The organism is Butyrivibrio proteoclasticus, from assembly GCF_900115735.1.
In the GTDB taxonomy this organism is placed as follows: domain Bacteria; phylum Bacillota; class Clostridia; order Lachnospirales; family Lachnospiraceae; genus Butyrivibrio; species Butyrivibrio proteoclasticus_B.
In genome coordinates, this window is the sequence record NZ_FOXO01000012.1 from 1 (window position 1) to 115,343 (window position 115,343).

General features: G+C 38.7%; 92 protein-coding genes, 1 tRNA gene and 1 rRNA gene (1 of these 94 running past the window's edge). 3 read left to right on the forward strand and 91 right to left on the reverse strand.

Annotated elements, in window-relative coordinates:
• From BM146_RS08840 to BM146_RS08860, 5 genes are all read right to left on the reverse strand, one after another.
• Positions 1–202, reverse strand: a 16S ribosomal RNA gene (locus BM146_RS08840); the annotation flags it as partial.
• 427 nt (positions 203–629) lie between these two features.
• Positions 630–2,336 carry a DUF4153 domain-containing protein gene (locus BM146_RS08845; protein WP_083413466.1) on the reverse strand — a complete coding sequence of 569 codons (1,707 nt, stop codon included), beginning with the start codon at positions 2,334–2,336 and terminating at the stop codon, positions 630–632.
• An 11-nt stretch (positions 2,337–2,347) separates the two neighbouring features.
• A complete protein-coding gene (locus BM146_RS08850) occupies positions 2,348–3,511 on the reverse strand; it encodes a cation diffusion facilitator family transporter (RefSeq protein WP_242949373.1) in 1,164 nt (387 codons plus the stop codon).
• 8 nt (positions 3,512–3,519) lie between these two features.
• The gene (locus BM146_RS08855) at positions 3,520–4,206 is read right to left on the reverse strand and encodes a thiamine diphosphokinase (protein ID WP_074887764.1); all 687 of its coding nucleotides are present in this window, start codon (positions 4,204–4,206) and stop codon (positions 3,520–3,522) included.
• Positions 4,203–5,486, reverse strand: coding sequence for a tetratricopeptide repeat protein (locus BM146_RS08860; protein WP_177201629.1), 1,284 nt, complete (start codon positions 5,484–5,486; stop codon positions 4,203–4,205). The genes BM146_RS08855 and BM146_RS08860 overlap by 4 nt, the downstream gene beginning before the upstream one ends.
• Before the next feature lie 311 nt (positions 5,487–5,797).
• Between BM146_RS08860 and BM146_RS08865 the strand changes: the two genes are divergently transcribed.
• A complete protein-coding gene (locus tag BM146_RS08865; RefSeq protein WP_074887494.1) occupies positions 5,798–6,442 on the forward strand; it encodes an RpiB/LacA/LacB family sugar-phosphate isomerase in 645 nt (214 codons plus the stop codon).
• 249 nt (positions 6,443–6,691) lie between these two features.
• Here the strand turns inward: BM146_RS08865 and BM146_RS08870 are convergent, their stop codons facing one another.
• The 23 genes from BM146_RS08870 to BM146_RS08980 form a co-directional block, all read right to left on the reverse strand.
• Complete coding sequence (locus BM146_RS08870; RefSeq protein WP_074887499.1) at positions 6,692–8,626, reverse strand: alpha-L-arabinofuranosidase C-terminal domain-containing protein; 1,935 nt, start codon at positions 8,624–8,626, stop codon at positions 6,692–6,694.
• A 199-nt stretch (positions 8,627–8,825) separates the two neighbouring features.
• Positions 8,826–9,656 carry an HAD-IIA family hydrolase gene (locus BM146_RS08875; RefSeq protein ID WP_074887502.1) on the reverse strand — a complete coding sequence of 277 codons (831 nt, stop codon included), beginning with the start codon at positions 9,654–9,656 and terminating at the stop codon, positions 8,826–8,828.
• Positions 9,657–9,705: 49 nt separating this feature from the next.
• Positions 9,706–10,905, reverse strand: coding sequence for an ion transporter (locus BM146_RS20410; RefSeq protein ID WP_074887505.1), 1,200 nt, complete (start codon positions 10,903–10,905; stop codon positions 9,706–9,708).
• Positions 10,906–10,920: 15 nt separating this feature from the next.
• Positions 10,921–12,843 carry a DEAD/DEAH box helicase gene (locus BM146_RS08885; protein ID WP_083413468.1) on the reverse strand — a complete coding sequence of 641 codons (1,923 nt, stop codon included), beginning with the start codon at positions 12,841–12,843 and terminating at the stop codon, positions 10,921–10,923.
• 205 nt (positions 12,844–13,048) lie between these two features.
• Complete coding sequence (pgsA, locus tag BM146_RS08890) at positions 13,049–13,591, reverse strand: CDP-diacylglycerol--glycerol-3-phosphate 3-phosphatidyltransferase (protein ID WP_074887508.1); 543 nt, start codon at positions 13,589–13,591, stop codon at positions 13,049–13,051.
• On the reverse strand, positions 13,575–14,954 hold the full coding sequence (gene rimO / locus BM146_RS08895; protein ID WP_074887511.1) for a 30S ribosomal protein S12 methylthiotransferase RimO: 1,380 nt from the start codon (positions 14,952–14,954) through the stop codon (positions 13,575–13,577). The genes pgsA and rimO overlap by 17 nt, the downstream gene beginning before the upstream one ends.
• Before the next feature lie 12 nt (positions 14,955–14,966).
• On the reverse strand, positions 14,967–15,230 hold the full coding sequence (rpoZ, locus tag BM146_RS08900) for a DNA-directed RNA polymerase subunit omega (protein WP_242949374.1): 264 nt from the start codon (positions 15,228–15,230) through the stop codon (positions 14,967–14,969).
• Between the two features lie 106 nt (positions 15,231–15,336).
• Positions 15,337–15,957, reverse strand: a complete 621-nt coding sequence (gene gmk / locus BM146_RS08905; RefSeq protein ID WP_074887520.1) for a guanylate kinase — start codon at positions 15,955–15,957, stop codon at positions 15,337–15,339.
• Positions 15,947–16,210 carry a DUF370 domain-containing protein gene (locus tag BM146_RS08910; protein ID WP_022775502.1) on the reverse strand — a complete coding sequence of 88 codons (264 nt, stop codon included), beginning with the start codon at positions 16,208–16,210 and terminating at the stop codon, positions 15,947–15,949. The genes gmk and BM146_RS08910 overlap by 11 nt, the downstream gene beginning before the upstream one ends.
• Positions 16,203–17,090, reverse strand: coding sequence for a YicC/YloC family endoribonuclease (locus BM146_RS08915; RefSeq protein ID WP_074887523.1), 888 nt, complete (start codon positions 17,088–17,090; stop codon positions 16,203–16,205). Before BM146_RS08915 ends, BM146_RS08910 begins: the two co-directional genes overlap by 8 nt.
• Before the next feature lie 75 nt (positions 17,091–17,165).
• Entirely contained in the window at positions 17,166–18,530 is a 1,365-nt protein-coding gene (locus tag BM146_RS08920) for a PFL family protein (RefSeq protein ID WP_074887528.1), read from the reverse strand.
• 64 nt (positions 18,531–18,594) lie between these two features.
• Entirely contained in the window at positions 18,595–18,867 is a 273-nt protein-coding gene (locus tag BM146_RS08925) for an ACT domain-containing protein (protein ID WP_074887531.1), read from the reverse strand.
• 74 nt (positions 18,868–18,941) lie between these two features.
• Positions 18,942–19,739 (reverse strand): MBL fold metallo-hydrolase, encoded by a 798-nt coding sequence (locus BM146_RS08930; protein ID WP_074887534.1) that lies wholly within the window; start codon positions 19,737–19,739, stop codon positions 18,942–18,944.
• Positions 19,740–19,934: 195 nt separating this feature from the next.
• On the reverse strand, positions 19,935–22,100 hold the full coding sequence (locus BM146_RS08935) for a cell division protein FtsA (RefSeq protein ID WP_074887537.1): 2,166 nt from the start codon (positions 22,098–22,100) through the stop codon (positions 19,935–19,937).
• Positions 22,101–22,140: 40 nt separating this feature from the next.
• Complete coding sequence (gene coaE / locus BM146_RS08940; RefSeq protein ID WP_074887540.1) at positions 22,141–22,761, reverse strand: dephospho-CoA kinase; 621 nt, start codon at positions 22,759–22,761, stop codon at positions 22,141–22,143.
• Between the two features lie 36 nt (positions 22,762–22,797).
• Positions 22,798–24,948 carry a DNA polymerase I gene (gene polA, locus BM146_RS08945; protein ID WP_074887543.1) on the reverse strand — a complete coding sequence of 717 codons (2,151 nt, stop codon included), beginning with the start codon at positions 24,946–24,948 and terminating at the stop codon, positions 22,798–22,800.
• Positions 24,949–24,978: 30 nt separating this feature from the next.
• A complete protein-coding gene (locus BM146_RS08950) occupies positions 24,979–25,302 on the reverse strand; it encodes a zf-HC2 domain-containing protein (RefSeq protein WP_074887544.1) in 324 nt (107 codons plus the stop codon).
• A gap of 43 nt (positions 25,303–25,345) precedes the next feature.
• Positions 25,346–27,301 carry a GGDEF domain-containing protein gene (locus BM146_RS08955; RefSeq protein ID WP_074887548.1) on the reverse strand — a complete coding sequence of 652 codons (1,956 nt, stop codon included), beginning with the start codon at positions 27,299–27,301 and terminating at the stop codon, positions 25,346–25,348.
• The gene (locus BM146_RS08960) at positions 27,298–28,062 is read right to left on the reverse strand and encodes a response regulator (protein WP_074887549.1); all 765 of its coding nucleotides are present in this window, start codon (positions 28,060–28,062) and stop codon (positions 27,298–27,300) included. The genes BM146_RS08955 and BM146_RS08960 overlap by 4 nt, the downstream gene beginning before the upstream one ends.
• Entirely contained in the window at positions 28,062–31,847 is a 3,786-nt protein-coding gene (locus tag BM146_RS08965; protein WP_074887552.1) for an EAL domain-containing protein, read from the reverse strand. The genes BM146_RS08960 and BM146_RS08965 overlap by 1 nt, the downstream gene beginning before the upstream one ends.
• A 340-nt stretch (positions 31,848–32,187) precedes the next feature.
• Positions 32,188–33,627: a glycoside-pentoside-hexuronide (GPH):cation symporter gene (locus BM146_RS08970; protein WP_074887555.1), complete on the reverse strand. Its 1,440-nt coding sequence runs from the start codon at positions 33,625–33,627 to the stop codon at positions 32,188–32,190.
• A complete protein-coding gene (locus BM146_RS08975; protein WP_074887560.1) occupies positions 33,627–35,099 on the reverse strand; it encodes a DUF6937 domain-containing protein in 1,473 nt (490 codons plus the stop codon). The genes BM146_RS08970 and BM146_RS08975 overlap by 1 nt, the downstream gene beginning before the upstream one ends.
• Before the next feature lie 194 nt (positions 35,100–35,293).
• Positions 35,294–36,379 carry an HD-GYP domain-containing protein gene (locus BM146_RS08980; RefSeq protein ID WP_074887564.1) on the reverse strand — a complete coding sequence of 362 codons (1,086 nt, stop codon included), beginning with the start codon at positions 36,377–36,379 and terminating at the stop codon, positions 35,294–35,296.
• A 365-nt stretch (positions 36,380–36,744) separates the two neighbouring features.
• On the opposite strand from BM146_RS08980, the gene BM146_RS08985 reads away from it, so the two are divergent.
• Positions 36,745–36,827, forward strand: a tRNA-Leu gene (locus BM146_RS08985).
• A 232-nt stretch (positions 36,828–37,059) separates the two neighbouring features.
• Here the strand turns inward: BM146_RS08985 and BM146_RS08995 are convergent.
• From BM146_RS08995 to BM146_RS09245, 50 genes are all read right to left on the reverse strand, one after another.
• Positions 37,060–37,662 (reverse strand): NUDIX hydrolase, encoded by a 603-nt coding sequence (locus BM146_RS08995; protein ID WP_074887570.1) that lies wholly within the window; start codon positions 37,660–37,662, stop codon positions 37,060–37,062.
• Positions 37,663–37,729: 67 nt separating this feature from the next.
• On the reverse strand, positions 37,730–38,008 hold the full coding sequence (locus BM146_RS09000) for a hypothetical protein (protein ID WP_074887574.1): 279 nt from the start codon (positions 38,006–38,008) through the stop codon (positions 37,730–37,732).
• 201 nt (positions 38,009–38,209) lie between these two features.
• Positions 38,210–39,856 carry a putative manganese-dependent inorganic diphosphatase gene (locus tag BM146_RS09005; RefSeq protein ID WP_074887577.1) on the reverse strand — a complete coding sequence of 549 codons (1,647 nt, stop codon included), beginning with the start codon at positions 39,854–39,856 and terminating at the stop codon, positions 38,210–38,212.
• Between the two features lie 60 nt (positions 39,857–39,916).
• Positions 39,917–41,647, reverse strand: a complete 1,731-nt coding sequence (locus tag BM146_RS09010) for an ABC transporter ATP-binding protein (protein WP_074887580.1) — start codon at positions 41,645–41,647, stop codon at positions 39,917–39,919.
• The gene (locus BM146_RS09015; protein WP_074887583.1) at positions 41,644–43,368 is read right to left on the reverse strand and encodes an ABC transporter ATP-binding protein; all 1,725 of its coding nucleotides are present in this window, start codon (positions 43,366–43,368) and stop codon (positions 41,644–41,646) included. The genes BM146_RS09010 and BM146_RS09015 overlap by 4 nt, the downstream gene beginning before the upstream one ends.
• Positions 43,369–43,401: 33 nt before the next feature.
• Positions 43,402–44,931 carry an RsmF rRNA methyltransferase first C-terminal domain-containing protein gene (locus BM146_RS09020; RefSeq protein ID WP_074887587.1) on the reverse strand — a complete coding sequence of 510 codons (1,530 nt, stop codon included), beginning with the start codon at positions 44,929–44,931 and terminating at the stop codon, positions 43,402–43,404.
• Between the two features lie 135 nt (positions 44,932–45,066).
• Entirely contained in the window at positions 45,067–45,837 is a 771-nt protein-coding gene (locus BM146_RS09025) for a hypothetical protein (protein ID WP_074887590.1), read from the reverse strand.
• Positions 45,773–46,342 (reverse strand): hypothetical protein, encoded by a 570-nt coding sequence (locus BM146_RS09030; protein WP_143087456.1) that lies wholly within the window; start codon positions 46,340–46,342, stop codon positions 45,773–45,775. The genes BM146_RS09025 and BM146_RS09030 overlap by 65 nt, the downstream gene beginning before the upstream one ends.
• A gap of 901 nt (positions 46,343–47,243) precedes the next feature.
• Complete coding sequence (locus BM146_RS09040; protein WP_022776023.1) at positions 47,244–47,612, reverse strand: metal-dependent transcriptional regulator; 369 nt, start codon at positions 47,610–47,612, stop codon at positions 47,244–47,246.
• Between the two features lie 116 nt (positions 47,613–47,728).
• Entirely contained in the window at positions 47,729–48,274 is a 546-nt protein-coding gene (locus BM146_RS09045) for a DUF3793 family protein (protein WP_074887598.1), read from the reverse strand.
• Positions 48,275–48,312: 38 nt separating this feature from the next.
• Positions 48,313–48,738 carry a flavodoxin gene (locus BM146_RS09050; RefSeq protein ID WP_074887602.1) on the reverse strand — a complete coding sequence of 142 codons (426 nt, stop codon included), beginning with the start codon at positions 48,736–48,738 and terminating at the stop codon, positions 48,313–48,315.
• Positions 48,739–49,244: 506 nt separating this feature from the next.
• A complete protein-coding gene (rny, locus tag BM146_RS09055) occupies positions 49,245–50,789 on the reverse strand; it encodes a ribonuclease Y (protein WP_074887605.1) in 1,545 nt (514 codons plus the stop codon).
• A gap of 164 nt (positions 50,790–50,953) precedes the next feature.
• Positions 50,954–51,574 (reverse strand): regulatory protein RecX, encoded by a 621-nt coding sequence (locus tag BM146_RS09060; protein WP_074887609.1) that lies wholly within the window; start codon positions 51,572–51,574, stop codon positions 50,954–50,956.
• A 377-nt stretch (positions 51,575–51,951) separates the two neighbouring features.
• Entirely contained in the window at positions 51,952–52,728 is a 777-nt protein-coding gene (locus tag BM146_RS09065) for a hypothetical protein (RefSeq protein WP_074887612.1), read from the reverse strand.
• 72 nt (positions 52,729–52,800) lie between these two features.
• Complete coding sequence (locus BM146_RS09070) at positions 52,801–53,169, reverse strand: hypothetical protein (RefSeq protein ID WP_177201630.1); 369 nt, start codon at positions 53,167–53,169, stop codon at positions 52,801–52,803.
• A gap of 451 nt (positions 53,170–53,620) precedes the next feature.
• The gene (gene recA, locus BM146_RS09075; RefSeq protein WP_074887618.1) at positions 53,621–54,742 is read right to left on the reverse strand and encodes a recombinase RecA; all 1,122 of its coding nucleotides are present in this window, start codon (positions 54,740–54,742) and stop codon (positions 53,621–53,623) included.
• A gap of 267 nt (positions 54,743–55,009) precedes the next feature.
• Positions 55,010–55,591 carry a J domain-containing protein gene (locus BM146_RS09080; protein ID WP_143087457.1) on the reverse strand — a complete coding sequence of 194 codons (582 nt, stop codon included), beginning with the start codon at positions 55,589–55,591 and terminating at the stop codon, positions 55,010–55,012.
• Between the two features lie 16 nt (positions 55,592–55,607).
• Positions 55,608–56,006: a GerW family sporulation protein gene (locus tag BM146_RS09085; RefSeq protein ID WP_074887623.1), complete on the reverse strand. Its 399-nt coding sequence runs from the start codon at positions 56,004–56,006 to the stop codon at positions 55,608–55,610.
• Positions 56,007–56,031: 25 nt separating this feature from the next.
• Positions 56,032–56,973, reverse strand: a complete 942-nt coding sequence (locus BM146_RS09090) for a DUF2953 domain-containing protein (RefSeq protein WP_074887626.1) — start codon at positions 56,971–56,973, stop codon at positions 56,032–56,034.
• A gap of 11 nt (positions 56,974–56,984) precedes the next feature.
• Positions 56,985–57,323, reverse strand: coding sequence for a hypothetical protein (locus BM146_RS09095; RefSeq protein ID WP_074887630.1), 339 nt, complete (start codon positions 57,321–57,323; stop codon positions 56,985–56,987).
• An 82-nt stretch (positions 57,324–57,405) separates the two neighbouring features.
• Entirely contained in the window at positions 57,406–58,845 is a 1,440-nt protein-coding gene (locus BM146_RS09100; RefSeq protein ID WP_074887636.1) for a peptidoglycan D,D-transpeptidase FtsI family protein, read from the reverse strand.
• The gene (locus tag BM146_RS09105; protein WP_074887639.1) at positions 58,823–60,184 is read right to left on the reverse strand and encodes an FtsW/RodA/SpoVE family cell cycle protein; all 1,362 of its coding nucleotides are present in this window, start codon (positions 60,182–60,184) and stop codon (positions 58,823–58,825) included. The genes BM146_RS09100 and BM146_RS09105 overlap by 23 nt, the downstream gene beginning before the upstream one ends.
• A 4-nt stretch (positions 60,185–60,188) precedes the next feature.
• Positions 60,189–62,429, reverse strand: a complete 2,241-nt coding sequence (locus BM146_RS09110; RefSeq protein WP_074887641.1) for a peptidase U32 family protein — start codon at positions 62,427–62,429, stop codon at positions 60,189–60,191.
• Between the two features lie 44 nt (positions 62,430–62,473).
• Positions 62,474–62,887 carry a cell division protein ZapA gene (gene zapA / locus BM146_RS09115; RefSeq protein ID WP_022776040.1) on the reverse strand — a complete coding sequence of 138 codons (414 nt, stop codon included), beginning with the start codon at positions 62,885–62,887 and terminating at the stop codon, positions 62,474–62,476.
• Positions 62,888–62,946: 59 nt separating this feature from the next.
• On the reverse strand, positions 62,947–63,978 hold the full coding sequence (gene ruvB, locus BM146_RS09120; RefSeq protein ID WP_074887643.1) for a Holliday junction branch migration DNA helicase RuvB: 1,032 nt from the start codon (positions 63,976–63,978) through the stop codon (positions 62,947–62,949).
• 27 nt (positions 63,979–64,005) lie between these two features.
• Entirely contained in the window at positions 64,006–64,614 is a 609-nt protein-coding gene (gene ruvA, locus BM146_RS09125) for a Holliday junction branch migration protein RuvA (RefSeq protein WP_242949375.1), read from the reverse strand.
• A 155-nt stretch (positions 64,615–64,769) separates the two neighbouring features.
• A complete protein-coding gene (locus tag BM146_RS09130; RefSeq protein WP_330391802.1) occupies positions 64,770–65,810 on the reverse strand; it encodes a branched-chain amino acid aminotransferase in 1,041 nt (346 codons plus the stop codon).
• Positions 65,811–65,911: 101 nt separating this feature from the next.
• On the reverse strand, positions 65,912–67,333 hold the full coding sequence (locus BM146_RS09135; protein WP_074887652.1) for an AI-2E family transporter: 1,422 nt from the start codon (positions 67,331–67,333) through the stop codon (positions 65,912–65,914).
• Between the two features lie 60 nt (positions 67,334–67,393).
• Complete coding sequence (locus tag BM146_RS09140) at positions 67,394–68,203, reverse strand: Mrp/NBP35 family ATP-binding protein (protein ID WP_074887655.1); 810 nt, start codon at positions 68,201–68,203, stop codon at positions 67,394–67,396.
• A 205-nt stretch (positions 68,204–68,408) separates the two neighbouring features.
• A complete protein-coding gene (locus BM146_RS09145; RefSeq protein WP_074887658.1) occupies positions 68,409–69,392 on the reverse strand; it encodes a glycosyltransferase family 2 protein in 984 nt (327 codons plus the stop codon).
• A gap of 131 nt (positions 69,393–69,523) precedes the next feature.
• Positions 69,524–70,012: a 3-isopropylmalate dehydratase small subunit gene (leuD, locus tag BM146_RS09150; RefSeq protein ID WP_074887662.1), complete on the reverse strand. Its 489-nt coding sequence runs from the start codon at positions 70,010–70,012 to the stop codon at positions 69,524–69,526.
• A 93-nt stretch (positions 70,013–70,105) separates the two neighbouring features.
• A complete protein-coding gene (gene leuC, locus BM146_RS09155) occupies positions 70,106–71,377 on the reverse strand; it encodes a 3-isopropylmalate dehydratase large subunit (RefSeq protein WP_177201632.1) in 1,272 nt (423 codons plus the stop codon).
• An 83-nt stretch (positions 71,378–71,460) separates the two neighbouring features.
• Positions 71,461–73,866, reverse strand: coding sequence for a YfhO family protein (locus BM146_RS09160; protein WP_074887665.1), 2,406 nt, complete (start codon positions 73,864–73,866; stop codon positions 71,461–71,463).
• 129 nt (positions 73,867–73,995) lie between these two features.
• A complete protein-coding gene (ilvC, locus tag BM146_RS09165) occupies positions 73,996–75,024 on the reverse strand; it encodes a ketol-acid reductoisomerase (RefSeq protein ID WP_074887668.1) in 1,029 nt (342 codons plus the stop codon).
• A gap of 48 nt (positions 75,025–75,072) precedes the next feature.
• Entirely contained in the window at positions 75,073–75,576 is a 504-nt protein-coding gene (ilvN, locus tag BM146_RS09170) for an acetolactate synthase small subunit (RefSeq protein WP_074887672.1), read from the reverse strand.
• Between the two features lie 269 nt (positions 75,577–75,845).
• Positions 75,846–76,484: a hypothetical protein gene (locus BM146_RS09175; RefSeq protein ID WP_074887675.1), complete on the reverse strand. Its 639-nt coding sequence runs from the start codon at positions 76,482–76,484 to the stop codon at positions 75,846–75,848.
• A 117-nt stretch (positions 76,485–76,601) separates the two neighbouring features.
• Complete coding sequence (gene ilvN / locus BM146_RS09180) at positions 76,602–77,084, reverse strand: acetolactate synthase small subunit (RefSeq protein WP_022776201.1); 483 nt, start codon at positions 77,082–77,084, stop codon at positions 76,602–76,604.
• Between the two features lie 23 nt (positions 77,085–77,107).
• A complete protein-coding gene (ilvB, locus tag BM146_RS09185) occupies positions 77,108–78,733 on the reverse strand; it encodes a biosynthetic-type acetolactate synthase large subunit (protein ID WP_074887678.1) in 1,626 nt (541 codons plus the stop codon).
• A 24-nt stretch (positions 78,734–78,757) separates the two neighbouring features.
• Entirely contained in the window at positions 78,758–81,226 is a 2,469-nt protein-coding gene (locus tag BM146_RS09190; RefSeq protein WP_074887681.1) for a homocysteine S-methyltransferase family protein, read from the reverse strand.
• A 13-nt stretch (positions 81,227–81,239) separates the two neighbouring features.
• Positions 81,240–82,301 (reverse strand): acyltransferase family protein, encoded by a 1,062-nt coding sequence (locus BM146_RS09195; protein ID WP_074887684.1) that lies wholly within the window; start codon positions 82,299–82,301, stop codon positions 81,240–81,242.
• Entirely contained in the window at positions 82,301–82,816 is a 516-nt protein-coding gene (locus tag BM146_RS09200; protein ID WP_074887687.1) for a hypothetical protein, read from the reverse strand. Before BM146_RS09200 ends, BM146_RS09195 begins: the two co-directional genes overlap by 1 nt.
• A gap of 21 nt (positions 82,817–82,837) precedes the next feature.
• On the reverse strand, positions 82,838–83,263 hold the full coding sequence (gene atpC, locus BM146_RS09205; RefSeq protein WP_074887691.1) for an ATP synthase F1 subunit epsilon: 426 nt from the start codon (positions 83,261–83,263) through the stop codon (positions 82,838–82,840).
• Between the two features lie 2 nt (positions 83,264–83,265).
• A complete protein-coding gene (atpD, locus tag BM146_RS09210) occupies positions 83,266–84,657 on the reverse strand; it encodes a F0F1 ATP synthase subunit beta (protein WP_074887694.1) in 1,392 nt (463 codons plus the stop codon).
• Positions 84,644–85,576 (reverse strand): ATP synthase F1 subunit gamma, encoded by a 933-nt coding sequence (atpG, locus tag BM146_RS09215; protein WP_074887696.1) that lies wholly within the window; start codon positions 85,574–85,576, stop codon positions 84,644–84,646. Before atpG ends, atpD begins: the two co-directional genes overlap by 14 nt.
• On the reverse strand, positions 85,563–87,356 hold the full coding sequence (gene atpA / locus BM146_RS09220) for a F0F1 ATP synthase subunit alpha (protein WP_074887699.1): 1,794 nt from the start codon (positions 87,354–87,356) through the stop codon (positions 85,563–85,565). Before atpA ends, atpG begins: the two co-directional genes overlap by 14 nt.
• The gene (locus BM146_RS09225; protein WP_074887702.1) at positions 87,349–87,840 is read right to left on the reverse strand and encodes an ATP synthase F0 subunit B; all 492 of its coding nucleotides are present in this window, start codon (positions 87,838–87,840) and stop codon (positions 87,349–87,351) included. Before BM146_RS09225 ends, atpA begins: the two co-directional genes overlap by 8 nt.
• 36 nt (positions 87,841–87,876) lie before the next feature.
• On the reverse strand, positions 87,877–88,095 hold the full coding sequence (gene atpE / locus BM146_RS09230) for an ATP synthase F0 subunit C (RefSeq protein WP_022776188.1): 219 nt from the start codon (positions 88,093–88,095) through the stop codon (positions 87,877–87,879).
• Positions 88,096–88,121: 26 nt separating this feature from the next.
• Positions 88,122–88,805, reverse strand: coding sequence for a F0F1 ATP synthase subunit A (locus BM146_RS09235; RefSeq protein ID WP_074887706.1), 684 nt, complete (start codon positions 88,803–88,805; stop codon positions 88,122–88,124).
• A gap of 128 nt (positions 88,806–88,933) precedes the next feature.
• Complete coding sequence (locus BM146_RS09240; protein ID WP_074887710.1) at positions 88,934–92,620, reverse strand: hypothetical protein; 3,687 nt, start codon at positions 92,618–92,620, stop codon at positions 88,934–88,936.
• A gap of 1 nt (position 92,621) precedes the next feature.
• On the reverse strand, positions 92,622–95,114 hold the full coding sequence (locus BM146_RS09245; protein ID WP_074887712.1) for an efflux RND transporter permease subunit: 2,493 nt from the start codon (positions 95,112–95,114) through the stop codon (positions 92,622–92,624).
• Between the two features lie 227 nt (positions 95,115–95,341).
• Between BM146_RS09245 and BM146_RS09250 the strand changes: the two genes are divergently transcribed.
• Positions 95,342–96,709, forward strand: coding sequence for a cellulose binding domain-containing protein (locus BM146_RS09250; RefSeq protein WP_074887715.1), 1,368 nt, complete (start codon positions 95,342–95,344; stop codon positions 96,707–96,709).
• 148 nt (positions 96,710–96,857) lie between these two features.
• Here BM146_RS09250 and BM146_RS09255 read toward each other — a convergent pair whose 3' ends face one another.
• The 13 genes from BM146_RS09255 to BM146_RS09315 form a co-directional block, all read right to left on the reverse strand.
• Positions 96,858–97,106 carry a hypothetical protein gene (locus tag BM146_RS09255; protein WP_074887719.1) on the reverse strand — a complete coding sequence of 83 codons (249 nt, stop codon included), beginning with the start codon at positions 97,104–97,106 and terminating at the stop codon, positions 96,858–96,860.
• A 12-nt stretch (positions 97,107–97,118) separates the two neighbouring features.
• Positions 97,119–98,801 (reverse strand): M56 family metallopeptidase, encoded by a 1,683-nt coding sequence (locus tag BM146_RS09260; protein WP_074887724.1) that lies wholly within the window; start codon positions 98,799–98,801, stop codon positions 97,119–97,121.
• A gap of 35 nt (positions 98,802–98,836) precedes the next feature.
• Positions 98,837–99,190: a BlaI/MecI/CopY family transcriptional regulator gene (locus BM146_RS09265; RefSeq protein WP_074887727.1), complete on the reverse strand. Its 354-nt coding sequence runs from the start codon at positions 99,188–99,190 to the stop codon at positions 98,837–98,839.
• Positions 99,191–99,386: 196 nt separating this feature from the next.
• Complete coding sequence (gene amrS / locus BM146_RS09270) at positions 99,387–100,247, reverse strand: AmmeMemoRadiSam system radical SAM enzyme (RefSeq protein ID WP_074887731.1); 861 nt, start codon at positions 100,245–100,247, stop codon at positions 99,387–99,389.
• 53 nt (positions 100,248–100,300) lie between these two features.
• Positions 100,301–101,686, reverse strand: a complete 1,386-nt coding sequence (amrA, locus tag BM146_RS09275) for an AmmeMemoRadiSam system protein A (protein ID WP_074887734.1) — start codon at positions 101,684–101,686, stop codon at positions 100,301–100,303.
• A gap of 119 nt (positions 101,687–101,805) precedes the next feature.
• On the reverse strand, positions 101,806–104,325 hold the full coding sequence (locus BM146_RS09280) for a DUF342 domain-containing protein (protein WP_074887737.1): 2,520 nt from the start codon (positions 104,323–104,325) through the stop codon (positions 101,806–101,808).
• Between the two features lie 23 nt (positions 104,326–104,348).
• Positions 104,349–104,759: an ATP-binding protein gene (locus BM146_RS09285; protein ID WP_074887740.1), complete on the reverse strand. Its 411-nt coding sequence runs from the start codon at positions 104,757–104,759 to the stop codon at positions 104,349–104,351.
• A 283-nt stretch (positions 104,760–105,042) separates the two neighbouring features.
• Positions 105,043–106,842, reverse strand: coding sequence for a methyl-accepting chemotaxis protein (locus BM146_RS09290; protein WP_074887743.1), 1,800 nt, complete (start codon positions 106,840–106,842; stop codon positions 105,043–105,045).
• A gap of 393 nt (positions 106,843–107,235) precedes the next feature.
• The gene (gene ppdK / locus BM146_RS09295; protein WP_074887746.1) at positions 107,236–110,073 is read right to left on the reverse strand and encodes a pyruvate, phosphate dikinase; all 2,838 of its coding nucleotides are present in this window, start codon (positions 110,071–110,073) and stop codon (positions 107,236–107,238) included.
• A gap of 37 nt (positions 110,074–110,110) precedes the next feature.
• The gene (locus BM146_RS09300) at positions 110,111–110,953 is read right to left on the reverse strand and encodes a glycerophosphodiester phosphodiesterase family protein (RefSeq protein ID WP_074887749.1); all 843 of its coding nucleotides are present in this window, start codon (positions 110,951–110,953) and stop codon (positions 110,111–110,113) included.
• 180 nt (positions 110,954–111,133) lie between these two features.
• Complete coding sequence (locus tag BM146_RS09305) at positions 111,134–113,173, reverse strand: glycoside hydrolase family 31 protein (protein ID WP_074887752.1); 2,040 nt, start codon at positions 113,171–113,173, stop codon at positions 111,134–111,136.
• Between the two features lie 16 nt (positions 113,174–113,189).
• Positions 113,190–115,130 carry a beta-L-arabinofuranosidase domain-containing protein gene (locus tag BM146_RS09310; protein ID WP_074887754.1) on the reverse strand — a complete coding sequence of 647 codons (1,941 nt, stop codon included), beginning with the start codon at positions 115,128–115,130 and terminating at the stop codon, positions 113,190–113,192.
• A 25-nt stretch (positions 115,131–115,155) separates the two neighbouring features.
• On the reverse strand, positions 115,156–115,343 hold the 3' end of the coding sequence (locus tag BM146_RS09315; protein ID WP_242949377.1) for a carbohydrate ABC transporter permease. It continues 748 nt past the right edge of the window; 188 of the gene's 936 nt are visible here — the last part of the coding sequence; its start codon lies beyond the right edge, outside the window — the gene reads right to left on this strand; its stop codon occupies positions 115,156–115,158.

Below are 115,343 nucleotides of genomic sequence, written 5' to 3' on the forward strand. Positions count from 1 at the left end.
GTGCGCTTATGCGGTATTAACAGTCGTTTCCAGCTGTTATCCCCCAGTATGAGGCAGGTTACCCACGCGTTACTCACCCGTCCGCCACTAAGAATATACAATCATCTGCCGAAGCTTCTGAAGCGTATATTCTCCGTTCGACTTGCATGTGTTAGGCACGCCGCCAGCGTTCATCCTGAGCCAGGATCGAACTCTCACGTTTAAAAGTTTGATCAGGCTAGAACTTAAGCTTGGCTTTTGTTCTGTCCGTTATTTACTATTTCTTTGTTCTGAATAAATTCTCTTTAGAGCATTGGTCTTGCGAATTGCTTCGCAATTCCCAAGCTTTTGCATTCGCAAAATGTAATCAGTCAATCATAAATCTCATTGAGCAAGCTCATTCGATTTCTGTTTTCCTGATTCCACAATGCTCATTGCTTTTTGGAATTTTTCAGGGTTGCATTACTGTTTATTTGTCAAGGTGCAGGAGCTCAAAATCCGCTCCAGTGCTGCATTTGCAACGCTTTGTGTTTCACTACTGCATCAGCAACGAATACAAATATATCACTGTAGGCCATATGTGTCAACAACAAATTTCATTTTTTCTCAAAAAATTTATATTCGTTTATAATGTCCAAAATACCATTAACTTATCTAAGCACATAGCCTTTAATATCTATAGAGTTTATCATTGTTCCAGCATCGAACTCTCCCGTGACTTTGACTTCGGTTATAATAAAATTTCCTTTGGGATTAACCTTCACATTTTGAGATATTATCTCTCGTTTTCTATTATCATCATTTATATCTGCTTCTTCTAAATCTACCAGCTTATCTATAATTTCGCTAAGATCAGCTGTTCCTACATAATCACCGCTCGTAGTTTCAAGTTGCACCTGATTGGTTTTATCACTTGAAATAAAGCAATCAACAAAACATATCTCTTTATATTCTTCTACATCTAAAGAATCTACATCTCTGTATGCATAGATATAGAAATTATCAGATTTATTATCATACTCATTTTCCGAGCCATTCTTTAATTCCTCCAGCTGTTCTTTAGAATAATTGTCTTCAAGATATTTATTTCCTACATATCCGCTTTCCCACCTAATTGTCTTATATGCTTCAAAAGCAACATTTTTCTCAAAATCTTCTCCTTTTGATATAGCAGCAAAATACTTTTCAAGCCTGTGCTTTTGAGACATTAATACAACGCTCTTATAATTTGTAAATGGCACAACAAGAACAATAAAAGTCATGGCAATAATTATAAATATCAAGCTGAATGTAATGTCTTCTGCACTAAAAAAGTCTATACAATACATAGCAAAGTACAGGATTTCAAAAACAATAAAAGCAAGTCCAAAATATCTTGATCTAGTAAAGCCATAATCCGCAACCCTCATATATAGACACATAATCTGAAGCACGATAAAGGGAATAAATAAAAACGGCATAATCCTGATCGGCTTCAGAAATCTCTCCTGACAACATCCGCTTGCCATTGTCCAGATAACGATTCCAAATAAAAACAATGCTGTAAGTATTGAAAATACCTGATTTTTAGGAAACTGCCATGTGAATACAATTTTAAATATATATAAATAAATTATAAAAAAAGCTATTGCAAGAAGTCCTGTAAATATATATGCAAGAACAATCTTTGAAAACTTTGAAAAATCATTTTCTGTTTTTGAAATTCCCATAAGGCTGCATGGATAAGCCACAAGTCCAACAAGCATTATTTCACATCGCATAATTAGATCAATTGACGATGTTTCAATAATAAGTGCATCAAAGATCAGCAAGACCAACAAAATTCCAAGATCAATAATTCCATAGACCAGAAGAGCTTTCATCATACCGCAAAAAGCTTTGGCAACATATGTTTCAAAACATTCACCGGATCTTTTATAAATAAAGTAAACAGAAAGACCTACCGCTGTTACAAGGTAGCATACAAAAATATCAAAGGCAGTTTCAGTAAGCAGTTCTGCATTTTCAATATTTTCCTTAAGCGAACTCTCGAGCAAAACATTTACCCAGGCATAATAATACGTTATTACAACTGATACAGGGATAATGACTGCATATATGATTGTTTTCTTTTTCTCAAAATATCCATGATAATGATAGATAGTTTCACACAATAAGACTCCCGGAACTATACCATATAACAGTAGTTTCAAAAATGGAATAATCGTTTTTATTATATATGAATTAGAAATTCCATCCCCTTGTATTGTCCACAAAACAGTTGCAACTAAAAAAATTGCAATTGAAAATAAATACTCCTTTACTACATCCACAAACTTTACTTTTATTTCTTCAATCCACTTAAATTTCACGCGCATACTCCCCGGTATTACTTATCAGCTCTTTTTTCTTTATCTATAGTAATCTCGCAATCCATAACGTCCTTAATCAATGAATATCTTTTTAGATAATCAATTATGAATGTATCAGATAACGTGTAATCATATGGAACAACAACATCAAACTTGAGTGTCTTTCTTCCATCATGACGATGAATGATTCTGAAATCATGAAAAGAAAGCTTAGAATCAAGTTTTATCAATGCCTCACTTATTTTTTTCTTGAGTTCATCCGTTTCAGCATCTCCTTCGACAACCGGGTCCATATGTATGACTGCTATGCAATGATACTTTTGATGAAGCTCATTTTCTATGAAATCTATCATGTCATGTACTGATATCAAATCTCTGTCAGATGGGACTTCCACATGTAATGACATAAATATTCTTGTAGGTCCATAGTTATGAATAGTTATGTCATGAACTCCCAATACTCCATCATATGAATTAACCGTTTCAGACACATCTCTTAAAAGCTCTTTACTTGGCGGTTCTCCAAGGAGCGGATTTATAGTATCTCTAGCCGCATCCCATCCTGATCTGATAATAAGAATTGCAACTAAAATACCTGCAAATCCATCGATATTCAATTTAAAAATGAAATTTATCAAAGCAGAAATAAAAACTATAGAAGTAGTTACTACGTCTGAAATACTGTCGATAGCAACAGATTTTAAAGTAGCACTTTCTATCAGCTTGGACGCTGAAAAATTACTTTGAAACATAATGAGTTTTACAAAAATAGAGATAATAAGAATTACTGCGATATAATAGTTAAAATCAACTTCCTCAGGATGAAATATCCTATTCACAGATTGTTGTAGCAACTCCACACCGGTAATAATTATGAGCAAAGACACAATAAGGCCCGCAACATACTCAAGTCTGCCATGTCCAAATGGATGCTCAGCGTCTGCTTCCTGGCCTGATAGTTTAAAACCAATCAAAGTCACTATGGAAGATGCCGCATCGGATAAATTATTAAATGCGTCACCGAGAATTGAAATTGAGCCACTGATGACACCTGCCAACAACTTTATGATAAAAAGAAAAAAATTAAAGGCAATGCCCATAGCACCACTAATGATGCCATAGCGTTGCCTTACACCAGGATCCTGAACCTTATCATAATTATTTATTAGTCTTTTTGCCAAAAAACAAATCATGTCTCATCAGAGAAATACACTGTGATAAGTAGAGTCCCCTCTTCTACAGTTATCTCTGCCTCCTCATCGATGATAAATTCATTGCTTACTCCCAGTGGAAAATCATTGGTAAGAGTTCCACTCTCTAAATTATACATCAGCCCTTTAATTGTAACACCTTTTGATATGTCAGAAAGAGAAAATACTGATATATAGCCACTGTTTCCCCTGTGAAATTTAACTGTTTCGTTGTGCGCCACCAAAAGCATCTTATCATACTCCATGATATAGCCTTTAGCGCCATGATTTTTTATAAAATTCAGAGTCTGTATATTCGCAATCGTGTGATCAACTCTTTTTCCGCCCAGAGCGCCATATAAAAAGAATTTGCGATATCCTTTTTCAAGTCCTATCTTGACCGCCTTTATAGTATCAGTGTCATCTTTCTTAACATTCAGGCGAACAATCCTGTCAGGGTCAGTCTCTTCTATTTCCATAAGGTCTCTTATTGCCATATCACCTTTTTCAGAAAGAGAATCAAAATCGCCAACAATAAGATCCGGTAAAACCCCCACATTCCTTGCATGCAAAAAACCTGCATCACATGCAATACAAAAATCTCCTTCTTCAAGGTCAATCTCGACAGGATAAAAATCTCCTGCAGAAATAATCACACACTTTCCATTTTTTATTTCACTGTTCATGCTTTTATCCTTGATTCGATAGTATCTATATCCATAACCCACTCATTGGCACCTCCCCAGTCGCCTACGATAGTCTCATCAATTGTGCCGTCTTCATAGGTAATAGTAGTATCCAACCTGTAATTCATCTTGGCAACCTTGGTTGAATTACCGGAAGTGATATAACTATACAAATAGGTTACAGAATACTGTGTGTGCGGATACAGATTATCATTTATAGCTGCAGGCTCATAAGAGATTGACGCTCTCTGGACGCCGTCATCTTCGAAAAAATTAGCCCAAAGTGTTATAACTCCGGAAGTTGATGGATTCTCATCAAAGTCAAGAAAATGATAGCTCCATTTATCTTCGTTACAATCAAGAACTATGCCCTCTCTGCTAATAGGAATATAAGTCGTATTTTCAAGTGGAGTCTCCTGCTTGTTAAGAAACACATCCCTAAGTGAAATATATTCATCAGAGACTACAAAACCACGCAGCTCATCTACATTTCCAACATCAAGCTGCTCAAAAATCCCAGAAAAAACAGAGAGAACTTCCTGAGAATTATCCAAACACTTTTTAAAACTATCGATTTCATCTGAGGTACCAAGTGCTGAAGTAACGTCAGATATAAGGTTTATATATTTGGTAGCATCTTCCAAATCCAGTGAAAAAGAACTAATATTCGGAGTCACAAAAGATAATATAGCCTTCTTAAGCTCGTCTGTTGGAGCCTTCTGATACACAGAAAGCATAGTTCTTATCAGCTCTTCGTATTCAGAATAGCTTGAGTTACCTGACCTGAATAATGAATCCGCATCATCTCCATAGCTCGATTCAAAGCACCTTTCAGAAGCTGCATTCAAAATATCAATAGCCTCTTCATTACTATTGTCATCAACAAGTACTGACAAAATAGCCTTTACTGTATCAATGTTTGCTCTTTCCTCATTCATTGCCGTCACAGATTCGTTAAGAACAATTATATGGTAATTATCAAGAAGTGCTTCGTTATTAGTATTCTCCCAACCGGTATAAAGAGTATCCTTGGCATTTTGTGAATCATCAACACTAAGATAAGCCCCTGCAAGATTGGCATATGCCTTAACTGATTTAGAATCTATATCAATAGCTTTTGTGTAGGATTCAATTGCTGCTTCATAATCTGCATTTTCAGTATATTTATCGCCTGCAGCTATCGCCTTATTTACCTTAACAAACGGCAGGTGCAAATAGACAGAATAACCTCCAACAAGTAAAAGAGCTGTTGAAGCCGCCACTATTACAAGCTTCTTCATGTCTATCCTTTTTCTGCGACGCTTTTTATATTTATATCCGGATATATAACCGGATTTCTTTCTCCTGTAATTCAATTTGATTCCTTCTCTTTCAAAAATAAAAAAATTATAAACTAAAAACAAGCAATAGTATAACACGAAAAATAATATATCTAAAGTCAGAATTAATAACAAAATCCTTTGACTAAAATATTGCAAAAATAATACAAAAATCTTAAATTCATAGACGCAAGTTTTTAATACAATTAAAATAGAAGTATACGGTAATAAACTAATAGAAGAACTATTGAAATAAAGAAAGGAATAAAAAAATGAAAATTGCACTTATCAATGAAAACAGCCAGGCCGCAAAAAATGAAATGATTTACAATTCATTAAAAAAAGTTGCGGACAAACATGGGTTTGAAGTATTCAACTATGGAATGTATTCTGCTGAAGACAAGGCCCAACTGACATATGTTCAGAACGGTATCCTCGCATGTGTTCTTCTTAATTCAGGTGCTGTTGACTATGTAGTAACAGGATGTGGAACAGGTGAAGGTGCTATGCTTGCATGCAACAGTTTCCCCGGAGTTATCTGCGGACATGTAACTGATCCTCTTGACGCTTATACATTTGCACAGATCAATGATGGCAATGCCATTTCAATTAACTTTGCACTTAAATCAGGTTGGGGCGCTGAACTCAACCTTGAATACATCTTCGAAAAGCTTTTCTGCGAAGAAAGCGGTCAGGGATATCCAAGAGAAAGAGCTGTACCAGAGCAGCGCAACAAGAGAATTCTTGATGAAGTAAAGAAGGTTACTTATGTTCAGGATGTGCCTTCCATCCTCAAGAATCTTGATCAGGAGCTTGTAAAAGGAGCACTTTCAGGTGAGCACTTCCTTGAGTACTTCGATGCAAACGCAAAAGACGAAAGCATCAAAGCAGCTGTTCACGAAATACTTGGAAAGTAATTAGGGAATGGCTACGCGGAAGGTTTTGGGGTGAGGACGCAAATTTAAGTAAATAAAAGTCCTGATTCACTCTGTATCTTTCGCTGTGATTCGTGACGAATAAAAAAACTGTCATAGCTTGTTTCATGCTTATTCAAAGCACAAGCTATGACAGTTTTTTTTTATTCTACTCATCAGCAGCTCAAGATAAATCGCTCATCAGGGCTTTTATCAACTAAATTTGCTGTCCATCGCGATAACATCTTTGTTTCATAATACAATAACTGCAATAGAATTGGACACAGACTCATAAATACTGTCTATAGAAACTTTATTTGAAACCAGTGCAACTTTCTGTGGCTGCTCAATGCTGTTGCAGTCATCTACAGATCCTTTTAGCGTATATATAGTAACATCCTTACCACTTGCTACTTCAATAAGGCTTTGTCCATTTACCAGCACTTTGTCCAGACAAATGCCTGCATCTTTTGATCCCGCATTAATTATCTTTACATATACATGCTCATCATCTTTTGACGCAGTTACATAGACTCTGTCCTTTTCAAGGTCATCAAAGTCTACATCTATAAGCTCTGTTCCTGTAAAGTTTGAATAGATCTTTTGAACATAATAGCTTGGTGTTCCATAGGATGCGCTGGCATCAAACCATATAAGATCAGGCTGCCACTGGGTATATCCAAGGCGAGCAAAAAGAGGTGCATATGAAGCCATAAGTACTACATCTGCGTTCTTCTCAAGCCCAGTCATAAATGCAGCTTCTGCAAGAGCTGCGCCAAAACTGTTCCTCTTTTCAGGTGCTCTATCTGGATTTATGTGGCACGCATACTCTCCTGCGAATACTTTTCTGTGTCTGTCATAATAATCATACATATGAACATTATCATAGAGCCAGTTATCTGACACATAATAGTGTTCATCTACAGCATAGCTGTAATCTGACTTCGCCTTCATTTTAGGCGAGAAGTTATCCCAAGCCTCTCTATAGTGATCAGATGTAACGTCAGGTCCTGCGCTTCCGCAGCACTTTATCTGAGGGTATTTCTCATGAATAGCCTTTTCAAAGACATCGTACCTGTGGAAGAAGTCTATTTTCTTAGTCTCCCACTGCTCATTGCCGATTCCTATAAATTTAAGATCAAAGCTATCAGGATGTCCCATCTGAGCTCTCAGAGCTCCCCACTTGGTATCAGTAGCACCATTGGCAAACTCAATAAGGTCAAGGGCATCATTTACATATTCCATAAACTCCGGAGCAGAACTGTCAATGAGCTGATCTGACTGATACTGACATGCAAGACCGACATTCATTACAGGAAGCGGCTCGCAGCCCAAGTACTCACATAAAAGGAAATACTCATAAAAACCAATTCCAAGTGTCTGGTTATAATATGGAAAATCGCCAAGATCTCTGTTTCCCTTATCATCATCATTTCCATGAACCGCCCATCTGTTCCAGTTTGCTTTTCTTTCTTCAGAAGGACCAACAGTCAGCTTCCACTGATATCTGTTTGAGAGTTCATTGCCCTCCACTACGCAGCCGCCGGGAAATCTCATAAATCCGGGCTTTAAATCTTTTAAAAGTTCACACAGGTCTTTCCTGAAAAGTCCAAGAACTGCATCTTCAGGATACATTCTGAACTGATCAAATAAAGCTTCTCCTTTTTCCTTGATAAGAACAACAAAAAGACCTCTTTCAATATCCTTTTTAGCTGTTATCTTTGTTTCATATTTTTTCCAATTATCTCCGGAAATCGTAATCTCCTCTGAGTGACACAGCTTTTTTCCGCCCTGTGAAAAGATATTTACAGTCACTGTCTTATTTTCTTTTACTTTTGCATAAAAGCTTACGTTAGCGGACTTACCTGCTTCAAGGTAAATTCCATCATATGCCTTGTTCGAAAAGCCTGCATTTTCTTCATTTGTCTTTACTACAAGATAATGTGGATTAACCTGGTTAAGAGGCTCTTTATCTGATACTTCTATCTCTGACTTACCTATAAAAGGATAGGCATTCCATCCGTAGAGATAAGCCCCTTTCTGATAATAATTGCACTTATGTCCATGAGCCTCTAAAAATTCAAAGCTCCTATTCTCAAGCATTTCTGCATGAAGTCCGCCATCAAGGCCATAATTTATATCCTCAAAAAACAGCCCAAACATTCCCTTGCTTATCGTTTTTCCCATACAAATATTCCTCTCAATAATTATTGCATATATTTTCTAAGTATGACATCTTGAACTAAATTCCAGAAATCCGCATATACTGCGGATTTCGTGAGAATATGAGTGAAGAGTCAACCAAGCCTCATCGACGAAGTCGATTTAAATTGGCTTGGTTGATGCATTCTTGAATTGTTGATTCAAGAATGCATAGTTTTATACTTTAGATCAACATTTTTCCCATTTCATATATAGACTCAAAAATAGCATCAGGCTTAACATCAGAATTTTCGACGTCCGAAAGCTGGCACTCCCCTGTTAGAACCAGTATTCCTTTAGCTCCATTATTAACTCCGGTGGCTACATCCGTATAAATTCTGTCTCCAACAAAAGCTATCTTCTCTTTTGGAACCTTTGTTGCATCAACTATCATATCAACTGTTTCTTTAAAAGGTTTACCAACAAATCTTGGCTGTTCACCGGTAGATAGTTCAATAGCCTTGCATATAGCTCCGCAATCAGGAATAAATCCGTTTGGCATAGGACAATTTATATCCAGATGTGTAGCCAGAAAAAGAGCTCCCTCCCTGATATAAGTGCAGGCATTGGAAAGCTTTCTGAAATCCAGTGTTTTATCAAAACCAACCACCACAATATCCGGCCTTTTATCAAGATTATCAGGCTCAAGCGCATCCTCATTGTTGCGGTTAAAAAGCTCGATCCCCGCCTCTAAAAAGCTATCTTCCAAGGGCTTTGGCCCAAGCAGATATACGCTCTTTCCGTCATAATTACTCTTCAAAAATCTTATCATCACATCACCTGATGTCATGATCTGATCTTTTTTAATAAAGCACTTCATACCGGCAAGTTTCTCTATGTATTTGTCTGAATTTGTAGATGAATTATTGGTAAAAAACATATAGCTTTTGCCGGCTTTTTTTACTGCTTCCAAAAACTCTAAAGATCCATCAATAATATTGTTTCCCAAGTAAAAAGTCCCATCCATATCAAGGACAAAAAGGTCTATATCTTTTAATATATCAATCTCGCTCATAAACTTCTCTCAATTTTCCCGTTGCTACTGTTTAGTTTTGGTCATTTATTTACACATTCTTATTAGTAGCGTGTTTCTCGTACAAAAGAACTATATCCCCTGCCCTTATCACAAGGCTACCCTTTGGAATGATTGCCTTGCCACGTCTTCTGATCATGAAGATATAACTCTGTCTTGACATATCTATGTCTCTTATAGCCATCCCATTCCATGAATGTCCTTCATTTATAGTTATTTCTTTTAGCTCAATTGGCTGAATATCCTTGCTCTTCTCGGCGCACATAACAATAATGTCACCGGTTTTCAATACTGTAGAGCCACGTGGAATCAGAGTTTCATTCCCTCTTTGAATAGCAACTATCATGGCATCCTTTGGAATTCCAATTTCCATTATCTTCTTGTCGGACCATTTATCATTTTCAGAAAGTCTGACCCTTATAAAATGGATATTTTCCTCTTCTGCAAATTCTCCCACGGTCTTTAGTCTCTGGTATTGTTCGACAAAGCCGGCAGAAATAATACCTGTAGGAATAGCAACCATTCCAACACCAAGAAAACTGATTATTATTCCAAGAATCTTACCCATTATTGTAACCGGATAAATATCACCATATCCTACAGTAAGAAGTGTTGATGCCGACCACCAGATACCTGAAAATGCGTTTTGGAAAACGTCCGGCTGGGCTTCATGTTCTACACTATACATGCAAAGGCTTGACGCCATCATCAGTATCAAAATGATAAAAACAGATGCGAGAAGCTGCTGACTCTTTGAAACAATGATCTCGGTAATAACATTGAGCTGATCATAATAGGAATTTATCCTGAAAAGTCTGAGAATCCTTGCAACTCTAAAGAGCCTGAACACTGTTCCACCCGCAGGGAAAAACACAGGCAGATAATACGGTAGAAATGATAATAGATCTATGATTCCTGCCAAAGAAGAAATGTATCTAATTGCCGCCTTAGCCCCTGATAGTTTGGGGTATAGTTCAGCCGAAGATATAAGACGCAGTATATAATCTACTGCAAAGAAAAAAGTTGTAACTGCTTCAATAGCAAGGAGGAGCCCTTTATAGTGCTCCTCCATATAATCAAACGTTATTGCAAATGCAGCAAAAAGATTGAGAACAAGTGCTACAATACTCAAAAAATCATAAAACTTGTTCATGGGTTCATCAATTACTCCAGTGCTAACCATATTAAAAATCTTTGCTCTAACACGGTTTATCTTCACTTTAGTAACCATTTCCCATCCCCCTTTTTACTTTCTGCGTTTACCAAAGCTCTCCATGACAAAGTCACTAACGTCCTGTAAATAATCAATACTTCTCTTCTTGTTTTCAGCTTTGATATGCTTCTTTTCGGACTTTGATACATTCATTGTATTGCTGTCTTCTCCAACATACCATGCTTTTGTAGACTCTTCACTCTTTATGTTAAGACGTCCTACATTTTCAAACTCCGCATTTCCCCTTGCAGAGTGCTTTCTCTCAGCTCTTGTTGCCCTTGAAGCTGAGTTTTTATCAGCTGTCTTATTTCTATCCTTTTTTATGCTCTCAACAAGCGCTTCATCTAAATATGTTTTTCCTGTTATTTCATCCTTTGATTTATTTCTTCTCTTAGGTTTTTCAAAAAGAAGCTCTTCTCTAGGGGATACTTTTTTCTTATCAAGCTTTCTATCAGAGGCTGAAAGCGATCTTCTGCCTTTCCTGTCATCTTTACCGGACTTAAACTTACGTCCGTCACGGCTCATCCTGCCATCACGCCTTCCACGTCCAAAAGTGCCTTTTCCTCTGTCCTTGTCCCTGTCGCCACGTCTGTGTCCGAAATCAAATACAAGGTCTTCAATATCTGCGCCCATTTTGAGCTTCATAAATCCGGCTGCAAGCTGTTCTGCAGTATACTCGCCTTCTTCAACCTTCTGATTTACAAACTCAAGAGCAGATGAAATATCACCATTTTCAATAATATCTATAACTTCAGCAAATACCTTCTGAGACTTAACTCTTGTAATCTCTTTTGCTGACGGTACTTTTCTTTCCTCAATCTTTGTATGACAAACTTTCTCGATTTCTCTGAGTTTGTACATTTCTCTTCCACCGACAAGAGTAAATGACTGCCCACTTCTGCCGGCACGACCTGTACGTCCGATTCTGTGAACGTAATACTCTATATCTTCTGGAATATCAAAGTTAAATACAGCTTCTACACCGCTAACATCAATTCCTCTTGCAGCAACGTCAGTTGCTATAAGGATATTGATCCTTCCACTTCTAAATAAGTTCATTACGGTATCACGCTGGTTCTGTGAAAGATCACCATGAAGTCCATCAGCCTGGTATCCCTTGCCCTTAAGGCTTTCAGCAAGCTGATCAACCATTCTTTTTGTGTTGCAGAAAATAAGTGATCTTGAAGGATTGTAATAATCCATAAGTCTTACAAGGACTTCTTCTTTTGACTTCTGAGGAACTCTGTAATAGCTCTGCTCAATAGCTGCTACAGTAATCTCCTTTGGAGTCATTTTTATGTACTCAGCATCTTCTTTCTGATATTTCTTTGTGATCTGAAGTATTGCCTCAGGCATTGTAGCAGAGAAAAGAGCTGTCTGTCTTTCTTCAGGCATTCCCTGAAGGATAGTCTCGATATCATCCCTGAATCCCATATCAAGCATTTCATCAGCTTCATCAAGTACAAGAACCTTTACATCCTTCATCTTCATAGTATGTCTGCGCATGTGGTCCATTACTCGTCCCGGAGTTCCAACTACGATCTGAACTCCTGCAGATAAAGCTTTTATCTGTCTTGAGATATCCTGTCCACCATAAACAGCAAGGACTTTTATGCCAAACATATACTTAGCAAAATCTCTTATATCATCAGCAGCCTGCATAGCAAGCTCTCTTGTAGGACACAGTACAACTGCCTGCAAATGCTTATTTGCAGGATCAACCTGCTGCAAAAGTGGAATACCAAATGCGGCAGTTTTACCAGTTCCTGTCTGTGCCTGTCCTATTATATCTTTTCCCTCAAGCATCACAGGTATTGCAGCTTTCTGGATTGGTGACATGTACTCAAACCCCATTTCAGAAACTGCTCTTAATATTTTTTCATCAAGACCTGAATCCTCGTATCTTACCTTTTCCTCCTCGACATTAACAGTATTTTTTTCTAAATCTTTACTCATTAAAACTCCTATTTCTGAACATAAAAAAACTAACTTAAATAAACTACATTTGAATGCATACGGATTGCTCCGCTTCGCTCACGCAATCCTACAAACATTCGGAATTCGCATTATCATGCTACTTCCTCATGTTTGTTCGGTCTTCAAAGTCAAATGATCATTAGTGCAAGCACAGAATCATATGACCTTGACTCCCTTTATGCATTCACATCTCTCCACTCATAACATCCTTGTTTTTTACAAGATAATCAACAAGTGAAATAATTGTAAGAGCCAAAGCAACCCACATAATAACATTTGTAAGAACATGCATTACAGGATGATCAATGTCGGCTATCATAAGAATTACCATTATCATCTGGAATGTTGTCTTAAATTTACCCCAATAGCTTGCAGCTATAACTCTTCCATTGTCTGCTGCAATAAGTCTGAATCCACTAATAACAAACTCCCTGGCAATAATAATGATCACTATCCATGAAGGAATTCGTCCCAGTTCAATAAGCCCTATCATTGCACTACAGACAAGAAGTTTGTCCGCAAGTGGATCCATGAACTTGCCAAAATCTGTGATCAGATTGTATTTTCTGGCAATCTTACCATCAAGCATATCTGTAAGACTTGCAATAATAAATATGGCAAGTGCCGTCCATTTAAAAGCATCATTAGATGGATCAAACAATAAAAAGAATACAAAGAACGGAATTAATATAACTCTCGCAACGGTCAACTTATTCGGTAAATTCATATGTTTCTGCTTCCTCCCCAACTAAATCATATTCATTAGAACCTGTTATAAGAACCTTTAAAATTGCTCCTGACATAAGATCTTTTTGAACACCGGAAACAAATACGTATCCATCAATATCCGGTGCATCCTTATATGTCCTTCCTACATATGTAAATCCGTCAAGACTGCTGGCCTCTTCGTCAACTATTTTTCCTTCTATGATAACATCAACAGTTTTTCCAACCATGGAATCGGCTCCTTCAAATGCTATCTGCTGCTGAAGTTTCATAAGCTTATTCCTTCTGGTTGTCTTAACTCTTTCAGAAACCTGATCAGGCATTGTAGCTGCCGGTGTATCCTCTTCCTGTGAATATGTGAATACTCCAAGTCTGTCAAATCGAAGGTCTTCCACGAGCTTCATTGTCTCATTGTGGTCTTTCGCAGTTTCACCTGGGAACCCACTAATAAGAGTAGTTCTAAGGCAAATGTCAGGAATTTCTTCCCTGAGATGTCTTACAAGTTCTCTTATTTCAGCATTATTGGTTTTTCTTCCCATTTTTTTAAGTATTGCATCAGAGCCTGACTGAATCGGAAGATCAAGATAATGGCATATCTTAGGCTCATTCTTAATGGTCTGAATAAGCTCCTCGTTAATTTCTTCAGGATAACAGTAAAGAACCCTTATCCATTTAAATCCATCAATCTCACACAGCCTATGTAACAATTCAGGAAGCTTTTTCTCTCCATAGATATCAGTTCCATAAAGCGTAGTTTCCTGTGCAACAACCAAAAGCTCTGTTACACCTGCATCAGCAAGATTTCTGGCATCCTTAAGAAGATCTTCCATAGGAATACTCCTGTAAGAGCCTCTCACCTTAGGAATGATGCAGTATGTACAGCGTTTGTCACAACCTTCTGCAATCTTAAGGTAGTTGTACACTCCGCCTGTTGTCAAAACTCTCTTGTGCCCACCTGTCTGAAGTTTGTTAACATCATCAAAATAGTTTTTGTGATAAAAGAGCTCATTTTTCTTTATTGTTTCATCAAGAGCCTGAACAATTTTGTCGATAGACGATATACCAAGAATCATATCAACTTCAGGTATTTCTTTCTGGATTTCATCCTGATATCTTTGTCCAAGGCATCCGGTAACGATCAAAGCTTTATACTTTCCGCTTTTCCTGTATTCCGCCATTTCAAGGATAGTATTGATACTTTCCTCTTTCGCATCACCAATAAAGCAGCAGGTGTTAACAACTGCTGCTTCGGCTTCATTGGTGTCATCTGTAAAATCATAACCATAACTTTCGAGCATACCGAGCATTACCTCAGTATCAACTCTGTTTTTGTCACAACCAAGTGACACAAATAATATCTTCATATCTCTTTAAAATTACTCTTCTGTGTTTTCTGTCTCTTCTTCGTCAGTTGCTTCCTCAAGCTTGGACTTCTCTTCATCTGTAAGGATTCTAAGAGTATCCTGATTCATTTCCTCTACAGCGATTGAAAGAGGCTTCTGTTTGTCCTTTACCTTAACCATTGGCTCATCACCTGCAATGATCTGTCTTGCTCTTTTTGATGTTGCCATAACAATCGAATATCTTGAGCTGATAACTGGCTCTTCGCCTTCCTCAACCCCTTTGTTTACTACATTCATTAAATCTACATATGAAGGATGTATCATAATGTTCCTTTCTGCGTGGTACGCAACACATAATATTTGTTTATTTAACAAAGCTTTTTACAGCTCTGATCTTAACTATTTAAAACTTTCCCAGCTGTTCTCTCATCTCATTGATAAAATCGGCATTTCTGTCAGGAGTGTTATGAGCTGACCCGATGATCTCATGAACCTTTTCAACACATTCATCAAGGTCATCATTGACTACGATGTAGTCGTATTTTTCAATTCCAACAGCTTCTTCTTTTGCTCTTGCCAAACGCTTGGCAATAACTTCATCAGTTTCTGTCCCTCTGCCGCGAAGTCTCTTTTCGAGAACCTGTGCTGATGGCGGCATCACAAACAGTAATACAGCATCACTATACTGTTCTTTTATCTGAAGGGCTCCCTGAATCTCTATCTCGAGAATTACATCAATTCCCTGAGATAATTTTTCTTCAACGTATTTCCTTGGAGTGCCGTAATAGTTATTAACATATTTAGCATGCTCAATAAGGCCGTTCTCAGCAATAAGCTTTTCAAACTCTTCAGTGGTAATAAAGAAATACTCTCTGCCGTTTTCCTCACCCTCTCTTGGGTTTCTTGTTGTGGCTGAGATAGAAAGAGCATACTGATCATACCTTTTTGTCAGCTCTTTCATAATGGTTCCCTTTCCTGCTCCTGAGAACCCTGAAACAACAATAATAATTCCTTTACGTTTCATCCTGACTATTCTCACTCTCTGATATAGCTCTGTTACATATGGTTTCCGGCAAAAGAGCTGATAATACAAGCATACCATTTTCCATAACAAGTACTGCCTTGGTCTTACGTCCCTGAGTAGCATCAACGCTTTTTCCCTCTTCACGGGCTTTCTGAACCATGCGCTTGACCGGCGCAGCATCAGGACTAACAATGCTTATTATTTTGTCTGCATTAACAATATTGCCAAATCCAATGTGAATGAGTTTATTCAATGTTTTGTATCTGCTCCCTTACTTTTTCAATATCTGTCTTAAGAGCAATTCCTCTGTCTGAGATCTTAAGATCTGTAGACTTTGAAAGAATTGTATTTGCTTCTCTGTTCATCTCCTGTGCAAGGAAATCGAGTTTTCTACCAATGCCATCCTTGTCATCACCCTTTAAAAGGGTATCCTTTGTAGCTCCGATATGGCTGCGAAGTCTTGTTATCTCTTCATCCACGCAAATCTTATCTGCATAAATAGTAACTTCCATCGCAAGTCTGTTTTCATCAATCTGCTTATCCTCAAGAAGATCCTGTATCTTCTCACGAAGCTTATCCTTATACTCCTTGATGATCTCCGGTGAACGTTCAGCAATATACTCTACATTCTCCATCATTCCATCAAGTTTATCTGTGAGATCTTTACATAAAAACTCGCCTTCTCTAGCTCTTGACTCCATGAATTGCTTTCCCGCACCCTCAAGAGCCTTCATAAGGCCGCTTAAAACTTCTTCTTCATTGAGTTCTTCCTCTTCCATTGTAAAAACTTCAGGAAATCTTGAAAGAACAGAAATCCTCACATCATTATCAAGGCCAAAATCTCCGGCCATTTCATTGAGATATGAATAATACTCCTGTGCAATAGCCTTATTGTATTTTACCTTTGTCTCTGATTCAGAAAAATCTTCATAACTAATGAAAACATCGACCTTACCGCGCTTCATGTAGTTCTTAAGTTCGCTGCGGATTGCAGCCTCAAATGCATTAAACTTTTTTGGCATCTTGATATTAATATCAAGATAGCGGTTATTTACTGATTTAAGCTCTACAATATACTTGCGATTTCCTTCTGTAATCTCACTTCTGCCAAAACCTGTCATGCTGCAGACCATTATCAAATCCCCCTTATTTGGGCATAGTTATACAAAAGTTATTATAATATATCGCAATATAACGGTCAATGTCAATCAGTTCTTAAAACTGTGAACCGGCGCCGGTATTCTACCGCCTCTGTTAACGAAATTGTCACAGGAGAACTGGTTAACCGGCATTATCGGGGCATAGCCTAAAAGGCCGCCGAATTCCACTGTCTCGCCAACGCCTTTTCCAATTACAGGAATAAGACGTACAGCTGTAGTCTTCTGATTGATCATTCCGATTGCCATTTCATCTGCAATGATTCCTGCAATTGTTGTATCCTTTGTATCTCCAGGAACTGCAATCATATCAAGGCCTACTGAGCAGACACATGTCATAGCCTCAAGTTTTTCAAGTGTAAGCGCTCCTGCTTCTACAGCATTTATCATTCCCTGATCTTCACTTACAGGAATAAATGCTCCTGAAAGGCCACCAACGTAAGAAGATGCCATTACTCCGCCTTTTTTTACCTGATCATTCAAAAGAGCAAGTGCTGCTGTTGTACCAGGCGCACCCGCATGTTCAACACCAATCTCATGAAGAATGTCAGCGACACTATCGCCAATAGCCGGTGTTGGTGCAAGAGAAAGATCAATGATTCCAAACGGAACTCCAAGTCTCTTAGATGCTTCCTGAGCTACAAGCTGGCCTACTCTTGTAACTTTAAATGCAGTCTTTTTAATAGTTTCGCAGAGAACTTCAAAGTTCTCTCCCCTTACTTTTTCAAGGGCAGTCTTAACAACGCCAGGCCCGGAAACGCCGACATTTATTATCTTGTCAGCTTCTGTAACACCGTGGAACGCCCCTGCCATGAAAGGATTGTCATCAGGAGCATTACAGAAAACGACAAGTTTGGCACATCCAAGGGAATCCTTTTCCTTTGTAGCCTCAGCTGTCTTTTTTACTATTGTGCCCATAAGGCGAACTGCATCCATATTGATGCCTGTCTTTGTCGATCCAACATTTACAGATGAGCATACGACATCAGTTGAAGCAAGTGCCTCAGGTATTGACTCAATAAGAAGTCTGTCCGCGTCTGTCATTCCCTTACTTACAAGTGCAGAATAGCCTCCGATAAAGTTAACTCCTACCGCCTTGGCTACCTTGTCTAAAGTCTTGGCAATTTTGACAAAGTCAGAAGGTTCCTTGCATGCTGCCCCGCCAACAAGTGCTATAGGTGTTATTGATATTCTTTTATTTACAATAGGGATTCCATATTCACGAGAAATCTGATCGCCGGTTCTAACAAGATCCTTAGCGGTCTCATAGATTTTGTTATAGATATTATCACAGAGCTTGTTCAAATCTGATGTAATACAATCCAAAAGGCTGATACCAAGAGTAATTGTCCTTACATCAAGATTTTCTTTTTCTATCATTTCGTTGGTCTCAATGACCTCATTTACATTTATCATTTTGTCACCTTTCATCATAGGGAAGTTATGGATCTAATAAAATAAGAATGCTTTAAATAAGCACTTAGATCCTGTGCATTGAATCAAAAATCTCTTCTTTCTGACACTTTATAACTACACCTATTTCTTTCCCAAGGCTCTCAAGGTCATCAGCCACCTGATTAAATTCCTTATTTGTTCCAGACATATCAACTATCATCATCATGTTAAAAAATCCACTGACAATCGTCTGGGAAATATCGAGAATGTTGATACCTGACTCTGCAAGATAAGTACACACTTTAGCTATAATACCTACTGTATCCTTGCCAACTACTGTAATGATTGTTTTTTTCATGATCTCCTCCTTATTGTACACGATGCTGTCAGTGCTCAGTTCATGCCTTGCAGCACCGGTTAAAATTCAAACCATCAAAACTCAAGAACTGTAGAAATCGAACTTCTATCCGCAACCATAATAGGAAAACCGTCATTATATTTTAAGCTTTCATTCATCTGTAATTCCACTCGAACTGCTTCATATGCAAGTTCCGGAAGATTATTCTCTTTTGAAAGATGCCCCAAAAATACACCCTGCAATTTATTATTGATGAGCCTGCCAAGTAACTCACCACTTTTTTCATTACACAAATGTCCCTTGTCTCCCAATATTCTTGCTTTAAGAACATATGGATAAGGCCCTGTCTGAAGCATTCTTATATCGTGATTAGCTTCGAGTAATAGTGAATCACAATCAGATAAACGTTTTACTATATAGTCATCATAACAGCCAAGGTCTGTGGCAACTCCAACTTTTTTGTCGCCAACAACTACTGTGTAGCCACATGGTTCATTGGCATCATGTGATATAGTCATTGGATTTATCTTCATATCTCCAACCAGGACTTCTTTATCTACCATTACCTGCACAAACCTTGAATTAATCATTTCAGCCTTTTTATCGCTTGCTTTAATTCCTTGTATTGTACCACCCGTTGCATAGATCGGTATATCAAATTTCTTTAAAATTGTGTGAAGTGCTGCAATATGATCTGTGTGCTCATGTGTGACAAAAATGGCACTTATATCTGAAAGTGTAAGATCAAGAGATTTAAGTCCCTCTTCAATTCTCTTTTTGCTAACGCCTGCGTCTATTAAAATGTGGGTGTTGTCTGAACCGATATATGTACAGTTTCCGCTACTCCCACTGGCAATACTTGTAAATCTCATATATTCCCCGTTTCACTGCTTAATCTTTCAATATATTAGCTTATTTCTGCAAAAAAAGCCATATATAAATAAAAGTATGGCATAAGCTTAAGATATAAAGTAAAAAGAGAATTCTTTGCTAGCAAATAGCCCGCACAAGAATCCTCTTACAAATCTATATTTCAAATAGATATATTTGTGTCTGCACTCCTCAAATCATTTCCAATAAACTTCTATTTTGTCCCCTTCCTTAATGGTCTGAAGATAATCCGGAGTGCTACCATTTAAAATCGTTACCACAGATCTACCCTGCGGCTTTGACAGATCAAAATCAATCGCATCAAAAACATCAACAAACACATAATCTGCTTTGCCATGGAGAGTCACTGGATCATTATTGACAACAACGTGAAGGTCATGAGCCAATATATTTTTTACAGGTTCAGTCTCATCATTTTCATAAGTCCCGGTATCAACAGGAGAATCAAGTGTAAGCTGTCCATTGGAATTCGTAGCAATTTTGGCCGCTTTCTCTTCGTTCTCAATAACCTCTTCATTTTCCTGGCTAATGGCAACTTCATCCGCAGAAGGATAATCCTTATAGTAATCCATGATCATATCATCCTGAGACTTAAACTCTACCTTGAAATTCTCATAGACAGGAGTATCTTTGTCACCCCTCTCATTATTGACCATAATGACCGTATCTTCTGTTAATTCAATATCGAGAAGTTCAGCAATCTGCGCAGCTGTATTGTAATCAAGGACCTTCACTTCATCTCCGGGCTGGATCGAATACAACGGAGTCTGAAGCTGTCCATTTACAGTTGCATATCTGGATGCTTCAATCTTTTTGCCATCAACATTTACGTTAAATTTGGTTTTAAACTCAGGAATACTTTCAATAACAGCCTTTCCGGGAGCGCCAGCAGTTGATGGCGTCACATCAATGATATCATTGGCGTGGATTTTAGTATGGATATCTGCAGGTTTTCCGTTAAGAGTAATTACAGCTGCTTCTCCGGGTTCTCCACGGGAAGTCCTCTCTTTTCCGTTTACTGTAAACCGTAGTTCTTCTCCCCTCTTTGGGAAAAGATCTTCATTAGGAAATGCAACCTGCATTGCAGCATCAACTATCTGAAGTTTGCCGTTATCATAAATCTTGGTCTGTGTTCCATTGAATGAAACAAAGATAAAGTTGTTTGCTTCTTCATAGTAGCTGATACAGATTCCAAGTGGTGTTACTATTAGAGAATTCTTCTCAATCCCATTGTTATTCAGGAATACAATGTCCTTCATAACTTCCTCACCGCGAAGAGCAACTCTTTCCTCGGAAATGTCCATTTCTCTGGCAATTGCCTTAACATATCCCGGAACACATCCACCGCCGCCAACTACAAACACAGCGCTTACCGCTTTGTCTCCGTTTAATCTTTTTATTTCCTCTACGGCTTTTTTAGCCATTTCATCAACTTTAGGCTTAATGACTTTAGCAATCTCTTTTGCCGTAATAGTCTTCTTAAGCCCCATGATATCAACATAATCAACTTTTTCAGAATGACTTGCTGCTATTTTTATTTCATCTGCAGAATTAAAATCAACAAGGCAATACTGAGCAATGATTTCTGTAATATCATCTCCTGCAAGGGGAAGCATTCCATAAGCTGTAATTGAGCCGTCATCAGTTACACAGATATCACTTGTACCTGCTCCAACATCAATAAGAGCAAGATTCAACATTCTAAATCTTTCAGGAATCGCAACCATCATAGCAGCGATAGGCTCCAATGTAAGATTAGCAACCATAAGTCCCGCTCTCTCGCAAGCCTTATACAGTCCATCAACACAATCATCAGGAAGAAAAGTAGCAATAAGCTCAACGCTGACCTTTCCTGCATTATGGCCTTCAAGATTGGCTATCTGATAACCATCAAGGTAATAGTGCATTACCGAGTAACCCACAAGGTAAAACTTTAGTCCGGAAGTATTTTTACTGATGAATTCCGCATATGCTTTTTCAACAGCACCGGAATCAAGATTATAGATATCCTCATCAGTAATATCGTGAGAATCCTGATACTCATAATCATAAGTAGTTCTTACTGTTTTAAGAACACGACCAGCCGCAGCAATACAGACATCTGTAAGATGAATGTCAGTCTGCTGTTCCAAGGCTTCTTTGACCATTTTGATTGTCATTCCAACCTTGCCAATATCATGAATCTGTCCGTCAAGCATAGCCCTTGTCTGGTGCTTTTCAACTGCCTGGGCAATTACGTTAAATTTTCCTTCCTTCATGTACCCGACAGTACCAACGACGCTTCTGGTTCCGATATCAAGTCCAAATACAACTTTCTGATCTTTTTGCTCTAAACTAGCCATTATGCCACCAAGCCCCCTCGCACAATTTTTCGAACAAAAACTAAATCTTCCAAAGTTTCAATCTATTGTCTATCTCAGAAAATGCCAAGCTGTCCTCGCCGCTGTTATCAATTACAAAAGCACAATGCTCTCTAAAAACCTCATCACATAGCTGACTCTTAAATATGTCAGTCACTTTCTGATCAGAATATCCTCTGGAAGCCTTTAGCCTTTTGCGACGTGTATCCTCATCAGCGTAAACATACCACAGTTCGTCTACAATTTTGTCATATCCATTCTCAATAAGAAGGGCCGCTTCTACAAAAACAAAATCATAAACTCCTCTTTTACGCTCATCATCTACTATATTAATAATATATTGATTTACTGCAGGATGCAAAATATTATTTACGGTTTTTAGTTTATTTTTATTATTGAATATAGCCTTCGCCATAAGTGCTTTATCTATTTCGCCATCATCAGAAAGAATTTCTTTTCCCAACGCCTCAACCAAAGCATCATAGGCAGGATATCCTTTTTTCTTTATATCATTGGCAACATCATCAGACATAATAACAAGACAGTTATAATTATCTCTGATATATGAAAGAAGCGTGCTCTTTCCGGCACCTACTCCGCCCGTTATTCCTATAATATTTGTTTTTCCCTTTTGAAGTGCCATTTTAACAACATCCTTTGATATTTACTAACCCTAAACTTACTTAGCTTCGTACCAGTCACTTCCTGTGTGGCAGTCTGCGCTGAGCGGAACACGAAGATTTGCTGATTTTTCCATTTCTTTAGTCAAAAGATCTGTCACAATATCAACTTCATCATTATATGTCTCTATAACCAACTCATCATGGATCTGAAGAATAAGCCTTGACTTAAGCCCCATTTCTTTTAGTTTGAAAAAAACATTTATCATGGCAATCTTCATAATATCAGCTGCGCTTCCCTGAATAGGCGCATTCATGGCTACTCTCTCACCAAATTGTCTCATGTTAAAATTGCCTGACTTAAGCTCGGGCATAGGGCGTCTTCTTCCGTACATTGTCTCTGAGTATCCTTTTGCCTTTGCACTTGCAATAACTGACTCCTGATACTCTTTCACACCCGGATATGTTTCAAAGTACTTATCCATATACTCTTTGGCCTCTTTTGCAGAAATTGAAAGATCCTGCGAAAGACCAAACGCACTTATTCCATAAACAATTCCAAAGTTAACTGCCTTGGCGCTCCTTCTCTGAAGTGGAGTTACTTCATCAAATGGAACATGAAAAACCTTTGATGCCGTTATCGTATGAATATCATCACCATCATGGAAAGCCTTGATAAGCTCTTCATCCTCTGACATATGTGCAAGTATTCTAAGCTCAACCTGTGAATAATCAGCGTCAGCAAATACGCACCCTTCTTTGGGAACAAAGACCTTCCTGATAAGTCTTCCAAGCTCTGTCCTCATGGGAATATTCTGAAGATTAGGCTCTGTGGAACTGATCCTTCCGGTAGCTGTAATTGTCTGATTAAAGCTTGTATGTATCCTGTCATCAGCTTCGATATAAGCAGCAAGGCCATCTGCATAAGTTGACTTTAATTTGGCAAGTCCTCTATACTCAAGAATATCTGCCACTATCTTATGCTCAGGAGCAAGCTTTTCAAGAACCTCTGCTGCAGTAGAATACCCTGACTTGGTCTTTTTCTCTGCAGGAAGTCCAAGCTTTTCAAAAAGAATCTCCCCAAGCTGTTTTGGAGAATTGATATTAAACTCACATCCTGCTGCCTCGTAGATTGCTTTTTCAAGCTCTACAATACGAACCAGGAGTTTATCTCCATAGGCCTTCAACTCATCTCTTTTTGCTATGATTCCCTCTTTTTCCATAGAGAAAAGAATATATGAAAGAGGCATCTCAATATTATAAAAAAGTCTTAACATCTGTAGTTTTTCAAGTTTCTTTCTAATAAGAGGTGCCGCTCTATATATAACTTCACAGGCTTTTGATGCATAATCGCTTAAAGCCTTTTCTTCTGCATTTCGCAGGCTGTCTTTTCCAAATACATCTGCTTTTTTAGGAAGCCTGAGATCAAGATACTCCTTGGCAACATCCTCAATCTGATAATCGTTTTTAAGCGGATTAACAAGGTAAGCACCAATAAGAGCATCAAAACATCTCTTGTCGCTGTCATTTATCTCTTTATCATCATAGCCATTTATTCTCTCTTCTATTTCATAAGGTGCAAAATAATAGAAACAGCTCTTTATATCAAAAGTAGCCAGACTGCAAGTTTTGCTAAGCACGCTCAACTTCTTTCCAAGATAATCAGCAGTTATAAAGTTTTCTACCGGAATATAATAGATTTCTTTGCCATCAAAGCAAATTGAAAGCCCAATAACATCTTTTTTCTTGGTTCCATCAACAGACAAATTGTCGTATAAGAAAAAGAATGAGGCAAAATCAGCTTTCTTACCAAATAAAGCTTCTACCTCATTAAGATCTGAAGTAATTTTCACAGCACCTTCAAATGATGCTGATTTTATCGCTGTTCCTATGGGGGATAGCTTTGAAAGTTCTGCATCGAGACGGCATAGCAGTTCATCATTTATAGAAATAAGCACCTCTCCATTTAAGGAAAGAAGTCCTTCAAAACTATCTATCTGATACCTAATTGCAGGAATAACACCTTCCTTTTCATCCTCGTTTTTTACAATTTCAATCTCACTGTAATCACCCGACTTTAATATGCCGGAAAGCTTATATACAGCACCATATACACCATTTATAAAATTACCATCTGCATCAGTAAATGCAGGCATAGAATAAAAAGCTTTTTTTACAAAATCAACAATATCTAAAGATAATTTACTCAAATTTCATCCCCAACCTGTCTAAAATGTAAATCATAATGTAAATGCAAGAACTGTTACTGTCACCATAAGGACAACGACCGCCAGCTCCAAAAGTATGCTGAAAAGAAAAAGATTCCTTCGAAATTTCAGCCTTTTTTTTGCGTCTTTAATAAGGATAAGAAGTTCCTGTTTGAGGTTAAAGGTATTACCATCCTCAAGCCTCTGCATACCGGTCTTCACAAGAAACTGTATAGTAAGCTCCTCCTTACATTCAGGACAGTTGTCTATGTGCTCGATAAATTCTGCCAGGTCCTTATTATCAAGGTCATCGTCTAGAAATAATGGAATTAGTTTTTCAGCCTCTTTGCATGTCATAATAATAAAATACAATAATTTGAAGTTTAATTCCACTTTAAATTTATGTTTCACATCCAAGTACAACTCTATCGTAGTCCCAGAACCTGACCTGTATCTCGTTCTTTGAAAGCGGGGCCGACATATAATTCCCTGACATATAATCACCACCAACCTCAAGGATCTTTTCAAAATAAATCTTATTGTCCACGCCGCCTATCAAAATTTTCTTTCCAAGCTGCGTAAGCATATCTGTTCTGGCCCTCATGATGATATCGCCCTGTTTAACCATATCCGGATCAAGAAAACGCCAGGCACTCATGATGACTCCATCAAATTTCTCCATAGCATCAAGTGTTATCCTTGATGAATCTTTTCCATAATTCCCAAGAAAAAGTCTTATTCCGGTGTCATAGAACTCATTTACAACATACCTTAAATTGTCTTCCGACATTTCCGCCATTGTGTCACTTATGTCAAAAGCAATAAGTTTAGGATCTACATTATACTTAACAAGCAATTCCTGCACAGTTGTAACAAGTTTTTTATTCAACACCTTAGCAGCCATGATATGGATTAGAACAAAATCAATATTCATATATCCCTTGTTAACATCATTTCCAAGAAATTGCATTATTGACTCGATCATTCTTATTTCAAGTTCTTCTGCAAACCCCGTTCTCTCCGCAATAGGCATGAACTCCCTGAAATTCACTTCTCCAAGCTCATCGTCCTCTAGTTTTAAAAGTGCCTGCGCAGCCTTTATACATCCGCATTTTTTGCCATATATAGGCTGATAGTACACATGGAATTTATTCTCCGATATTCCTTGTGAAATAGCCTTTTCTACTTCAATTGTCCTTAAGAGAAACTCCAGATTTCTCCCCTTGATAATTTTCCCGTAATCATCAGCATCAAGTGGTGCCTCAGATAAAAGAACTATATCATCCGCATATTTAAACTCATCAGGATATCCGGCGACAAGAATTGTAGCATTGACCTTTGTTTCACCCTTATCTGTAAAAAAGCCTTCTTCAAACCTACCGCCCAAAGTCTCTGCCATATCGTTTACTTTTTTATCATCTGCATCAGGAATAATGATAAAAAAATTTGCATCACCATTTCTGTATACATTCAGATAAGTATTGATGCCATGTATTATTGAAACAATCTCCGAAAGTATCCTGTCAAAACTGTCTACGCCCATAATTCTTCGATAATTATCTGCATTATCTACCCTTATGCAGATTATCTTAAAGCTTCTCTTCATGCCTATGATATTCCCTAAATCCTGTAATAGAGCTATCCTATTGTAGGCCTTGGTTGTAGAATCCAATCTTTCATCCTCTTTTTCCACCATGACCATAAGCCCCATTAGCCCTATTGCCTCACATAAGATTTCACAAGAAATCAACGGAAATACCAGTTGTACAACCATCCCAATAAATGTAAGCACAAGAAAATAGGCCAAAGCAGCTATCTTCGTATAATTCACAGCTTTCCAGTATTTAAACAACATCACCACGCAATTGATAAAGTACAAAAAGCTTATGAAATACGCAACATAGCCACCCGCTTCGTTTTTAAAATTTGCATTTTCATCCAATGAAAACATTATATGAGTGAGCGGATTAGTCAGAATAGCTATATCTATAATCGCTAAAGGTAAAAGAATTATTCTTTTCCTTACCTTTCCGAATCTGAACAAGACGTCACAGACAAATGACATATAATACAAAAAAATAACTACTGTACCAAAATGAATAAAATAATAGAACGAATTAAGAAAAAAGCAGATGTCATATTTTACTTTATAAGGAATATCAGGAATTTCAGCGACACCTGCACAGATCAGCCCGACGATAGAATCTGTGAACACTATATATATAAGTATCAAAAAGAGTCTCCTTCTGATACTTTTCTTAGTCTTAAGAACAGTCGTATAAAATATGCAGGTGATACTGATAATAGCCGCAGCAATTCTAAAACTCGCTGCACCTAGCAGATTCATCTCAATCATCTTTTCTTCCCGGAATCAAAGAAATCTTCAAGAGTTTTTAACAGTTTCTCTTTAGTTATAGATTTCAAAAGGTAATCAACAGGTTTTAATGAAATAACGTTGGTAACAGATTCCCTGTCATTTTTCCCTGTCAAAAACATTATAGGAGTAGAGCTGGAAAAGCTCTCGCTCTTTAACATTTCCATTACTTTAGGCCCATCAAGAACCGGCATATCATAGTCCAGCAGAATAAGATCAGCATGATTATTGGCCAGCCATGCAACCGCCTGAGTTCCGGAGTTAGCCATTCCAACCCTGTAAGTATCCTTTAATATTTCTCTCATCATCTGAAGAAAAGTAAGATCATCATCTATGATCAAAATGCATTTTCTTCTCTGCTGCTCAAATTCATCATCTGTTGCAGTAATTACTTTTGTCATGAGATCAGCCATATCGAGAGGTCTGTATACTTCAAAAGCAATGTCCTCTTTGGGAATGAATTTATGCGCAAATTTAAATGCCTCATCTTCACCGATAATAAGTACAACTTTATTATCTTCCACACACAGATCTTTCAGATATATAAATGCATCACGATGCTCCTCTATATCTGAATCTGTATAGAGGACGATCAAATTTGCGTCACGGACATTTTCACTTATCTGTTTGATCGAATAATCCGAATCAGCAACTTTAAATTGCGCCTGTATGAGGTTGTTTTTAATTGCATTTACCATAAAGGTCTCATTTGTTCTGACCAGCAGGATCTTTTTATTGAACATTACTTGTTCTCCCTATTATTTAGCCTGTCTTCAACAATTTGCTTAATGCCATCCCAATCAAGTTTATAAGCCAATTTACCTATTTTCTTAATTATATCATTATCAATGCCGTTTATACTATATTTATTAACTGTTTCAAGTATATACGTTAACGTATCGTAGTCCAACGCTGTACACACTTCCAATATAGTATTATAGGCATCTATAAGTTGAACTTCAGAAATAGGCTCTTTATCACTTTCACTGTCATTGTCTTCTTTTGAAGCAGCTATTTCTTTTACCTCAGCAAGTTCATGCTCAACAAGATGGTACATATTTAAAAGCTGAGGATTAAAATCATCTATTGTTTTTATATCTTCATTATTTCCGGCATCCTCAAGCATTTTGGCCATATTTGAAAGTCTGATTGCCCCAATTGCTCTGCTGGTACTCTTAAGTGAATGGACATAACTTGTGTAATCCTTGATATTTCCCGATTCATATGCTCCCAAAATATTATCTCTGGTAAAGTTTATTGAATCATAATAGACTTTCAATATATTCAGATAGCTCTCCATGTTGCCACAGTTTCTTAGTCCCTCTTTTGTATCTATCTCATTAAATACTCCGACAAAAGAATCATAGTTCTCATCCGGCCTGCTTTCGCTATCTTCACTCTCTTCCCGGCTGGCAATGACCTTATCCTTTGGCAGGAACTTCATTATAAGATTTTCAAGTTTCTCGCTTTCAATAGGCTTAGAAAGATAATCTTCAAAGCCCTCCTGCAAGAAGTTTTCCCTAGCTCCTGTAATAGCATTTGCTGTCAGAATGATGACCGGAGTGTCCTTATTTTTGCTAACATCATCATCTTTCATGGTCTTAAAAGTCTCTATACCATCCATTTGCGGCATACGATAATCCATAAAGATAATGTCATACTTTTCAAATCTCTGTTTTTCGAGACATTCAGCACCACTTCCTGCAGAATCTATTTGAATCTTAGTATTTTTCAGAAGTTCTCTGATAACAACATGATTCATAGGCGTATCATCAACTACAAGTATCTTCGCATCAGGTGCCACAAACTTTTCATGGTATTCCTTATTCTTAACAGTATTGGCTATTCGGGCTTTAAAGTCTCCTATCCTGGAATCGCTTCTTATTCCCTGAGGCATTGTGATTATAAAGGTTGATCCTACTCCGTATTCACTTTCGACATCTATAGTTCCATCCATAAGCTCAATAAGTGAATGAGTTATTGCAAGTCCCAGTCCACTGCCTTCCACTGTCTTGTTTTTATCTACATCAAGTCGCTTAAACTTATCAAAAAGAGAATCAATTTCATCAGGCTTTATACCTATACCGGTGTCCTTAACCTTTAGCACAAGAAGTATGCCATTATCCTCTTCTATTCCATTAAGTGAAAGTGTGACCATTCCCTTTTCTGTATACTTTATTGCATTATTCAGGATATTCACCATTACCTGGCGAATTCTCATCTCATCACCATACAGCTTATCCGGAATCATCTCATCAATTTCAAAATTAAGCTTTAATGCCTTTTGCTGTGCCTTTAAATTAACCATGTTAAAGACATCATTTAATACTGAGGAAAGATCATACTCTGCCTCATTTATTTCCATGCTTCCAGACTCAATCTTTGAGAAATCCAGAATATCATTTATAAGGGACAGAAGTGTCCTTCCTGCACTTTCAATGTTTTGGGCATATTCAATGATTTTTTCATCTTTGCATTCTCGAAGGATCACTTCATTCATCCCAAGTACTGCATTGATAGGAGTTCTGATCTCATGCGACATATTTGCAAGAAAGTTACTTTTTGCTTCGTTTGCTGCTTTTGCCCTTCTTTCCTCCATCTTGGCAAGCTCGGTTGCTCTTAGAATTGCAATAAACTCATTTCTTGAAGAAGCCTGTGAAAAATACATCCCCTGATAGTAATCCACGTTCATTTTGCTGGCGAATTCCATGAGATTAGCATCATCAACATGGCTAATAAGGATATCTTTTCCCATTTCTTTAACCATCTTAATACGGTTTTCTAAAATAATTCTGGTCTGATCATTCATATAAGCAGCATGCATATACGTAGCATTCATGACCACACCTTCAAAAAGAGGTGACGCCGAACTCTGATTGGTAAAAAAGCCGCTTCCATAGTTTTCGATTCCAAATCTTATACCAATGCTCACCAGTTCTTCTATGACATTTCCCATAATGTTTTCATCGGATGTCACTGCAGACTCTGTCAAATTGAAGATAACTCTCCTTGGATTTACTCCGTATTTTTCTATAAGAGCTTTTACATTATCTACAAAGTCAGTTCTTATGACCTGAACAGAAGAAAGATTTATTATGATAAATTCAAGGTCCATTTCCTCTGTGATACCACCTCCAAGAAAATAGAAAACCTCTTCAATATTAAGCCAGCCAAGCCTTTCAATAAGGCCTGTCTCCTCTGCTATAGGTAAAAATTCTGACTTATCGATAAAACCAAGCTCATCATCAGTAAACTCAAGTTCAGCTCTCGCTCCACAAATAATAAGTCCATCTTTTGAATATACCGGCATGTAGCAGACTTTAAACTTACCTTCCTCGATACCTCTTTTTACTGCAATCTCAACTTTTGCCCTTCTCAAAATAAAATCGAGGTCATTTTGTGAATAAATGCGATCCGGCTCCTTTTCAAATACGGAATCAGCTAAAAGAAGAAGGTAGCCAATGTTTCCAAACTGCTCCGGGGAACAGGCACGAATAATGCATGCCTTTAGTAAAAAGCTACTGCTTTGCCTTAGCCATTCCCTCTGAAATCTGTCAAAGACCTGTTTCGACACGCTCCCTGCCTCTTTTTCAGAAATATCAGGACATACCAGAAAGAAACAGTCATTACTTAGTCTGTAAACTTCATATCTTGTATCAATACCGCTCAGAAACTCAACGACCATAAAAAGAACTTTTTCAAATTCTTCATAGCCGGCTATTTTTCTGTATACATCACCGTTTTGTATACGCACGCAAATAGTATGAAAGTGTCTGTTGTATTTAAAATAAATTCCGGCATCATGTAAAAAAGCGTTGCGATTATAGCCCCAGGTGGAAATATCTATCCTGTCCTCATCATTTTCAAACATGATCATAAGCCCAAGAAGACCTATTGCCTCGCACATAAGCTCACACCTGACGCTGAAAACGATCATCTGAATAAACGTCCCTGCTATAACAAGAATGAAGAAGTATGCAATGGCAAATCTTTTCATCCTGTTAAAAACATTCCAGTACAGTACCATTGCAACTATAGAAAACAAAACATAGAACGCGCTCACAAAATAGGCAATATATACTCCTATTCCCCTATGAAAGACTATATTTTCATCAACGCTGTAAACCAGGCTGGTGAATGGATTTACAGCAACCATAAGTTCCAATAGAACAAATGGAAGGGCAAGTAGGAAACGCACTTTTTTTGTAAATCTAAAGGAAACTCCGCAGGAAATTATAATGTATAAAGCAAGAATTGGCGCGATTGCAAAATGCGTAAAGAAATACAGATACTGAAAGACATGAAAACAAAAGAGCTTTAATCCATAAGAAAGCCCTGAATAAACAATTACTTCACAAAGTATCCCTGTGAGAGAATCTATAATCACTATCAAGACGAGGGACATGAAAAGCCTGTTGCTGAACTTTATCCTAGTCCTCATCATAAGTGTATATAGAACACAGGTGATACTTATGACTAGCGCAGCTAGATTAAATGTGATGCTGCCAATGTTCTGGGCACTGATCATAGGAACTCCTAGTGTGTTTTTTCATGCACTTTTTATCATTGTAGCACACACCAGAGAATAACTATAATAAAAAAACAATAAAAAAGCCGTTAAAGAATCCCAAATAGTACTGTTTTCCACCCTTGAAGCATTGATTGATCCGCCCTAAAGAAATGAATCAATATTCATTTCTATCAATCTTGTAATACTTCTTACAATACTGATACAAATTATAGCGCTAATAAAATCATAACATCTATCATAATTCGTTTTTTGTGATTTTATAATTATTCTATAATCAGAAAAAAGGGTTATGTGCGGCAATTTTCCACACATACCCCTTCTTTCGTATAATTATGAATTACTTCATTTTTTCAGTTTCCCTTTTTACAAGTTCAACAGAAATCTCCTGAAGCTTTTCGTCTGTCAAAATGTATTTTTTCTTAAACCAGAAGATTGCAAATACAAGACCTGCGATAGGAATAAGTGTCATTGTCATTCTAAGTCCCATCTTCTGAGCAGCTTCTACACCAAGAGAATAATCAATCTTATCAGCAGTTTCTTCAACATCCTGTGAAAGTGCAAGGATCTGAAGTGCCAAAGATGCAATAAGCGCTGAAATTCCGGAAGCAAGCTTAACTACAAAAGTCTGCATTGAGAAAATGACTGATTCATCGCGGCGCTTGTTCTTAAGATCACCATAGTCAACAGTATTTGCAAGAAATACCGTGGTTATAACAGCAAGCATACCATTTGCAGCAAAGATAAAGAATCCCGGTATAAATAACAGGAACACATTACTCATAGATGTAGATGCCAGAACAAGAAGTGAAATATATCCTGCAATAGCCATTCCAAGGCTGACGTAATATATCTGAATTGATGAAAAGAACTTTCTAAGGAATGGATATAAGAGCATCATTGCAAGGATCTGTATTCCACCGCCAAAAGTAGAAAACAGAGTATAATCGCCTCTCCAGCCGGTTCCACCAAAATCATATTTAAAGAAATAGATGACAAGGTTTGATGTGATATAAATTGAGCAGTTTACAATTACGATTGCTACAGTTACTGCCATAGCCTGATCATTCTGGATAAGAGCCTTGAACATCTCTCCTATTGAAGCTGACTTCATATCTGTTGTAGCTTTCTCTTTTACATTAATGCAGCAGATAACTGTAAATAATACAAAGAGAACTGCTACAGCAATTGAAAAGTAAGAAAAACCGATTCTTTCAACTTCTCTGTCCGAGATTCCGGCAGGTCCAAATGTTTTTCCAAGAGCAGATACTGACATTACTGTAATGATAGTTATAACAGCTGAGCCAACACCAGCGCATGAACGTGCAAGTGTTGTAAGGCCTTCTCGCTCTTTGCCGCCTTCAGTAAAAGCAGGGATCATGGACCAATATGGAATATCCATCATTGTGTAGGTAACGCCCCAAACAATGTAAGTTACAGCAGCATAAGCCACAAGTCCGCTTCCTGAAAGAGTCGGAGGTGCTGAAAACATCAGATAAAGAACAATCGCATTTGTGATGGTTCCAATAAGAAGCCATGGTCTGAACTTACCCCAACGGGTCTTGGTCTTGGCAACTATCGCTCCCATGATAGGATCGTTAAATGCATCAAACACTCGCGCTACCATAAGAATAACGCCCATTGCAGCAGCACTCACCCCTAAAATATCCTGAAAATAATAAAGTACATAAGATGCCGAAAGCATGTATACCATGTCTTTTCCCACAGCACCCAGTCCATAGGATGCCTTCGCAGCCCCTGACAGTTTTGCTTTTTCCATTAGTTTTTACCCTCCTTAAGCTTTATTGCAAGCTCAACAACTTTTTTTGCTCCGTCATAAATACCCATTTTCTTGTTTAGAACTATACTCTCACACATCTCATTCAAAAGATCAGTCTCAAGGAACTGGTCAACCATCTGAAGGATATGTGGTATGTCTCTGCACTCAAGTGTACCATCACCTATCTCTGCTGAATGTATTGCTCCCCACATTTCATGTTTACCAACTCTTTTGATAAAAAGCTTTGGAACCGGATAAAATGCAAGTTCACTTGGTTTTGTCACAAGTACATCACAACTTCTCATAAGAAGATTTGTTGCGTAAACTGCCTCAAAAATGTTCTTGTGATAAAAACCATGAATTCCTGTAATAAGATTTGAAGGATCTAAAGTCTTTTCTGCAAACTCAAGTGTATCATTCCAATTATTCATATGTTCTGTAGCCAAAGCCTTCATACCATCTATCTCAGCTACAAGCTCATCCCATACGTTTCTGTAATCGCCGACATTAACGTAGAGAACAGCTTTTCCATCTTTTATACTTGGGATCAGGTGCCTTATTATCTCTGCAAATATCTCTTTCTGCGCTCCTGCTCCGCCGATAGTCAAAAGAAATCTCATAGGATCGCCATTTTTCTTCCTGGCAATTCTCATATCACAGTCTTTTTCAATATTTGAAACAAGTTCATAGTCAATGTAGTGACCTGTGTAAACAAGAGCATCCTTCGGCATAGGCTTTGATACACTCTTTTTATTCATCCCATTTAAAACACGATAGCCCATATATGCATTCTTACACTGTATTGTATGAACGGATCCTTCAGACAAATGAAGAGCCATTGGCCAGTTATCAGGAATTGCGTTAACTACATATTTCATTCCTGCGTGAACTGCTGCCTGAGCAGGCCATGCGTGAGTTGCTATTACCGGAATATCCTTAGGCACATTTTTAAATACAGGTGCCATAAGTTCCGCATTTTTCTGGTCCTTGGCATTATATGAAAGAGCTCTGAATCCCTCATAGTTCATAGGCTCCCATACAAGCTTATTAAAAATAGGGTTCTTACTGAGTCTTGATCCAAGAGAATACAGGTCGTTCTGAGCACTTATAACCTTGGTGCAGGTTGTCTCTTTATATGAATTAAGATCCATCCAATACGGTGTATATCCAAGATGATGGGCATATGAAGCCATTGCCATTGAGATTCTGTAATGACCAAATCCCATTCTTATATTTCCAACAATGATTCCATTTTTCCTGTCCATCTCTGAAACAGGAGCCTTAGATGAAACTTCAACATTTTTTACCCCAAGAAGCGTGCCAATTACTTCATTATCTACAATCTCAAAGCCGTAGTTGACATTTGAATCATCGCCGTATTTCTTTATATAGCTTTTCTTGGACTTAACCGATGATTTATAATCTCTATCACTAATTACATTCCCAAAAATAACTTTAGATTTCTCAGTCATAATCTTCCCTTTTCTGCCACTAAAAAGAGGCTTCGTATATACTAATTACTTTTATTACTAACATGGAAACCATCTGTATATGTTACAGTTTCCATATCTTAATAGTATACAATAAAGCCTTTTTCTTCAAGAAACGCTTTCTACAATTTTAGTATCCGCTATTTGTGCAAATTTACCCCAGCGCAAGGAAAAATCTAGATCACTGCCACAATAGAGAGTTGCTTGTTTGTAGCAAGATCGATATAATCATCTCCACACTTTATAACAGGTCTTGCCAGATGATTGGGGTTCACGAATATAATGTCGCCTGTCTTGCCATTATTAAGCATAACTCTGTTAGCAATAAAGGTGTTAACAATGTTACTTAAGAAAGTCATTATCGTATTTGTATCATACTTATCGATTCCCACGGCTTCAAACTGCTCAATTACTTCAAACGGGCATATCTGCGACCTGTAGAGTTTTTTGGACGTCATTTCGTCATAGACATTTGCAACAGTTACAATGGCAGCGATTTCATCTATCTGTCCTTCTTTAAGATGAAAAGGAAAACCTGAACCATCTCTTAATTCATGATGCATCAAAACACAGTTTTTAATATGTATATCAATATCCTTGTCTTTTACAAGCTCATACCCCTTTATAACATGTTCGTTCATAGTCTTTTGCTCAAATTCAGTAAGAGGCGTGTTCTTGGTAAGAAGCTCTGATGGAAGAAGCACTTTTCCAATATCATGCAAAAGACCTCCTGCTGTCGCCAGATGTATCTTTTCATCAGAAAGTCTCATCCATGTAGCAAGAGTGTTGCATATCAATGAAACATTAAGACTATGCATATATACAGCATCTGAATTATCTCTTAGGTTATGTAGCATATCAAAAACTCCTGCTGTTCCACCTGCTTCTACGAACAGGTGATACACAGGTTCTGTAAGCTTATCAACATCAAGAGGCATGGTATCATTAGCGATCATACGAAAAGATTCTTCAAGTTTTTCAGCATTCTCTTCAAGATGCTGTTTGAATTTGATAAAGCCTTCGGAGTTCTTTAGCTTTTCTGAATAGGAAAGCTCTGCCATTGGCTTTATAGGAATAGATTTAGGAACAGGTTTCACTTCATCCTCTATAAAAATGTTATACAGAGAATGAGACTTTATCCTCTCAATGCCCTTGATATCAAGTACCGTTCCTTTTGGAAGGACGAGTCTGTCATCAATAGTATATATGTTTTCCGAAACTACCATTCCAGGTTCAAGTTTATTAACAGATATCAGCTTCATAAGTGCCCCTTTAAACCATTTATTTTATTACTATATAGTGTATCACATTTTTAAGAAAGCCGCTTTACTTCCGCTGTCGTGAACAAGCCCCGTACATATCCGAACCCCAAATGAATTTCCAAAAAACAGGGAAGTCACAAACAAAACAGTTCCAAAAGCACAAACTAATCATGCATACCTCATTTCAATCACGAGTTACCGCTTTTGTGTTATCATTTTACCGACAGTACTTAATTATTATAACATACATCATATTAAATATATGTGCTAAGAACACATTTGCGCTAAAAAAATCACTTGAATATCCCTGATACCTATGCTAAACTAATAAAGCTGTGTCAGTTAAATGATTCAGTTCAATATTTGCCGGCATGTCGGAATGGCAGACGATGCAGACTCAAAATCTGTTGTGGGCAACCACGTGTGGGTTCAAGTCCCACTGCCGGCATTAAAAAACCTGGAAGATGGTGAACATTTTCCAGGTTTTTTCATGTTGTCCTTAGCTTTCTTTATCTATCAGCTTACTGTTTCTTAAAACGCAGTAGTCGTAGCCGTCTTCTTCATAAAGATCGTAGACTCCTTCAACCACCACTTCATCTCCTACTTCAGGGTAGTCATCGGGATATGAATACTCTTTAGTTAATTCAAACCAAGCAAATAATAATAAAAGAAAAAAATAATCAATAATTGCTGTCTTTAAAAAGATAATATGCAAGCACATGAAGTGACTGTTTAAAATCACCTTCAAATATTCTTTGCTTAAGCTCCTTTTCTGATAAAGTCAGAACATTTAAAAACTCAGTATCATCAAGGTGCTGCCCTGTAACCTTTCTGCAATTTGTCGCAGCATAAATATGGACATTGCTGTTTGATAATGTGGCATTGGCAGGCGTTGTAAGAAGATGCTTCCAGTTATCAGAAACATATCCTGTCTCTTCCTTAAGCTCCCTTTTTGCAGCCTCAAATGCATCTTCCTCTGAAGCAACTATATTTTTGCTGGTAATATAAGGAACATCACTTTTTTCCTTATACTCGATTGCACCGGCAGGGAACTCGCTTGTTACCTCATCTATTCCGTGCCTATACTGACGAACACAGATAAAATCTCCATTTTCATCAGTAGCAACAATAAGTGAAAAACTATGTTTGGAATAATTATAGACAGGACCTATTACTTCTCCATTTGGAAGCTCATAGTCATTTCTTCTGAAATCTATCCATTCATCCTGAACAACATGCTCTTCCTTCTTTAATTTCCAAACTAAATTACCATTATCTTCCATGACTAAACCTTATGTATTATTTATTAAATACTTCTCAATATATATTTATATTTTTGCTAACAAAGCATCAGTCACTTACTATGACCTTGTCGTTAAAAACGCATCTGGTAATTACAAAATCATCCGCGCCTTTTCCTATTCGTTTACGACCAAATAACTCAAGATGAATCTTTTTATCCTCAGTCATATATTCTTCTGATACTTCATCAAAAGAACTACTATCACACACTACCTTTTGAAAATCCCCAATGAACGCAGGAACTATAACTGATGCTATGGACATCCCCTGTCCCGGCCCATAAATACCTATTATTTCATGTAACAGTTTTGCTCTTAATTCGTCCATATCCTTTCACCCTCAGAAACGTATATGCATGTGCAGAGAAATATTTGAAAGTGTGTGTGTGATTGTGCTGTCTTGAAAAACGTCAGTGCTTAGGCAGAGTATTTTTCTGCCTTAGCACTGCTACGTTTTTCACGAAGCGAGAGCGTCAGCATGAGCGCACACACACGCGAAAATATCTCTCTGCACATGACACCACCTATCTCAGCTTTGAATTGCTTCAACGATATTAGGCAAAAGCTGCTTTTTACGTGATACAACACCGGGAAGCTTTGCACTGTCTCCATCGATGTTCACTCCAAAAGCCGCATTAAGTGTGTGCTGTGCCTTTGCTCCTGCAAATACAACCTCAGAAGACTCACTGATAATATCTGTGAGCATAAAGAAAAGCATATCAAGTCCGTCATCATCAGCAACCTTTGAAAGCTCAGGCTGAATCTTTTCCTTGATATCTACAAGTTCCTCAGCACTCATGGAATTAATCTGTCCAATTCCAATTGTGAGATCATCTACAGTAAACTTCTTGAAATCCTGATGAAGAATCTCAGTTGCAGTCTTGCCACTAAGATTAGAGCCCGCATGGAACATTTCTTTTGCAAACTCCTCATAGTCAACTCCTGCAATCTTTGAAAGCTCCTCTCCTGCCTTTTTATCTATATTTGTACATGTAGGAGATCTGAACATAAGTGTATCTGATAAAATAGCTGCAAGTAAAAGACCTGCAATATTCTTTGTTATTTCAACTCCATACTCCTTGTACATCAGATATATAATTGTACAAGTTGAGCCAAGCGGCTGGTTTCTGAAAAATACAGGGCCTGCTGTCTCAATGGTGCGAAGTCTGTGGTGATCGATGATCTCCAGAATTTCTGCAGAATCAGCTCCATTAACAGCCTGATTTTTCTCATTGTGGTCAACAAGAATAAGCTGTTTCTTTTTGGCACCAAGGAAGTTCCTTCGGCTGATCATTCCGATGTAATGATCGTCCTTATCAAGAACAGGGAAATATCTGTGTCTTGTAGATGCCATAACTTCCTGAATGTCTTCAATATAATCATCCATATGGAAAGTGATCAGGTTGTCTTTTTTCATTACATAAGAAACAGGCATACTCTGGTTGATAAGCCTTGCCACAACAAAGGTATCATGCGGAGTACAGATTATCTTGGTTCCATGGTCCTTTGCCTGAGTCTGTATAGTTTTGGCTACGCTTGCGCCCTCGCAGACTATAATACAGCCTGCATTCATCTCAATTGCGCAAAGCTGCATATCGTACCTGTTTCCAAGAATAACCACATCACCCTCTTCTATGACATTTTCCATCATATCCGGATTGGCAGCAGCTATAACTACCTTTCCTTTGGTAAGTGTATCCTCAATCTCACCGACAATAAGCTCACCATCGAGAGTTTCAACAATGTTTCTATAAGATGTCTGAGCCATAGAAAGAATCTTGGGATCAATAACATCCATATATGTTTCAACGATATCATTAGTTGTTACAATACCTGTAAGCTCATCCCCCTCTGTAACACACAGAGTAACTACGCTTGCATCTCGCATTTTTGACCAGGCATTCTTAAGTGACAGGTCATCCTTGATTCCGTCAAGCATACGGATCTCCATGTCTCTAACCTGTGTTCTTACATCCTTTACATAGGCAGGAACCTCAACTCCAAAATGAGATAGAACGAACTGAGTCTCCTCATTCAGGTGTCCTGCTCTGCAGGCGATGTAATCATCTCCTGTAATTTCTCTTTTAAGATTTGCATAAGTAATTGCTGCACAGATTGAATCTGTATCAGGATTCTTGTGCCCGATTACAAATACAGGTCTCTTTTGATTTGTCATATAATTTCTCCTAAATAAAAACCACTAACTCTTTATCCATAATAAACCATCAATATGCATCTATGCAAACTGACTATTATAAAGTTCATTATAAAAACCTTTTTGCTCCAAAAGCTCTTTATGACTCCCCTGCTCAATGATACGTCCATTTTTCATGACAAGTATCACATCTGCTTCTCTTATGGTTGAAAGTCTGTGGGCAACTATAAAGCTGGTCCTGCCATTCATCATCCTGTTAAATGCCTTCTGAATACGTATTTCAGTACTTGTATCGATTGACGAAGTCGCCTCATCAAGAATCAGCATAGGCGGGATGCTGAGCATAACTCTCGTAATGCAAAGGAGCTGTTTCTGTCCCTGAGAGAGGTCCCCTCCATTTTCTGAAATAACAGTATCATAGCCATCAGGAAGTCTTTTTATAAAGCTATGAGCATGTGAAGCCTTTGCGGCTTCAATGATCTCTTCATCGGTAAAGCCACATCTGCCAAGTGTAATATTATCCTTGATAGTTCCGCTCCTTAGCCAGGTTTCCTGAAGAACCATTCCGAAATTATCCCTTAGCTGTCTTCTCTTAAGATCTTTTAGGTTAATTCCATCAATTGATATATCGCCTCTATCAACATCATAAAATCTCATAAGGAGATTAATAAGCGTACTTTTTCCTGCACCTGTTGGTCCAACAATCGCTACTCTCTGACCTTTCTTAATGTCAAGGTTTAAGTCTTCAATAAGCTTTTTATCCTTGTCATATGAAAAGAAAACATTGTCAAACTTAACGTCACCAGAAGGCGCAAAAGTATCAGGCGCTTTTGCACTGTCAGCAGTTTCAGTTTTTTCTTCTATCAGGGCAAAAACTCTCTCAGCACAAGCTAGTGCGTTCTGAAGCTCTGTTACTACACCTGAAATTTCATTAAAAGGCTTAGTGTACTGGTTGGCATAACTAAGGAAAATAGTAAGTCCACCAACAGTCATACCCCCTGAAATACAAGTAAGCGCTCCAAATAATGCAACTGATGCATAAACAAGATTATTGATAAATCTTGTTCCGGGGTTAGTCAGGGATGAAATGAAAGTAGCTTTTATGGATGTCTCCTCAAGTCTTTCATTTATGCAATCAAAGTACTCCATATTCTCATCTTCATGAGCAAAAGCCTTAACAACCGAAAGATTCCCAACCATTTCATCTACAAAAGATGTCTGATCAGACCTTGCCTCAGACTGTAGCTTAAAGAGATTAAAGCTCCTTGTAGCAATGAATCTTGCTACAAATAAAGAAAGAGGAGTCAAAACAACTACTACCAGTGCAATCTTAAAATTCAGATAAAACATGAACATTAAAGTTCCGACAATAGTTACAATGCCTGTAAAAAGCTGGGTAAATCCCATTAAAAGTCCGTCTGAAAACAGATCAACATCAGAGATTATCCTGCTTACGATATCGCCTGTCTGCTTGGAGTCAAGATAATCAAAAGGAAGTATCTGAAGTCTTTCAAATGCCTCTTTTCTAACATCCCTTACAACCTGAAATGTAATCTTGTTATTGGCCTTGTTCATGATCCACTGGCAAACAGAAATAATAGCTATAGTTACGATCATCTTAAGCAAGATACTACTCACTATGGTAAAATCAACATTTCCTTTCCCTATAATATGATCAATAGCTCTTCCTGCAAGGATTGGCACATATAATGACAAAAGAGCTGTTATCACTGCCAGAACCATTGATAAATATATCAAAAACTTGTATCTTGCTGCATATCTTAGTACTTTTTTAAGTGTTCCCTTTTTCATACTGCGCCCTCCTTTTTAAACTGAGAATCATAGATTTCCTTATAAAGATCGCAGCTTTCAAGGAGTTTGTCGTGTGTACCAATGCCTGCAAGACTTCCGTTGTCAAGCACAAGTATCTTATCGCAGTCCCTTACTGCTGAGGTTCTCTGAGAAACAATAAAGGTTGTAGGCGGATTATCCATTTCTGCAATTGCAGCTCTCAAATTTTTATCCGTTAAATAATCAAGTGCTGAAGCACTGTCATCAAGGATAAGAATTTCAGGCTTTCTTACAAGCGCTCTTGCGATGGTAAGTCTTTGTTTCTGTCCACCTGAGAAATTCTTTCCTCCCTGGGCTACAACAAAGTCCAGTCCGTTTTCTTTTCCTTTTACCACTTCCTCAGCCTGAGCAATTTTAAGTGCCTCACTAATCTCGGCGTCAGTTGCATCTTTTTTACCCCACTTCATATTGTCTCTGATAGTTCCGTGGAAAAGAACTGCCTTCTGAGGCACTATACCGATTCTTTCTCTAAGAGCTTCAAGATTATACTCTTTAACGTCTAATCCGTCTATAAGAACAGCTCCTTCTCTGACATCATAAAATCTTGGAATAAGATTTATAAGCGTTGACTTACCACTTCCTGTTCCGCCAATTATGCCGATTCTTTCGCCTCTCTTGGCCACGAAACTTATCTTCTCAATGCTGTCTTCCGCACCCTCATGATAGCTCATGGAAACATTATCAAAAACAACGTGATCTTCCACATTCAAAAACTCTGTTACGCTACCATCTTCCATAGAGGATTTGTATTCCATAAGCTCTTGAACTCGGTTTCCTGACGCAATAGCTTTAGTCATTGTAAGGATAAGATTGGCAAACTTTATGAGCTCTACCAGAATCTGGAACATGTAGTTATACAAAGCTACCATCTCTCCTTGTGAAAGCTCACCAGAATCAACCAAGAAAGCTCCCTTATAAATCAAGAATACAACTGAAAGGTTAAGAATTGCATATGTTACCGGATTCATTAGAGCAGTTACGGAACCCACAAATTTCTGAAGTCCCATGAGTCTGTCATTATTCTGATCAAAGTTTTCTTTTTCCCTCTCTTCAAGTCCAAAAGCTCTGATGACTCTTACGCCCGTATGGTTTTCTCTTGTAAGTCTAAGAAGCGCATCCAGTCCTTTTTGTATTTTTTCATACCTTGGAATGCTCCAACCTGTAATAAAAACAACTACAAATGCCAAAAGCGCAATTGTTACCACAAAGATAAGTGCCTGCCTGAAGTCAATTGTGAAAGCCATAGCCATTGCACCAAATACGACAAAAGGTGACCTTAAGAGAAGCCTTATTGTCATGTTGACACCCTGTTGAACCTGATTCATATCACTGGTCATTCTGGTGATCATGGCTGACGTCCCAAGCTTGTCCATATCTGAATATGACAATTTCTGAATATTATCAAAAAGAGCTTTCTTTGCTTTTTTTGCAAAACCTGCTGCAGCTTTTGCTGCAAAAAACTGCGCTGTAACCGCACTGATACATCCTACAAAGCACAGCAATATAAGCAAAAGGCACATCTTAACGACATATCCCTTGTCTCCACTTGCAATTCCCTTATCTATCATTGCTGCAATAACAAGAGGAACAAGCAGTTCAAAAGAGGCCTCAAGAAGTTTAAATAAAGGTCCCAATATAGTTTCTTTTTTATAGTCTTTTAAATATACAAGTAATTTTCTCATCAACACTCCAACAAAAGATAATCTTAGTTTAATTTAATAATTTATTCTTAATCCCTTTGGATAATGGTTTTTGAGCATTCCACCTGCAGCTTTAGCCCAACCAATGCTATAGCCGTCAGTTGTTATAAGTGCCCACCCCTTACTGTCTTTTTTTACCTGACCATATGCACTATCTGGTATATCATCCGTAATCTTCATGGTTTGTCCATTTAGGTAACTCTTTATCTCTAAGCTATCAGAAGCATAGTCCTTATTAAGACATACATCATCGGCTGTCAAAAATAACGCTAAAGCATGAGAAGGCTCAAACCTGTCTTTTTTAACCGTACCAAGATGAAGACCGCCTCTCATGACCTTAAGTCCATTCACTGAAGGCATATCCTCCGGGCAAAGGTACAACTGGTCACCAAACATATATATCAGTCCATTAAGATTCTTTTTCCCCGAAAGCTTACAGAAAATCCTGCCTCTTTTTATTTCAAAACTCTTTTTATCAAAAGCGAGCGTCTCCTTTACAAAAACTTCAAAAATTCTGACTGCCTCAGGTTTTGCAGGAATATTTTTTCCTCCCGGAACATAGGTATTATTCTTTTCTCTTGAAAGAGATCCATCTCTTTCAAATACACACAAAAAATGTCCCTCGCCTTTTAGTTTATGAGGCCATAATCTCAGCGATTCCGAAACTTCTCCCCTGCATTTTTCTGCTCTCTCTTTATCAATAGATGCATATTTATCAAAAAACTCATCAGAAATAAACTCTACTCTTCCGCTTTCAATTCCACCGACTTTCGCAACCTGTATGGTATGAAAATCAGGGTTATTGAAAAGAAAATCAAAAACTGTTTCTTCATTCTCATCAGCAGAAAAAGTACATGTAGAATAAACAAGTCGACCTCCGGGAAGGAGCATTTTTGCTGCATTTGACAGAATCTCTTTTTGCCTTACTGCGCAGGCTCTGACATTATCAAGACTCCATTCATCACCGGCGTTATCATTTTTCCGGAACATTCCCTCGCCTGAACACGGCGCATCAACAAGTATTTTCTCAAAATATCCTTCAAAAACCTCAGAAAGATGTGCTGAATCTTCATTAAGCACAAGAGCATTCTTTATTCCAAGCCTCTCAACATTAAGTGATAAGATTTTGGCTCTGTCTCTGTTTATCTCGTTGGTCACAAGGATGCCTTCGCCATCCATATACGATGCAATCTGCGTGGTTTTCCCGCCGGGAGCAGCACAGAGATCAAGAATCTTTTCCCCTGGTCTTGGATCAAGAAAATGCACAGGTGCCATCGCACTTGGCTCCTGAACATAATAAAGCCCTGCCTCATGATATGGATGCTTGCCCGGTTGAGCATTTTCATAGTAATAACCATTTGCTTCCCAAGGAACTTCCTTTTCTATATACAAAAGTTTAGACTTAAGATCCGCTTTATCGCATTTAAGCGTATTTATTCTTAAGGAATTATACCTTTCATCATTGTCAAAAGAGCTGATAAATTCATCATATTCTTTTTCACCAAGGTATAATTTCATTCTTTCTTTAAAATCTACAGGAATCACATTAGAACCTCCACAAAAACTCTATGGCTATACTAACAGTTTTTTTCGAATATAACAAATTTTTACCATAAATACAAAAGAAGCTGGTGCAAATCGCATCAGCCTCCTTCGGATTTTATGAGATTTTATAATGGATCACACTTCATCATTCTCTTTCTTTTTTCCAAAGAAAAGAAGTGAAATTGCAATTCCCGAAGCTATCACCACAACAAGCACTCTCATGCCTTCATTTGTAGTATCCTCTGTAGCAGCCCTTCTTGCTCCGAGTACTGCCGCTCCTGAAACAGGAGTTTCTCTTCTTGCCCCAAGCACTGCTGCAACAGGACTAGGCGCAACTACAGCAACAGGAATAGGAATAACTACTGTTGTGGTTGTTGGTGTATCAGGATCCGGATCTGGATCTGGTGGTGGATTATCTCCTTCACCAGGAACAAAACCTTTGTTTGAATCCTTATCATAAGCTGTTTCAGATACATGTTCTGCTGTAAGAGTTGTCCCGTCATACGGCTTGCTGTCTGAATCAGAGAACATATCAGTTTTTCTCTTGCTCACATGCAACCAGCCTATAATGTCCTCATCTTTTTTAATATCCGGGTTTACATTATACTTTTCTGTTTCACCCATTACGGTGTCAAGCTCTATTTCTACCACCTTAGTAAGATCAATTTTCTCACCATTAATAGTAGTGTCAATTGTCATTCCGGAGTAATCAAGAATGATAGGATAATGACCTACATCCATTCCTGCTCCGCCGTGAACATAAAGATTGTCGACTGTAATGTCAAGACCTCCAATATTTATTGTCTGAGCCTCAACCTTAATCGGATCTCCTGGCTTATCTTCAGCATAAGCAACTAATGTTCCCGCATTCAGAAGGTTTGATGCACCATTTTTTTGAGGCTTCAATGATCCGCTTAAGAATTGATTCTGTGTCAACCTCTCCATCAACAGACACATGTACTTCCATAATAGCCTGCTGAGTCACACCATTATATATAACATAAGTATCGCGACCTGTACCATCAGCATTGGCCTTTAATTTGATTTTTAATTTAATCTTCTCATCAGGAGGAGTTATTTCAAGATCTCCATATTCTCGCTCAATTTTATAGTTTTCTGCAAGTGTATTTTCTTGACGTGTGTAGTTAAAAGTATTAGCTCTTTCGACTTTCTTTATAGCAAGTAGCTTGCCTGTAAACTCAGTGCTTGCTGCTACTATACCTTCATTTGCCACAAAGCCTTCACCTTTTTCTTTATTGAAGGCAGTTGCAGTAATATCTCTTGCATACTTCTCACATGCTGCATAGCGCTCATCGGCAGTAAGATAAGTACCATCAAATTTCTTTGAAAGACTCTTTGAAGTAAGTGTAACAGTTCTTGGCTTAATCGTAAGTGTACTGTTATGAACCAATGTCATTCACTTTAGAATGTGATTTCCTTATATAGTTAGTTATGCACTGACATAGTGTATGAATTAATTTCTGAATCAGGCCAAGCTTTGACATATTGTTTTACTCCATCATTAGATATGAGATTACCTTCACTGTCAAGATTCCATACATTTCCTTTTGAATCCTTTTTAGTTTTATCTATAGTAGCTAACTTAAGTGCTCTTCCAAGCCACTTATCATTAGTATCAAAATGAGATCCATCATCCGGAAGATAATTACCTGTATCTTGACCTGTAGAACTATCCGGAAGTCGAACTCCATCCTTTAATACGTAGAAGTAAACAAGAACATCTTCAGGCTGAACGAAATTCCCCTCGCTCTCTGAATATATTTTGATATCGTAAGAGATTGTCTTTACTACATCAACATCAGCTCCAGTTTCTTCGTCAATAGTTTCTGTGATCTTATCTTCAAGATTGTTTTCAATTTCTGAAACCTGAAGCTCTGCATCATTAGGAAGAACTCCCGGCTCAGCATAAAGAGTAATCTTAACTCCATTTAAAACTACAGGATCCGGGCTAAACTCTTCTGCTTTTTCTTCAGAGCTTGAAAGCGCTGCTGCATCCGATGATGCAAGAGAAGCTGCATCTGCACTACCTCCCTCTCATAAAATCTCATAAAAAACTTTTTTATCATAAGAAAAAACCAATCATAAAAACCATCATAATGAGTCGTTTTTTTGTAAAAATAAATTAAAATTTCATAAAATGGACACATTTTATACATCTTTCTAAAAAGAAAATAAAGACGCAATCACAGTAACACTGCAATTGCGCCCAATTATTCCAGAAATTCCATATTCAGTTTTAATCATAAAAAACATAAAAACTGCTTTCTATAATTCAACAATTAGCATTATAGTTATTTTGCATTTTCTTTAACAAATTTTTTTATTCCCTTAAAAGTTTCAGGACTAATTATGTGTTCAATCCTGCAAGCATCGTTCTCTGCAATTTCCTCGTTAACTCCAGCCGTAAGCATCAAAAACTTAGTAAGGTTGGTATGCTTTTCATAAACCTTTTTAGCAGTCTTTAATCCTTCTTCTGTAAGAACAAGCTCGCCATCATTTTCCACAACGATCAGTCCGTTGTCTTTTAAGATTCCTACCGCTCTTGAAACGCTAGGTCTTGAAAAGCCAAGCTCATTGGCAACATCGATAGAACGGACCATTCCCTTCTTCTTTTTTAAAAGGTATATTGTCTCGATATAGTCTTCACCTGATTCGTGCATCTCAAAACCCCTCTCCACATTTTTTTAATATACAATGTACAGATTTTTCTTTTAATAATAAAATATAATGATATTATATTGCACACAATCAATTTTAGCAAGTACTATATCTTTTTTTATTCAACTAATTCTTTTATCATACGTTCTGTAGCTTTGTCATACTCTCTAAAAAGCCTTTTAGCAGCCTGAGAACGACCGTACACTTTCCAATACCCGCTATAAAGATAATTTTTACCTCCGTTGCACATAAAGCCATTAACATCTTCAAGTGGGTACCCCAGTATGATTCCCATCTCATGTGGAAAATCCATACGTTCCATAAGATAAAGACTATACCTAAAAGAAAACTCCTTTAGCACAGCATCCACATCCGTGCTCTCATACTCCAGTTTCCTTAAAAAAGAAGCTATCATATTCTTGTTCAGATATTTTGAAAGTCCTTTTCTATTGTAGAGCAAAAGAGTAAGCATCCCATTATTGTTTGATAAAGTCATTATTTCAACTTCTGTCCCCTTAAGCACATTTAAAACTTCCTCATAATTAATCGCCCTTGTAACAAATAGGGAAGCTATCTTTAGCCCTGCCAAAACAGGCGCGCAACTCAGCACCATCATATGTCTTACATTGTTTCTATCGATTTTATTTGCCAATTCTGTACTCATCCCAATTTTTCCTAAGCTTAACTATTCTCCTCCATATTTTAAACAAGAGCCAGGCCAAGATTTTTGCATGCGTCAATAGCCTCATCATCAGGAGCACTATTAGCAATTACTCCCTCATTACCAACTACTATCGCACCTGCTGCTTTCATTCTGTCAACCCAGTCGCGCATCCACTGACCATCTCCCCAACCATATGAACCAAAAAGGCCTAATTTCTTGCCAGCACATTGATTTTCAAATGTAGAGATAAACGGCTCAACTACAGATTCCTCTAAAACCTCAGCTCCCATTGCAGGACATCCAAATGCAATAGATGTATCCGATGAAAGGTCAGATGGACTGATAGCATCAAATGTCACAATCTCAGCCTCTGCGCCACCATGTCTTATTCCATCTGCCACTGCGTTTGCCATAGCCTCAGTATTACCACTTCCAGACCAATAAACTACTTTTACTTTGCTCATACTTATTCCTCCAGTATTCTTATATTTGTAAATGGAAACATATTAGATAAAAGTTAGCTATCGCTAACACAATAATGTTAGCATATGCTTACATGCCTATCAAGGTATTTTGAGGTACATCTATTGAGAAAAAATGTCGGTTACGCATGGCTCTGCTTTACTAATCACAATGCAAGCCTTAATACTTTTGCGTGAAAAGCAGACACAAACTCGAAAATGCTACGCATTTCCTCGTTCGTGTAGCTCGCCATATGGCATAAATCATTTTCCAGTGCAAGCACTGAAATGATTTATGCCGCATGGCTCTGCTTTACTAATCACAATGCAACCCCTAATACTTTTGCGTGAAAAGCAGACACAAACTCGAAAATGCTACGCATTTCCTCGTTCGTGTAGCTCGCCATATGTCATAAATCATTTTCCAGTGCAAGCACTGAAATGATTTATGCCGCATGGCTCTGCTTTTCACGCAAAAAGAAGCCGTCCTATTGGACGACTTCTTTGAATTATTTAGCGTATTCAGTTGCTCTACTCTCTCTAATGATATTAACTTTAATCTGACCAGGATATTCCATTTCATCCTCAATCTTCTTGGCAATATCACGAGCCATAAGTACCATATCGGCATCTGAAACCTGCTCAGGAACTACCATTACTCTGACTTCTCTACCAGCCTGAATAGCAAATGAGTGATCAACACCCTTAAAGCTATTGGTAATATCCTCGAGTTCTTTTAATCTGGATGTGTAAGTTTCTAAAGTTTCTCTTCTAGCGCCCGGTCTAGCTGATGAAATTGTATCAGCTGCCTGAACAAGGACTGCTATAAGTGACTGTGGCTCAACATCACCATGATGTGCCTCAACCGCATTGATAACGATCTGAGATTCCTTATACTTTTTACAGATATCTACACCAAGCTGAATATGTGAGCCTTCAAGTTCATGGTCAACAGCCTTACCAATATCATGTAAAAGACCTGCCCTCTTAGCAACACGGACATCAAGTCCAAGCTCGGATGCTAAAAGTCCGCAGAGCTGTGCTACCTCAACAGAATGCTTCAAGCAGTTCTGCCCATAGCTTGTTCTGAACTTCATACGACCAAGAATCTTGATAACTTCAGGATGAAGTCCATGAACTCCTGCCTCAATAGCAGCGTTTTCGCCTTCTTCTTTGATCTTGGCAGCAACTTCTTTCTGTGCCTTCTCAACCATTTCTTCGATTCTTGCCGGGTGAATTCTTCCATCAACAATAAGTTTCTCAAGTGCTATACGAGCGACTTCTCGACGTATAGGGTCAAAACCAGAGATTACTACAGCTTCCGGTGTATCATCAATAATAAGATCTACACCAGTCATTGTTTCAAGAGTTCTAATGTTTCTACCTTCTCTACCGATGATTCTACCTTTCATCTCATCGTTAGGAAGCTGAACTACTGATATTGTAGTTTCAGAAACATGGTCAGCTGCACAACGCTGAATTGCGTTAACAACTATCTCCTTAGCCCTCTTATCTGCTTCTTCCTTTGCCTCAGCTTCCATGTTTTTGATCATGACAGCTGATTCGTGTTTTACATCATCTTCGACAATTTTTAAAAGATACTCTTTTGCCTGCTCGGAGGTTAAGCCAGAGATTTTTTCAAGTTCCTGTATCCTCTGTTCGTTTAGCTTTGCAACCTCTTCACTCTTCTTGCTAAGTGCCTCTTCACGGGCATTTAAGCTTTGCTCTTTTCTTTCAATCGCTTCAGATCTTTTTTCGACGTTTTCCTCTTTCTGCTGAATCCTTCTCTCGGTACGCTGAACCTCATTACGACGGTCCTTTACTTCTTTCTCGAGATCATTACGTGTTTTCAGTGCCTCTTCCTTTACTTCAAGAAGTTTCTCACGCTTCGTTTCTTCGGCAGTTTTGAGTGCTTCGTCAATAATCTTTCTTGCCCTTTCCTCTGCACTTCCGATCTTACCCTCAGTTACTTTTTTCTGATAGCCTGTGGATATGAACCATGCTGCAACAAAAGCGACAAGAGCTGCTACTACTGCAATAATAACAGTGGTCATTACAGGAGCACCTCCTTATTCAATTTTCATTGTACAATATCTTGTATAGAGAGCCTAAAAAAATCCCTCTTTAATACAATTTTACAACACTTTAAATTTTACCTTTTATAAATGGCAGTGTCAAGAAGCGCAAATAGGATAAAGTCAGAAAATTAAAAGAAAAATTAAAAGTTATCCATTGCTTTTTTCACAATATCCATGCTATATCCTTTTCTAAGCAAAAATGCCATGATTTTTTGCTTTTCTTTGTATTCCATCTCAGGATCATAGTGTTTTTTTTGTAATAAATGGTTTATCTGATTAAACTCAGTCTCAGAAACGCTTTCAAAAAGCCCCTCATTCTCAAGTTCATCAAATATATCTAAAACAGTCTGTTTATCAATTCCTTTGGCCGAAAGATCCTGAATAACTCTATTCTTACTTCTGTTTTCGATATGATATATTATATAGTCTCTCGCAAATCTTTGGTCATCAAGATATCTGTATGATTTAACATACTCTATTGCCGCATCAATAGCATCATCTGAATATAAGCCTTCTGAAAGCTTATCTCTAAGCTTTTTTTCAGTATAATCTTTCTTCTGCAAAAGATTCATTGCTCTCTTAATAGCTCTTTTTGGAAGAAGTTCTTTTGTTATCGTTTCGTATGCGCTTTCTGATAATTCATTGTCAATCTTGATATTGTAATCTCTTAACTCACCTTTATAAAGAAGGAACGCAAACTCACCATCGATGTAAACTTTACTTCTTTTTTTATCAAATTCAATTATGTCTGAAATTATCACTTATTTATCCTCACTTAATTAGTGAATGTAATTTATATTGGTAATTGATGTTTAGCTTTTTCCCAAACTCTTTCCGGTAATAGCGCCATCCTTGAAACCAAAAAACAAAAATTCTCATATGCTATTATCGATATCAATAAACTCATGAGCGGCTGATACAATGCTACTTTCTTATAAAGTGTAGCATTCTGACTTTGGCTTTTCAAGGAACCCCCTGCAATTGAATGTTGGCTGCTTTTTTACTTCTTACTGCATTTCCCGTTTTTAACTTTTTTTGCTTTTAAAGTATTTTTTGCTTTTAAAATATTTTTCGCTTTTTAATCTATTACCCCCGGCTTTAAATCTACGAGCACTTAACCCAATGTTTTTTTGAATACTCATAACAGGTATTCCTCTATCTTACACTTGATCATCACGGAGCTAAGCGGAAACCTTGCTGATTCAAAGGTTGCTATAAAATTATCCCCAAACTTATATCCATTCTTTTCATAAGCATTTATCTTCGCAATAGTACTATTGGCATAATCCGGATTATCCATCATTCCAAAGTGCTCCCAAATAATTACTCTTCTTCGCCTTAAATTCAAACAATAAAAGTCCGGATGAACAGTGCCAAAACCTTTGAGATTTAAAGGAAATTCATAGTGATATAAAACTCCCTTTTGTTCTATCAAATTCGAAATCAACAGTTCTGCTTTTGATCTGACTCTGACTCCATTATTTGAAATGAACTCGGTACTGTCTTCTGAAAATGAAAGACCTTCATATTTAACAGCCTTCCAGCTTTCTATCAGCTGCATATCTGTCTTCATTATTGGTGTAATAAACTTTTGCCGTTTCGGAGTAAAGTTATCATAAACTTTTGTAATACCGAACTTTTCAAGCCTATAAATATAATGCTTAAGTTGTGTAAGTTCCGCGTCAGCAGCATCATAGACCTTTTTGTCATAATCACGTTGGATGATTCTCCTTGCAAGATTCTTCTGGCTTTGGGGAATATATTTTCCGTTTTTATCTTGAGGATTCTCTCTAATATAATACTGATCGACTCCATTGCTTTTTTGAATTCTTATTACTCCTTTTGGGGCTTTATTTAATTCCTCAGCCTTTGAAGATATTAGTTCCTGGAGCTTATATTTCCTTTCTTCCAACATAGTGAGTATATCCTGCCTCCAATAATTATCTTGATATATCAATGTTACCTCCCTTTTTGTACTTATTCTTGTTTATAGGACGTAGTATAAGGCAATTACATCTAGGTCTACCGACGAATTTACGTCCTCGTTGTCCCTCATGCTTGCTTTTGGGACGTAGTGTCTGGCGATTATCTTTAGGTCTACCGCCAAATTTACGTCCTTGATGTCCCTCGTGCTTGCTTTTGGGACGTAGTGTCTGGCGATTATCTTTAGGTCTACCACCAAATTTACGTCCTCGTTGTCCCTCATGCTTGCTTTTGGGACGTAGTGTCTGGCGATTATCTTTAGGTCTACCGCCAAATTTACGTCCTTGATGTCCCTCGTGCTTGCTTTTGGGACGTAGTGTCTGGCGATTATCTTTAGGTCTACCACCAAATTTACGTCCTTGATGTCACTCATGCTTGTTTGTGGGACGTAGTGTAAGGCAATTACATCTGTAAATTACGCGTAAATTAAATCGCAAGTACATAACATCGATGTAATCACCACAATTACCTTTTTATTTGCCGGATTAAATAATATAGTTGAATAGGGTACGCTGAATTTGCGTAGAAAATCGGTGGCCGGACGGCCACCGATAAATGAGTTTAACATAAAGAATCTAAAGAATGAGTCCAAATATACGAACATAAGCAATATCGAAACATCAGCTTTCATATACTTGATAAAACATCAGCTTTCAAATATCAGATAGAGCATGACTTCTTGAACTAAATTTCAGAAATCCGCATATACTGCGGATTTCGTGAGAATATGAGTATAGAGTCAACCAAGCCTCATCGACGAAGTCGATTTAAATTGGCTTGGTTGATGCATTCTTGAATTGTTGATTCAAGAATGCATACTCTAATTACTTAGACGCCTTACTCTTTTTGGCAGAAGTCTTTTCTCCATCTGCAGAATCAGCTAAAGCAGAATCATCGCTATTTGCGACTTTGTCAGCAGTTGTTGCAGCGGAAGCTGCTGAAAAATTATCTACAGGCAATCCGTAATGTGCACGAACCTTTGCTTCTATATCGTCTCTGATCTGAGGGTTGTTCTCAAGGTAGAGCTTAGCATTCTCACGTCCCTGTCCAATCTTTTCTCCCTCGTATTGATACCATGCGCCACTCTTATTGACAATATCAACACCTGCAGCCAGGTCAAGGATATCACCTGTAGCTGAAATTCCCTTGCCGAACATAATATCAAACTCAGCCTCTTTAAAAGGAGGAGCAATTTTGTTCTTGACTACCTTAACTCTTGTTCTATTACCAATGTTCTCTCCATTCTGCTTAATAGCCTCAATTCGACGAACATCCATACGAACAGAGGAATAGAACTTAAGAGCACGTCCACCTGTTGTAGTCTCAGGATTACCAAACATTACACCAACTTTTTCACGAAGCTGATTGATAAATACTACCGTACAATTTGACTTACTAATTACTGCAGTAAGTTTACGGAGAGCTTGTGACATAAGTCTCGCCTGAAGACCCACATGGGAATCTCCCATATCTCCGTCGATTTCTGCTTTTGGAACAAGGGCTGCAACTGAGTCAACCACAACTATATCGATAGCACCTGAGCGTACCATAGTCTCTGTGATTTCAAGAGCCTGCTCGCCACTGTCAGGTTGTGAAATATACAAATTATCAACATCAACACCGATATTCTTGGCATATACAGGATCAAGAGCATGTTCTGCATCAATGAATCCGGCTATACCTCCGCGCTTCTGTACTTCTGCTATCATATGCAGTGTAACTGTTGTCTTACCACTGGACTCAGGTCCGTAGATTTCAATAATTCTCCCCTTAGGAATGCCACCAAGACCAAGTGCAATATCAAGACTAAGTGATCCTGTTGGGATAGTTTCTATATTCATAGTATCTGATGAGTCGCCAAGCTTCATAACTGCGCCCTTACCGAACTGTTTCTCAATCTGTCCAAGAGCTGCCTCTAATGCTTTTTGTTTATCTTCTCTTTCCATACCAATCTCCTTTTAAGAACATTCGTTCTGTATATAAACATACTAAAACAAGTGTTCGATTGTGTCAATATTTTTTATACAAATTTGAAAATTCTTTTTAATTACTCCTTGAAATTCCCGGCAGAAATGCCAAAAAGATCTGTCTGCATACAGCATCTGATAAATGCTGTATTATCATATCCCCTTAGAACATACACAAGTCATTGCCAAAGAAAGGCAATGACTTGATAAAGGTTATCATATAAATACTTTGTTGTCAAAAATTTTTTAATTATATGCGCTCATATCATAATGTCTGCAAAGCGTTGCATATTCCTCATTTATAAGCTGAACTATGTCTGCATCTCCACTGATATTGTCAGGATGGAACATTTTCATGAGGTCTTTATATCTCTTTTTCAGTGTTAGCGGAGTATTCGCCCCTCTGAAAAGAATATCAAGAGCATCATACTCATTTTCTCTCTGATACATCTTTTCTCTCTCAAGCCTGATAAAGTCAGCTTCAAGTTTCTTTTTATCACTGTTTAACTGATCAAATCCGCTATTAAGGATTTTCAATCTCTGCTCAAATAAAGCATTGTCATTATTAAGTTTTTTTGACGCAGCTTCAAGCTTTCTTTCTGCTATATCCATTCTATCCCGGAAAGCCTGCTCATCTGCTTCCAAGCGAGCATAACGCTCAGCCAGCGCACTCTCCTCATTCTCGAGACGCACACTCTCTTTAAAAAGCCATACACGAAGCTCTGAAAGCTCATCCTCTGTACCATTTAGGATAATCTCTTCCAAATTTCTCTTTTCTTCCATAGTAATTGCCCCCATTACTACTGCCACATATATGTACCATGCCAAAAGGCAGTTCTCAACATTACTCCTTATTGTCTTCCTGCGGAAAAGCAATGTCTACCGCTTCACTGTCATCCATCATTTTTTCTTTTTTACTGGCAAAACGATCCACAATATCCGGTACAAGATCAAGAACTTTTGTAACAGCATCCTGATTCTTGATATTAACAAGTTTTGTGGAACCATTCTTGATAACAAGGACTGCACTTGGAGACATCTTTGCACCAAATCCACCTGTTCCTCCGTTCTTCTTGTCAGCAGATGTTGCACCGGCGCCAACACCAAATGATACATCTACCAAAGGAAGAACAATAGTATCACCCACCTGAGTAGGCTGGCCAACTACTGTTTTGGCCTCAATAACAGAATGCATTCCGTTTAATAATGACTCAACTACACCGTTAAAATTATTCTCTCCCATCATACCCTCCAGATAATCAGTTTTATTACGATCTTAATATTTTTTTGAAGCGCCTGACTACCTTTTTCACATCTTTGTCAAAAAAGCAAACCGCAACACTGTAAACTATAGTAAATACTGTGATATGGCCCTTCAAATGCGCATCCATTTCTATGACTTTCTCATCAAAATCCGGTTCAAAACTGACTTTGTTAAAAAGGAAAGGATACATAGCACCAAAGATACCTACCATCTCAGCAGTCTGTGCAGGATCACCGGTTCCAATGCCCAATCTGACATTACATTTGTCAGGAAGGATCATCTTAATTATCCGTACAAGTTTATGCTTTACGAGGTCAAATGCCCTCTTAAAGATGTCGTTCTCTATTGTGGCTTTAATCATACTAATCTTACCACAAACTCTAGATACTGTATATTGTATTTTCACAAACACATTTTGTGGCATTTCCAAAATATTGGTAACTTTATCTATAATATTCCAAAGCACATCTAAAAATGATCTGTGTTCCTCAAAAGCTTCTTCATCGGATTCTTGTCCAATAGCTTTATCCGCCTCTTCTGAATCTTCCTTAACTGCCTCCACATGATCATTATCAGGAATATTACTCATTTCCACTACACCACTTGAAGTAGTTTTATTCTCATCTTTATTATCTTTATTATCGGTCTTTTCCTCCTTTTTCCTTAAAGGAAAAACCTTAATGCCAAATAATCTGATTTCAAACTGCTTGTTCTCCGGATAAGAGATGCCTCCACTTACAATGTGAAGGAGCCAGGAAAATGACACCTTAGCATAAACTCTTTTTGCATCAAATTCCTCATCCAGATTTGTCCTGGGAATTGAACTGTCAATTCTATATCTGAGAGGAACAAACAGGATAAGAAGTAAAAGAATAAGGATAAATCCAATGACACAAAGCAGAATTATCCCTAATATTTTCAAAAAAGTTAATACACCCGCCAACATAAAAATCCCCGTTAATGAATCTTTCCTTTGCTTTCAAGATAATCAAGAAGTCTTCCGTCAAGTCCTGCCATGGATGCTTCCTGCGAAATTCTAAGCACCAGATCAACTGCTTCATCATGGCTTGATGCTATTCCATAGACAAAAGAAGGATGTACTTTAAAATAAGCCTGTTTCAAGAAAGCACAGTGAACGATATCAAGCTGATCATTCTCATTCAAAGCTCTTGTAACACAAAAAATAGAAAGCTGACCCGCTCCATGTTTTAATTTCCATTTGACAAGCGCCTTATTGCTTACAGAGGCTCCCCAGTACAGATTCTTATAAAACTCACAGAATCCTCTTTTTTTCATATTAACTCCCACGAAAAAAACTAAAATCAAATTAGTAATTTACCATCAATTTTATCATATTAAAGATGATTGTCATACTTTTTTACTCCACACCGAAATACGCATCAAAAATACGCTTGGCAATAGGAACCGCATAGCTGCCGCCGCTTCCTGCGTTTTCGACAATGATAGTTACACATATTTCAGGATCTTCAGCTGGAGCATATCCTGTAAACCACGCATGTGAGTCTGATTGAGAATTAAATTCAGCCGATCCGGTCTTACCAGCTGCACTATATGATAACCCCTTTAACTTACTGGCTGTTCCGGTTTGAACAACCTGTTCCATCATTTTCTTTAAAACAGCTGACTCTTCAGAAGACATAAGTCTCTTATACTTTTCAAATGAAACGTTTTCTACAACCTTCCCTTCTTCGCTCTTTACCTGAGTAAAGAAGCATGGTTTCATCAGAATTCCGTCATTAGCCACAGCACATGTGATCATATTCATATGCATTGGTGTTACCGATGTTGTTCCCTGGCCAATAGAAAGCTGCATTCTATCTGCATTTGACATATCAGCAGAATAATCAACACTACTCTTTGAATAAAGCACATCCAAAGGAAGGTCCTGACCAAACATCAGGTCATTTAAGGTAATGCTAAAAGCTTTTTCTGATATACCCATGCCTATGTTGGCAAATGATGAATTACAGGATTCAGCAAACGAAGTAAAAAGGTCAAGGCTTCCGTGAACCTGACCATGGTAACAGGAAATACTATCTTCGCCAACGCTAAAGCTTCCTGAACATGTATACCGGTACCCTGCATAATCTGTCGGATGATCTTTTAAATAAGCAAGTGAAGTAACAATCTTAAATGTTGATCCCGGAGGATAAAGCCCCTGAGTAGCTCTGTTTAACAATTTTGCATCAGTAGATTTATCAGCCAAAAGGCTATCCCACTCCTGAGCTATAGAATTCGGATCAAAATCAGGTTTTGAAACCATCGCTAATATTTCACCGGTTTTAGGATTGGAAACAACTATTGCCCCTTTCCTTGCTGATAGCGCATTATAAGCCACTTCCTGGAGAGTTACATCCAAAGTGCTGACAACATTATCACCGGGATACTTATCACCTGCAGCATCAAGTCTTACCTTCTCAGAAAGTTCAACATTGGTATTGATAAGATAATAGTTAGCAAGCGCTTCTATTCCGGCCTTACCATTAGTTGCATAACCAACCACATGGGCAAATTCTTTTTCATAGGGATAGACTCTTATTTCCTTTCCATCCTCTGTTTCCTGTGAATAAGCTAAAACTTCCCCATCTCTGGAAAGAATCTTTCCTCTTGAATTCTGAGCCAAAAGAATAGCCTGCCTTGTATTAAAACTATTATTCATAAGGGTCTGCCTGTTTGAGTATGAATAGTAGCAGATATATCCAAGCATGGCCCCGAACAAAACAGCATAGAACACAGAAAGCACAATTATTGGATATGATCTTATCTTCCTTCTGTTAGTATTCTTTTCTTCTCTCATTTTCTCTGCGCCTCTTCATTCTTTCAATAGCTTCATATCTCTCATCTGTTCTGATCATAAAGATTCCCTGAGTTATCATTATCATCATAATGGTCACTAATACAGATGAGCCGCCATAGCTCACAAACGGGAGTGTTACTCCGGTAAGCGGAATAAATTTTGATCCGCCGCCAATTGTAAGGAAAGTCTGAAAAATATAGGCCACTCCTATTCCGCAGACTACAAGTCTGTAATATGTATCTCTAAGAAAATAACCAAGTCTCATTATTTCAATGAATGTACTGACACAGACAAGTGCTATAAGTACAGCAAAAATAACCCCCATCTCCTCTGCTATGGCAGAAAAAATGAAGTCCTGCTCCACAAATGGAATTGACTTAGGCGTTCCTCCGTATAACCCAAGTCCAAACCATCCACCTGAACTTATACCAAAAAGAGACTGTGATAACTGATAACCTGTTGATTCGATATCAGAGAAAGGATCAAGCCATGCCTGAACTCTGACCTGAATATGTGAAAAGAGCTTATATGCGATCACACTAGCCAGTGCTCCAAAAGAAAGACCAATTGCCAGATATCCCACATTTTCTGTTGATATATATATAAGTGCCAGATATACTACAAAAAATATAAGAGCGCTCCCCAGATCTTTTGACAAAACAAGAATTATTACATGTATTGCAGCAACCACAGAGGCAAGGAATATCTGCCAAATGTTTTCTGCACTATCAAGAGCTCCCGCCATAAAAAACAAAAAGAGAATCTTAACAAATTCAGAAGGCTGAAGTGTTATTCCACCAATCGTATAAGTGATCTTTGATCCGTTAGTAACAGCTCCCAAAAAAAGAACTATTCCTATTGCCACAACACCCATAACTGCATATAACCATGTAAATTTCTTTAGAAATTCAAATCTGAATATGATCTCGGGCACAATAAAACCTACCACAAATGAAGCGACAATAATAAAGAATTGCTTTACAGCTCTGTCATATGACAGCCTCGTAAGCATAATGAGTCCTATCATCATAAGCATACAGCTGTTGTTTATAATAAGCCTGTTCCCGTCAGGATATACAACATAAAACAAAAGAAGGACTGATGAAAAGGCAATTATCTGGAAAGCAAAGAAAAAAAGATAAACCGGCTTTCCGGTTCTTGCCATTATCTGAATAAAACATGCAATTTGGACAGCAAACATTAATATAATTTGTCTTATATACAGTCCCGTTCTCTTTTTTTCGGTTTTCCATCTAAATGCAACAAATGCCTCCAATGTATATAAAAACATAAGAAAAGCTATAACATATTTTGATATTTCAGTTACATATAATTCCATTTGTCTATTCTACTCCGCGTTTAAAATGCCCGGTTGTAAATATTAGATCATTAAGTTCGCCCATAACGCCATTTAATATAAAGTCTGTATATCCATTAAGAACCTTTAATGAGGCCGTACCATCTTCAATTGTCAGATCAACTCTGTAATTGTCAAAAGAAAATCTTCCTGCAATATTCTCTATTTTTTTATGAAGAGATGTTGGAAGCGCATTCCAAATAACATTGTAGCAGTTGCGGCAATTGGTTGTTACCTTAAGCTCATTGCCCATTCTGTCTACAATAGCAGTTTGAGAAGCCAATATTTTCCCCTGATTACCGCTGCATCTATCAAGTGTTTTTTTAATGCAGCCTGCACTGACCATCATTGGCGCATATCCATAAACATTAAAGGATACAGGAATACCAAGGTTCTTCCTGACCTTATCAGTTACTTCAGCAGCCTCGTGGATAGTAAGTTCCAACGGGACAGATACTTCCGACACCAAATCTTTTACCATGGCAGCTGCCTGTTCGTTCCAAATATACATACCATAATCAAGAACAATATTACCTGTATATCCTCTGAACTTAAGTATCCCAAGCTGTTCAAGATTTCGCACAAGAAGCCCTGAAACTCCCTTCTCTATAGCAGAATCTGCTATCTTTTCAATATCAAGAGTTCCATCAAAGCTTTCATGCCTTGTCATGTACGGAAGCGCAACAAAAAGTTCTGCTCCTTCACCGTCAAAAGAGCCATCACTCCCCAAAAAAAGATTACTATCGATATAAATTCTGGAAATAGCATGCTTTTTTCTCTGAACCTCAAGCACACTCTTAAGCTGCTGAGTGGTATTTACAAGAACGTGAAGGCAAGGCTTGTGATCAGCTAGTGTTTGCGTCTTTCTTCCAAGCTCAACCGCACATTCTTCCATTACCTGTCCAATATCAGAATCATTATTCGGCTCAGTAATGCATGCAATCATCTGATCACATAGATTCCTTCTAAGCTCGTTAAGCTCACTTACAGGAATAAAAATACCCTTCCCGCTCCCACGATCATCTATATCTATATCAATTCTCTCAGGCTCAAATACTGTGCCTCCAAACTTTGAAATCTGTTTAAGAACGTTTTCCTTGTCCATAGGGCGTTTTGAAGCCTCCTGAACTTTGTTGCCATGAGTTTCAAGAGCAATTTCACGTTCACCATGAACAAGAGCCATGGTAAGGGATGCCTCTTCTCCAACACATAGCCTGCACTTAAGCTTACATTTAAGCTTCAACTCTTTATCAAGATATTTCTCTTTTACATCAGAAAGCACCTTATCAGAAGTGCCGTTATAAGACGGAGAATCAAGAGTTACCATGTCCTTGCCGTTGTGCTTGTGGTAATATCCCTGACTAATCTGAGATCTTAAATATAGAGAATTGAGTATATCCATATCCTCTTTTGAAATCTCATGATGAGCAGCAGGATCTTTATAGTACAGATCAATATACTTGCGATAAATAGATGTAACGCCGGCAGCATATTCAGGGCGCTTCATTCTACCTTCAATCTTAAAAGAATCTATTCCGGCTTCAATAAGTTCAGGAATGATAGAAACAGTACACATATCCTTAAGGCTAAGCGGATACTGCTCCTTTGATTGTGAGCCAGCCAAGTAGTAAGGAAGTCTGCAGGGCTGCGCACATCTTCCTCTGTTGCCGCTTCTGGTTCCAACCATGCTACTAAAGAGACACATTCCAGAATAGCAGTAACACATTGCGCCATGAATAAAGGCTTCTACTTCAACATCAGCCTTTTCCCTGATCTCTCTCATCTCCATAAGGCTAAGCTCTCTTGCAGGAACGACTCTTACACAGCCAAGGTCCTTTAAGAGTTTTGCTCCATTTACACCTGTTACAGTGGCCTGTGTACTTGCATGAAGCTCAATATCCGGAAACTCATCTCTTATAAGTTTCATGACGCCAAGGTCCTGAACAATAACCCCATCAAGCTTTTTTTCTGCAAAAGGCAACATAAAATCATATAACTCGCCGTACTCTCTCTCTTTTACAAGAGTGTTCACAGTCATGTAGATTTTTTTGCCAAATAAATGAGCATAAGAAATAGCATCCAAAACCTGCTGAGTGTCAAAATTATCAGCATAAGCTCTGGCGCCAAATTTCGCTCCACCAAGATAAACGGCATCTGCGCCTGCATTAAAGGCGCCCACCATTGTTTCATAGCCCCCGGCCGGGGCAAGTAATTCTACTCTCTTCATTTTTTTTACTCAAAAATAGGCTGTCATTAAGACAGCCTAAACAATCATTTTTTACTTCCTGTTCCCTTAACCTGAGTCTCAAGCTGAATGATCTTTTTGGACGAATCATCAAGCTTAGTCTGCAGGCTCTTACTGTTCTTTTCAGTATTCTCAAGTTTAATCTGGGTTGCGATAAGCTCGTGTTTTAAATCATAAAGCTCTTTTTCTTTTTCTGAAAGCTGTTCTTCCATAAGCTCAATCTGCTTTTTAGATTTAAAATAATCATCTGCTATATTGAGCTGCAGCAGAACATTCTGAGTATCAATCGGTTGCCTCTTGAAACCATCAATTTTATTGTATTCAGAAATCTTGTTGTTGATATATGAAGCAACCTTCTGCAGATACTCCTCACTTTCATATCCGCTTAAGGTAAAAACTTTCCCACCAATGATAACTTCGGTATCTGTCTTGGATGCCATGTAAACTCTCCCCCCGAACACAAATTAGTTGTCGAATTAGTACGTTTTATACTTCATGATTATATATCGCCATCACTTGGGTTTTCAAGCCCTAAATGATGATATGCCTCATCAGTCACAACTCTTCCCCTGGGCGTTCTATTAATAAGACCATTCTTTATCAGGTAAGGCTCATAGACATCTTCTATAGTACCGGAATCCTCACCTATTGCAGCTGCGAGCGTATCAAGTCCTACAGGGCCGCCGCCGAACTTATTTATCATGGTCAAAAGTATATTTCTGTCAGTGTGATCAAGCCCAAGTTTATCGACATCCATAAGATCCAAAGCCACATTTGCGACTTCTTCCGTTATGGAACCATCATACCTTACCTGTGCAAAATCTCTTACTCTCTTAAGTATCCTGTTGGCAAGACGCGGAGTTCCACGGCTTCGCCTTGCCATCTCTTTTGCTCCATTTGGGTCAACATCCACATTCAAAACTCTTGCAGACTGCCTGATAATAGAACAAAGCTCATCAATATCATAAAACTCCATCCTGTGTATCATGCCAAATCTATCACGAAGAGGCGCCGAGAGCATTCCTGCCCTCGTTGTCGCTCCAATCAGTGTGAAGTGTGGAAGATCAAGCCTTATAGACCTTGCTGTAGGCCCCTTTCCTATCATGATATCGATGCAATAGTCCTCCATTGCAGGATAAAGAACTTCCTCAACCTGTCTGTTTAGTCTATGTATTTCATCAACAAAAAGAACATCTCCCTCCTGCAGATTGTTGAGTATTGCAGCCATATCGCCAGGTTTTTCTATGGCAGGACCTGAAGTTATCTTTATATTAACCCCCATCTCATTGGCAATAATGCTGGCAAGTGTTGTCTTTCCAAGTCCGGGAGGCCCGTAAAAAAGGAGGTGATCAAGGCTCTCTCCTCTTCCCTTTGCTGCCTCTATATATATCTTAAGGCTTTCTTTTATTTTCTTTTGTCCAATATATGAGTCAAGGCTCCTTGGCCTGAGTGAGCCCTCTATTTTGGCATCCTCTGCGTTTTCCTGAGCGTCCACTCCCCTGGCATTTGTTACTATCTTACGTTTTTCCATACAATTCTTCCCTGTTACAATCTATTTTCAAAACATCTCTTTTAATGCCTGCTTTAAGAGCAGCTCAGTGTCATTTGACATTTCCGGATTAACGGAAAGCACTTTCCTTACTGCCTTTGTTGCATCCGTAGCATTATATCCGAGAGAAACAAGCGCTGCCACAGCCTCATCTCTTGCAGGGCTATCGCTTTCAGAAACCTCCGCAGAAGAAAGACCTGCCGCAGAAGAAAGCATACTGTCTTCTGTTGCCTTTATCTTATCCCTGAGTTCAAGAGTAATTCTCTCCGCTGTCTTTTTTCCAACTCCGGGAGCCTTTGAAATTGCGCCACTATCTCCTGCAATAATAGCAAACCTCAGATCATCCGGCGTCATAACTGACAAAATGGCAAGACCGCCTTTAGGTCCTATGCCATTAACAGTAATGAGCATCTTAAAAAGATTAAGCTCATCCCTTGAAAGAAAACCAAACAACGTAAACGCATCTTCTTTTACATTGGTATATGTGTAGAGCTTAACCGCTTCGCCTATTCCAGGCATCCTGTCCATTGTGGACCCTGATATATTCACATTGTAGCCAACGCCATTAACATCAACTACAGCATTTCCCTCTTCAATACTCTCCAAAATTCCATTCACATATGCTATCAAATTCTTATCCCCGTTTTCACTTAATTCATAACTTGTATTGTAACATTAATTTAGCAATTATTTTTATGATAACTTAAAAAACTCCCGCACCACAGGTGCAGGAGTTCTCTTATATCAATATATCTATACGCACATAAAAAACATTACTCAATCACATGAATCCAGCCTTCAGGAGCCTCAACTGTGCCCATCTGGATGCCTGTAAGTGTGTCATAAAGCTTTTTGATAACTGGTCCCATCTCGTTCATACCGCTTGGGAAGCAAATCTCTCTGCCATGATCATTGATCTTGCCAACAGGGCTGATAACAGCTGCTGTTCCGCAAAGTCCCATCTCAGCGAAGTTATCTACTTCTGAAAGCTTAACTGGTCTCTCCTCAACATTAAGCCCCAGAATCTCTCTTGCAACATAAACGATTGATCTTCTTGTGATAGATGGAAGAATTGAATCTGTGTGTGACTGTGGAACTACGAGTCCACCATCCTTTGTAACAAAGATGATGTTTGCTCCACCTGTCTCTTCGATATATGTTCTTGATTCTGCATCAAGATATACATTTTCTGCAAATCCTTCTTCATGAGCTGTAACGATAGCATGTAAGCTCATAGCATAGTTAAGGCCTGCCTTGATATTTCCTGTACCATGTGGTGCTGCTCTGTCAAAATCACTTATCTTAACAACAATTGGCTTTGCGCCGCCCTTAAAATATGGTCCTACAGGAGTAACAAAGATTCTGAATTGATACTCATCAGCAGGTTTAACACCTATAACATTGCCTGTAGCGAACATTACAGGTCTGATATAAAGTGTAGCTCCACTTCCATATGGAGGAACCCAGTCTCTGTTAGCTGCAACAACTTCTTCTACAGCCTTGATAAATCTGTCTTCAGGGAAAGGAGGCATCTCAAGTCTCTTGGCTGAATCAACCATTCTCTTAGCATTGAGGTCAGGTCTGAATGTAACGATCTTGCCATCTTCTGTTTCGTATGCCTTGAGACCTTCAAAACATTCCTGCGCATAATGAAGAACACCTGAATCCTCGCTCAATACAACTTTTGAATCCTCTGTAAGGCATCCGTCATCCCACTTACCATCCTTGAAGTTGGATACATATCTCTTATCCGCTACCATGTAGCCAAATCCAATATTTGCCCAATCTAAATTCTTTTTACTCATAATCTTCATCCCCTTTTGGACTTTAATACGTCAAAGCGTTAATAAATATCATTATAGTCTTTTAAAAACTTTCGTCAAGACTAAAGAATCAAGCTTTATCAATTCTTTAATTAGGTCTTATCACTTTTATCATCTTTTGCCTGTTCAGGAGACTTATCTGCCTTTGCAACTTTTTTCTGTCTTGCTGCCTCTTTAATACCATCCACATTGAAGATTTTTTTGAAGGTATCCGCCTCCTTGCTGGCATTGAACTTAACGTTCCCTTTATCGCTCAACGGCTTGTACTGTTTGTCCTCAATGTATGCCAAATCATAATAGTCCTCTGTGTTGGTACTAAGATTCTTCTTTTCCAAAAGAATGTTTGTGATCCATCCAACAAAAGCATAGAACACTGCAAAGATAGGCACACCGATAAGCCATCCAATAATTCCCCAAAGTCCTCCGAACAATGTTATCGAAAAGATAACCCAAAAACTTGAAAGCCCCGTTGAACTACCAAGAATCATCGGTCCTAATATATTGCCGTCAAACTGCTGAAGCACAATGACAAAAATCAGAAATATCAAAGCCTCGACGGGATCAATGAGCACCAGTAAAAGAGCTCCAGCTATTCCTCCGATGTATGGACCAAAGAAAGGAATAATATTTGTTACGCCTACAATAACTGAAATCAGCACCGGATAATCAATTTTAAGAAGAAGCGCACCAATATAGCAAATAACACCAATGATAAGTGAATCTATAATCTTACCGCCAATGAAGTTCTCAAACGTTGTCTTTGTAAATCTGAATCCTCCAATAAGCTCATTGGCAAAACTCTCCCTAAAGAAAGAATAAGCCATTTTTTTGCCTACAGTGGTAAACTTTTCTTTTGAGTTAAGAACATAAATAGCAACAATAATACCAACAACCAGATTTATGATCACACCAACAATCGAAAAAACACTTTTTGATGCGACTTTCACGATTGTGTTAACATTTGGCAGCATAGGAAGGAGTTTTTTGGTCAAAAACTCACTTAAATTCTCGTAGTATGCATCAAGCTGAGAATCAATGATTTTTTGAAGGTCAGGATTATTGCTAAGGAACAGATTGGAATACTCATCTACATTCTTTACATAAATCGGAAGATTTGTAGCAATTTCTTTAATACTGTCAACCAATTGAGGAATGATGATCCTGAAGAGGCTATACACTATTAAAATGAAAATAATCATTGTCAAAAGAACTGCTATTTTTCTTATCTTAGCTCTTCTCTTCTTATCTTTTTTGCCATATTCAGAGGTCTCTTTTCCAATCACCTTAAACAACGGATAAAGAATCTTTTCCTCAATTCCCTCTAAAAGCGGAAGTAAAACAAATGCAATAGCTATACCGATTATGATTCCGGATAGAGAATCAATTATCCCGCCGATGGATCTCGCCAGAGTTTTTCCATCAAAAATCACATAGTAAGTCAGCATCAGCGCCACGGCTAATACAAATATAGTAAACGCCCAGGTTACCTGGTTTTTCTCTGGTTTCATTTTCATATTTGATTCCCTCAGCTACTTTTTATATAGTCTCAAAAAGCCCACAATTATTGCAAATTATTATTTTTCAATCATCCCATCAAGTATATACGCAAGACTATCAAGATAGTCTTCTGAAATCTCCTCAATCTTACCGCCATCGCACAAACCTGCAATTGATGGATCAAGAGGTATCCTTCCAAGTATATCTATTCCATTAGAAGCAGCATAGCTCTCAATCTTACTGTTTCCAAAAATATTTATAGCTTCACCACAGTGTGGACACTTCATATAGCTCATATTCTCTACGATTCCAAGAACAGGAATATTCATCATATTGGCCATATTGATAGCTTTTTCAACGATCATCTCAACAAGATCCTGAGGAGTTGATACAACAATGATTCCGTCAACAGGAAGAGACTGAAAAACCGTAAGCGGTACATCACCTGTTCCTGGTGGCATATCAACAAACATAAAGTCCACATCACCCCAATTAACATCAGACCAGAACTGTTTTACAATGCCTGCAATTACAGGTCCTCTCCAAACTACAGGATCCGTCTCATTTTCCATGAGCATATTAAGAGACATCACTTTAGTTCCCCTTGTTGTAGCAGCCGGTAAAAGACCTGTCTCATCTCCCACATTAAACTTTCCGATTCCAAACATCTTTGGGATAGATGGTCCTGTAATATCAGCATCCATTATCGCTGTTTTATAACCTTTTTTATTCATGGCTACTGCTGAGAGGCCTGTAACAAGACTCTTTCCAACACCGCCCTTGCCACTGACAATTCCGATTACTTTTTTTACATGTGAATTAGGATTGGGCGCAGCCTTCATATTATCTTCCATCTGCTTTTTAAACTCTTCTGGTTTCTTAGCCATTTAAAAATCTCCTACCCGTACATTTTATTTATAAAGTAATGACATCTTGAACTAAATTCCAGAAATCCGCATATACTGCGGATTTCGTGAGAATATGAATGAAGAGTCAACCAAGCCTCATCGACGAAGTCGATTTAAATTGGCTTGGTTGATGCATTCTTGAATTGTTGATTCAAGAATACATGACAATCTATAATGATCAAAATCATCTTTTGTAGACATACTCAGATGTCTCCACATCCTCTTTATCGCCAACATAAGACTCGATGATAAATCTAGGCCTGTTCTTGGTTTCGAGATATATCTTGCCAATATACTCTCCTATTACTCCAAGAGAAATCATAATAAGGCCACCGATTGCCCATACGGAAAGAACTGTAGTAGTCCATCCCGGAATAGTCTGTCCTGTAAAATGTCTTACAAGAGAATAAACCAAAACAATTATGCTAACGAGGAAAATAAAAAATCCAAGACCGGTAATAAGCTTAATTGGCTTAGTGCTAAGGCTTGTGATACCTTCAACTGCAAAACTGAGCATCTTTTTAAGAGGATATTTACTCTCACCTGCAAATCTTTCCGCTCTCTCATAGTAAACAACATCTGATTTAAAGCCTACCATTGGCACAATGCCTCTAAGGAAAAGATTAACCTCTCCAAATTCTGCAAGTGACATAAGAGCTCGTCTACTCATGAGTCTATAATCCGCATGATTGTACACGGTGTTTGCTCCCATGGAATTCATAAGCTTGTAAAAAGATTCTACTGTAAACTTTTTAAAGAAAGTATCAGTAGCTCTTTTGGACCTTACTCCATAAACGACGTCACACCCTTCAATAAACTTATCAACCATTCCATCTATAGCATTTATATCATCCTGAAGATCTGCATCAAGAGAAATTGCTGCATCACAAAGATCCTTTGCTGTCATAAGGCCGGCCAAAAGAGCATTCTGATGCCCCATATTTTTTGAAAGATTGATTCCCTGGAATATTTCATTTTTCTCATGAAGCTCTTTTATAATATTCCAGGTATTGTCTTTAGAACCATCATTCACAAAAAGTATCCTGCTATCATCAGAAATTTTTCCGGCAGCGATAAGATCTTTTAACTTTTTCTCAAGCCTTTTTGAAGTTTCCGGAAGAACTTCCTGTTCGTTATAGCAGGGAATTACACAAAATAACCTATTCATAAACTATTCCTTCTAAAATAAAAATTTCATAAATAATATAATAGTATAAAACTCTTTGTTTTGAAAGTGCCAGCAGAAAAAAAGCAGAGCAGCCTTTCAAACCGCCCTGCGCATAATATTCCCATATTAAATCACTTTGAGTTTATATAATTGATAAGACCTTCAGAGTCTATGATCTTTTGCATGAAAGGTGGGAAGGCCTGACCAGTGAAGGATTCTCCGGTTGTTTCATCTGTGATAAGGCCTGTATCAAAATCAATGCTTACAACATCGCCTGCTTTTATATTGTCTGCCGCTTCTTCACATTCAATGATAGGAAGCCCGATATTGATGCTGTTGCGGTAAAAAATTCTGGCAAAACTCTTGGCAATTACACAGCTTACACCCGAAGCTTTTATAGCAATGGGGGCGTGCTCTCTTGATGATCCACAGCCAAAATTTTTATCAGCTACAATGATATCTCCTGTCTTAACCTTTGATGTAAAGTCTTTATCGATATCCTCCATGCAGTGTTTTGCAAGCTCTGAATGATCTGTAGTATTAAGATATCTTGCAGGAATTATTACGTCTGTATCTACATTATCTCCGTACTTAAAAACTGTTCCCTTAGCAGCTTTCATTTTTTTCCTCCACAAAATCTGATTTTTCATCAAATGATATTCTATGACTTCTGTTTTTCTGAGAAAAAACAAAAACCTATATGTTCCAAATAATCACAATCCAAGCTCAGATGGCTGTGAAATCTTGCCTGTCACGGCACTTGCTGCAGCAACTGCAGGTGAAGCAAGGTATATTTCTGAATCTATAGCGCCCATTCTTCCAACGAAATTTCTGTTCGTGGTTGAAACGCATCTTTCACCGGACGCTAAAACTCCCATATATCCGCCAAGACATGGTCCACAAGTGGGAGTTGAAACAATTGCTCCGGCTTCAATGAAAATTTTCAAAAGTCCCTCTTCCATTGCCTGCATATAGATTTTCTGTGTGGCAGGGATAACAATGCATCTCATGCCTTCTGCAATATGATGATCAGTCAAAACCTCTGCTGCAATCCTAAGATCATCAATTCTGCCATTCGTACACGACCCAATAACCACCTGATCAATCTTTATTTCAGCAATATTTTCAAATGTATGAGTATTCTCAGGAAGATGTGGAAATGCAACCGTAGGTGTCAGCTTACTAAGATCAATTGTGTATTCCTCATCATATTCTGCGTCAGGATCTGCTTCATATACTGTATATTTTTTACCCTTAGCATGCTCATTTATATATGTAAGAGCAATGTCATCAACAGGGAAAATACCATTTTTACCACCTGCTTCAATTGCCATATTTGCAATTGTAAATCTGTCATCCATAGAAAGATTTTTGATCCCATCTCCAACAAATTCCATAGATTTATAAAGAGCTCCATCCACGCCAATAAGACCAATTATATGTAGGATGACATCCTTACCGCTAACCCATTTAGATGGCTTGCCAACGATATTGAATTTAATTGCTGAAGGCACTTTAAACCAGGCTTTTCCTGTAGCCATTCCTGCAGCCATATCTGTTGAACCGATTCCGGTTGAGAATGCTCCAAGAGCCCCGTATGTACATGTATGAGAATCGGCACCGATTATGAGATCTCCGGGAAGAGTAAGTCCACTTTCAGGTAAAAGAGCATGCTCAATGCCCATTTTTCCGACTTCAAAATAGTTTGTGATACTGTTTCTTTTAGCAAATTCTCTGACACATTTGCAGTTCTCTGCTGACTTAATGTCCTTATTTGGAACAAAGTGATCGGGAACGAGGGCAATCTTGTCTTTATTAAACACACCCTCTTTAGTAAATTTTTCCATTTCCTTAATGGCAACAGGGCTTGTAATATCATTTCCAAGCACCAGATCAAGATCTGCCTCAATAAGCTGTCCCGGTTTTACCTCGGAAAGTCCCGCATGTGCTGCCAAAATCTTTTGAGTCATGGTCATTCTGCTCATACACGTCAATCTCCTCGTTAATTAATGTCAAAAATATAATAGTAAATATAACATGAAAACAAACAGTAAAACACATATCAAATTTAATCATTTTTCTTGATGAAAATTAATGTATGCAATATAAGGCCTCCCAGTATCAACAGTCCGATGATAGTCATAATAAGGCCGCTCTTAAAGCCTTCAGGCGTATATGTAACTCTTATCTCATGGCATCCGCCCTGAACAGGGATTGCCATAAGACCAAAATCTGCAGACAAAATCTTTGTTTCTTTTCCATCTACAGTGCAGCTAAAGCCCTCTGTATAAGGCACTGAGAAAAATACAAGTGTATTATCAGGGAGCATTGCTGTCTTGGCAGTAAACCCATAAGTATCAGTTACAAAACTCTCACAGGAAGTTGCAGCTCTTTTATCACATTCAAGTTCAAAATCATAGTAAGAGAAGTCATCTTCCATGAGATCTTCGGCTGTAAGTTCTGTCACAGCAAGTGAATCACCATATTCAAGCGCCACTTCATCAGGTATTATAAGAACTCTTGAAAGATCAAGGTCATGGTCATCAGCGTTTAAATCGCTCCACTCTGACTCGGTGATATAGTATTCATAAGTAAAACCCATAGGAATGAAATTCTGATTCGTAAAAATATCAAATCCGTCCTGAGTATCAAGATAAGTATAGCCTTCTGTTCCTTCTCCATTGGCATATACTCTGTTCTTACTGATCTCAGCATTTTCAAAATAATATCTCGCAGAAAGAATAGCCCTTGCTCCTGCTCTTGAAACCGGGATGTTGGTCTCAACAGTTCTTGTGATTCCGAGTGTTCCATCGAGGAAATCAAAGATTTCGGAAGGAACTGTACTTAAAAAGCAATGAATTGAAGGCATCCCCCAGACAATATCATAGTTAGTGGATGTTGAATCAACCTCTCCTCTGCAAAAATCACTCTGATCAACACTTACTTTATTAAAGAGCATCTGCTCCTGCCACATTTTTTTGCCCCTGTCACTGATGATAGAGCTGCCATTTTTAACAGGTATGAATGTAGCAAGAATACAACTGCAGATAACAACAAATAAAACGACAACATCTCTTATCTTTATCAGTGAATGATCCTTGTCGAATTTAACCTTCTTTGGCAATACAAAAACTGTCAGCAAAAGGAAAAAGCTAAGAATTGCTGTTCCAAGCACATCCCTCAGGAATATTGTATTATTCTCCGTCATGTTAAACATGACCATCTCACCACTGTCATTTTTAGACGGAAAGAAATATACGAGAATAAAAAACATAAACATAAGCACCGCTGCCACTGCGCCTTTTTTCAACTGAGGAGACTTTCCCCTTTGAGCAGCCTGCGCTGTCATAAGACACATCAACAGAATTGGCATGTAAAACCAGCGCGCATAGTATGAACTGTTAAACATTGAAAATGCAGCGTTAAAAACAGGTATAAATGCAATCACTCCGCAGATTATCAGCATTGTCTTTTCCCAGTTGTGCTTCTTTTTGTTTAAAAGAAAATACGCAATAACTCCAGATAATCCAAACAGAGGCAAATATGCAGCAAGTGATGCATTCTTAACAGTTCCTGTGTAGAAAAGAGTTCCTTTACCAATAATGTCAGGAAGCATTGAAAGACTCTTTACTATATCCCAGAGAAGCTTCTCGCTCGGATAGACCAGGATATCATAGCCATTTATGTAATTATCAAGTCTTGAATTACCTTGGATACCTGCAAAAGCCTGCAACAGGAAAAATCCGGAAATCAAAACACCAAGCACTCCACTAAGGAGAGCTCTGAAGAAAAGTGTTATGACATGTTTTACAGTGTTACCCTTTATGTATCTGACCACAAAGTACAGAACCATATATACGACCTGTCCAAAGAAGAAATAGTAATTCACAACAGACATAAAAGCTGTCATAAGAGCAAAAAAGATGAATCTCTTATACTTATTTTTGCCCTCAGCCGCCATGAGTTCTTCAAAGCAAAGAAGGAAAAGCGGGAAAAAAGCAACCGCATCAGTAAAATGGTTGAATACTATATTGCAGGCATTAAATCCGGAAAATGCATACAAATATCCGCCAATCATCGCATACGTATATTTATATACGTATCTCTCAATGTATAGATATGCGCATGTAGCCGCTGTGGCATATTTAAGTGCCATAAGGAATGGCATAAGATATGGAATTGCGTTTTCAGGAAAAAGAACTGATATCCAAAAGAACGGACTCCCCCAAAGATAAAAGGCAAAGTCTCCAAACATGGTCCCGCCAAGATCTATATTCCAGTTCCAGAAAAACTCTCCGCTCCTTACAGCTCTATGGGCCGCAATATAAAACGGAACCTGTTGAACATTATAGTCACCGTAATAAAAAAAGGGCAGACCTCTTGAAATCAAAATAGGCAAAATAGCTAGCACGTACATCAAAAACGCGCTCAAAAACATTACTACAGGAGTATAATACTTCTTTTTTTCAGACATTTTTTCATAATCCTCATCAAATAAAAAATAGAAAGAGTACCGCGAGGCGATACCCTTTCTATCATAGTCTAATTTATGAACATTTTCAAATAAATGGCCCATAACCCCGTCACTAAGGTCCATTTGCAGTTAGTTGTTTATTAGCTTATCTGACTCGTTGTTCCAGCTGTAAAGCTTTCTGATCTCTTCACCAATCTTCTCTGATGGATGCTCAGCGTGAAGCTTTCTCATAGCCTGGAAGTGTACCTGTCCGCCAGCTTCTGACATATCAAGAAGGAATTCCTTAGCAAATGTTCCATCCTGAATATCAGAAAGAATCTTCTTCATTGTCTTCTTTGTCTCATCTGTAATGATCTTAGGTCCTGTTACATAATCACCATACTCAGCTGTGTTAGAGATAGAATATCTCATTCCTGCAAAGCCTGACTGATAGATAAGGTCAACGATAAGCTTCATCTCATGAACACATTCAAAGTATGCGTTTCTTGGATCATAACCAGCCTCAACAAGTGTATCAAAACCAGCCTGCATAAGTGCACAAACACCACCACAAAGAACTGCCTGCTCACCAAAGAGGTCTGTCTCTGTCTCTGTTCTGAATGTTGTCTCTAAAAGACCAGCTCTTGCTCCACCGATTCCAGCGCCATATGCAAGTGCAAGATCAAGTGCCTTACCTGTAGCATCCTGCTCAACAGCTACAAGACAAGGTGTTCCCTTTCCAGCCTGGTACTCAGAACGAACTGTATGTCCAGGAGCCTTAGGAGCGATCATAGCTACATCAACATCCTTAGGTGCCTTGATAAGTCCAAAGTGAATGTTAAATCCATGAGCGAACATAAGCATGTTGCCTGGCTGAAGGTTTGGCTCAATGTCCTCTTTGTACATCTTAGCCTGTTTCTCATCGTTGATAAGGATCATGATGATATCAGCCATCTTAGCTGCTTCTGCTGTGTTATATACTTTAAGTCCCTGTGCCTCAGCTTTTGCCTTGCTCTTTGAGCCCTCGTAAAGTCCAATGATTACGTTGCATCCTGAATCCTTAAGGTTAAGAGCATGGGCATGTCCCTGTGAGCCATAGCCGATAATAGCAATTGTCTTTCCCTCAAGCAAAGATAAATTACAATCTTCCTGGTAAAAAATACGTGCATCCTGTGACATTAATTTTTCCTCCTACTATCTTGATATATTGAAAATTGAATAATCAAATTATTCGTCTAAATAAATAACGTTATCTGTGCCTCGCCCAAGACCGGCAATTCCCGTTCTGGCAAGTTCAAGAATCTCATAGCCTTCAAGGAGCTTAAGGAAAGCATCAACTTTTGACTGACTACCTGTTATCTCTATTATCACTGAATCAATGCTGACATCAACAATGTTGCCTCTGAAAATATTTGCAGTAGCAAGAATACTCTGTCTCTTGTCCGCCTCTGCTCTTACCTTAACAAGAGCAAGCTCTCTGTATACGCTGTCCTTAGGTAAAAGCTCATGAATATCTCTTACGTCAACAAGCTTACTAACCTGTTTTTCAATCTGCTCCAGTATCACATCATCCCCTGATGCCACAATTGTGATTCTGGTAAATCTTGGATCTGCAGTGGTTCCTGCAGTTATACTCTCAATGTTATATCCTCGCCTGGAAAAAAGACCAGATATCCTGGAAAGAGTTCCCGGATTATTATCAACCAGTAATTGAAAGACTTTTTTTTGCATTTTGTGCTCCTTTTCAAGTCTTACTTATATGCATTTAAGATCACGGCCTAGAATTTTTAACCGATAATATCAAATTATACTCCTCTAATGTACCACGTCAACAACTTTTTCTTTTAGGCTTTAAACTTGCACTATTTTACAGCATTAAAGTATTTATTGCAATCATTTTTAATTTTGCATCGGATTTTTAGGTTTAAACAAAAAAAGATGGTCTTTCACACCTTTTTAATGTGAAAAACCATCTTTAAGATCAAAGTATTATTTTTGTATTATTTCATACCTGCAATATAGTAGCTGAATGAATCATAAACCTGATTCGTATGGAAATATGCTGTTGTTTTTTCACCGGCTTTAAGATAATCTCCGGTATTACCAAGATAACTTTCAGCAAAATCAACGATTTCGTTCTTGTAGTAATATACAACTACTGCACTACCTGATACTGTTTCGCTACTTGTATTTGTAACATAAACTTCTACATTACCATTTCCAGCGTCATATGCTTTAGCATCAAGGGAACTTCCTGCTGCTTTAACACCGTATTCGCCTAATTTTCTGTTTACAAAAAGATCATAGTCATAATTTGTTGCTGATGCTGAATTTGGGAATACTCCTACAAGCATATATATTTCGCCCGGAGCCAGTATAAATACATCATCCTCAGCATTTGTCTCCATTACTTTGCCGCTTGCATCAATAGAAATAGCATCCATTGAAACTGCTGTATCTACGCTATTTGTATTTGTAACTTCAACCAGAAGATACATATTTCCGTCATCAAAAGTTGCAGAATATTCTTTGCCGACAACAATACCATCAACAGAGCCGGAGGCAAAAGCTGTGGTATAAACTCCGATAAGCATGGTAGCAACAAGCATAATAGCCAAACTTACTCTTATTTTCTTCATAACGATTCTCCTTTTAACATAGGGGTTAGCGTGTATACAAAGTATACATTATCGGTTTGCCGCTTTGAATTAAACACTGGTTAAATCATTATAAAAAAACAGTAAAGTCCTAAAGCTTTACTGTTCCTTGCATTTCGTAAGAGCAACAGTCCCTGTTCGTGCTATTTCAACTATGCTCACACTCTTAAGCATCTCTATGAATAATTCTATTCTCTCTGATGTATCACATATCTGTATTACCATCATATTTTTTGACATATCAACGATAGAAGCACCCATGATCTGGCAGTTCTCCATGATATCTCTTCTGTTATCCCTGTTGTACTTAACCTTGATAAGCATAAGCTCTCTGTTGATACTCATGCTCTCCTTAAAAGTCTTAACCTTAATAACATCAATCTTTTTATTAAGCTGTTTTTCAATCTGTTCAATAGTGCGCTCATCACCTGTAGAAACAATAGTCATGCAGGAAACGCTTCTATCAGCAGTTTCACCAACAACCAGCGAATCAATATTGAAATTTCTTCTTGAGAAAAGACCTGCCACTTTAGAAAGCACACCTGCCCTGTTTTCTACAAGAACCGAATATATTCTTTTCATGTTAAGTTACCTTTCCCCATCACTTATCTGGTAAGCGCCATAGGATCAACAATTACTTCCATAAGACCTGACTTATCATCCTTTAAAAACTCTTTCAGGCTTGCATCAATGTCACTTTTTCCGTCTAACCTTATATAATCCATCCCATAAGCTTTTGCTATAAGTGACAGATCCGGATCACCGGAAAGTTCTACCATTGAATAATGATCATCATAAGTATAATGCTGATGTTCTCTCACCATTCCAAGATATCCGTTTTTCATAACAATTATCTTAACCGGTATTTCATACTGGCGCATTGTAGCCAGTTCCATCATGGACATTTGGAAAGCGCCATCTCCAATCACAGCTAAAACCTGCTTTTTCCTATCCGCAAGTTTAGCCCCCATAGCAGCCGGAATTGAATATCCCATAGTTCCCATACCACCGGAAGTCAAAAATCTGCCGTCACGCACCTTAAAGTACGAACATGACCACATCTGATTCTGTCCTACGTCAGCAACATATATACAGTCCCTACTTACCTCTTCAGAAAGCCTGTTTATAAAAAATTCCGGATCAACAAAGCCTTCACCTGCAGGCTTTCTATCTATATGCATTTCCTTTTTGTATTTTAAAAGAAGATTGACCCACTCGTCATGATCATCTGCATGATCATCCTGCTCAAGAAAATCCGCAAAAATGTGCTTTATATCACCTACAAGAGGAATCGTCGGTCCAACATTTTTGCCTATTTCAGCAGGATCGACATCTATATGTACCATAACCTTATTTTCAGTAATAAGATCAGGCCTGTTTACTGCACGGTCCGCAACTCTTGCTCCAACCATCAAAAGAAGATCTGACTCATTCATGGCTCTGTTAGCATAAGGAGCCCCGTTATTTCCGACCATTCCAAAATAAAGAGGATGCTCTGTCGGCATAACTCCAATACCCATCATGGTAGATACAACCGGAACATTATTAAGTTCAGCAAACTTAACAATCTCGCTGGTAGCTCCACTTAAATGGACACCGCCACCGACGCAGATGATAGGTTTCTTTGCCTTCTCAACCTCTTTTATGACTTTTCTGATCTGAACAATATTTCCCTTTACAGTTGGCTTATATGAGCGCATGGAGATTGTTTCAGGATAAGAAAACTTTCCTGAAAACTCCGCAGTCTGAACATCAAAAGGAATATCAATAAGTACAGGTCCTCTTCTTCCACTATTGGCAATATAGAAGGCTTCTTTGAATATTCTCGGAATATCATTCACATCCCTTACAAGGTAACTGTACTTAACAAAAGACTCCACAGCACCGGTGATATCCGCTTCCTGAAAAACATCGCTTCCAATCATATCACTATTTACCTGACCGGTAATAGCAACAAGCGGAATGGAGTCAGCATATGCTGTAGCGATACCTGTGATAAGGTTTGTGGCGCCGGGGCCTGAAGTTACGGCACACACTCCGACTTTACCACTTATTCGCGCATATCCGCTGGCACAATGAGCAGCATTCTGCTCTGTTCTTATCAAAACCCTTTTTATATCAGTCTTTAGCATTTCATTCCAAAAGGGGTCAATTGCAACTCCTGAATAACCAAAGATAACTTCTGTTTTTTCCTGTAACAGGCATTTAACTATTGCTTCAGCTCCAATCATACAACGCTCCTCAAATACTTTTTATCACTGATTGTCTTCGATATTAAGAATCTGTTTAACCACCCTGACAGCATCAGCTGCATCTGACGAATAGCCATCTGCTCCTATTTCCTGGGCATAGTCCTCTGTCACAACTGCTCCGCCGATAATAATCTTGGAATCAAGTCCCTCCTTGTGGGCCAGATCCACCACATTTTTCATTTCTTTCATAGTGGTTGTCATAAGTGCAGAAAGGGCTATAATGCTGGCATCATTCTCTCTGGCTGCATTTATTATTGCCTCTTTTGGTACATCTTTCCCAAGGTCAATAACGTTAAAACCATAATTTTTTAGCATCAGTGCCACAAGATTTTTACCGATATCATGGATGTCGCCATGAACAGTGGCAATAACAACTGAAGGAAGCTTTTTACCCGTAGTCTCATCACCCTTTAAAAGCGGCTCTAAGATTCCTATTGAAAGTTTCATAGCCTCAGCTCCTGATATCAGTTGCGGAAGAAAGAACTTTCCTTTATCAAAAAGATCTCCAACTTCGTTTATCGCCGGCATCAGAACCTCATCAAGGATAATCCTTGGTTCTATTCCTCTATCAAGCGCAATCTGCGTATCTTTTACGATAGTTCTCTTCGATCCTTTTAAGACATCTGCCTTTATTATAGCAAGAATATCATCATTATTTGTAGACGCTGATTTATCCACTTTTTCAGCGCTCGTTTTGGTAGCGTTTTTATCCTCTTTTGTTTCCACAATGCGCTGCATTCTCTCAATATATCTGATATCAGCGCCTTCCTTATTACGTAAAAGATCTGATGCAAAAGCCGCATTTACAAGCATTTCCTGAGACGGATTGGCTATAGCCATAGTAAGTCCACGAGAAATCGCCATAGTTAAAAAGGCTGTATTTACATTCATTCTCTCAGGAAGTCCAAAAGAAATATTGGAGAGTCCGCAAACCGTTGCATATCCGTTCTCATGGCAAAAGCTTATGGTATCCAAAGTCTTTATGGCAGCTTCCCTGTCAGCACCAACAGTAGCCACCAGTCCATCAACCACGATATCTTCAAGATTCATTCCAATATCGTAAGCCATTTTTGACAACTCTTTTATATTTCCTATCTTCTCCTCAGTTGTCTTTGGAAGTCCTTCCGGACTAAGAGGTAAAAGAATAAACATAGCTCCATACTTCCTGGCAAGTGGCAGGAACTGTTCAGCTTTGCCTTTTTCCAATGAGATGGAATTCATAAGGGCTCGTCCGGGATAAATCCTCAGGGCTGCCTCCATAACTTCGGCGCTGCTGGTATCTATGCAAAGCGGAAGTTCAGTCTGGGACATAACTTCCTCTAACACATTTAGCATCATTTCTTTTTCATCAATTCCGCTCATGCCCACATTAATATCGAGGATTGATGCGCCTTCCTGCTCCTGACTTCTTGCGAATTCAGAAACCATGGATAGATCCCCTTCCCGAAGAAGTGCCTGAAGTTTCTTTTTACCTGTGGGATTTATCCTTTCTCCCACTATCATAAAGTTTTCATCAAGACCAAAGGATAGGCTTTGTCTCTCCGATGAAAGATACCTTCTTCCAATCATTTTCCTTGGTATGTCTTTTGCAGGTAAATAGTCTGAATAACTTTCTTTTAAAGCTTTTATAAAAGCCGGAGTTGTCCCGCAGCATCCTCCAATCACGCTGGCACCAGCATCAAGAAGACTTTTCATCTCCTTAACAAAAGTAGACTCGTCCATATCATACTCAGTATTTCCACTTTCATCAACGGAGGGCAGCCCCGCGTTGGGCTTTGCAATTATAGGAATACCGGTCACAGCAGCCATATTCCTTATGATTTCTTCCATCTTATCCGGGCCTGTAGAGCAATTTGCACCAATAGCACATGCTCCAAGTGCCTCCAAAGTAATAGCACTTGCAGAAGCATCTGACCCGTAAAGGGTCCTTCCGTCAGCCTCAAAAGTAAGAGTCACCATTACTGCAATATCAGAAATTTCCTTGGCAGCAATAAGCGCTGCTCTGCACTCCTGAAGACTCATCATAGTCTCGACAACAATCACATCGCAGCCAGCTTTTTCAAGAATACCAATCTGTTCCTTGTATGTATCTATAAGTTCTTCAAAGCTTAAGTCCCCTATAGGCTGAAGCTGTTTTCCTGTCATGGTGATATCACCTGCCACAAGTGCTTTTCCATCAGCAGCTTCTTTGGCAAGCCTGACAAGCTCAGTATTTATCTCTTCTATGTTGTCCTCAAGTCCATAGTCAGCAAGTTTTATCCTGTTGCCTGTAAAAGTAGGGGCATAGATTATATCCGCCCCTGCATCAACATAGTTTTTTTGAAGTCTAAACATTACATCTTTATGCTCAAGGATCCATTTTTCCGGGCATACACCAGCCGGCATTCCCGCTTTCATCAGGTTTGTACCCGTTGCCCCATCCAAAAAAACTATTTTTCCCTTAAACTTTTCTAAAAACTCTTCTCTTTTCATACTGCTCTACCTTTTATATTTTTGTCTTTTTGCATCTGTATTTTTTGATAGTCCTTGGTATAAACCATATAAACAAAAGGCACAGTGCCATTATCACAAAAGGCTTTGCCCCCATGGAGATATCCGGTAAAACTCCATAATAAGAAAGCTGATCCACAAGGCAAATTACTAAAACATGATAAAAATAAATATTAGACGATCCCTCTCTACCTATCTTCCAAAGATACTTTCCACCGCCAATACCTGTCTCAGATAAAAAAAGTATACCAAGCACCATAAAAAGTGCTCCGAAAGGACATTCTTTTTTTCCAAGAAGAAGGAACTCCGCACTGGAGATTACCATACCTACAAGGATACCTAAAAATCCCGGAACAATCCATTTTCTGCTGCGTACCTTAAACTCATCCTCAGAAAGGTCTTCTTTTAATTTGCCAATGTAATCAGAAAACCAGATTCCTATAAGAACAAAAGGCATCCCTTCAAAAAGCCAGTTTCTGAGAACATACCAGGTAGTTATGCTGATATCAAAAGGTCTTATAGGATAGAAGGTCTGAAGCAGTTCTCCGAAATAAAGTCCTGCCAAAAGGATCACTACAAGAAATTTGTACCATTTTCTAAGAACAGGCGCAAATATGTAAATGAGCCCAAAAACATAAAAAAGGGCAAACAAATACCACAGATGGTCAAAAGTATAAGATCCGTCATAAATAAATTTGCCGGAATTAAACAAAAAGAACCATCTGGCTTCAGACAGGTTGAATTTGGATGTAAACCATTCTCCAAAACCAATACCATTTTTTAAATGAAATAAAAATGAATAGACCAGATAAATTAAATAGACAACTCCCGTGGTCTTTAAGAGCTTTCTAAGGGCCTTGCCGACTCTTTTTCTGATATCATCAGTATTTCTCATGCTATAAGGTATGAGAAATCGTCCTGATATGGCAAAAAAGAAAGGACAGATATATCTGCTGACAGCGTCCCAAACAAAACCAAATGTCCCCGGAAATCTGGTGTGACCTATTATCACTCCCATTGATGCGATAAATTTAACTAAATATATAAATGTGTTCATTATTCTTCTGTGCTCGTTCCTATCGTAGAGAATTGTATAGAATCCTGTGTCGTTACTGTAATGCCCTCTCCTGTTGGAACTTCGCCATGAAGAACCTGTAACATAACCAGTACTCTGCTATTTGCTCTCTGGTAATACTGACCAGCAAGTGACTCGCTGTCACCATCGAACTCATTATCATAGGCCTCATGATAAAACTGATCGGCCATTTCCATATAGTCAGCAGCCTCAACTGCAATGTCTGATATTCCAGAAAACTCCTCTGGAATCGTGAGCTCTGACATTTTCTTATACTCTTCATTCATCTCATCCAAATAACCTAAAAGCTGTGAGACAGCTTCATCAGAATTAGGATCGATGCTATTGATTGATTCATCAAAATAAGAAAGCTTATTATAAAAAGAGTCCATACTCTCCTTATAGCTTTCAAGTTCGTCATTTGTTTCCTTCTGACACCCGGTTAAAACCATACCGGCAACCAGGGCACTCAAAAGAAGTGTCCCTCTTTTTTTCACACTTCCTACTCCCCATTTAAATTAATCTTTATACTTAGAAACAGCTGACAATCTTGTAAGAGCTCTTGCAAGTCCTGCCTGAGACTTCTTAAATTCCTTGATTGACTGTTTCTGCTGCAGGTGCTCCTTAGCATATTCGTAAGCTTCCTGCGCTCTTCTCTTATCAATATCCTCAGGTCTTTCAACAGTATTTACAATGACAATACATCTGTTATTGGCAACCTGAACAGAACCAAGGCTTACTACTCCAACGGTCCATTCGCCACCCGGCTTTTTTATCTTGATTATACCGTCAGAAAGAGCAAGGATCATCTCCTCATGGCCTGCTAAAACAGCAAGCTCCCCATCATCACAAGGAAGAATGATCTCTTCTGCCTTATCATCATAAAATATTCCGTTTACGGAAATGACCTGAAGGCCAAAGGTTGCTACCCTTTCCTCACTCATACTTACGCCTCGATCTGTTTTGCTTTTTCAACAACTTCATCAATAGAGCCAACATTAAAGAATGCTGCTTCCGGATACTTATCCATATCGCCTTCTATAATTGCTCTGAATCCTTTGATTGTCTCTGCCAAAGGCACAAACTTACCCTTTATTCCTGTAAACTGTTCTGCCACATGGAATGGCTGTGAAAGGAATCTTTGGATCTTACGTGCTCTGTAAACAGTAACCTTATCCTCATCACTAAGCTCTTCCATACCGAGGATAGCGATAATATCCTGAAGTTCTTTGTACTTCTGAAGTATTTCCTGTACCCTTAAAGCTGTCTCGTAATGCTCTCTTCCAACAATATCCTCTTCAAGGATACGGCTTGAAGATTCAAGAGGATCAACAGCAGGATAAATACCCTGCTCAACAATTTTACGAGAAAGAACTGTTGTTGCATCCAAATGTGCAAATGTTGTGGCAGGGGCAGGATCTGTGAGGTCATCTGCAGGAACATATACAGCCTGAACGGATGTAACAGAGCCAAATCTTGTAGATGTGATCCTCTCCTGAAGAGCCCCCAGATCAGTAGCAAGAGTTGGCTGATAACCTACGGCAGAAGGCATTCTTCCAAGTAGTGAAGAAACCTCAGATCCCGCCTGAACAAATCTAAAAATATTATCAATGAATAAAAGCACGTCCTGATGGCCTACATCTCTGAAATACTCAGCCATTGTAAGTCCAGTCTCAGCAACTCTCATACGAGCTCCCGGCGGCTCATTCATCTGTCCAAACACAAGGGCAGTCTTTTCAATAACGCCAGACTCACTCATTTCTGACCAAAGATCATTACCCTCTCTAGAACGCTCTCCAACTCCGGTAAAAATAGAATATCCACCGTGCTCTGTAGCGATATTCTGGATAAGTTCCTGAATAAGAACGGTCTTTCCTACACCGGCTCCACCAAACAGACCTATCTTGCCGCCCTTGGCATATGGCGCAAGAAGATCAATAACCTTTATTCCTGTCTCAAGGATCTCTACTACAGGACTCTGATCAACAAGCTTTGGTGGTTCTCTGTGAATCTGCCATTTTTCAGGAGTTTCAAGCTCACCCTTGTGATCTATGGTCTCTCCAAGTACATTAAAAAGTCGTCCAAGGACCTTATCTCCAACGGGAACACTTATTGGACCACCTGTACAGTATACAGGCATATCCTTACAAAGTCCCTCACTTGGAGAAAGCATGATACAGCGGACTGTATTCTCTCCTATATGTTGTGAAACCTCCATGACACGTTTTTTGTCTTCTACATAAACCTCGAGAGCATCACTGATATATGGAAGATCACTGTCTTCAAATTTTACATCCACTACAGGTCCCATGACCTGCAAAATCTTACCGTTTTTCAAGATTTGCTCCTTTTTTCTTTGCTTCTTTGCTCCGTTTAAGGGCCTTTGCGCCACTGACAACCTCAGTTATCTCCTGAGTTATCAGTGCCTGCCTTTGTCTGTTATAGGTGCGTTTGAGATTATTTATCATCTTTTCAGCATTCTTATTAGCTGAATCCATAGCCATCATTCTGGCGCTTTGAACTGAACAAAAGGCTTCAACAAGCGCTCCATATATAAATCCCGTAATGTAATTTGGAACAATATTGTCCAAAATCGCCGACGGACTTGGATCCATCAAGAATTCTTCCCTCATCACTCCGGGTGGAAGCGGCTGCTTTCTAATATCTGTTATGATATCAAGAGGAAGCAGTTTTTCAAACCTGGTTTCACACACGTTGCCATGAACGGTAGTATAAACCACATAGATCTCATCAAGCTTTCTCTCATAATACTGATCAAGAATCTCAGCCGCAATCTTCCTGGCTCTATGAAGAGTAGGATTCTGGGAAGTGAACATAAAGGATTCCTCTATATTCATATTCTTGGATGCAAAATGGAATCTTCCAACTTCACCAATAACAAAGAGCTTCCATTTGTCACCATCAGTCAGAATATGCTCTTCGGCAAGCTTCAGAACATTGTGGTTATAGGCACCGGCAAGACCTTTGTCATCTGTAAAGATGATGTATCCCCTTCTTCTGTTTTTCTCTGGGATATCCTGCCAGGTTTCCAGAAAGATATTTTCAACTCCATCCGGGAGATGTCTTACTACTCTGGAAATCATTGCCCTCGTAGCAAAGAAGAATGGCTCGGTATCTTCAAGCATCTTTTTTGCTTTTCGAAGCTTGGTCGACGAGATCAGGTACATAGCATTTGTAATTTTTCGGGTATCATTTACCGAATCAATTCGGTCCCTTATTTCCTTAATTGTTGCCATGAGCTATCTCTATTTCTTCCTTAAGCTGTTTGTTTTCAACATCATTAAACGCATCAACACTATCAAGAATTCTCTTTTTAAGCTGGTCCGAAAGTTCTCCGCTCTTTTCAAGTTCTTCACAGATCTCCCCCTGCTCAGTATTGAAATAGTTAAGGAGTTTTTCTTTATAATCCCTTACCCGTTTAACGGGAACAAGATCCAGTCTTCCGGCATTAGCTGCTACAAGGATGATAACCTGCTCATGCATCTTAAGAGGATGCTCAAGAGGCTGTTTTAAGAGTTCCATAAGAACGCTTCCATGACGCAGCTGATTCTTGGTAGTCTCATCAAGGTCTGAGCTGAACTGTGTGAACACAGCCATTTCTCTATACTGTGCAAGGTCAACTCTTATACTTCCGGCAGATTTTTTCATTGCCTTGGTCTGAGCTGCACTACCTACACGAGAAACGGAAAGTCCTACATTTACAGCAGGTCTCATACCTTCAAAGAAAAGATCACTTTCAAGGAATATCTGTCCATCAGTAATTGAGATAACATTGGTAGGAATATAGGCAGATACGTCGCCTCCAAGTGTCTCAATTATTGGAAGTGCTGTGATAGAGCCGCCTCCAAGTTCTGATGAAAGCTTACATGACCTTTCCAAAAGTCTGGAATGTAAATAGAATACGTCTCCCGGATAAGCCTCTCTTCCCGGTGATCTCTCAAGAAGAAGAGAAAGCGCTCTGTATGCTACCGCATGCTTGGAAAGATCATCATATACGATCAGTACATCTTTTCCATCATGTAAAAAGAACTCTGCCATCGCCGTTCCTGAATAAGGAGCGATATACTGAAGTGGCGCCATGTCAGAAGCTGTTGAGCTGACTACTATTGTATAGTCCATTGCCCCTGTCTTTTTAAGGGTCTGGACGATCTTGGCAACAGTAGATGCCTTCTGACCAATGGCCACGTATATACAAATTACATTTTTGCCCTTCTGGTTTATGATCGCATCAAGAGCTATTGAAGTTTTGCCGGTCTGCCTGTCTCCAATAATAAGTTCTCTCTGCCCTCGTCCAATTGGGAACATGGTATCTATAGACAAAATACCGGTCTCCATAGGCTCATTAACTGACTGTCTCTCAACAATACCAGGTGCAGGCTGCTCTACAGGTCTGTACTCAGTTTCTTTTATTTCACCAAGTCCATCAACAGGTGATCCAAGCGCATCAACAACTCTTCCAACAAAAGCCTCACCAACAGGTATTCCGGCTTCTTTGTAAGTTCTGACAGCTCTTGTACCCTGTCTTATTCCTGCGTCATTACCAAAGAGGATACAACCGATGTGGTCACTTCTGATATCCTGTGCCATTCCTCTTGTACCATCTTCAAATTCGATGATCTCGCCATAAAATGCATGCTCAATACCATCTACATTGGCTATGCCATCACCAACCCAGGTAACTGTTCCTACTTCCCTGTCTTCAACCTGAAGCTTAAAGTCCACGACCTTATTTCCAAGCATGGATATGATCCTGCCTGTATCGTGTTCTTCAGTTTTCTTGCTAAGGTTATTAAGTTCTGCGCGGAGCTGCTTTGCTCTGCCTGCATCAGACCAGTCATATTCAAAGTTCTTGCAGGATACAACGAAGCCTCCTCCTATAGAAGGATCCTCTATTGTCTCGACTTCAATAACTGCGTCATCGAACTTTTTTTCAAGAATTTTCTTAATCTTTTCAATCTGCTCTGAACTTGGAGGAGTACTTGCATAGCGCAGTTTTGCTTTTAAAGTTTCACTCATTATTTGCTCCAGCTTCACTTATAAATTTCTCATACAGTTCCATATCATCTTCTTTGCTGTGTTTTGTCGCAGCAATCTTAGAAGCGGCATCCACAACCATATCTGTGAGCTGAGCCGCATAAGCTTCTTTTGCACGCTCGTTCTCAACTTCTGCATTGTGTCTCGCTTCAACTATGATCTGCTCACCCTTTTTCTTGGCTTCACTTACGATCTTTTCATACTCGTCATAGCCCTGCTTCTTGATGTCAGCAAGAATCTGCTCTTTTTCTTCATCAGCCATCGCGATTTTCTTTTCATATTCTTTCTTGGTGGCAATAGCAGACTTAGTGGCCTCATCAGCAGTTTTAGTGGCAAGATCCACTTCTTCTCTTCTCTGCATCAGAACCTTGTCCACTCTCCCAAAAAGAAATTTCCTGAACAAGAAATACAGAATGAGAAGATTAAATATAGTACATGCTATGTTTACAATACTGGTTGTTAACACTTTGTATCCCCTTTACACGTCTAGAATTATCTTCTCTTATGAGAAAAGAATGATCATGATAGCAACTACGAAACCATAAATAGCTGTTGCCTCTGCAAGAGCGCAACCAAGAAGCAAAAGTTTCATGATCTTGCCATCTGCTTCAGGCTGACGGGCAACGGCATCCGTTGCCTTTGAGGTAGCAAGTCCGATACCAAGACCTGCTCCAATTCCTGTAAATGCGGCAATGCCTGCTCCAATCGCTGTTAAACTCATTATAATTCCTCCTTTTTGTGTAAATATTATTCCACTGCTTCTTTAATATAGAGTGATGTCAAAAATGCAAAAACATAAGCCTGTATACATCCATCGAAAATATCAAAGTACAAGCTAAGTAGTGCCGGGAAGATAACCGGTACTACAAACTTTATAAGTTCCATGATAACTGTAGCACCTAAGATGTTACCAAAAAGTCGCATACATAGAGAAAGCGGCCTGATCAAAAGCTCTAAGACATTCATCGGTGTAATTACAGGCATTGGCTCTGTGAATCCTTTAAGCCACTTCTTAGGACCTTTCTTGCGAAGACCTGCTGCCTCTACGAGTACAATACTCATAACCGACAACGCTATAGTCACTGTAAGATCCATAGTCGGAGGTGTAAGCCCAAACAGACCGACCATATTGGAGCAGGCAATAAAGATAAGCACTGTCGCAATATAATCTACATACCTCTCACCTTCCTCGCCGAGCATTCCCTTAACAGCACCTCTTATCCAGAGAACAAAGGCCTCAACTGCCGCCTGCCTCTTGGAAATATTATGCACTTTCAGATTGCTTGTCATGATCAGAATAAAAATAAAGACAAAACCAATAATCACCCACGAAAGAACAACGGATTTATAGATATCAAAAAATCCATTGCCAAAAGGGAAGTGAATTAAAGTTTTGTCTTCCATAAGGATTTCATTTAGTAATTCCTTCATATTTTTTTACCCCAGCATCTATTTTTTGTTGACCCCAATTAATCCTCCATTAACGAAAACCCCCAAGCTATCTATAATTATAGAAAGTGCTTGGGGATTGTGCAACCCTTTTATTGATTGTTTATTTTTTAATCATTTTTGTTTATTTTTTCGTCTTCTTCATTAACATTTTCAGTGCTCTCATCATAAAAAATCTGTTCTTTATTTTCAATTTTTTCAGAAATCTTACCACCAATCTTATTGAGAATTCCGGGGAGCTTTCCGCCATGTCTTACAATAAATACTATTATAAGGATAATTATCAGAAGTATTCCAGCTATAATACCAACAATTCCCAATATGACCAGGTATACTGCTTTGTCCGCGCCGTTGAACTTTATATCAAGTGTAAAGCTATTACCTTCAATCTCGTAAATATTGTAGTTCCCAAGTTTTCCCTTTTTCTCAAGAAGAATCTGCTCATCACCATTTACCAGATACACATCATATTCTTTGAAGCCCTTTGCAAGCTCTACAAGAGGTTTTATCCTTACATCATGGACACTTGCTCCATCATCAGGAATCTCAACAACAGCAGTCTCGTACTTTACCAGATCTTTTATATTAGCAACTTTTTCAAAATTTCTATCATCGTAGTGCAAGGTATGAGTTACTTTAAGCATGTCATTTTCCTTAAATTGTCCATCTACCAATATTTCTGCCTGATAAAAGCCATCTTCATTTTTTGATGTATCTTCGGAAATTGTAGTTCTGTACTTCATATATGAAGCAGTAATTATTTCATCAGTTTTTATGCTATCTATACTATCCTGATCCCACGAAACATAATACCCTTCCCTGGGTTCTATTTCAGGATAATTATCGAGAGTCATCTTCTCTCCATATCGCTTACTGACTTTTTTTATCAGCTTTTCTCCTCCGTCTATATTTTCATCCTCAAGAATAAATGAAACTGTGAGATTCTTAAAATCATATGGAAGATCAGATTCACTAAAGCTAACAGGTTCAGCTTTAAGAGACTGACTTGTTCTGTCAATCCCCGCAAGATCATCACTTATAAATGTATTGTTCCTTACTACGCCATCATCGCTTATATGGCCTGAAATCGCTCCATAAAAGCTTGCAGCATTCTCTATTTTTACCAAAGACAGACAGTCGCTTATATTCTGCCCATCTCCTGTGATTCCGCCAACATAAGACTCTCCTGAGAGTATTCCCATAGAGGAAGAATTCACCACATAAGATAAAGATCTACCGCAGACACCACCTGTATACTGGCCTGAATTAGACTTAAGATTACCAAGATTAGAACATTTCAAAATTGTTCCCATTTCCTGAAGTCCGCAGATTCCGCCGACATAGTTTTTTTCACCTGTCGCGCTACTGTAATTCTTATTATTCCGAAGTACACACTTTGTCAGATATGAGCTGTTAAGCTTGGAATCCTTAATACCCGTCGCGTCACTTTCTTTATCAAAGTCATATTCAATTGCCATAGTTCCGGCAATACCTGAAGTATCAATGTCGCCGGCAACATCTCCGTAATTAATACACCAATCTATAGTCGCATCAGTACAAACCTCTGCCTCGTCAAAAGAAACATCTTCATAATTTGATGTATAATCTGCCTCAAGAACTCCGTCAACTGCGTCTGAAAACAGCATCATTATTGTATTGAACTGGTCATTCATTTCCTGAAGGTCATCTACAATAACTCCCGTAGCATTATTCATCTCAGAATTAAGCAGTCCAAAGTTATCATTCATCCCCTGCATATTGTCAACAAAAGATGTAGTGCGGGCTCTATACTCACTACTAAACTGAGGAAGAACTATATCATCTCTTCCTGCTACATTCTTAACTATGGCTTTAGTATCATTCCCAGCCTCCTTAAGATGTTCTGTCGCCTTCTCAAAAGAATTCATGGCTTTAACCGCATCTTCTCTGGTGGCATCAGTCATTTTTGAAGTAGCCTCTGATGCAATAGCCACCACCGTAGCACTGGAGGTCGTCAGATCATCAATATAGGCATCCTCTCCGTTATCTCCGGTTACAGGGCTCTGATAATTTCCCCTTGCATACCTGTCAGCCTCACCGGTTGCATCTTCTTCTGCGTTCCTGTGAAGTGTCTGGTCTACAGAATATCTTGTATCAGTATCGTCGCTAACCGGGAATTTCGCATCATCTTTGCTGTGCTTCCAGATACCGTCCCTCACATCTTCTTCAAGTTCCGTTCCATCGCCTAAAACATAGATCAGATCCTCTGTTTCTTCTTCTACTGATCTGTGAATTTTTAGATATTCATTGTATTTTTCAAAAAACTTTGATTCAAACAGTGCATCGTACTGGCTCTCAAGCCCCTCAAGTACATCAAGTGCGTTGTTGTACTGCTCTTTCTGATCTTCATCCATGTATTGTTCGAGATCAAGGTCTTTTGCCGTGTCCTTAAGACTTCCGGCAGAATTATGAAGATCTTCTGCTGCATAAGACACCTGATCAAGTGCCCCATCCTGTTTGGACGACTCATCAAGTACATAATCAACTCTTGAAAAAGCTTCTGTAGCGGCCCCAGACACACCATTAGCATAATCTATAGTTCCCTGAGCAATATATTTAACATCTTTTATAGCCCCATCAGTAAACTGTTGAATTGCAGATAGCCTGCTTGATATAGTGTTTGACTGATTTCTTGTATCATTCAAAGTCACAGTAACAATGTCATGTAGTTTTCCAATAGCTTCTGAAAGCTGATATGCAATATCAGAGCTAAGATCCACCGTAACATAAGGTTCAGCCTGACCTACAATTCCTCCCACATCTTTTCTTCCAAGTACATTTCCATTGTTCGTGCAATAATACAGGTAACCTGACTGTCTGCCGGCAATACCGCCAATGTTATAGCCTACATGCTCGTAGCCTACATTTCCTATATTGATGCTTCTCCCAATTATTCCTATTGATAATCCTGCTATCCCACCTATATCCGATGCTGTAACATCTGCATTTGCCTCTTCAGCGGTATTGTTCAGATTTTTTACAAGTGATATCACCTTGTTGAGAGTGCTCATTGAATCTATTGTGATCTGAGTATCTTCATTGGTTGTATTTACCAGTGCCTCGTTGGTACAGCCGTAGATATTTCCCATGTTCTCGCCGGCAATACCTCCCACATAATGAACTCCATGAATAAAGCCTCTTGTTGTACAGCCTTTAATATCTCCTGATAGCTGATTTATGCCTGCTATGCCGCCAATATAGTCATTGGCTGTGATTACGCCCTCAAATTCACAATTTTGAATATGACCACTGTTATCAGATACAATGCCTCCAATTATGATGTTTTCACCACTTGGCAAAATGGAGGCTTTAACCTTAAGGTCACTTATGCTTCCTGTCTTTTGAAGAGTTACAAAAAGTCCCATATGCGAAATGTCTTTTCCAATTGTAAAATCGCTTATGGTATGACCATTTCCTACAAATTCTCCTGCAAAAGTGGGAACACCTTCAAAATTTGTTCCAAGCAGTGAAATATCTGCATTTAAGATAACTCTTTTATTTACAGACCAGGTATCAAGCTTACAGTTTTCAGAAAACTTAAGAAAATCTTCAACAGAGCTTATATTTATCTCTTCTATTTCCTCTGATATTTCAGCCTCGATATCTTCCTTGATATCTTCATCCACATCAACTTCGTTCTCAATAGCTCTTTCCTGGGTTCCGGTCTTAATTACTTCGCCCTCCGTGGCAAATGCTGAAAGCGGCATTACAAAAGCCAGATTTATTCCAAAAAGGAGTGCACATAATTTCTTTTTCATATTAGTTCTCCTCCCCTTCTGAATAATAGAATTCACTTTCTTTAGCGCCCGTATCATATGGTTCTTCATCCATCATGGTCACATCCCCGTTTTCTACAAAGGCACTAACATTGCCTTTTACTACTGCATGAATGACACCTGTGATATTACCATCTATATGACCACTTATTGCGCCGTCTATTCGCATAGTACCTGTTCTCTGCTTAGTCTGAAGTGGAACATTCATTACGAAAGCAGTAAGCTCAATAACCTTATCTCCTACAAGAAGTATTTGCGGAAGTACAAACATCGTTATAAGAATAGAAATAATTGTTCCTCGTCCAAGACATTTACCGATTCCATATATTGCACAATCTGATGTCATCTTACCAATAAGAGTTCCGGCAACAGCAAGCATTGTCCCTGATGTGATGATTGTAGGGAATGAGAGATTCATTGTATCGATAATGGCATCTCTTTTACCCATGGTTTGTCTTAATTCTGTGTATCTTCCTGCTATAACAATTGCATAGTCAATATTTGCGCCCATCTGAATTGAGCTGACGATCAGATATCCAAGGAAGAACAAATTGTCATGCTGTATTGCAGGAACTGAAAAGTTTATCCAGATACAACCCTGAATAACTGCAATAAGAAGTACTGGCATACCTGCTGATTTAAAGGTAAAAAGAAGTACTACCAAAACCGCCAGAATTGATATAACACTGGTGACCATGTTATCTCTTGCAAAGCACTTTTTTAGGTCATACTGGCTGACAGACTCGCCGACAACATAGATTTTGTCTTCATCGTAATATTTTTCAGCGTATGTATGCATCTTTTTAAGGAAGGCAAATGTCTCATCTGACTCCTGCGGAAGATTTAAATAAACAAGTATCCTTGAATAGTCTTCTCCCTGAAGCTGTTTTTTGGCAAACTCCATCATTCTATTGGCATTCTCAAGTTTATCCATAAGCTCATCGCTTAAAGTAACATAGCCTTCTTCTACTTCCCTGTAAACAAACATGAACATGTCGATAAGAGGAACCTTGTAATTGGCAAGACCATTTACAACCTTGGCATAGTCTTCATCATTAACCGCATAGGCTGTATATATGAGCTCTGCTATCTCATAGTCGATATTTAAAAGCTCTGAAAATTGTCTTGGGGTGAGCTTTTCGGTAAGTGTATAACCATTTAATGCCTCAGTATTGGCAAGACCTGTTATCGATGAAACATTGTCATCAGCCAACAGATCTTCTATAAGCCGCTTCTCTGTATCATAATCTCCTGACGGAAATACCAATGCCACCATGTTATCCGACCTGAAATTATCATCCTGCATGTTCTGAGCCGCCTGAACTTCGTTGATCAACGGCGGTGTGATCTTGGTATAGCCATATACATAAGGTGTTCCTGCAGAAATTCTGTTTGCAATTATGATCACAACAACAAAAGCAGGTGCAATGATATATCTTGTCGCATAAGCAAACTTACCCACAAAAGGAATCTGAGGAATAAAGTTCTTGTGTTTTGTCTTTTCCATGAGCCCCGAAAAAACCATAATAATTCCGGGCATCAGGAGGAATACTGACAAAAGACTAAGTAAAATAGCCTTTATCAAAACAATACCCATATCCCTGCCGATTCCAAATTGCATGAACAACATAGCAATAAGACCACCTATGGTAGTAAGTGAACTTCCGGAAATTTCAGGAATAGACTTTGAAAGTGCGATAATACATGCTTCTCTTGGATGAAGTTCTGCGTGTTCCTCTTTATACCTGTTAAGAAAAATAACCGCATAATCCACAGACAGAGCCAGCTGCAGAACTATAGTCACAGAGTTAGATACAAATGAAATTGTTCCAAGAAGAAAATTCGTGCCCATCTGTACCAAGGCAGCACTACCAAAGGTTAAAAGGAGTATAGGAACTTCTGCATAGGCCTGCGATGTGAGAAGTAAAACACCTACCACAACAAACACAACTATCACAGAAATAACATCCATTTCCTTCGCAATGAGTTCAGACTGTGTATCTCCCAAGGTTGTTGATAAATAATAATCATACTTGTTAAAGTACTTTTTTACCTCATCAAGAAGTACTAAGCATTTTTCATCTTTTTCATCATAGTCGAAGGTTATGTTAAAAAGAGCTGATCCGTTGTTATAATGTTTGTCGGTGTCGTCAAGTTCAGCTGAAAACACACCATCAATGTCTTCAATATCTTTTTGTATAAGAAGTGCCTGATCATAAGAAACATTGGCAACCATGACTTTGGTAGAGCCATAAGTCGTAAACTGCTCTTCCATCAGATCAAGCCCAAGTCGTGTTTCAGATGTTCTCGGCAAATATTCTGACAGTTGGTTTTCAACACCAACCCATCCTCTTGATATAGCTGCAAATATACACAGAATCGCGTAAATAAGAAAGAAAAGATTGCGCTTATCAACTATAAAAGCGCAGATTTTGAGCATAAAGCTATTACCGGTATTCTCCCCGCTATTCTCCATTTTATCCCCCTGTAAATAGATGTATTAATAAGGAATTCACCTATTAGATTTTTAATACAGCTCCATAATACCGAGCGTATCTACGCTATATATTGTACACCTTATTTATTTCATTAACAATTTTCTGGTTGTTTTTGCATATAAAAGCATCATATCTGAATTGATATGCTTAGGCGAATTTTCATAGAATTAGTATTATAAAAATATAATATTTTGGGGGTATTTCAATGAAAAAAAGTTTTGTAGCAAGAGTTCTTGCCTTTTCTATGGCAAATCTCATTACAGTGGCAGCTGTAACCGGTGTCACTTCCTTTATTTCTCACGCTGAAGAAAACCAGGAAGTTGTAACCAAGTCATTTACTTTGACAGAGCTTGTAAGCAACACTACTCTGTCGTCACAGAAAGCCAGCCTTGGCAGTATAAGTAATGTATCCTTTGATATTCAAAGTAATCAAAATACATACGTTACTGACCTGGCTCCTAGTTTTCCAGGATACCATCTTGAAAGGGCAGATTACAAAAAGGGTTATTCAAACTATACAGGCATCGACTATTTCTTCCTAAAACCTTATACAGTAAAGGCAACAGGCGAGACTGCATATTCTGTTTATATCCATTACACAGGGGCTGCCGGAACAAGTGATCTTTCAACAAGTGCTGCTCACACAAATGGAACTCATCTCTTCTGCCACTACGCTCTTAATAACTACAAGGCAAACTATCTTGCAGACGAAGATGTGACAAATGTTCCGGTTGATGAGAACATTTATACAATAGAAAACAGTTCCTGCATCACTGTTTCATCAGAAGTTCCTGTGAAGGAAGGCTATAACTTTGATGGTTGGGTACTGGAGGGAACAGAAAACCTGTATCAACCAGGTGATACTATTTCTCTTTCAGACCTTACAGCCGAAGAAGTAAACTTTTTGGCAAGCTTTTCTGAGATTGAAGCTCCTAAGGCAAATATTGAAGTAAGCTCTGAAGTTGTAACAAGCTGGAATGATCAGGTTCAGCTCAATGTAACAGTCACAAACCTCTCCGACGTTACTGCAAAGAACTGGAAAATAGCTTTTGATCTTGACGGAAATATAGATCAGATTTGGAACGCAGAAGTTGTTTCTTCTGAAAATGGCAGCTACGTGATTTCTCATCCATCATGGAAAACAGATCTTGCTGCAGGCGAGAGCTACACCTTTGGACTTATTGCAACAAAGAATTCAGAAGAAGACCTTTCTATAAATGAATCAACACTTGTATCAAAAGAAGAATCTGTTGACCTTGAAAATGTCAACGTATCTTTATCCAAACAGGCATGGAGCTATGGCTACAATGGAGAAATAAAGATTGAGAACAACTCTGATTCATCCCTTGATGGATGGACACTGGAATTTGACTTTGCAGATGAGATCACAAACATCTGGAATGCAAATATAGTAAGCCACGAAGATAACCACTATGTTATCGAAAACGCTGGTCATAACGGAAGCATTGGTTCCTCATCAAGCGTTTCCTTTGGATTTTCTGCAACTCCTGCGGATGGAGCTGAATTCTCAGAAGCAGATCTTGAAAATGTATCTGTAACTGTGATCAGATAAATATATAATTTCTTAAACCAAAGAATAACAATCTTTTAGGCAAGGGAGAGTATTATTGCGTGAGTCTATACTTATAGCAAAATACTCTCCCTTTGGTGCTGTAATGGCAGCCTCTATATTTTATTTCTTATAAGAGAGAGCAATGATATTAGGACACGTCCTGCACTGCTTCAGGGAGCTTGGCAAGAAGTGAATTGATAGGAATTGGTCTGTAATCAATCCCTAATACTTCCATAGTATTTTCATCTATAAACATATCGTATGTCATCCACTCTGTTGTAAATGTGACCTCGTATATACCATGCTGGTATGTTACGAAAACATTCAACATATTCCCCTCTGATATACCTATTTCTCTGGCCGCAGCGCAGATAACCATATTTCTTTTCTCTGACATGATAGCCTCCTGTTATCTTCCAAACAAGCTACTAATACTGTCAATTGTACTAAATGCAGTATTAATTACTTCATCAACTTCTCCTGCTTCATCAAACACTTCTTCTGCAACTTCGTTTACAGTTTCATTTACTACATCATTCACAACTTCGTTTACCACTTCGTCGACAACTTCATTAGCTACTTCATTAACAACTTCACTTACTACTTCCGGAGCAACGCTTTTCACATTTTCATTAACTATGGTATTTACAGTTCCAATTGTAGTATCAACAGGTTCAAGGGTCTTTGAAACATCTGCTTCCACATGAACAGTTTCTTTGGTGTCCTTCACTTCAACACTTGCTGTGCTACCGCTGACATTCACACTTACTGAGTCATTTGTCCCACTTACATGAACAGTTGTCTCATTCTCTTTTACATCTACCAGCGTCTGCTCGCCTTCATGCTCATTTATTTCCACAACAGTCTCATTTCCTGTCACATATGGAAGGTTAGTTATTTCTTTTTTTGTTGAATCCGTGTATGGAAGGTTTACAAGTCCATCACCCGTTGCTTTGACCTCAATTTCCCCATCTGTAAAAATAACGCTATGAACAGGTTCCTTTGCCTTAACTGATCCAGAACCATCATCATTTTTCCTGTCGGCATCGTTTGAATTATCTTTCAGAGTTTGTAAAGTATATGGTTTTATTATAACTTTATCAGCAGCCCTGGTAAAAGAGCAGGTTAAAAGAGTACTTGTGACTATGATAAGAACCATGATCAAGTAGAATGATGGTTTTTTATAGTTAAGGATCTGTCTGACTCTTGTAGCTACTCCTACTTCCCCAAATGCAGTAGGATACACTGTCACGAACCTTTTTCTGGTGCTGCATAAAAGAAGTGAATTGGCGTAAGATTTCTTTTGTCTCGAGGACATATTGCTAATGACCATCTCATCGCATGCAAGCTCAATATCTCTACAAAAAAGAATATATGACAGCCACACAAGCGGATTAAACCAGTGAATAGCCACGATCAGATAGCCTAATTGCTTCCTGATATGATCACATCTCTTAATATGCACAAGTTCGTGGGCAAGGACATTTTCAATCGTCTTATGATCAAGGTCTGAGGGCAGATACACTATTGGCCGAAGCATTCCGAAAATAAAAGGTGTATCGATCTCATCGCACACAAACACTCTTTCGCTGGAACTAAAACGAATAGATATCCTAGTCTTAAGATAAATCCTTATGTAGCTAAAAACTGCATAGCCAAGTACTGCAACTACTCCCAAAAGCCATATGATAAGGATGCCTACAAAAAACTTGTTATTGAAATAGCCTCTTATTGATGTATTTTGGGTATCTGTTACGGTCGATTCATCATCTCCTGCATTTGAAAAAGAAATATCATCAGCATAGACATCCGCCATTACTCCAACCGATTTAAGGGCAAGGGTGTCCAAGTTTTTTTCAGTAGATGCTCCTTTTGAAAAAGCCACGTTCACAATTTTCCCAAAATCAGGCATAAAGCCAATATCTGACTGAATCTGAAGTGGAACCAATAATCTTAATGCTACTACTGCCCACAAAACACCCATAAACCATTTCGGTGCCTTCTTAAGCGGTATTCTGATCAGTGACACTGCTATCATGAGAAGAATAGACGCCATACTCATCTCAATGACTTTTATAAAGATTAACCCCATACACTTTACCCTCTGCCTATATAAAAGCGTAGCTACTACTTGATCTTATCTATAATGTTCCTTATTTCAGCTATATCTTTTTTTGAAAGTTTCTGATGTGATGTAAAAGCTGCCAGAAATGCCGGAAGTGAACCTCCAAAAGCCTCTTCGACAAACTCTTCACTCTTTTGTGAATAAAAATCTTCCTTAGAAATTTTTGATGTGACCACTCCGTCAATGTTCTGAAACAAGCCCTTCTCACATAATTTCTTAAGCACTGTATAAGTTGTAGATTTCTTCCATTCAAACTTCTCTGCACAGAGCTTAACCAAATCGCCTGAACCAATCGGCTCATTCTCCCATATAAGCTCCGCAAATTTCATCTGTACTTCCCCAAATTCTACGGCCATATTTTTCCGCCTTTCATTGGTCTATTAGTTATAGACTTCATAATGCTAGTTTATAGTGAGTAGACCTTTTTGTCAAGATGATATTTCGTTAATATATAGACAATATCAAACAAGTTATTATTTACTTTCATTAATGACTGTACTAACGTAAAAAGAACGAGTCTTTCGACTCGTCCTTTTCTATGTGCATTGGGAATCAGCAATTCCCGGTATAGACAAAATCCAGGTTTTTCCTTGCTATATCTGCAAGATGATAGATTCTGTCAACATCTGTAGGTGGCCTGTCTGTCATTTTAAATCTTGGAAAAAATCTTGAAATGTGAAGCGGAACTTTTTTGCCAATAGCATTCCCACTCTTATCCTTAAGGGAGGCAATCCATTTGGAAATCTCAGTAATTTCCTCATCAGAATCATTCTCCCCTGGGATAATAAGAGTTGTGATCTCGACGTGGCAGTGTTTTACTGCTTCTGCAATAAAGTCCATGACCATCCGCCGATTTCCTAAAAGAACATCGCTGTAAAAAGAATCAGAAAAACCCTTTAAATCTATATTCATGGCATCAATATAGGGGATGATCTCTTCTAAAACATCCAAAGAGGCCATTCCGTTAGATACAAGAACATTTTTCATTCCCCTATCATGAACTAATCTGGCTGTATCTCTCACAAACTCGTAACCTATCAATGGTTCATTATAGGTAAACGCAACTCCGATATTGCCGCTTGTCTTATAGCGGTCCGCAAGTTCAGCAAGTCTCTCAGGAGATACATATTCCGCCTCTTTTTCAAACTCATAGGCCCCATCACTCCATGAGATCTCATAGTTTTGGCAAAAGGGGCACCTTAAATTACAGCCATAACTTCCAACAGACAGTATCATAGCCCCCGGCATAAATCTGTTTAAGGGCTTTTTCTCAATTGGGTCAAGGGCTATGCTTGTGATCCTGCCATAGTTTAAGGGCACGATCTTCCCATTCCTGCAACCGCGAACGCCGCAGAAACCGTTCTTTCCTTCGCTGATCATGCACTTTCTATAACATACATTACATGTGGGCATCCCATTTCCTCTAAACTGAAATCATTTTAATTCAAATGAATTTGTGGTTTTCCCTAGTAGTGCCTTACAACTTCAAACCTCTGAAGATGAATCTCATCATCCTCAGTTATACCGCCCTTTTGCATGGCAATAGCCACCTGCTGCTCTACTGTATCCACGCCGTCAAGGTCAGGTAAAAGAAGTCCTCTTTTTCTTCCACTTGAGACTATGACGCCATATCTTTTTACATCTAGCTCATCCATAGAAGAAATGTTCTCAGGTTCACCCAAAACATCAACATTTATCTCCAAGAACTCAAGTTCATTTGCAGTTATGGCATTAAACCTCGGGTCTTTAGTGGACGCGCTTATGGCATTTTGTATGATCTCCTCAGCAACATTTTCGCATGTAGGCCCAATTGTCCCAATGCATCCTCTAAGCCTTCCGTGCTCATGAATGGAAACAAAAGCTCCCGCTCTTATCTCAAGCATTTCTTCAGGAATATCACTTGGAACTGGTAGCACCTTTTTCTCAAGAACATAGCTGTACACTGACTTATAGGCCAGCTGTACATAGGCATCTGAATTCTGTCTTTTTTCTTTTATCTCTCTTTCTTTTTCACGGTAAAAGATATTCAGAAACCTCCTACTATCATCCTTATCTCCAGGCGTAAAGGTACATATTCCATAGCCAACTCCTGTGATATCCTGGTGAGAGAGCCTGTTTGCCCTGACCTTCACTCCATCAAGCGCACCTGCCATTATGACAAAAGACCTATGTCCGCACTCAGCTGCCTTGTCACAAAAATCCTCATCGAACTCCAAAAGTTCTCCAAACGCCCCTCTTTGGCACACATCCATGACTTTTTGGTCATATACAGGGCCCTCTGCCGCATATCCATAAGGTCCGTAATCCTGAAGCTTGTGAGACAGGTCACCACTGGCAACATAGACAACTCTTTTTCCTGTGGCATTTACAGAGTCCTTTATTATCTGGCCCATCCTGTAATGATCCGTCAAAGGAAGCCCTGAAAGTCCGACTCTTACTATTTTCCCGCCTTTATACCTTTTTCTGATAAAGAAAAGAGGAACCATTGTACCATGGTCAAGGTCCCTGTCCACCTCGCCCAATGTTCCCGCGGGAAAAGATATCTTTTTGGCTCTATTCTCTATTTCAGAAACAAGAACTGTATCATACTCCTCAATGAATTTTACCTTATCTGCACCAAATCTTGAAAAAGAACCTGTGGCAGCATATCCTGGAGAAATATGAAAATAATCAGAATACATTGTCGCATGAGGGCTTGAAATTATGATTGTCTCAGGTTCAAGTTCAGCAATTTCTTCTGCGACTCTTTCATATGCTATTTTTGTCTCTTCAATCTGTGCTTCACCGCCTCTTCCTACATCTGGGATGATAAGTGGTGGATGCGGGACCATATATGCAGCAATTATGGGCATAGCAACCTCCTTTATGAACGGCTTTTTAATAATATTATTATAGCAGAGATTTTTTATTCAACTAAAAAAGAATGTCGCTATGATATAAAAAAGAGCCGGTTTATAAACCAGCCCTCTTATTATCCCAGAACAATAATATTTTCTTTTTTTGAATCTGACATGAAAATCATTTTATCATAAGTCTTTCTATCATTATCAAGCCTTAACACAATTCCGTCAATAACAAAAACAGTTCCGGCGTAAGCCACCTCAGTTACTACCGCTTGGGCATTACTACCTTTTTTTATTTCTTCCTCATAGTAGAACTGTTTTTTTCTCAACTCCTTCAACTTGCTTTCCTTCACTCCAACTGCTGCATTTATCTTGACCTTCCATTGCATGATCTGCCTATCTACAGCACCTATTTCCTGAAGTCTGTCCCTTTCTTTTGCCAGAGATTTATAATCCGCCTCTTCCCTGCTTATAGACTTTTTTAACTCGCTATATTCGTTTAAAAGAGCTGAATCCACTCCAAGATTTATAATAGTTTTTGCACCGTTCTTATTTCCAACAGATGCAACCTCAATGCCATATGTACTGTGGCAATGTCCACCATATAATATTCCTGCCCGTCCATAGGTCCTGATATAGCCTTTAGCAGTAATCTTGCAGTTGATAAAAAAGTTTGCGGAAATATCTTTTCCTTCAATGGTTACACCCTCAAAAAACTTTGCAGTAACATTGCCTTTAGCTGTTATTCCGCCACGAATCGGACACGTTGCCCCGCCTTTTATTATAACATCACCGCCACTTTTGATTTCAGAGCTTTCCATGTGACCGCCGATGATAACATTGCTTGTAGCAGTGATCTCGCTACCGGAATGGACATCTCCCTTAACATAAACCACTCCATCAAAATTGATTCTTTTATCAGTTATCTTAACTTCAGGCAAAACAAGAATTTTTTCTATTTTAATGTTGCCATCTTTTATAGTCAGGGCACCTGTCCATTTTGCAACGTACGTCACCCTATCGTTCAAGATCATAAAGCCTTCGCCTTTAAGAATTGGAATTTCTTTTCCATTTTTTGCAGTTTTAACTTCCCCGAAGACGTTATATCCATCTTGACCTTTTGTAGCCTTATGATACAGCGCAATCTTATCTCCCACATGCACTTGTACCAATGAATCTATATTTGTGAGATCTGCAGTACCATCTTCCAAAATCACAGGCTCTTTTTCATTCTCTGTATCAAAGAAATACTCATAATACCCATCCTGTCCATCTACTGCCTCTTTCCCGGCAGCTACAAGATATTTTTCCGAATGGTTTAAATTAGCGAGCATTTTTTTGATTTCTTGCTTATCTACGCCTTTTCTTACATTACATTTGAATAGAAAAGCAAGCAGAACATCCTCTGTGTACTCAAGCCCATCACTTCTTAAAGGAAGTTTAAGCCAACACAAAAGTTTATCGGAAGTAAAAGAAATATACAAATCTCTGTTGGCAATCATAGAGTCCAAAAGGACCTTACTATCCTTGGTACCGCCCGTCCTGTCAAAAACAGTTTTTGCTGTACTATCATCCTCAACAAATGCCTTATATGTACCGGAAAGCATCGCTTCCCTTATCCTTCGCATATCTTTGGCAGTATACATCATAGTCGAGAACTTGCTTATATCAAGGCCTTCTTCGATTCCAAGCCTTATCTCGCGCATCTGATCAGCATGATATAAAGGCTTTGCATATGGAACTATATCAATCTGGTGCTCAAGTCCAAGACGCATTTCATACATCTGCATCCATCCGTAAGAAACATCTGCATACTGCGCCACATCCACACCGTTTTCAAGTCCTATTCTTATTTCTTTTATGGCATCTCCACGCATGTCATCCGTAATATAGTTATCAATTGGAAGCCCCTCTTTTAATCCTATTCTTATTTCCTCAAGCTGTTCCGCATCAAAGTGATTTTTAACATATCTGGAAATATCTATTTTTTCAATATATGCCCTATGCATCTGATCAAGAATAGCTGCATTATATTTTCCTATTTGAACGGCATCAAAGAAAAGCCCATCCTCAGCACTTTCTCTGATGGCGCGCATCTTCATATATGGAATGTCAACAGATGTATAGCCTGAAATATCTATTCCGGCTTCAAGCCCTTTTCTTATCTCGCGCATCTGCATACTGTCGAAAGCCGGATCCTGGAAAAAAATAACCGGTACAGGTGGCTTCTTTAAAAGGCCATGCCTTATTTCACGCATCTGGTCAGCAAGATATTCTTTTTTTGCGTATTGGGAAACATCAATACCTGCGGCAAGACCTTGCCTAATCTGAGAAATCTGTAAACAATCAAATCCTTCATTCCGATATTTGGTCATATCTATGCCCTGAGTCATTTCAAGCCTCAGCTCTTCCATCTCTGTCCAGGCATATTTAGGATTAAAATATTTTTTATAGTCTATCTTGTCAACAATACCTTTTCTAATCTCTGCCAATTGAAGCGCATTAAATTTAAGAGCTTTCAGTTTTTCAACATCAACTCCCAATTTTCCACACAACTCAAGCTCTTTTTCAAGGGCATTCTCATTAAAAGAGTCCAGACCTGCGTATTCACTTAACTCATCAAGCAACTCCATACCTGTTTCAGCCATATCCATCCCTCATAGGTAAAATGTCAGGTTATTACTTTCTCTATAGTAAGTATATTGCAACCATTTTCATTTTTATATGAAACTTTGTCCATGCTTTTTTTCACAATAAAGATACCTAGCCCGCCAATTTGACGTTCCTCAGCAGAAAGTCCGGTGTCAGGATCCTCTTTTTTTAATGGATCAAAATAAATTCCCTGATCGATAAATGTAATAACAGCAGTAGAATCCTCTGTTCGAAAATCATACTGTATTTCCGCCTGGCCACCTTTTCCATCGTATGCATAACTGGCAATATTCACAAATATTTCCTCAACAGCAACATCGATTTGCATTTGAACTTTCATGGATGCTCCGGCTTTTTCTAATTCAGCATCAATAAAGCCGATCACTTCATCAAGTTTTTGAACCTGTGCATCAATTTTGAGTACGCTCATAGTATTCCCCATATTTGTACTTCATGTTTGTTATCGTCCATAACATCATTATATACAATATATCGTAAAAAGTGTTGCAATTTTTATAAAAAAGAATGTCGCTTGCGACATTCTCGCGCCGAGCGCGGTTGCATTTATGCAACATCTTCCAATCGCGCGATGTGCGCATCCCTAGCGGAGCGATTTTTCATATCATAGGAAGCAATTTCCTATGATATGAAAAAACGGGCAGAGTACATTTCTTTGTAATCTGCCCAGTTTGTTAATCTGTAACGATAAAGCTTTATAGTTCGAATTTTGCCACAAAATTCTGAAGTTCCTGAGCGTTTTCAGCAAGTTTATCAGAAGCCTCTGCTACTTCATGAGTAGTTGCTGTCTGCTGCTGTGAAGCAGCTGATACATTCTGAGTTTCATCAGCAACGCTTGTACTCATATCTTCAATCTTCTGAATATTTTCAGCGATAGTTTCAGTTCCATCTGAAAGCTGAGTTACTATCTCGCTCATGCGGGCAGACTGTTCAGAAATTGTATAAACCATATCAACGATATTGCTGAATGTATTTCCCGCCTCATTAACTGTTTCTGTACCCTGAGCAACGCTTTCAGCACCTGATCTCATGGCTTCTACAGCCTCATTGGAATTATGCATGATCTCTGAAATAAGTTCTGTGATATTTGACGCAGCTTCGTTGGACTGATCAGCAAGCTTACTAATCTCACTGGCAACAACTGCAAATCCTTTACCCATTTCTCCAGCTCTTGCAGCCTCAATGCTGGCATTAAGAGAAAGAAGATTTGTCTGGCTTGCAATCTCAGCAATTGTATCAACAAATGTATCGATATTCTTGAGTTGTTCTCCAAGAGCATCAACAACAGTTGCAGTATTTTCAACAGACTCTTTGATAGTAGCCATCATATTGGTAGCATTTGTCATATCTGCTGCACCCTTCTTGGCTGCATCATTTGTGGAATCGATCATCTTGGTTGTCTGTTCGATTGCATCCTTGAATTCCTGCATATTGTCAATAAATGCTCTTGTTTCCTCGCTTGCTCCTGATACTGCAGTGATCTGCCCTGCACAGGAATTAGCAACATTAGTACAGGATACTGCAACCATCTCACTGGCATCAGCAGACTGTGATGCGCTTGCTGAAAGCTCTTCTGAAGCAGATGCAACATAGCTTGTCGTATCAAAAATCTTCATCATAAGCTCTCTGACATTTCCGTGCATCAGGTCAAGTGCGCTTGCAATCTGACCAATCTCATTACTCTCTGCCTTAAGGCTACGCACCTTCTCCATCTCTTCATTATCAGTAAAATCATTATTTGCCATACGAACCATTTGGTTTGTAGCCAGCTTAATCGGTCCGGTAATTCTTTTGCCCATATATACCGCAACAAAGATACCTATAATCAAAAGAACTAAAAATATTACCATAGCCTGAACAACTGTATTATTAAGCGAAGCATAAGCTACTGACTTATATGCAGTAGCAAGTGTGTCAATATGATCTACCCAGACACCAGTACCCATTACCCAGTCAAAAGGTTTGAAATATGCAGTATAATTTATCTTCGGAAGAGGCTCTGTCTCATTTGGCTTAGCAAACATAAGCTCTGTATATCCGCCGCCATCTTTCATTCCGTTTTTGATCATATCCTGAATAAAATAGTTTCCTTGAGGATCAACAGAATCCCATCTTGACTGTCCTTCTGTATCTCTTCCTAAAAGAACTACATTAATTCCCTTGGAAGTATCAACCCAGAAATATCCATTGCCATCGTCATATCGCATTTCTCTAATAATATCAGCAGCCATTTTCTGAGCTTCTTCCATAGTCATTTCGCCAGCCTGATATTTGTTGTACATGAATTCGCATACGCTCATCGCTTCCTGGGTTTCATTTTTTAATTCTGACTTAATGTCTTCCAGGATTCTTTCTCTATAAGAATTCGTCTGACTATCATTATTGGTAACATTATTTACCACACTAAAAATCTCGATACTAAGAGCAGTGATAAGAACTGCAAGAATAATCGAGCCAACGATTGGTAACATCAGAGATCCATGTTTTTTTTCCATATGGTAACCTTTCTCCCGAATTATCGGATTCATTATTCTAGACATGTATAATACATGTCTAGAAATTATTTTACTATATTTCGAGAAGATGTTTGCCTTAATTTCGTATTAAAACTATTACTATTTTATAAACTTGTGGACAAGAAAGCATGTTGCTTGCAACATGCTCGCGCCGAGCGCGGTTGCATTTATGCAACATTTACCTATCGCGCGATGTGCAGATCACTTGGCGAGGTTTTTTCGAGCCTAGTGAAATGTCATACACAGTAGTGCGCATCCATAGCGGAGCGTTTTTTATGATATAGGAATTTCGAAGAAATTTCCTATATCACAAAAAAGGACTACCGCAATGGGTAGTCCTAAATTGTTAACAATATTAACTATTAAGTCAAATTAGTTCTTTTTGTTCTCGTTGTAAGCTCTCTTAGCTTCTTCGATACCAGCCTTAAGTCCAGCAAGTCCAGCCTTTGCAACTTCAGCAGATGCATCAGCAAGGTCTTTAGCAAGAACCTGAGCCTTCTCAGCAGCTTCCTTAAGCTTTTCCTTTGTCTCATCGTCTACAACTGACTTCTTGCAATCGCAGTTTGCCTTTGCAGCCTTTTCAGCGATAGCTGCCTGTGCAGCAGCAAGTCTAGCTACAGGAACACGGAATGGTGAGCATGATACATAGTCAAGGCCAATCTTGTGGCAGAACTCAACTGATGAAGGATCTCCACCATGCTCTCCACAGATACCAACATGAAGTGAAGGATTAACCGGCTTACCAAGCTTAAGTGACATTTCCATAAGCTTACCAACACCTGTCTGGTCAAGCTTAGCAAATGGATCGTTCTCGAAGATCTTTGTGTCATAGTAAGCATTTAAGAACTTACCAGCATCATCACGAGAGAATCCGAATGTCATCTGTGTAAGGTCGTTAGTACCGAAGCAGAAGAAATCAGCTTCCTTAGCGATCTCATCAGCTGTAAGAGCAGCTCTTGGGATCTCGATCATTGTACCAACTTCATACTCAAGCTTAGCACCTGCAGCAGCGATCTCAGCGTCAGCTGTCTCAACTACTATCTGCTTAACATACTTAAGCTCTTTAACTTCACATACAAGAGGAATCATGATTTCAGGCTTTACATTCCAATCAGCATGTGCCTTCTGAACTTCAAGGGCAGCTCTGATAACAGCCTTTGTCTGCATCTTAGCAATTTCAGGATATGTAACTGCAAGACGGCATCCTCTGTGACCCATCATAGGGTTAAACTCGTGAAGAGAATTGATGATGGCTTTGATCTCTTCTACGCTCTTATGCTTTGCATCAGCAAGCTTCTTGATCTCATCTTCTGTTGTAGGAACGAACTCGTGAAGAGGTGGATCAAGGAATCTGATTGTAACCGGGCATCCCTCAAGAGCTTCATAGAGCTGCTTGAAGTCGTTCTGCTGATAAGGAAGGATCTTTTCAAGAGCAGCTTCTCTCTCTTCTACTGTATCTGAGCAGATCATCTCACGGAATGCAGCAATTCTGTCTTCCTCGAAGAACATGTGCTCTGTACGGCAAAGACCGATACCTTCTGCACCAAGCTCTCTAGCCTTCTTAGCATCAGCAGGTGTATCAGCGTTTGTACGAACTTTAAGTCTTCTGAACTCATCAGCCCAAGCCATGATACGTCCGAACTCACCAGCGATCTTAGCATCAACTGTTGCAATCTGACCATCATAGATGTTACCTGTTGTACCATCGATTGAAATGAAGTCTCCCTCGTGGAACTCTTTTCCAGCAAGTGTGAACTTCTTGTTCTCTTCGTCCATGTTGATGTCGCCACAACCTGATACGCAGCACTCACCCATACCACGAGCAACTACGGCAGCGTGTGATGTCATACCACCACGAACTGTAAGGATACCCTGAGCAGCCTTCATACCTGTGATATCTTCTGGAGATGTCTCAAGACGAACAAGAACAACCTTCTCGCCTCTTGCAGCCCATTCTACAGCGTCATCAGCTGTGAATACAACCTTACCACAAGCAGCTCCAGGTGATGCACCAAGACCTTTTCCAAGTGGTGTTGCAGCCTTAAGGGCAGCAGCATCGAACTGAGGATGAAGAAGTGTATCAAGGTTTCTAGGATCGATCATTGCTACAGCTTCTTCTGGAGTCTTGTGTCCCTCATCAACGAGGTCGCAAGCGATCTTAAGAGCAGCAGGAGCTGTTCTCTTACCATTACGGCACTGAAGCATGTAAAGCTTCTTGTTCTCAACTGTGAACTCCATATCCTGCATATCATGGTAGTGATTCTCAAGAGTCTCACAAACCTTGATGAACTCAGCATATGCTTCTGGGAATTCTTTTTCCATCTGAGCGATTGGCATAGGTGTACGAACACCGGCAACTACGTCCTCACCCTGAGCATTGATAAGGAACTCACCCATAAGTTTATTCTCACCTGTTGCAGGGTCACGTGTGAATGCAACACCTGTACCAGATTCATTGTTAAGGTTACCGAATACCATAGGCATTACGTTAACAGCTGTTCCCCATGAATATGGGATATCGTTATCACGACGATATACGTTAGCACGAGGGTTATCCCATGAACGGAATACAGCCTCGATAGCAAGCTTAAGCTGCTCTACAGGATCTGAAGGGAAGTCTTTGCCGAGCTGCTTCTTGTACTCAGCCTTGAACTGCTCTGCGAGTTCCTTAAGATCTGCTGCTGTAAGATCTACGTCAAACTTAACGCCTTTTTTCTCTTTCATCTCATCGATGAGCTGTTCGAAGTATTTTTTACCAACTTCCATAACAACGTCAGAGAACATCTGAATGAAACGACGATATGAATCGTATACGAAACGCTCGAATGCAGGATCTGGATTTCCTTTGATCATTGCTGCAACTACGTCGTCGTTAAGACCAAGGTTGAGGATTGTATCCATCATACCTGGCATTGATGCACGAGCACCTGAACGTACAGAAACAAGAAGAGGATTCTGAAGATCGCCGAATTTCTTTCCGTTGATCTCTTCCATCTTCTTAACGCCTTCCATAGCCTGAGCCATGATCTCGTCGTTAATCTTACGTCCATCTTCATAATACTGTGTGCAGGCCTCTGTTGTGATTGTGAAGCCCTGTGGTACTGGGAGTCCGATGCTTGTCATTTCAGCAAGGTTAGCACCCTTACCACCAAGAAGGTTACGCATTGTCATGTTACCTTCGCTGAACATATAAACCCACTTGTTCGCCATGTTTTTACCTTTACCCTTTCAAAACTATATATTATATTTATAATTTAGCTCCGCTTTTCGGAACGAAACTATCAAAAATAAAAATATCAAAGCCTTTTTTCGCATCTTCAAGCTGCTGTTCTGACTTTATAGTCCAGGCCGCTGCAACAGTTCCATATAAGTATCTGCAGAGTCTCCTGGAAATGTTATCTGCATATTTGTGATTAAATGCAATAAAATCAGGCCTTGTCAAAAAATTGAAGAATAAGTATGTAAGCAGGAAATATATCAATCCGCTAAACTCTTCCGGTTTATCTTTATGAAAATCATCTGAAAGCTGGCCTCTCATAATCTCAGGTCTGTTCTTTTTGTACCAGTGAACTCCAAATGGATTAAAAGATTCGATACAATAAACGCCTTTATATTTTGAAAGAAGCTCATCAGCCTTGTTACAAACAGAAAGGTCAAATCTCTCTATCTTAAGTTCAACTATAAGAGGAACCTTTCCATCAACCATTTTAAGGAAGTCTTCAAATCTGGGAATCTTTTCATGTGAGTTCATAAGGTTAAAATTCAAGAGCTCATCGTATGTATAATCGATAACCTTGCCCTTCTGACCGGTAACTCTCTCGAGCGTAAAATCATGAAAAACAACCGGTACTCCGTCCTTACTTAACTGAACGTCACACTCTATTCCATATCCTCCATCAACAGCCTTTTTAAAAGCTGCCATGGAATTCTCAGGAGCATCCGATTCATTATCGAACAGTCCTCTGTGCGCATACAGAACACCTGTGAAAGGCTCCCTTGAAGGTTTATTTATTATCCTAGGCATTATCATAAGCAGATACAAAACAAGTAAAATAAGTAATGACAGGCCTAAGATCTTCAAAAATACCATTTAATCACTTCCTAAATGAAAATCATTGGATTTGTTAATTATTAAACATTACGCGTCCGCTAAATATTTTACAGCCATATTTCATATAAAGCAACACTAATTTTATTAGGAAACTGCTATTACTTAAACGTTTAAAATGCCCTGAACCATCGATGGTTCAGGGCACTATCATTTTTACTATTAAATTTTAAACAGAAACGTTTCCGGTCTATCGGTTCTATAGAACACCGGAATTACATCAATTGGCGCTTCAGTTTCTATATCACATCCACCCTGATACTTTATTCCGGTAAATGCATGTACCCAGTCACAGCCGGATGGAAGATAAACTTTTCTCTTCTTCTCACCTTCGTGACAGATCGGTGCAACTAAAAGATTATCGCCAAACATGTATTCATCAGTGACATCCCAGCTCTTTTTATCCTCACTAAACTCAAGAAAAAGAGGTCTGATCACAGGTGTACCTGATTCAGAAGCCTGTTTCATGGCATTTCTTGTATAGTCACGAAGTTGCTCTCTTATGTCAATATAGCCTTTCATGATTCTATAAGCTTCATCACCATAGCTCCAGATCTCGTTTGGTGCTCCTGTTACTTCTCTCTCCTCGCCGGCTTTATTTATTATCTTACTGTGGGGCTGTCTGCTGCCGTGCATTCTCATAACAGGGCAAAAACACCCGAATTCAAACCATCTGAGCAAAAGCTCAGTGAATTTCTCACTTGTAGTATCACCGCCATGGAAGCCTCCAATATCAGTAGTCCACCACGGAATACCTGCTATTCCCATCTGAAGTCCTGCAACTATCTGCTTCCTGAAATCTTCCCAGGATGACATAATGTCTCCGGACCAGACTAGTGCTCCGTACTTCTGGCTTCCTACCCAGGCGCATCTTATCAGATTGACTATGTCATTCTGCCCGTTTTCCTTCTGGCCTTCATAAAAAAGCCTTGCATATTCCCTTGGATAAATGTTTCCTGTTTCCAGAACTGATCCGCTGTAATACTGGTAATTTTCGTAATCATAGCCTGTAAACTCAGGTTCAGCCTCATCAAGCCAGAATGTCTTTATCCCCAGATCTGCATAGTTCTTTTTAATCTTATCCCATACATATTTTCTGGTCCTTGGGTTAGTGGCATCCATAAAGAGATTATCACCGTGAAAAACCATCTGTACATCCACACCACTCCTGCTCTTTACAAGAAGTCCCTTATGTTTCATTTCTTCATAATTTTCACTTCTTATGTCGACCTGTGGCCAGATAGAAACCATGCACTTTATTCCCATTTTAGTGAGTTCATCCACCATTTCTTTTGGATTTGGGAAATACTCAGGATCGAACTTCCAATCGCCACATCTTAACCAGTGATAATAGTCAATAACAAGAACATCTACAGGAATTTTCCTCTTGTAATACTCTCTGGCAATTTCCAGCACCTGCTCCTGATTGAAGTAGCGAAGCTTACACTGCCAGTAGCCAAGTCCATATTCAGGCATCATTGGCGCTCTTCCAACAACTGAAGTGTAATTTTCAATGATATCTTGTGGTGTATCTCCTGCTGTGATCCAGTAATCAAGCTGTTTTGTCTCCTCAGCCACCCATTCTGTCACATCAACTCCAAAGTGCACTTCTCCAATTGCAGGATTGTGCCACAAAAATCCGTATCCCTTATCAGAAAGAACAAAGGGCACACTTGCCTGAGAATTCCTATGGGCAAGCTCAAGGTTACAGCCCTTTAGATTCATCCTCTCCTGCTGATATTGTCCCATTCCATAGAGCTTTTCATCAGGATCAGACTCGAATTTTGCCCGAAGTTTAAACACATCACCGCTTATTCTCTTAAAACTCCTTGCCTTTGTACAAAGTGCTCCATTATTTGATATTTCTTTTAACAAAACCTTACCTGAGATTGCCTCTGAGTAAACAATCTGCAGAGTGTCTCCCCAAGGCTGGACGTAGCATGATGCTGTGATCTTTCCATTTGTAATGCATGCACTTCTATATGAATCTCTTGGATCTTTTGTGTCTTTTTCATCATGGGTGACCACCTTGACTTCATGCATTTTTTCATCTGGTGGCAAAAGAGCTGCTGACTGATCTATAACATCACCCAAAAAGACGCTCCTTACTCTGAGACTGTTCCTGCCCCAGGGCTCAATTACAAGCATCTCGCCATTTCCTCTAAATATAAGTTTTCCGTTTTCCTCTGAAAAGAACTGCATAACTCCTCCAAATAATTCAGACCTTTAATTTCCAGTAGATTCCATAGCTCTCTGTATACTGATCAAAGTGAGTTGTGAATACAAGGGGCTTTGATGTTCCGTTAAGGTCGAATTCAGCTTCTCCATCTCTTTTTATAAGATATTTATCTATATTTCCAACAAAATCATCAACAGATTTTTCAGAAATAATACTGATTTCATCGCTGTCTACGCTTCTGCCTGCAGAAGCAACTACTGCTATTCCATGAGGCTTTGTCATAATCTTTTTTGCCCCAAGTCTTGCTGAAAGCACATATGGGCCGTAGAGAAAAGCATAGGTGTTTTTGCCGTCAGGAAGGCTTTCGCAGGTAATGCCAAATGGTATGCAAACTTCCAGTTCAGCTCCACTTGCAATATCCTCTTTTGGAATGATCAAAAAGCCTTCATTCTGCTTAAGCTCTTTTTCCTTACCATTAAGTCTTACGCTTGGAATTGCCCTACTCCAGGTCGGGATTCTGAGCCAGAGATCATCTGCTATCGCCTTTCCGGCTGCAGGCTTGATCCTGATATTAACTTTGTCTGACTCTGTAAAATTGCAGTCCATAGTGACAACATAGTCATCAGAAACATATTCTGAAGCTATATATAGGGAGATCAAAAGTTTCTCATCGCCTTTATAGAATATGCCTCTCTGAAGCTTGGTGAAATTCTCATAGCCTGTTCCTGTACAGCACCAGAAGTTTCCATCAAGAGTGTTAAACACCTTGTGGTAGCCTGTAGCCATTGGCTGGAAATAAGTTGTAAATCCTGTCTCATGGTTCTGTGATGCCATGATGGCATTTATAAGCGTTCTTGCTGAGTAATCCAGATATTTCTTTTTACCTGTTACTGCAAAAAGCCTTCTTGAAAGCTTGAGCATATTGTAAGTATTGCAGGTCTCGTTGTTTACATTGGTCCTCTCTGCGTCAAGTACATTATCCTGACCAAAGTGCTCATTCTCACTGTTTCCACCTGTAACATAGGTGTGTTTATTAACTACAAGGTCCCAGAAGCTTTCAGCATAATCCAGATATTTTTTCTCTGAATTAAATGCTTCATATCTTGCAAGAGCGCCGATGAATTTAGGAATTGTAGTATTGGCATGGACGTTGTTAAGTAGATCTGCCTTACCGGATAATATTCTTTCAAAAAGCTCTGTCTCATCAAAGGCGTGGGCAGCATCTGCAAAGCGTTCATATTCCTTGCTGTAAAGAGAGTTTCCCTTATCTTTCAGATCTCTGTTTATCTCATAAAGTTCATACAGGCAGTCGTTCATTCCACCATATTCTATGCTGAGTACTTTTTTATGTTTATCTTCCGTCCAGCCTTCAGTTCTTTTGGCAATCCAGATGCCAAGAGCATTGGCAATCTCAAGGGCTGTCTCACTTCCATAGTACTTAAAAGAAGCATTTAATCCTGTGAGGATCTTGTGCATTGTGTACCACGGCACCCAGGCCTCCAAAAATGGATGACTCATACCTTTTTCTACATTTTCAAACTGAAGCAGTGGATTGTCTCTGAACTCCTTTGTTGGAAAGCCTGCACCAAAGATAAAACCTTCATTTTCTGTTCCCTTTATCTTTTCCTGACATTCTTTTAATGAAACAAGCATATAATCAAGACGCTCTTTTACATCTTCAAGCTCTTTTCCTGTAACAGCAGGAGAAACTGCTGCCTGCGCAAGAGCTGTCAGATAATGTCCCATTGTATGTCCGCCAATAAGCTTATCTTCCCATTCACCTCCATAACGCTGCTTTCTTTTCATGAAAGCACTTGTAGTCTCTTCATCCTCCCCCGCAAGAATGCAGGCGGTCTCACGGAAGCCAGCAAGAAGCCTGTCCGGATCAAGCAAAAGCATATTCTTTACATCAATATGAAGTGCCTCATCGAAATATCTGTCTGTAACCTTAACATCTTTTAATTTTGTTAATTCCCACATTTGTTCGTATTTTTTCCTCTCCTCATTATCCTTTAACTGCACCTATCATTACGCCCTTTTCAAAGTATTTCTGAACAAAAGGATATACGCAAAGAATAGGCAGAGTTGATACTATTAAAACTGCATATTTTACCTGGTCTGCACTGGACTGGCCATAACCTCCCTGCACTCCTCCATTACCACTTGCAAAGGCCTGATTTAAAAGAAGTATCT

Coding starts and splice junctions, on each gene's coding strand:
- BM146_RS08930 (WP_074887534.1), bottom strand. CDS start 19,739: ATGAGATTTACAAGTATTGCCAGTGGGAGTAGCGGAAACTGTACATAT.
- BM146_RS20410 (WP_074887505.1), bottom strand. CDS start 10,905: ATGGTTACTAAAGTGAAGATAAACCGTGTTAGAGCAAAGATTTTTAAT.
- BM146_RS08845 (WP_083413466.1), bottom strand. CDS start 2,336: ATGCGCGTGAAATTTAAGTGGATTGAAGAAATAAAAGTAAAGTTTGTG.
- BM146_RS09250 (WP_074887715.1), top strand. CDS start 95,342: ATGAAAAAAAGTTTTGTAGCAAGAGTTCTTGCCTTTTCTATGGCAAAT.
- BM146_RS09105 (WP_074887639.1), bottom strand. CDS start 60,184: ATGGAATTATATGTAACTGAAATATCAAAATATGTTATAGCTTTTCTT.
- BM146_RS09005 (WP_074887577.1), bottom strand. CDS start 39,856: ATGACAAATCAAAAGAGACCTGTATTTGTAATCGGGCACAAGAATCCT.
- atpE (WP_022776188.1), bottom strand. CDS start 88,095: ATGAGTTTAACAGCGATTGGAGCAGGCATTGCCGCATTTACAGGAATT.
- amrS (WP_074887731.1), bottom strand. CDS start 100,247: ATGCCCACATGTAATGTATGTTATAGAAAGTGCATGATCAGCGAAGGA.
- recA (WP_074887618.1), bottom strand. CDS start 54,742: ATGGAAAGAGAAGATAAACAAAAAGCATTAGAGGCAGCTCTTGGACAG.
- BM146_RS09085 (WP_074887623.1), bottom strand. CDS start 56,006: ATGGGAGAGAATAATTTTAACGGTGTAGTTGAGTCATTATTAAACGGA.
- leuD (WP_074887662.1), bottom strand. CDS start 70,012: ATGAAAGCTGCTAAGGGAACAGTTTTTAAGTACGGAGATAATGTAGAT.
- leuC (WP_177201632.1), bottom strand. CDS start 71,377: ATGAGCAGAATGACCATGACTCAAAAGATTTTGGCAGCACATGCGGGA.
- gmk (WP_074887520.1), bottom strand. CDS start 15,957: ATGAAACGTAAAGGAATTATTATTGTTGTTTCAGGGTTCTCAGGAGCA.
- BM146_RS09160 (WP_074887665.1), bottom strand. CDS start 73,866: ATGTCTGAAAAAAAGAAGTATTATACTCCTGTAGTAATGTTTTTGAGC.
- BM146_RS09255 (WP_074887719.1), bottom strand. CDS start 97,106: ATGTCAGAGAAAAGAAATATGGTTATCTGCGCTGCGGCCAGAGAAATA.
- BM146_RS08920 (WP_074887528.1), bottom strand. CDS start 18,530: ATGATAAATGTAAATGAGGTCATTGAGACCAACGAAATGATAGAAAAA.
- ruvB (WP_074887643.1), bottom strand. CDS start 63,978: ATGGAAAAACGTAAGATAGTAACAAATGCCAGGGGAGTGGACGCTCAG.
- BM146_RS09300 (WP_074887749.1), bottom strand. CDS start 110,953: ATGGTATTTTTGAAGATCTTAGGCCTGTCATTACTTATTTTACTTGTT.
- BM146_RS09265 (WP_074887727.1), bottom strand. CDS start 99,190: ATGGCCGTAGAATTTGGGGAAGTACAGATGAAATTTGCGGAGCTTATA.
- BM146_RS08870 (WP_074887499.1), bottom strand. CDS start 8,626: ATGGGAAAAACGATAAGCAAGGGAATGTTTGGGCTGTTTTTTGAGGAT.
- BM146_RS08935 (WP_074887537.1), bottom strand. CDS start 22,100: ATGGCTAGTTTAGAGCAAAAAGATCAGAAAGTTGTATTTGGACTTGAT.
- coaE (WP_074887540.1), bottom strand. CDS start 22,761: ATGGCACTTCAAAAGGGAAAAACAAATATTATAGGAATAACGGGCGGA.
- BM146_RS08970 (WP_074887555.1), bottom strand. CDS start 33,627: ATGGAAAAAGCAAAACTGTCAGGGGCTGCGAAGGCATCCTATGGACTG.
- BM146_RS09040 (WP_022776023.1), bottom strand. CDS start 47,612: ATGCACGAATCAGGTGAAGACTATATCGAGACAATATACCTTTTAAAA.
- BM146_RS09245 (WP_074887712.1), bottom strand. CDS start 95,114: ATGGAGAATAGCGGGGAGAATACCGGTAATAGCTTTATGCTCAAAATC.
- BM146_RS09130 (WP_330391802.1), bottom strand. CDS start 65,810: ATGAAGATTATGAGTAAAAAGAATTTAGATTGGGCAAATATTGGATTT.
- BM146_RS09145 (WP_074887658.1), bottom strand. CDS start 69,392: ATGAATAGGTTATTTTGTGTAATTCCCTGCTATAACGAACAGGAAGTT.
- BM146_RS08965 (WP_074887552.1), bottom strand. CDS start 31,847: ATGATCAGTGCCCAGAACATTGGCAGCATCACATTTAATCTAGCTGCG.
- BM146_RS08960 (WP_074887549.1), bottom strand. CDS start 28,062: ATGTTCAATAAAAAGATCCTGCTGGTCAGAACAAATGAGACCTTTATG.
- BM146_RS09065 (WP_074887612.1), bottom strand. CDS start 52,728: ATGTTGGAAGAAAGGAAATATAAGCTCCAGGAACTAATATCTTCAAAG.
- BM146_RS09280 (WP_074887737.1), bottom strand. CDS start 104,325: ATGGCTGAAACAGGTATGGAGTTGCTTGATGAGTTAAGTGAATACGCA.
- BM146_RS09195 (WP_074887684.1), bottom strand. CDS start 82,301: ATGAACACATTTATATATTTAGTTAAATTTATCGCATCAATGGGAGTG.
- atpG (WP_074887696.1), bottom strand. CDS start 85,576: ATGGCAACAATTAAGGAAATAAGGGACCGAATTGATTCGGTAAATGAT.
- ilvN (WP_074887672.1), bottom strand. CDS start 75,576: ATGCAAAAAAAAGTCTTTCAATTACTGGTTGATAATAATCCGGGAACT.
- BM146_RS08975 (WP_074887560.1), bottom strand. CDS start 35,099: ATGACTGAGAAATCTAAAGTTATTTTTGGGAATGTAATTAGTGATAGA.
- BM146_RS08915 (WP_074887523.1), bottom strand. CDS start 17,090: ATGGTCTGCAGCATGACAGGTTTTGGCAGAAGTGAGATTACAGAAGGA.
- rimO (WP_074887511.1), bottom strand. CDS start 14,954: ATGAAGATATTATTTGTGTCACTTGGTTGTGACAAAAACAGAGTTGAT.
- BM146_RS08925 (WP_074887531.1), bottom strand. CDS start 18,867: ATGAAAAAAACAATCATTACAGTAGTTGGCAAGGATACAGTAGGTATT.
- BM146_RS08950 (WP_074887544.1), bottom strand. CDS start 25,302: ATGACATGCAAAGAGGCTGAAAAACTAATTCCATTATTTCTAGACGAT.
- atpA (WP_074887699.1), bottom strand. CDS start 87,356: ATGAGTGAAACTTTAAAAGCAAAACTGCGCTATGCAAGTACTCCTCCA.
- BM146_RS09100 (WP_074887636.1), bottom strand. CDS start 58,845: ATGAGAGAAGAAAAGAATACTAACAGAAGGAAGATAAGATCATATCCA.
- BM146_RS09140 (WP_074887655.1), bottom strand. CDS start 68,203: ATGGCTAAGAAACCAGAAGAGTTTAAAAAGCAGATGGAAGATAATATG.
- pgsA (WP_074887508.1), bottom strand. CDS start 13,591: ATGAATTTACCGAATAAGTTGACCGTTGCGAGAGTTATATTAATTCCG.
- BM146_RS09010 (WP_074887580.1), bottom strand. CDS start 41,647: ATGAAAAAGGGAACACTTAAAAAAGTACTAAGATATGCAGCAAGATAC.
- BM146_RS08995 (WP_074887570.1), bottom strand. CDS start 37,662: ATGGAAGATAATGGTAATTTAGTTTGGAAATTAAAGAAGGAAGAGCAT.
- BM146_RS08885 (WP_083413468.1), bottom strand. CDS start 12,843: ATGAGTAAAGATTTAGAAAAAAATACTGTTAATGTCGAGGAGGAAAAG.
- BM146_RS09050 (WP_074887602.1), bottom strand. CDS start 48,738: ATGAGCAAAGTAAAAGTAGTTTATTGGTCTGGAAGTGGTAATACTGAG.
- rpoZ (WP_242949374.1), bottom strand. CDS start 15,230: ATGAATGTAGTAAACAAAGGGGTTGAGGAAGGCGAAGAGCCAGTTATC.
- BM146_RS08855 (WP_074887764.1), bottom strand. CDS start 4,206: ATGAACAGTGAAATAAAAAATGGAAAGTGTGTGATTATTTCTGCAGGA.
- BM146_RS09045 (WP_074887598.1), bottom strand. CDS start 48,274: ATGAGTACAGAATTGGCAAATAAAATCGATAGAAACAATGTAAGACAT.
- BM146_RS09260 (WP_074887724.1), bottom strand. CDS start 98,801: ATGGGGTTAATCTTTATAAAAGTCATTGAGATGAGTATGGCGTCTATT.
- ilvC (WP_074887668.1), bottom strand. CDS start 75,024: ATGTCACAGGATGCACGTATTTTTTACCAGGAAGATTGTAATTTATCT.
- zapA (WP_022776040.1), bottom strand. CDS start 62,887: ATGGCATCCAAGACAGATACCGAAGTTATCATTGGTGGGAAAGTTTTT.
- ilvB (WP_074887678.1), bottom strand. CDS start 78,733: ATGATTGGAGCTGAAGCAATAGTTAAATGCCTGTTACAGGAAAAAACA.
- BM146_RS09305 (WP_074887752.1), bottom strand. CDS start 113,173: ATGCAGTTCTTTTCAGAGGAAAACGGAAAACTTATATTTAGAGGAAAT.
- BM146_RS09290 (WP_074887743.1), bottom strand. CDS start 106,842: ATGGAAAAAAAACATGGATCTCTGATGTTACCAATCGTTGGCTCGATT.
- BM146_RS09240 (WP_074887710.1), bottom strand. CDS start 92,620: ATGAAAAAGAAATTATGTGCACTCCTTTTTGGAATAAATCTGGCTTTT.
- atpC (WP_074887691.1), bottom strand. CDS start 83,263: ATGAGTGAGGAAAGGGTAGCAACCTTTGGCCTTCAGGTCATTTCCGTA.
- ppdK (WP_074887746.1), bottom strand. CDS start 110,073: ATGGCGAACAAGTGGGTTTATATGTTCAGCGAAGGTAACATGACAATG.
- BM146_RS08980 (WP_074887564.1), bottom strand. CDS start 36,379: ATGAAGCTGATATCTGTTAATAAACTTGAACCTGGAATGGTAGTTTCG.
- BM146_RS08955 (WP_074887548.1), bottom strand. CDS start 27,301: ATGATTGAGATGAATCTGCTAGGTGCAGCGAGTTTTAGAATTGCTGCG.
- BM146_RS09310 (WP_074887754.1), bottom strand. CDS start 115,130: ATGTGGGAATTAACAAAATTAAAAGATGTTAAGGTTACAGACAGATAT.
- BM146_RS09110 (WP_074887641.1), bottom strand. CDS start 62,429: ATGAAGAGAGTAGAATTACTTGCCCCGGCCGGGGGCTATGAAACAATG.
- BM146_RS08875 (WP_074887502.1), bottom strand. CDS start 9,656: ATGAGCGAGATTGATATATTAAAAGATATAGACCTTTTTGTCCTTGAT.
- rny (WP_074887605.1), bottom strand. CDS start 50,789: ATGACCACTGTTATTATTGCAGTAGTAGCAGCTCTTGTCGCTTTTGTT.
- BM146_RS09015 (WP_074887583.1), bottom strand. CDS start 43,368: ATGAGAAAATTACTTGTATATTTAAAAGACTATAAAAAAGAAACTATA.
- BM146_RS09095 (WP_074887630.1), bottom strand. CDS start 57,323: ATGAAAAAAAGAGGATTCTGTGAGTTTTATAAGAATCTGTACTGGGGA.
- BM146_RS09090 (WP_074887626.1), bottom strand. CDS start 56,973: ATGTTGGCGGGTGTATTAACTTTTTTGAAAATATTAGGGATAATTCTG.
- BM146_RS09190 (WP_074887681.1), bottom strand. CDS start 81,226: ATGAAAAGAGAAGAGTTTTTAGAAAAGTTTAAGGGAAAAATAGTTTTT.
- BM146_RS09285 (WP_074887740.1), bottom strand. CDS start 104,759: ATGAGCGTACTCAAAATTGATGCACAGGTTCAAAAACTTGATGAAGTG.
- BM146_RS09000 (WP_074887574.1), bottom strand. CDS start 38,008: ATGGACGAATTAAGAGCAAAACTGTTACATGAAATAATAGGTATTTAT.
- BM146_RS09070 (WP_177201630.1), bottom strand. CDS start 53,169: ATGAGTGACATCAAGGACGTAAATTTGGTGGTAGACCTAAAGATAATC.
- ilvN (WP_022776201.1), bottom strand. CDS start 77,084: ATGAAAAGAATATATTCGGTTCTTGTAGAAAACAGGGCAGGTGTGCTT.
- BM146_RS09175 (WP_074887675.1), bottom strand. CDS start 76,484: ATGAAGAAAATAAGAGTAAGTTTGGCTATTATGCTTGTTGCTACCATG.
- BM146_RS08865 (WP_074887494.1), top strand. CDS start 5,798: ATGAAAATTGCACTTATCAATGAAAACAGCCAGGCCGCAAAAAATGAA.
- amrA (WP_074887734.1), bottom strand. CDS start 101,686: ATGCCCATAATTGCTGCATATATGGTCCCGCATCCACCACTTATCATC.
- BM146_RS08860 (WP_177201629.1), bottom strand. CDS start 5,486: ATGAAGAAGCTTGTAATAGTGGCGGCTTCAACAGCTCTTTTACTTGTT.
- BM146_RS09135 (WP_074887652.1), bottom strand. CDS start 67,333: ATGAAAATGAAACCAGAGAAAAACCAGGTAACCTGGGCGTTTACTATA.
- BM146_RS09235 (WP_074887706.1), bottom strand. CDS start 88,805: ATGAAGGAATTACTAAATGAAATCCTTATGGAAGACAAAACTTTAATT.